The organism is Rhodococcus sp. 008 (genome assembly GCF_001682295.1).
GTDB classification, from domain to species: domain Bacteria; phylum Actinomycetota; class Actinomycetes; order Mycobacteriales; family Mycobacteriaceae; genus Rhodococcus_F; species Rhodococcus_F qingshengii.
The window spans coordinates 2,233,490-2,348,832 of record NZ_CP012749.1 but is presented as its reverse complement, the minus strand read 5'-3'; the positions used below and the strand labels follow the sequence as shown (position 1 = coordinate 2,348,832).

General features: G+C 60.9%; 101 protein-coding genes, 1 tRNA gene and 4 pseudogenes (2 of these 106 running past the window's edge). 49 read left to right on the top strand and 57 right to left on the bottom strand.

What is annotated here, in order from left to right; all coding sequences use genetic code 11:
• On the bottom strand, positions 1-1,267 hold the 5' portion of the coding sequence (locus AOT96_RS11005; protein WP_030536659.1) for an MFS transporter. 50 nt of this gene lie to the left of the window's left edge; 1,267 of the gene's 1,317 nt are visible here — the first part of the coding sequence; it begins with the start codon at positions 1,265-1,267; its stop codon lies off the left edge, out of view.
• 71 nt (positions 1,268-1,338) lie between these two features.
• Here AOT96_RS11005 and AOT96_RS11000 point away from each other — a divergent pair, with 71 nt between their 5' ends.
• Positions 1,339-2,310: a GlxA family transcriptional regulator gene (locus AOT96_RS11000; protein ID WP_065351733.1), complete on the top strand. Its 972-nt coding sequence runs from the start codon at positions 1,339-1,341 to the stop codon at positions 2,308-2,310.
• A 30-nt stretch (positions 2,311-2,340) separates the two neighbouring features.
• The gene (locus AOT96_RS10995; protein WP_003943558.1) at positions 2,341-2,718 is read left to right on the top strand and encodes a DUF5313 family protein; all 378 of its coding nucleotides are present in this window, start codon (positions 2,341-2,343) and stop codon (positions 2,716-2,718) included.
• Between the two features lie 7 nt (positions 2,719-2,725).
• On the opposite strand, the gene AOT96_RS10990 is transcribed toward AOT96_RS10995, so the two are convergent.
• Together AOT96_RS10990 and AOT96_RS10985 are read right to left on the bottom strand one after the other, a co-directional pair.
• Complete coding sequence (locus AOT96_RS10990) at positions 2,726-4,405, bottom strand: oleate hydratase (RefSeq protein WP_003943534.1); 1,680 nt, start codon at positions 4,403-4,405, stop codon at positions 2,726-2,728.
• A gap of 94 nt (positions 4,406-4,499) precedes the next feature.
• A complete protein-coding gene (locus AOT96_RS10985) occupies positions 4,500-5,378 on the bottom strand; it encodes a TetR family transcriptional regulator (protein ID WP_231917432.1) in 879 nt (292 codons plus the stop codon).
• Between the two features lie 163 nt (positions 5,379-5,541).
• On the opposite strand from AOT96_RS10985, the gene AOT96_RS10980 reads away from it, so the two are divergent.
• The 3 genes from AOT96_RS10980 (at position 5,542) to AOT96_RS10970 (ending at position 9,968) form a co-directional block, all read left to right on the top strand.
• A complete protein-coding gene (locus tag AOT96_RS10980) occupies positions 5,542-6,495 on the top strand; it encodes a cyclase family protein (RefSeq protein ID WP_003943547.1) in 954 nt (317 codons plus the stop codon).
• Positions 6,492-8,141: a class I adenylate-forming enzyme family protein gene (locus AOT96_RS10975; protein ID WP_065351732.1), complete on the top strand. Its 1,650-nt coding sequence runs from the start codon at positions 6,492-6,494 to the stop codon at positions 8,139-8,141. The genes AOT96_RS10980 and AOT96_RS10975 overlap by 4 nt, the downstream gene beginning before the upstream one ends.
• A 378-nt stretch (positions 8,142-8,519) precedes the next feature.
• Positions 8,520-9,968, top strand: coding sequence for a histidine-type phosphatase (locus tag AOT96_RS10970; protein ID WP_003943593.1), 1,449 nt, complete (start codon positions 8,520-8,522; stop codon positions 9,966-9,968).
• Here the strand turns inward: AOT96_RS10970 and AOT96_RS10965 are convergent.
• Positions 9,914-10,297: a helix-turn-helix domain-containing protein gene (locus AOT96_RS10965; protein ID WP_070796722.1), complete on the bottom strand. Its 384-nt coding sequence runs from the start codon at positions 10,295-10,297 to the stop codon at positions 9,914-9,916. The genes AOT96_RS10970 and AOT96_RS10965 overlap by 55 nt on opposite strands.
• Positions 10,298-10,449: 152 nt before the next feature.
• Positions 10,450-10,908, bottom strand: coding sequence for a hypothetical protein (locus AOT96_RS10960; RefSeq protein WP_003943607.1), 459 nt, complete (start codon positions 10,906-10,908; stop codon positions 10,450-10,452).
• Positions 10,909-11,079: 171 nt separating this feature from the next.
• Here AOT96_RS10960 and AOT96_RS10955 point away from each other — a divergent pair, with 171 nt between their 5' ends.
• Both AOT96_RS10955 and AOT96_RS10950 read left to right on the top strand, forming a co-directional pair.
• Positions 11,080-11,976: an oxygenase MpaB family protein gene (locus AOT96_RS10955; protein ID WP_007735854.1), complete on the top strand. Its 897-nt coding sequence runs from the start codon at positions 11,080-11,082 to the stop codon at positions 11,974-11,976.
• A 20-nt stretch (positions 11,977-11,996) separates the two neighbouring features.
• Positions 11,997-12,494, top strand: coding sequence for a hypothetical protein (locus tag AOT96_RS10950; RefSeq protein WP_058036999.1), 498 nt, complete (start codon positions 11,997-11,999; stop codon positions 12,492-12,494).
• Between the two features lie 7 nt (positions 12,495-12,501).
• On the opposite strand, the gene AOT96_RS10945 is transcribed toward AOT96_RS10950, so the two are convergent.
• Together AOT96_RS10945 and AOT96_RS10940 are read right to left on the bottom strand one after the other, a co-directional pair.
• Entirely contained in the window at positions 12,502-13,110 is a 609-nt protein-coding gene (locus tag AOT96_RS10945; protein ID WP_003943589.1) for a hypothetical protein, read from the bottom strand.
• Positions 13,107-13,571 carry a GNAT family N-acetyltransferase gene (locus tag AOT96_RS10940; RefSeq protein ID WP_003943603.1) on the bottom strand — a complete coding sequence of 155 codons (465 nt, stop codon included), beginning with the start codon at positions 13,569-13,571 and terminating at the stop codon, positions 13,107-13,109. The genes AOT96_RS10945 and AOT96_RS10940 overlap by 4 nt, the downstream gene beginning before the upstream one ends.
• Positions 13,572-13,719: 148 nt before the next feature.
• On the opposite strand from AOT96_RS10940, the gene AOT96_RS10935 reads away from it, so the two are divergent.
• Positions 13,720-14,295, top strand: a complete 576-nt coding sequence (locus AOT96_RS10935) for a hypothetical protein (RefSeq protein ID WP_064113858.1) — start codon at positions 13,720-13,722, stop codon at positions 14,293-14,295.
• A gap of 10 nt (positions 14,296-14,305) precedes the next feature.
• Here AOT96_RS10935 and AOT96_RS10930 read toward each other — a convergent pair whose 3' ends face one another.
• The 3 genes from AOT96_RS10930 to AOT96_RS10920 are packed head-to-tail and all read right to left on the bottom strand — an operon-like array spanning position 14,306 to position 17,670.
• Positions 14,306-15,250: a tyrosine-protein phosphatase gene (locus tag AOT96_RS10930; protein ID WP_050794040.1), complete on the bottom strand. Its 945-nt coding sequence runs from the start codon at positions 15,248-15,250 to the stop codon at positions 14,306-14,308.
• Between the two features lie 51 nt (positions 15,251-15,301).
• A complete protein-coding gene (locus AOT96_RS10925) occupies positions 15,302-16,465 on the bottom strand; it encodes a hypothetical protein (protein ID WP_003943541.1) in 1,164 nt (387 codons plus the stop codon).
• The gene (locus tag AOT96_RS10920; protein WP_065352822.1) at positions 16,462-17,670 is read right to left on the bottom strand and encodes a phosphotransferase family protein; all 1,209 of its coding nucleotides are present in this window, start codon (positions 17,668-17,670) and stop codon (positions 16,462-16,464) included. The genes AOT96_RS10925 and AOT96_RS10920 overlap by 4 nt, the downstream gene beginning before the upstream one ends.
• A 124-nt stretch (positions 17,671-17,794) precedes the next feature.
• On the opposite strand from AOT96_RS10920, the gene AOT96_RS10915 reads away from it, so the two are divergent.
• On the top strand, positions 17,795-18,418 hold the full coding sequence (locus AOT96_RS10915; protein ID WP_065351730.1) for a TetR/AcrR family transcriptional regulator: 624 nt from the start codon (positions 17,795-17,797) through the stop codon (positions 18,416-18,418).
• Between the two features lie 76 nt (positions 18,419-18,494).
• Here AOT96_RS10915 and AOT96_RS10910 read toward each other — a convergent pair whose 3' ends face one another.
• From AOT96_RS10910 to AOT96_RS10895, 4 genes are all read right to left on the bottom strand, one after another.
• Positions 18,495-18,875 (bottom strand): MerR family transcriptional regulator, encoded by a 381-nt coding sequence (locus tag AOT96_RS10910; protein WP_007735825.1) that lies wholly within the window; start codon positions 18,873-18,875, stop codon positions 18,495-18,497.
• A complete protein-coding gene (locus AOT96_RS10905; RefSeq protein WP_065351729.1) occupies positions 18,872-20,086 on the bottom strand; it encodes an LLM class flavin-dependent oxidoreductase in 1,215 nt (404 codons plus the stop codon). The genes AOT96_RS10910 and AOT96_RS10905 overlap by 4 nt, the downstream gene beginning before the upstream one ends.
• Positions 20,083-21,339 (bottom strand): MFS transporter, encoded by a 1,257-nt coding sequence (locus tag AOT96_RS10900; RefSeq protein WP_065352821.1) that lies wholly within the window; start codon positions 21,337-21,339, stop codon positions 20,083-20,085. The genes AOT96_RS10905 and AOT96_RS10900 overlap by 4 nt, the downstream gene beginning before the upstream one ends.
• 68 nt (positions 21,340-21,407) lie before the next feature.
• Positions 21,408-22,391 carry a DUF2332 domain-containing protein gene (locus AOT96_RS10895; protein WP_065351728.1) on the bottom strand — a complete coding sequence of 328 codons (984 nt, stop codon included), beginning with the start codon at positions 22,389-22,391 and terminating at the stop codon, positions 21,408-21,410.
• 150 nt (positions 22,392-22,541) lie between these two features.
• On the opposite strand from AOT96_RS10895, the gene rraA reads away from it, so the two are divergent.
• Positions 22,542-23,018: a ribonuclease E activity regulator RraA gene (gene rraA / locus AOT96_RS10890; RefSeq protein ID WP_003943552.1), complete on the top strand. Its 477-nt coding sequence runs from the start codon at positions 22,542-22,544 to the stop codon at positions 23,016-23,018.
• Positions 23,019-23,033: 15 nt separating this feature from the next.
• Here the strand turns inward: rraA and AOT96_RS10885 are convergent, their stop codons facing one another.
• On the bottom strand, positions 23,034-23,261 hold the full coding sequence (locus AOT96_RS10885; protein WP_003943569.1) for an RNA-binding S4 domain-containing protein: 228 nt from the start codon (positions 23,259-23,261) through the stop codon (positions 23,034-23,036).
• 88 nt (positions 23,262-23,349) lie between these two features.
• Here AOT96_RS10885 and lysX point away from each other — a divergent pair, with 88 nt between their 5' ends.
• The 4 genes from lysX (at position 23,350) to AOT96_RS10865 (ending at position 29,703) form a co-directional block, all read left to right on the top strand.
• Positions 23,350-26,706, top strand: coding sequence for a bifunctional lysylphosphatidylglycerol synthetase/lysine--tRNA ligase LysX (gene lysX, locus AOT96_RS10880; protein WP_065351727.1), 3,357 nt, complete (start codon positions 23,350-23,352; stop codon positions 26,704-26,706).
• A 13-nt stretch (positions 26,707-26,719) separates the two neighbouring features.
• Complete coding sequence (locus AOT96_RS10875; protein ID WP_003943576.1) at positions 26,720-27,610, top strand: alpha/beta fold hydrolase; 891 nt, start codon at positions 26,720-26,722, stop codon at positions 27,608-27,610.
• A gap of 78 nt (positions 27,611-27,688) precedes the next feature.
• The gene (locus AOT96_RS10870) at positions 27,689-29,098 is read left to right on the top strand and encodes a GGDEF domain-containing protein (RefSeq protein ID WP_054188716.1); all 1,410 of its coding nucleotides are present in this window, start codon (positions 27,689-27,691) and stop codon (positions 29,096-29,098) included.
• 5 nt (positions 29,099-29,103) lie between these two features.
• Positions 29,104-29,703, top strand: a complete 600-nt coding sequence (locus AOT96_RS10865; RefSeq protein ID WP_003943544.1) for a histidine phosphatase family protein — start codon at positions 29,104-29,106, stop codon at positions 29,701-29,703.
• On the opposite strand, the gene AOT96_RS10860 is transcribed toward AOT96_RS10865, so the two are convergent.
• From AOT96_RS10860 to AOT96_RS10835, 6 genes are all read right to left on the bottom strand, one after another.
• Complete coding sequence (locus AOT96_RS10860) at positions 29,704-30,693, bottom strand: ABC transporter ATP-binding protein (RefSeq protein WP_003943592.1); 990 nt, start codon at positions 30,691-30,693, stop codon at positions 29,704-29,706.
• Positions 30,693-31,790 carry an ABC transporter ATP-binding protein gene (locus AOT96_RS10855; RefSeq protein WP_003943600.1) on the bottom strand — a complete coding sequence of 366 codons (1,098 nt, stop codon included), beginning with the start codon at positions 31,788-31,790 and terminating at the stop codon, positions 30,693-30,695. Before AOT96_RS10855 ends, AOT96_RS10860 begins: the two co-directional genes overlap by 1 nt.
• Complete coding sequence (locus AOT96_RS10850) at positions 31,787-32,881, bottom strand: ABC transporter permease (RefSeq protein ID WP_007735813.1); 1,095 nt, start codon at positions 32,879-32,881, stop codon at positions 31,787-31,789. The genes AOT96_RS10855 and AOT96_RS10850 overlap by 4 nt, the downstream gene beginning before the upstream one ends.
• Positions 32,874-33,830, bottom strand: coding sequence for an ABC transporter permease (locus AOT96_RS10845; RefSeq protein WP_003943571.1), 957 nt, complete (start codon positions 33,828-33,830; stop codon positions 32,874-32,876). Before AOT96_RS10845 ends, AOT96_RS10850 begins: the two co-directional genes overlap by 8 nt.
• A 127-nt stretch (positions 33,831-33,957) precedes the next feature.
• Positions 33,958-35,577: an ABC transporter substrate-binding protein gene (locus AOT96_RS10840; RefSeq protein WP_003943605.1), complete on the bottom strand. Its 1,620-nt coding sequence runs from the start codon at positions 35,575-35,577 to the stop codon at positions 33,958-33,960.
• Between the two features lie 182 nt (positions 35,578-35,759).
• A complete protein-coding gene (locus AOT96_RS10835; protein ID WP_030536674.1) occupies positions 35,760-37,355 on the bottom strand; it encodes a Na+/H+ antiporter in 1,596 nt (531 codons plus the stop codon).
• Between the two features lie 26 nt (positions 37,356-37,381).
• On the opposite strand from AOT96_RS10835, the gene AOT96_RS10830 reads away from it, so the two are divergent.
• Entirely contained in the window at positions 37,382-37,702 is a 321-nt protein-coding gene (locus AOT96_RS10830) for a UBP-type zinc finger domain-containing protein (RefSeq protein ID WP_003943615.1), read from the top strand.
• Between the two features lie 292 nt (positions 37,703-37,994).
• Entirely contained in the window at positions 37,995-40,307 is a 2,313-nt protein-coding gene (locus tag AOT96_RS10825; protein ID WP_065351726.1) for a transketolase-like TK C-terminal-containing protein, read from the top strand.
• 75 nt (positions 40,308-40,382) lie between these two features.
• Here the strand turns inward: AOT96_RS10825 and AOT96_RS10820 are convergent, their stop codons facing one another.
• The gene (locus AOT96_RS10820; protein WP_065351725.1) at positions 40,383-42,002 is read right to left on the bottom strand and encodes an ABC transporter substrate-binding protein; all 1,620 of its coding nucleotides are present in this window, start codon (positions 42,000-42,002) and stop codon (positions 40,383-40,385) included.
• Between the two features lie 173 nt (positions 42,003-42,175).
• A complete protein-coding gene (locus AOT96_RS10815) occupies positions 42,176-42,466 on the bottom strand; it encodes a putative quinol monooxygenase (RefSeq protein WP_003943546.1) in 291 nt (96 codons plus the stop codon).
• A gap of 71 nt (positions 42,467-42,537) precedes the next feature.
• Between AOT96_RS10815 and AOT96_RS10810 the strand changes: the two genes are divergently transcribed.
• Positions 42,538-43,440 carry an SDR family NAD(P)-dependent oxidoreductase gene (locus AOT96_RS10810; protein WP_003943614.1) on the top strand — a complete coding sequence of 301 codons (903 nt, stop codon included), beginning with the start codon at positions 42,538-42,540 and terminating at the stop codon, positions 43,438-43,440.
• Position 43,441: 1 nt separating this feature from the next.
• Here AOT96_RS10810 and AOT96_RS10805 read toward each other — a convergent pair whose 3' ends face one another.
• Both AOT96_RS10805 and AOT96_RS10800 read right to left on the bottom strand, forming a co-directional pair.
• On the bottom strand, positions 43,442-44,167 hold the full coding sequence (locus AOT96_RS10805; RefSeq protein ID WP_065351724.1) for a hypothetical protein: 726 nt from the start codon (positions 44,165-44,167) through the stop codon (positions 43,442-43,444).
• Between the two features lie 150 nt (positions 44,168-44,317).
• A complete protein-coding gene (locus tag AOT96_RS10800) occupies positions 44,318-45,190 on the bottom strand; it encodes a hypothetical protein (protein ID WP_003943530.1) in 873 nt (290 codons plus the stop codon).
• 213 nt (positions 45,191-45,403) lie between these two features.
• Here AOT96_RS10800 and AOT96_RS10795 point away from each other — a divergent pair, with 213 nt between their 5' ends.
• Positions 45,404-45,955: a DUF732 domain-containing protein gene (locus tag AOT96_RS10795; protein WP_037130956.1), complete on the top strand. Its 552-nt coding sequence runs from the start codon at positions 45,404-45,406 to the stop codon at positions 45,953-45,955.
• Here AOT96_RS10795 and AOT96_RS10790 read toward each other — a convergent pair whose 3' ends face one another.
• The 3 genes from AOT96_RS10790 to gltB form a co-directional block, all read right to left on the bottom strand.
• Positions 45,956-46,852: a cutinase family protein gene (locus tag AOT96_RS10790; protein ID WP_197523635.1), complete on the bottom strand. Its 897-nt coding sequence runs from the start codon at positions 46,850-46,852 to the stop codon at positions 45,956-45,958.
• Between the two features lie 184 nt (positions 46,853-47,036).
• Positions 47,037-48,488 (bottom strand): glutamate synthase subunit beta, encoded by a 1,452-nt coding sequence (locus AOT96_RS10785; RefSeq protein WP_003943594.1) that lies wholly within the window; start codon positions 48,486-48,488, stop codon positions 47,037-47,039.
• Positions 48,481-53,079 (bottom strand): glutamate synthase large subunit, encoded by a 4,599-nt coding sequence (gene gltB, locus AOT96_RS10780; protein WP_042453347.1) that lies wholly within the window; start codon positions 53,077-53,079, stop codon positions 48,481-48,483. The genes AOT96_RS10785 and gltB overlap by 8 nt, the downstream gene beginning before the upstream one ends.
• A 556-nt stretch (positions 53,080-53,635) precedes the next feature.
• Between gltB and AOT96_RS10775 the strand changes: the two genes are divergently transcribed.
• Positions 53,636-55,075 carry a phytoene desaturase family protein gene (locus AOT96_RS10775; RefSeq protein ID WP_065351722.1) on the top strand — a complete coding sequence of 480 codons (1,440 nt, stop codon included), beginning with the start codon at positions 53,636-53,638 and terminating at the stop codon, positions 55,073-55,075.
• A gap of 124 nt (positions 55,076-55,199) precedes the next feature.
• Here the strand turns inward: AOT96_RS10775 and AOT96_RS35670 are convergent, their stop codons facing one another.
• A complete protein-coding gene (locus tag AOT96_RS35670) occupies positions 55,200-55,607 on the bottom strand; it encodes a DUF4192 family protein (RefSeq protein WP_065351721.1) in 408 nt (135 codons plus the stop codon).
• Between the two features lie 365 nt (positions 55,608-55,972).
• On the opposite strand from AOT96_RS35670, the gene AOT96_RS10765 reads away from it, so the two are divergent.
• Positions 55,973-56,419: a PIN domain-containing protein gene (locus AOT96_RS10765; protein WP_065351720.1), complete on the top strand. Its 447-nt coding sequence runs from the start codon at positions 55,973-55,975 to the stop codon at positions 56,417-56,419.
• Between the two features lie 5 nt (positions 56,420-56,424).
• A complete protein-coding gene (locus AOT96_RS35270) occupies positions 56,425-57,231 on the top strand; it encodes a hypothetical protein (RefSeq protein ID WP_156778943.1) in 807 nt (268 codons plus the stop codon).
• Between the two features lie 44 nt (positions 57,232-57,275).
• Here AOT96_RS35270 and AOT96_RS34640 read toward each other — a convergent pair.
• Positions 57,276-57,784, bottom strand: a pseudogene (locus AOT96_RS34640) (IS21 family transposase); the annotation flags it as partial.
• A 197-nt stretch (positions 57,785-57,981) separates the two neighbouring features.
• Between AOT96_RS34640 and AOT96_RS10745 the strand changes: the two are divergent.
• The 3 genes from AOT96_RS10745 to AOT96_RS10735 all read left to right on the top strand — a co-directional run bounded on the left by AOT96_RS10745 (position 57,982) and on the right by AOT96_RS10735 (position 62,145).
• Entirely contained in the window at positions 57,982-59,301 is a 1,320-nt protein-coding gene (locus tag AOT96_RS10745) for a pentapeptide repeat-containing protein (protein ID WP_197523634.1), read from the top strand.
• 84 nt (positions 59,302-59,385) lie between these two features.
• Positions 59,386-60,765 (top strand): Shedu immune nuclease family protein, encoded by a 1,380-nt coding sequence (locus tag AOT96_RS10740; RefSeq protein WP_065351715.1) that lies wholly within the window; start codon positions 59,386-59,388, stop codon positions 60,763-60,765.
• A gap of 636 nt (positions 60,766-61,401) precedes the next feature.
• Positions 61,402-62,145, top strand: a complete 744-nt coding sequence (locus AOT96_RS10735) for a hypothetical protein (RefSeq protein WP_065351714.1) — start codon at positions 61,402-61,404, stop codon at positions 62,143-62,145.
• Between the two features lie 337 nt (positions 62,146-62,482).
• Here the strand turns inward: AOT96_RS10735 and AOT96_RS10730 are convergent, their stop codons facing one another.
• Positions 62,483-62,731 (bottom strand): hypothetical protein, encoded by a 249-nt coding sequence (locus AOT96_RS10730; protein WP_065351713.1) that lies wholly within the window; start codon positions 62,729-62,731, stop codon positions 62,483-62,485.
• A 218-nt stretch (positions 62,732-62,949) separates the two neighbouring features.
• On the opposite strand from AOT96_RS10730, the pseudogene AOT96_RS10725 reads away from it, so the two are divergent.
• Positions 62,950-63,572, top strand: a pseudogene (locus tag AOT96_RS10725) (hypothetical protein).
• 338 nt (positions 63,573-63,910) lie between these two features.
• On the opposite strand, the gene AOT96_RS10720 reads toward AOT96_RS10725, so the two are convergent.
• The 6 genes from AOT96_RS10720 to AOT96_RS10705 form a co-directional block, all read right to left on the bottom strand.
• Positions 63,911-65,215: an IS256-like element ISRer3 family transposase gene (locus AOT96_RS10720; protein ID WP_042927240.1), complete on the bottom strand. Its 1,305-nt coding sequence runs from the start codon at positions 65,213-65,215 to the stop codon at positions 63,911-63,913.
• 158 nt (positions 65,216-65,373) lie between these two features.
• Positions 65,374-66,828 (bottom strand): DHA2 family efflux MFS transporter permease subunit, encoded by a 1,455-nt coding sequence (locus AOT96_RS10715; protein ID WP_065351712.1) that lies wholly within the window; start codon positions 66,826-66,828, stop codon positions 65,374-65,376.
• A gap of 11 nt (positions 66,829-66,839) precedes the next feature.
• Entirely contained in the window at positions 66,840-67,238 is a 399-nt protein-coding gene (locus AOT96_RS34635; protein WP_231917458.1) for a MarR family winged helix-turn-helix transcriptional regulator, read from the bottom strand.
• Positions 67,239-67,616: 378 nt separating this feature from the next.
• Positions 67,617-68,267, bottom strand: a complete 651-nt coding sequence (locus tag AOT96_RS10710; protein ID WP_083197610.1) for a cysteine hydrolase family protein — start codon at positions 68,265-68,267, stop codon at positions 67,617-67,619.
• Between the two features lie 85 nt (positions 68,268-68,352).
• Positions 68,353-68,697, bottom strand: coding sequence for a hypothetical protein (locus AOT96_RS35265; protein ID WP_156778942.1), 345 nt, complete (start codon positions 68,695-68,697; stop codon positions 68,353-68,355).
• A gap of 39 nt (positions 68,698-68,736) precedes the next feature.
• The gene (locus AOT96_RS10705) at positions 68,737-70,182 is read right to left on the bottom strand and encodes an MFS transporter (protein ID WP_065351710.1); all 1,446 of its coding nucleotides are present in this window, start codon (positions 70,180-70,182) and stop codon (positions 68,737-68,739) included.
• Positions 70,183-70,705: 523 nt separating this feature from the next.
• On the opposite strand from AOT96_RS10705, the pseudogene AOT96_RS10700 reads away from it, so the two are divergent.
• Together AOT96_RS10700 and AOT96_RS36545 are read left to right on the top strand one after the other, a co-directional pair.
• Positions 70,706-72,666 (top strand): annotated as a pseudogene (locus tag AOT96_RS10700) (protein kinase domain-containing protein); the annotation flags it as partial.
• A 150-nt stretch (positions 72,667-72,816) separates the two neighbouring features.
• Positions 72,817-73,026, top strand: a complete 210-nt coding sequence (locus AOT96_RS36545; protein ID WP_442978616.1) for a response regulator transcription factor — start codon at positions 72,817-72,819, stop codon at positions 73,024-73,026.
• Between the two features lie 47 nt (positions 73,027-73,073).
• Here the strand turns inward: AOT96_RS36545 and AOT96_RS10695 are convergent, their stop codons facing one another.
• Entirely contained in the window at positions 73,074-75,041 is a 1,968-nt protein-coding gene (locus AOT96_RS10695; RefSeq protein ID WP_231917431.1) for a helix-turn-helix domain-containing protein, read from the bottom strand.
• A 356-nt stretch (positions 75,042-75,397) separates the two neighbouring features.
• Between AOT96_RS10695 and AOT96_RS10690 the strand changes: the two genes are divergently transcribed.
• Positions 75,398-76,912: a class I adenylate-forming enzyme family protein gene (locus tag AOT96_RS10690; RefSeq protein ID WP_231917430.1), complete on the top strand. Its 1,515-nt coding sequence runs from the start codon at positions 75,398-75,400 to the stop codon at positions 76,910-76,912.
• Between the two features lie 101 nt (positions 76,913-77,013).
• Here AOT96_RS10690 and AOT96_RS10685 read toward each other — a convergent pair whose 3' ends face one another.
• The gene (locus AOT96_RS10685; protein WP_231917429.1) at positions 77,014-77,691 is read right to left on the bottom strand and encodes a FadR/GntR family transcriptional regulator; all 678 of its coding nucleotides are present in this window, start codon (positions 77,689-77,691) and stop codon (positions 77,014-77,016) included.
• Positions 77,692-78,145: 454 nt separating this feature from the next.
• Between AOT96_RS10685 and AOT96_RS10680 the strand changes: the two genes are divergently transcribed.
• The 5 genes from AOT96_RS10680 to AOT96_RS34630 all read left to right on the top strand — a co-directional run bounded on the left by AOT96_RS10680 (position 78,146) and on the right by AOT96_RS34630 (position 83,068).
• Positions 78,146-79,351, top strand: a complete 1,206-nt coding sequence (locus AOT96_RS10680; RefSeq protein ID WP_065351703.1) for an amidohydrolase family protein — start codon at positions 78,146-78,148, stop codon at positions 79,349-79,351.
• A 242-nt stretch (positions 79,352-79,593) separates the two neighbouring features.
• Positions 79,594-80,433 (top strand): HpcH/HpaI aldolase family protein, encoded by an 840-nt coding sequence (locus tag AOT96_RS10675; protein WP_083197608.1) that lies wholly within the window; start codon positions 79,594-79,596, stop codon positions 80,431-80,433.
• A 27-nt stretch (positions 80,434-80,460) separates the two neighbouring features.
• Positions 80,461-81,570, top strand: coding sequence for an acetyl-CoA acetyltransferase (locus AOT96_RS10670; RefSeq protein WP_065351708.1), 1,110 nt, complete (start codon positions 80,461-80,463; stop codon positions 81,568-81,570).
• Positions 81,571-81,691: 121 nt separating this feature from the next.
• Positions 81,692-82,699: a zinc-binding dehydrogenase gene (locus tag AOT96_RS10665; protein WP_065351707.1), complete on the top strand. Its 1,008-nt coding sequence runs from the start codon at positions 81,692-81,694 to the stop codon at positions 82,697-82,699.
• A 3-nt stretch (positions 82,700-82,702) separates the two neighbouring features.
• Entirely contained in the window at positions 82,703-83,068 is a 366-nt protein-coding gene (locus AOT96_RS34630) for a cupin domain-containing protein (protein WP_156778941.1), read from the top strand.
• An 81-nt stretch (positions 83,069-83,149) separates the two neighbouring features.
• On the opposite strand, the gene AOT96_RS10660 is transcribed toward AOT96_RS34630, so the two are convergent.
• From AOT96_RS10660 to AOT96_RS10635, 6 genes are all read right to left on the bottom strand, one after another.
• A complete protein-coding gene (locus AOT96_RS10660) occupies positions 83,150-83,791 on the bottom strand; it encodes an L-threonylcarbamoyladenylate synthase (protein ID WP_065351706.1) in 642 nt (213 codons plus the stop codon).
• 515 nt (positions 83,792-84,306) lie between these two features.
• Positions 84,307-84,888, bottom strand: a complete 582-nt coding sequence (locus AOT96_RS10650) for a peroxiredoxin (protein ID WP_065351705.1) — start codon at positions 84,886-84,888, stop codon at positions 84,307-84,309.
• Between the two features lie 52 nt (positions 84,889-84,940).
• A complete protein-coding gene (locus tag AOT96_RS34625) occupies positions 84,941-85,441 on the bottom strand; it encodes a DoxX family protein (protein WP_231917457.1) in 501 nt (166 codons plus the stop codon).
• A 251-nt stretch (positions 85,442-85,692) separates the two neighbouring features.
• The gene (folE, locus tag AOT96_RS10645) at positions 85,693-86,256 is read right to left on the bottom strand and encodes a GTP cyclohydrolase I FolE (protein ID WP_231917428.1); all 564 of its coding nucleotides are present in this window, start codon (positions 86,254-86,256) and stop codon (positions 85,693-85,695) included.
• Between the two features lie 74 nt (positions 86,257-86,330).
• Positions 86,331-86,957 (bottom strand): VOC family protein, encoded by a 627-nt coding sequence (locus tag AOT96_RS10640; protein WP_065351704.1) that lies wholly within the window; start codon positions 86,955-86,957, stop codon positions 86,331-86,333.
• 196 nt (positions 86,958-87,153) lie between these two features.
• Complete coding sequence (locus AOT96_RS10635) at positions 87,154-88,359, bottom strand: amidohydrolase family protein (RefSeq protein WP_065351703.1); 1,206 nt, start codon at positions 88,357-88,359, stop codon at positions 87,154-87,156.
• A gap of 450 nt (positions 88,360-88,809) precedes the next feature.
• Here AOT96_RS10635 and AOT96_RS10630 point away from each other — a divergent pair, with 450 nt between their 5' ends.
• The 4 genes from AOT96_RS10630 to AOT96_RS35260 all read left to right on the top strand — a co-directional run bounded on the left by AOT96_RS10630 (position 88,810) and on the right by AOT96_RS35260 (position 93,916).
• Positions 88,810-89,370 carry a recombinase family protein gene (locus AOT96_RS10630; RefSeq protein WP_065351702.1) on the top strand — a complete coding sequence of 187 codons (561 nt, stop codon included), beginning with the start codon at positions 88,810-88,812 and terminating at the stop codon, positions 89,368-89,370.
• Positions 89,371-89,798: 428 nt separating this feature from the next.
• Complete coding sequence (locus AOT96_RS10620) at positions 89,799-91,643, top strand: AAA family ATPase (RefSeq protein WP_065351700.1); 1,845 nt, start codon at positions 89,799-89,801, stop codon at positions 91,641-91,643.
• Positions 91,618-92,505, top strand: coding sequence for a GHKL domain-containing protein (locus AOT96_RS34620; RefSeq protein ID WP_197523632.1), 888 nt, complete (start codon positions 91,618-91,620; stop codon positions 92,503-92,505). The genes AOT96_RS10620 and AOT96_RS34620 overlap by 26 nt, the downstream gene beginning before the upstream one ends.
• Entirely contained in the window at positions 92,498-93,916 is a 1,419-nt protein-coding gene (locus AOT96_RS35260) for a response regulator (RefSeq protein ID WP_156778940.1), read from the top strand. Before AOT96_RS34620 ends, AOT96_RS35260 begins: the two co-directional genes overlap by 8 nt.
• A 78-nt stretch (positions 93,917-93,994) precedes the next feature.
• Here AOT96_RS35260 and AOT96_RS10615 read toward each other — a convergent pair whose 3' ends face one another.
• From AOT96_RS10615 to AOT96_RS10600, 6 genes and pseudogenes are all read right to left on the bottom strand, one after another.
• Positions 93,995-94,306 carry a hypothetical protein gene (locus tag AOT96_RS10615; RefSeq protein WP_065351699.1) on the bottom strand — a complete coding sequence of 104 codons (312 nt, stop codon included), beginning with the start codon at positions 94,304-94,306 and terminating at the stop codon, positions 93,995-93,997.
• A gap of 70 nt (positions 94,307-94,376) precedes the next feature.
• Positions 94,377-94,544 (bottom strand): hypothetical protein, encoded by a 168-nt coding sequence (locus AOT96_RS35255; protein WP_156778939.1) that lies wholly within the window; start codon positions 94,542-94,544, stop codon positions 94,377-94,379.
• Positions 94,545-94,662: 118 nt separating this feature from the next.
• A complete protein-coding gene (locus AOT96_RS35665) occupies positions 94,663-94,830 on the bottom strand; it encodes a hypothetical protein (RefSeq protein WP_197523631.1) in 168 nt (55 codons plus the stop codon).
• Positions 94,827-95,045 carry a hypothetical protein gene (locus tag AOT96_RS35250; RefSeq protein WP_065351698.1) on the bottom strand — a complete coding sequence of 73 codons (219 nt, stop codon included), beginning with the start codon at positions 95,043-95,045 and terminating at the stop codon, positions 94,827-94,829. Before AOT96_RS35250 ends, AOT96_RS35665 begins: the two co-directional genes overlap by 4 nt.
• Before the next feature lie 186 nt (positions 95,046-95,231).
• Positions 95,232-95,666, bottom strand: a complete 435-nt coding sequence (locus AOT96_RS10605) for a DnaB-like helicase N-terminal domain-containing protein (RefSeq protein ID WP_231917456.1) — start codon at positions 95,664-95,666, stop codon at positions 95,232-95,234.
• A 44-nt stretch (positions 95,667-95,710) separates the two neighbouring features.
• Positions 95,711-96,094, bottom strand: a pseudogene (locus AOT96_RS10600) (DUF2637 domain-containing protein); the annotation flags it as partial.
• A gap of 384 nt (positions 96,095-96,478) precedes the next feature.
• Here AOT96_RS10600 and AOT96_RS10595 point away from each other — a divergent pair.
• A complete protein-coding gene (locus AOT96_RS10595) occupies positions 96,479-96,820 on the top strand; it encodes a hypothetical protein (protein WP_065351697.1) in 342 nt (113 codons plus the stop codon).
• A gap of 53 nt (positions 96,821-96,873) precedes the next feature.
• Here the strand turns inward: AOT96_RS10595 and AOT96_RS10590 are convergent.
• A tRNA-Leu gene (locus tag AOT96_RS10590) sits at positions 96,874-96,959 on the bottom strand.
• A 254-nt stretch (positions 96,960-97,213) separates the two neighbouring features.
• Between AOT96_RS10590 and AOT96_RS10585 the strand changes: the two genes are divergently transcribed.
• The 7 genes from AOT96_RS10585 to pknB all read left to right on the top strand — a co-directional run bounded on the left by AOT96_RS10585 (position 97,214) and on the right by pknB (position 106,896).
• Positions 97,214-98,632: a DUF3662 and FHA domain-containing protein gene (locus tag AOT96_RS10585; protein WP_020905627.1), complete on the top strand. Its 1,419-nt coding sequence runs from the start codon at positions 97,214-97,216 to the stop codon at positions 98,630-98,632.
• Between the two features lie 186 nt (positions 98,633-98,818).
• Positions 98,819-99,283 (top strand): FHA domain-containing protein FhaB/FipA, encoded by a 465-nt coding sequence (locus AOT96_RS10580; protein WP_003943418.1) that lies wholly within the window; start codon positions 98,819-98,821, stop codon positions 99,281-99,283.
• Positions 99,280-100,698, top strand: a complete 1,419-nt coding sequence (locus AOT96_RS10575) for a PP2C family protein-serine/threonine phosphatase (RefSeq protein WP_065351696.1) — start codon at positions 99,280-99,282, stop codon at positions 100,696-100,698. Before AOT96_RS10580 ends, AOT96_RS10575 begins: the two co-directional genes overlap by 4 nt.
• Positions 100,698-102,149, top strand: coding sequence for an FtsW/RodA/SpoVE family cell cycle protein (locus AOT96_RS10570; protein ID WP_007735775.1), 1,452 nt, complete (start codon positions 100,698-100,700; stop codon positions 102,147-102,149). The genes AOT96_RS10575 and AOT96_RS10570 overlap by 1 nt, the downstream gene beginning before the upstream one ends.
• The gene (locus tag AOT96_RS10565) at positions 102,146-103,612 is read left to right on the top strand and encodes a peptidoglycan D,D-transpeptidase FtsI family protein (protein WP_007735774.1); all 1,467 of its coding nucleotides are present in this window, start codon (positions 102,146-102,148) and stop codon (positions 103,610-103,612) included. The genes AOT96_RS10570 and AOT96_RS10565 overlap by 4 nt, the downstream gene beginning before the upstream one ends.
• A 3-nt stretch (positions 103,613-103,615) precedes the next feature.
• Positions 103,616-104,974 (top strand): protein kinase domain-containing protein, encoded by a 1,359-nt coding sequence (locus AOT96_RS10560; protein WP_019746232.1) that lies wholly within the window; start codon positions 103,616-103,618, stop codon positions 104,972-104,974.
• On the top strand, positions 104,971-106,896 hold the full coding sequence (gene pknB, locus AOT96_RS10555; protein ID WP_007729221.1) for a Stk1 family PASTA domain-containing Ser/Thr kinase: 1,926 nt from the start codon (positions 104,971-104,973) through the stop codon (positions 106,894-106,896). Before AOT96_RS10560 ends, pknB begins: the two co-directional genes overlap by 4 nt.
• Before the next feature lie 57 nt (positions 106,897-106,953).
• On the opposite strand, the gene AOT96_RS10550 is transcribed toward pknB, so the two are convergent.
• Positions 106,954-107,619, bottom strand: coding sequence for an aminodeoxychorismate/anthranilate synthase component II (locus AOT96_RS10550; protein WP_003942537.1), 666 nt, complete (start codon positions 107,617-107,619; stop codon positions 106,954-106,956).
• Positions 107,620-107,641: 22 nt separating this feature from the next.
• A complete protein-coding gene (locus AOT96_RS10545) occupies positions 107,642-108,355 on the bottom strand; it encodes a DUF881 domain-containing protein (protein ID WP_065351695.1) in 714 nt (237 codons plus the stop codon).
• A 102-nt stretch (positions 108,356-108,457) separates the two neighbouring features.
• Between AOT96_RS10545 and crgA the strand changes: the two genes are divergently transcribed.
• A complete protein-coding gene (crgA, locus tag AOT96_RS10540) occupies positions 108,458-108,721 on the top strand; it encodes a cell division protein CrgA (protein ID WP_003942576.1) in 264 nt (87 codons plus the stop codon).
• A 107-nt stretch (positions 108,722-108,828) separates the two neighbouring features.
• On the top strand, positions 108,829-109,320 hold the full coding sequence (locus tag AOT96_RS10535) for a PH domain-containing protein (protein ID WP_065351694.1): 492 nt from the start codon (positions 108,829-108,831) through the stop codon (positions 109,318-109,320).
• 7 nt (positions 109,321-109,327) lie between these two features.
• On the opposite strand, the gene AOT96_RS10530 is transcribed toward AOT96_RS10535, so the two are convergent.
• Together AOT96_RS10530 and AOT96_RS10525 are read right to left on the bottom strand one after the other, a co-directional pair.
• The gene (locus AOT96_RS10530; RefSeq protein WP_030536704.1) at positions 109,328-110,176 is read right to left on the bottom strand and encodes a TauD/TfdA family dioxygenase; all 849 of its coding nucleotides are present in this window, start codon (positions 110,174-110,176) and stop codon (positions 109,328-109,330) included.
• Between the two features lie 106 nt (positions 110,177-110,282).
• On the bottom strand, positions 110,283-111,650 hold the full coding sequence (locus AOT96_RS10525; protein WP_231915910.1) for an FAD-binding oxidoreductase: 1,368 nt from the start codon (positions 111,648-111,650) through the stop codon (positions 110,283-110,285).
• A 139-nt stretch (positions 111,651-111,789) separates the two neighbouring features.
• On the opposite strand from AOT96_RS10525, the gene AOT96_RS10520 reads away from it, so the two are divergent.
• Positions 111,790-113,655, top strand: a complete 1,866-nt coding sequence (locus AOT96_RS10520) for a helix-turn-helix domain-containing protein (RefSeq protein WP_064113883.1) — start codon at positions 111,790-111,792, stop codon at positions 113,653-113,655.
• Here the strand turns inward: AOT96_RS10520 and AOT96_RS10515 are convergent.
• Positions 113,646-114,989: an MFS transporter gene (locus AOT96_RS10515; protein WP_064113884.1), complete on the bottom strand. Its 1,344-nt coding sequence runs from the start codon at positions 114,987-114,989 to the stop codon at positions 113,646-113,648. The genes AOT96_RS10520 and AOT96_RS10515 overlap by 10 nt on opposite strands.
• Positions 114,990-115,293: 304 nt before the next feature.
• On the opposite strand from AOT96_RS10515, the gene AOT96_RS10510 reads away from it, so the two are divergent.
• Positions 115,294-115,343, top strand: partial view of a lipoprotein LpqH gene (locus AOT96_RS10510; RefSeq protein ID WP_064113885.1) — the 5' portion only. Its footprint extends 478 nt past the window's final position; the window shows 50 of its 528 coding nt (coding positions 1-50); it begins with the start codon at positions 115,294-115,296; its stop codon lies beyond the right edge, outside the window.

Genomic DNA, 115,343 nt, shown 5'->3' with positions numbered 1-115,343 from the left:
ACGACATGACTGCGGCGATCGCGCAGAGCGCGCCGGCCACCAAGAAGGCAGCGTCGTACGAGCCGATCTGATCACGAACGAGACCGGCCAAGAAGGCCACCAGACCCGCACCGATCTGGTGCGATGCCAGCACCCAACCGAACACGATGGGGGCGTCGGCGCCGAAGTGTTGACGGCACAGCGCGACGGTCGGCGGAACCGTCGCCACCCAGTCGAGCCCGTAGAAGATGACAAACGCGATCATCGGTGGATTCACAGTGTTCGCGAGCAGCAGCGGCAGGAAGAGCAGCGAGATTCCGCGGAACAGGTAATAGATGCCGAGAAGTTTTCGCGAGTCCATCCGGTCGGTGAACCAACCCGAAGCAATGGTGCCGACCATGTCGAGGATTCCGATCAACGCCAACAGGGACGCGGCCGTCGTGATCGGCATTCCGTGGTCGTGCGACGCCGGGACGAAGTGCGTGCCGATCAGGCCGTTGGTGCTCGCGCCGCAGATCGCGAAGGTACCGGCGAGAAGCCAGAACACCTTGGTCTTCGACGCCATCACCAGCACCGAGATCGCCCGGCCTCCGGCGCCGCCGCGCTGGTAGACAGGCTTGGCGGGTGGGGCGTAATCGGCGGGCGCGCCGTACGGCGTCGTACCCACGTCTGACGGATAGTTACGCAGGAACAGCAGAACGAACGGCACAACGGCCAGTGCGGCAAACGAAACTGTGAAGGCGACGCTCTTCCAGTCGTACGTTTCGGCGATCTTCGCCAGGACCGGAAGGAACACCAGCTGACCGGCAGCACCACCGGCCGTCAGGATGCCGGTCACGAGACCACGCTTCTCGACGAACCAGCGATCGACGACGGTGGCGACAAACGCCAGCGCCATCGAACCGGTACCGAGACCGACGAAGACACCCCACAGCAGAATGAGCTGCCAACTCGAGGTCATGAAGATGGTGAGACCACTGCCGAGCGAGATGAGCGCCAACGCCGAGGTGACGACCGCCCGGATACCGAACCTCTCCATCAGGGCAGCAGCGAACGGCGAGGTCAACCCGTACAGAATCAGGTTGACCGAGACGGCCGCCGAGATGCTGGCGCGCGACCACCCGAAATCTTCGTGCAGCGGATCGATCAGCACCGATGGGGCAGCGCGGAAGCTCGCCGCACCGACCAACGCCAGGAATGCCACGATCGCGACGGACCAGGCGCGGTGAAAGCGCGGCGGGCTCACCTGCTGTTGGCCTGATTCGGGGAGAGCGGTCTCAGAAGTCACAGAGAGAATTCTGCAGTTCGGATTCGATCGAGAACAGTGGCCAGATTGCCAATATATGAAAGAATCAAGCCATGTCTGGTCCGCATCGCGTCGTCGTACTGGCTCTGAATGGAGTCATCCCCTTCGAACTCGGCATCCCGGCGCGCATCTTCGGACGTGCCCTCGACGTCGAGGATCGGCCGCTGTACGAGATCCTGACGTGCACCGTCGACGGCAATCCCGTGCAGACCGACGCAGACTTCAGCATCTCGGTCGACCACGGAAGCGAGTTGCTCGCCACCGCCGACACCGTCGTCATCCCCGCGTCGTACGAGTTGGGTCCGGCCTACGAAGACGGCTACCTCTCCCCCGAGTTGGCCGCAGCTTTCCAACACATCCGGCCGGGCACTCGGCTGGTCTCGATCTGCACCGGGTCGTACATCCTCGCCGCGGCGGGTCTGCTCGACGGACTCCGCGCCACGACGCACTGGCGCAACACCGACCATTTCCAGCGTGTCTATCCCAAGGTGAACGTGGATCCGGACGTGCTGTTCGTCGACGAAGGCCACATCCTGACCTCGGCCGGGGTGGCGTCGGGAGTCGACCTCTGCCTGCATATCGTCAGGCGTGACCACGGCATGGAAGTGGCGAACACCGTCGCGAGGCGTTGCGTCGTACCGCCGTGGCGCGACGGTGGCCAAGCTCAGTACATCCGACGCCCCCTGGCCGACAAGCCTTCGGAATCGACTGCCGACGCTCGGCACTGGGCCCTCGAACATCTCGACGACCCGATCACCCTGGCGGACCTGGCGACGCGCGCCAACATGAGCGTCCGCACGTTCAGCCGTCGATTCCGCGACGAAGTCGGAACCACACCGAACCGCTGGTTGACCAGCAGACGCGTCGATCGGGCGCGGGAACTACTGGAGGAATCCGATCTGTCGATCGATGCGATTGCCGCTCGAACCGGCTTCGGGACTGCGACATCCATGCGTCAACACATGAACGAGGCCCTCGGCGTTTCACCGAGCAACTACCGACGCACGTTCAAGGCACCGGTGTAAGCGGCAGTACCAGGCACTATCCTGGATGCCATGGCCGAACAGACTCGCCCGAACTTTCCTCAGTACTGCGGATACCTCCTGGGGAAGACGCTCCCCGACCGGTACCAGGACTGGGTGCGGAACGATCTGGTCGGACCGGGTGCCCAGGCCCGCTACATCATCCGCTTCACCGTGCCGGCGACGCTGATCCTTCTGCTGTTCCTCTTGATTCCGGGACCGATCTGGATTCCCTTGGCCATGATGGCCTTGTTGCTCATCCCGCTCGCGTACTTCGTCGTGGCGCTCGGGACCATCTACCGCCGTCACCGCCTGCTGAGCCACGGACTCGATCCCGAACTGCTCGACGAGAAGGCCCAGCGCCGTGCCGATCGCACTCGCGAGGACTACGAGAAGCGGCACGGTCGCTGAGCACCCCTCAGCGGAACATCGTCACTGCGGCCTTGGCGAGGACCTTCGGATCCTTCTCGTAGTGATGCATCTTGGTGAGCTTGTCTTCCGGAATCCCCAGGAACTTGTAGACGGCTACCTGAGCACAGCGCACCGAGTACTGCTCGGTGAACACCATGTCGAACGGCAGCTCCGCGAACTGACTGATGAACGCCAGGTTCTTGGAGTGCTTCGGCACCACCAGCGGCCGGTCGCCGACGGCGCGCCGATTGAACAGCGCACTGGCGTAAGGCATATGGCTGGGAATCGAATTCACGACGCTGTCCATAATCTCTTGTCGACGCGCGGCGAGCGCACCGCTCTCGTCGAGCGCCTCGAGGTGTCCGAGCGTCTCTTCCAGCATTTCCCGCCCGGTCATCTCGATGAACGGCTTCTTCACGTAGTCGCCGTCCTTGCGCGGGAACAGACAGTAACCCCAGAAGACTCCTTCGTTCTCCTTCTGCGCGTGGTAGTGCGGCTGATGGTGGACCACGATCGACAGAAGCACGTTCGAGTCCACGAATGTGTTGAGCGCATTTCCGGGGAGCTGCTTGGTGATTCGGGAAATCTCGTTGATGAGCTCGTGTGACGAAGTGGTGACGGTGAAGCTGGTCCACTCACTCTGCGCCCGGTCCCCGAAGAACTTGTCGGGATTCCCGAGATCGTAGAAATGCTCGGTGGCCTGCTTCCACAGCAGCGCACTCGGTGCGTATCTCATGTCTTCGACGATCGGCGTGTCGAGATCGCCGATCGAAGAACTGTCGGTGATGCTGCCGTTGGTGTCGAAGACGAAATCGCCCTCCGCCACGTCGATTCGGCCCTTCTCACCGGTGCGGACGTTTTCGTAATCGAGTCCCGTCACGATGATCTCGTCTCGTAGCGGGGTGTCCTTGAACACGAACTCCGTGATCTTCAGTTCGTTGACGAACTTCACGCCCTTGCCTTCGAGGAAGGCCCGCATCGGCAAGATGATGCTCTCGTACTGGTTGTACGGGGATCTGGTGACACCGGCAAGAGTTTGAATGCGACTGAACTCGAGAATCATTCGGTTCATGTACCGGCGCAGCTCCATCGCCGAACTCACCCGCTTGAAAGCAAATGTGGTCTCCCACATGTACCAGAAGTTGGTGGTGAAGAAGTGCGGAGTGTCCTCGAACCACTGCTCGATACTGATGTCGTCGAGTTTTGCCTCGTCCGACTCCGGCATCGTCATCAGCTTCGTCAACAAGTACCGATCCTTGTTGTCGAATTGCATGTGCTTGTAGTCGTTTTCACCCTTGTTGCGAATGCCGTCGCGATCGATCAATCGTGCGACGTCGTGCGTTGGATGCGCGTGGTCGAAATCGAGAATGTCATCCGTCACCGATTTTCCCGGGTTGTCCAGCGACGGAACCACACTCAGCACGTCCCAGAGGTTCTCATAGGTCTCCTCGTTGAGCATGCGACCGCCACGATTGATGAAGCCCGCGTCGTTGCCCAGCTCGCGATGACCGTACTGGTGCTGGAAGGTAGCGGCAGATTCGCCGTCGTTCGCTCCATGCATGTCCAGCCCCATGATGGTGATGTCCTCACCGCTCCACTCACCGTCTCGAATCAAATAGACGGCAGCCGAGAGGTTTCCGATGCCGGCACCGATCATGTAGGCCTTGTGAGACAGCTTGGAAGACATTGGGTTTCGTTCCTTACTCGAGTCGCGGTACGGATACCTTCCAAGCATGGACCCCTTTGCCCGCTGGCGCATCACCCGAACCGGATGACGTCCGTCACGGTCGCTGAAGGCGCACCAGATCCAGTGCAAAACGCGCGTAGTCGCGTGCAATTTCCTCGGGCGTTTGTGGTCCGCTCGGCCGATACCATTGCGCGACAGAGACACACATCACGACTATTGCACGCGCGGCCTGTCGCGGCCGATCCGTCCCGAACACACCGGCAGCGATTCCGTCGTCGACCTGCTTCGTCATCAACCATTGCTGGTAGTTGCGTGATTCCGTGATGCGCAACCTGTTCTCGGCTGTGAGACTGCGCATTTCGCTGGCACCGAGAAATCCTTGATCACGCCGATAGATATGGAACAAGGTCACACATTCGACGAGGAAAGCCAGCCTTTCGGAGGGACTTTCGCCCTCGTCGATTGCCGCCAACGATCTCGTGTTGAGTTCATCCATGGTGAGGTCGAGAATTTCGGCCAACATCTCCTGCTTGCTGGAATAGTGGTGGTACAGACCTGGAACACTCATCTGCGCACGTTTGGCGATCTCACGCATCGCAGCGCCGTGATATCCGGTCTTCACCATCTCCGCGAGCGCGGCCGCCAACACCGGATCGAACGGACTCGGGCCGAACCTTCGCCACTCGTTCGGCCGAGAATGTGCGTCCTGGTCGGCGTCGTCGCCTCCCCATCGCGGCTGTTCCGGCGGACGCACTATCGCAGCCGGGAGCAGAGCGTCGAAACGCACTCCGAGAATCCCGCCGATTGCCGCCAACCGGTCGACGCTGACTCTGGTCTTTCCGGTCTCGACAGCGCTGAGGGTAGCCGGGCTGACATCGAGACGCCTGGCCAATTCACGCAGCGAGAGCCCGCTGTGACGCCGCGCTTGCCGGATCGACGCTCCGATCAGGACGGCATTCTCGAATTCGGTCACAGTGTTCAGTATTCCCGAACATTGGATTTCCAACAATGCGATGACCACGGCAATCGGTGAACCTGTTGACTACTGATTATCGGCCTGAACATGATGTGGATCACAAAGACCCAGGTCCGCCCGAGCGATCGTTCGGTGTCGGTAGCGAGAGGATCGAATCACCATGACCGAGGCGCCATATCTTGGAGAACTCCTGCGCGACGCACCCAGCAACTGGGGCAAGTGGGGAGAGTCCGACGAGGTCGGTTCACTGAACTACCTCGACGCCGGACAGGTGCTTCGTGGCGTCGGAACCATCAAGCAGGGTTCCGTGTTCACGCTTCAACGGCTCATCGGCGACCCCAAGGGTGATCCGGTCTGGCCGGGCCGGAGCCCCGCCGAGCGCACACAGATCTTCGACGAGAGCAGCTGGGACGGCGACGACGCACCCAACTTCCCCGGCGGCCTGCATTACGCGGACGACAAGATCGACGCGTTCCTGCAGGGCTCGACGCAGTACGACGCACTCGGCCACGTCTGGTACGACGGCGCCCTGTGGAACGGATACTCCGCTGATACCACTGTCGGCGGCCTGGAGAAGGCCAGCGTCGAACCGATTGCCGACCGCGGCGTCGTCGGACGCGCAGTACTTCTCGACATGGCGAAGTTCCGCGGCAAGGAAAACCTCGACAAGGCCGAAACCTTCACGCACCATGATCTTTTGGCCTGTGCCGAAGCGCAGGGCGTCACCATCGAGAAGCGTGATATTCTCGTCATCCGCACCAACTTCCTCAAGCTGTTCTTCGACCAGGGCGAAGCCTTCTACGAGGGCTTCTGCGAGCCCGGCCTGATCTACAGCCCCGAACTCGTCCAGTGGTTCCAGGACATGGAGATTCCGAACCTCGTCACCGACACCATTGCCAACGAGGTCACCACCGACCCCGAAAACGGTGTGGCACTGGTTCTCCACAACGCATTGATGCGCAACCTCGGAGTGGTATTCACCGAGATCTGCGATCTGGAGAAGCTGGCCGCGGACTGCGCGTCCGACGGCCAGTACACGTTCTTGTACGTCGCCGCACCGCTCAAGGTTGCCAAGGCCAGCGGCTCTCCCGTGAATCCGGTTGCCATCAAATGACATACGAAGATCGCCCTTGGTTGGCGTTGTACCGCAACGACGTTCCCCCCGACATCGACGTCGAACAGCCCACAATGCTCGAAATGTTGGCAGCGGCGGTCCGCTCTGATCCGGACGCCACGGCTGTGAAGTACTTCGACGGTCAACTCAGTTTCGCCGAAGTGGATCAGCAGAGTGACGCCCTGGCCCGCGCACTACGAGCAGGTGGTCTGGCGAAGGGAGACCGTGTCGCTCTGTTCCTCCAGAACGTTCCGCAGTTCGTGCTTGCGCTCGCCGGAATCTGGAAAGCCGGCGGCGTCGCAGTCTCGATCAATCCCATGAGCCGTGAACGAGAACTGGGATACCAACTCGAAGATTCCGGAGCAGCGGTTCTGATCGCTCTCGAGGGGCTCTACGAGTCCGTCGGCCGCAATGTCGTCTCCGACTCGCCGGTCAGGCGAGTTATCACCACCTCGGAACTCGAGTACCAAAGTCGCAACGATCCGAGGATTTTCGACGGAATCGTCAAGAAGGATCTCGGTACCGACGATCTCGCGACGCTGATCGACGAACATCGTCTCGGCGATCCGATCACCACTGACGCTGCACCGGAAGACATTGCGGTACTGACGTATACGTCGGGAACCACAGGTCCGCCGAAGGGAGCGATGACCTCTCACGCGAATATGACCTTCAACGCCCAGGTGTACCGGGACTGGTTGGGGCTCACCCCGAAAGACACGGTTCTCGGAGTTGCACCGCTCTTCCACATCACGGGGTTGATCGGTCACATCGCGGTGTCCGTCCTGGCGAGAATGCCGCTGGTGCTTGCCTATCGCTTCCAGCCCGAGGTGATGCTCGACGCGATTCGTGAGCACCAACCGACATTCACAGTCGGCGCCATCACTGCTTTTACGGCACTGCTCAACACTCCGGGTTGCGCGACGGAAGACTTCTCCTCCATGCGGTTGCTGTATTCCGGCGGCGCACCCATCTCGCCGACTGCCGCCGAGGCCGTCCGCGCCATGACCGGTGCTGCGCTGCACAACATCTACGGGCTGACCGAGACCACGTCGCCGACCCATGCCGTTCCCGTTGGTGCGGATACGCCGGTCGACCCCACATCCGGAGCACTGTCTGTCGGCGTTCCCGTACCCAACACCGTGGTCCGCATCGAAGACGAGGGCGGTGCGGTCCTGCCGATCGGAGAGATCGGCGAACTGGTCGTCCGAGGTCCACAGGTGGTGCGCGGTTACTGGAACAAGCCGGAGGAGAGTGCGTCGGCCATTCGCGACGGGTGGTTCCACACCGGCGACGTGGGGTTCATGGACGAAGCCGGCTGGTTCTACGTCGTCGACCGTAAGAAGGACATGATCATCGCGTCCGGCTACAAGGTGTGGCCACGCGAGGTCGAGGACGTTCTTGCCGAGCACCCCGCAGTCCGTGAGGCGGCAGTCGTCGGGATCGCCGACGAATACCGCGGTGAGACGGTGAAGGCGTTTGTCAGCCTCGTCGCGGGGGCGTCCGTCACCCCGGAAGATCTGATCGATCACTGCAAGCAGCGGATGGCGGCGTACAAGTACCCACGCTCCGTGGTGCTGGTGGAGGAACTGCCCAAGACCGTCACCGGCAAGATACTGCGACGGGAACTGCGCACGATCTCTTGATCGCGGGGCAGCGGGCGGACTTCGCGGTCCGCCTGCTGTCTGATCGCGCACAGTTTCCGGTCGACCGCGCCATTGAGGTAATGGAACAGTAATATGTGCTGAGTACCCACGGACAAACGGGAGACATCAGTGAGCAAGTTCGGACGTAAGAAGCAGCCCACGCCCAAGAGCTACCAGTGGCTGGCCATGACCCTCATCGCGTTGTCGCTCTCCGTGTCGATCGGGATTGCCGCCAAACCCTCCTGAGCTCCGCGAATCCGAAACTTGTAACCCCGCGTCCATCTGCACATGGGCAAATAGGTGCAATTCGGACGCTTAGCTGTTCTAACTTTCCTTCCGTCGTGTCACCTCGGCACCGACGGAGAGGATCAACTCACCATGCGAAGCTCACGCTTCGGCGTGCTGGCCGCTGCCGGCGCTGTCGGACTAGTGCTTGTCACCAGCAGCGTCCAGTCCATCGCCACGGCGTCACCGTTCGGTTCGCTCGACGCCGGTTCGAGCTCCGGTTCGACAGAGATACCAACCGTCAGCGACGGCGGCTTCACGTCCAAGACGCCCTACACTCCCGGCCAGCGCATCGCCGACTATCAGGCGCCGCCGACGGGATACTCCCCCGTGTACACGGAAAGTGTTGCGCGCCATGGTTCCAGAGCACTGTCGAGCCTGAAGTACGACGACCTGAGCCTGCAGCTGTGGGAAATCGCCGAAGCCGAGAACGCATTGACTCCCGTCGGCAAGGAATTCGGCCCGGCCCTCCGTGATCTCATGGCCGCCAACAAGAAGCTGGGGTACGGCAACCTCAGCGGACGCGGGATCACCGAACACAGACAGCTCGGCGCGCGGGTCACCGAACGCCTCCCCCAACTGTTCGACGCCATCGCAGCGCAACAGGGCACCATCACCTTGACCTCGTCGGGTGTGGACCGTGCCGTGGACAGCGCCGAGAACTTCGCGCAAGGGCTGACCGGTGCGTTTCCAGCCGTCGCCGGTGATGTTGCACCGGTGACCACGGATGCCGACCTTCTCTACTTCCACGACTCGGATGCAAACGCCGACTACAAGGACTACGAAGAGTCCGATCCTCGACTGAAAGCCGTCGACGACCAGATCGCCGATCTTCCCCGCACCCGCGAGGTCTCGCGGCACATGATGCTCAGGCTCTACTCGGAGGACTTCGTGAACCGGCTGAGTGCGGGCGAGTTCTCACTCGTCGACCGTGGCAAGGGTTCCAGCACGATCGACAACGAAGTCGACGCCGCGTACATGCTGTACAACACGTACATCATCACTCCGGGCATGGCCGAAGAAGGCAAGTGGAATTTCGAGCGGTTCATCGAACCTGCTGACGCGCAGTGGCTCGCATACACGAACGATGCCGAGGACTTCTACGCCAAGGGCCCGGGCTTCACCGGTGAAGACGTCACCTACCGGATGGCAACTGTCCTGCGCGACGAGTTCCTGCGCGGCCTGCAGAAACACACCGGCGACGACGCCGTCCCGGGAGCGGATTTCCGGTTTGCACACGCAGAAACGATCATCCCCTTCGCGGCACTCTTGAAACTGCCGGGGAGCACCGTCTCGCAGGCGGAGGGCGACCTCTACACCTATGCGAACAACCCCTGGCGCGGATCGCAGGTCAGCCCGATGGCTGCCAACGTGCAGTGGGACGTCTACGCCGGACCGGAGGGTAAGCGTCTGGTCCGAATGCTCTACAACGAGCGCGAGACGGCCTTTGCTGCCCCGTGCGCTCCGGTGAGCGCCGGAAGTTTCTTCTACACGCCGGACGAACTGGCCCGCTGCCTGCCGGAGATTTCACCGGCAGCCTGAGGTCCGGCAACTCGGGATCCAGCCAGCGGTCGACGAGGGCGCGCCCATGCCTGGTGCAATGCCAGCATGCGCGCCTTCTCGTCGTCTTCCATCAACAAGGCGTCGCAGATCCTCACGATGACCGGAGCCGAAACACCAACGGACGTACCCTGTTCCAGCCGCTGATAGTGATTGAAACTGATGTCGGCAATCTGCGCGACATCGCGCCGACTGAGGCCGTGCATTCGGCGAGCACCCTCGCAGCGCATGCCGACCTTTTCGGGCGCAAGACTGTTTCGTTTTTCGACGAGCATCTGGCTCATCAACTGACGTGCGCTCGACCCGTTCACGTCGCCACCTTTTCCATCCCTGAAATATGCTTTCACCTAACATGTTTCAGAATATGGGATGGGACGGACCCGGCGGTATCTCCGAGATGACAGATAATCACGCGATACCGCCAACCCTGTGCCCGTCCAGGCCGCGACGATGAGGCTCAAGATCAGGCTATGAACCTGCCGATCGTCGGATTCGACTGGCAGATGGGACTACTGCCCCAGTTGATCGAACCGAACGCCGTCGCAACGACATTGCCGACGCCGGTGTTCACCGTCGCGGACAGGTACGGATAAGTACCGACCAGGTCGACGATTCCAGACTTGCCCGTGTCGGTGTTGACCCACGCAACAGTCACCTGACCCGCCGCCGGGATGGGTGCAGCGGCCGGGAACGAATCGAAGCGAATGTCACCCTTGGCGATGGGCGGATTGGATTCTGGCCCGGACTGGCCGGTGAGTCCGGTCAACGAGGCCAGCGACCCCTGATTCGGACACCCGATAGTGACGGCGGCGCCGCCGAAAGGGTGGGGCGGATCAGCCGAGGCGACTCCGGCGAACATGACGCTCGCGGCAATCGGTAGTCCGATGGCCGCAAAAACCCCGGCCGTGCGTGTGACGCTCATAGCTGCTCCTCGGGTCGACAACACTTTCCGGATACCCCTGGTACAACGCCCGAAACGAAGGAAAGACGACTATTCACACCCCCTAGACAACGCGTGTTGTCAGAACTACAGTCGGTGGTGCAGCTCACACCTATCTCTGCCGCGCGCAGACCAGTCCCAGGGAGTGTTCAGATGAAGCGCTACGACCTCCGCAGTCGCACGGATCAACTCGATCCCGAAACCGATTACGAAGAGATGTCGCGCATTCTCGCGGCGCAAGAGTTTCCCTGGGACATCAATCAGGCGCTCAGCTTCGCACTGTTCCGCACATACGCTGTCCCCTCGATCGGCAAGCTCCTCTTCTCCACGGGCGAGTTCACCGACAAGGTCCAGAAGCGCTACGACGACACCAGCCTGATCCTCGACGCAATCCTCGAGCACGGCCTCAGCAGCACCGAAGGCCGCAAGAGCGTGCGTCGAATGAATCAGATGCACGGCTCGTACGACATCTCCAACGACGACATGCTCTACGTTCTGGCCACCTTCGTCGTCACGCCGGTCAGATGGCTCGACGAGTACGGCTGGCGGAAGATGACCGACAACGAGATCGTCGGGTCGACGAATTACTACCGCCACCTGGGTCGGTACATGAACATCAAAGACACTCCTGACACCTACGAGGGCTTCGTCAAACTTCTCGACGACTATGAGCGCGAACACTTTTCATTCGATCCCGGCGCCCGAGCCGTCGCTGATTCCACCCTCGACCTGATGTGCACCTTCCCGCCCAACAACCTGGCACCAAAGGCTCTGGTCAAGGGATTCGCCTTCGCGCTCATGGACGATCACCTACTCGACGCCTTCCACTACAAGCACCCGAGCACTGCGATGCGCGTCGTCTCACGCGGTGCGCTGAAGGTCCGCGCGCGCCTGCTGCGGTTCTTCCCCGTGCGTACGAAGCGGAAATTCGCCCGCGAGCTGCCCAACATCCGCAGCTACCCGAACGGTTACAAGGTCGAAGACCTCGGCACCTTCCCCACGGGATGCCCGGTCAAGCACCTGCAGGCAGACCAGCAGGCCCAAGCGTAAGCACCTGGGATACTTGCACGGTGGCGCAACTCTGGATGCTCGAGGATCTCGAACCGTGGCGCGACACCCCCATGCCTGGCGATACTTGCGAACCGACGACCTATTGGGCCAGTCCCGAAATGTTGGACCTTCCCGCCGAGGTCTGCTGCGAAATCGATGCACGCATCGCGACCGTGACAATCGACGGCCGCACTGAGCACATAGCCCATCTCGGAAACGGATTTACGACACTGATCGGCGACGATGTCGGAGCCGTCGGCAAGACGCGGTTGAGAGGCTGCCTGGTGTGGGATCGCTACCTCTGGACTCGATACCGCACTCAGCCCACCGGGCGCGTGCGGGTGAAAGAGCGGCCCGGCCACCTCGTTCAACACGAAACACTCTTGACGACAATTCATCCCGGTCTCTTCAACGTCGTCTTCGACGGGCCGACGGTGTACTGCGAGACGAGTTGGGTACCTACCGATTTCGGCGTCCGCTGGAACACGCTGGTAGTCGAACTCGAGACTTGGAAGTGATCGGGCGTCAGTGCCAATACGGCGGATCGATATCCGGGTCGTCGAGCACGGCGTCGATCCGCGAATCAGCCACAATTCGAATGATGGCCTCCTCGGGGGCCGCAATGGTCGCGAAATGTGGATCGACATCATTGGTTATGCACCAGGAATGATCAGCCGGCCAGATGAAGGCCGGATCAGGGGAAGAACCCCACGGCCAACGAGCTGAGTTTTCCACGCTCCAATCGGCGTAGTCGGCAAGCGTTCCACGAAAGAGCCAGTAGTCACGATTGGGGATCTCGAACCGCGGAACGTCATCACCGACTGCCGACCCCCACCCGGTCCACATGCAGAAATAGCACTCGTCGGGTGTGGTTGTGTAACTGGACAACACATCCAGGGCGAAGCCGATCAGCACTTTCTCTTCCGGCCCGGTTTGATCGAAGTCGACATCATTGGATTTCTGACCGGGAAAGCTCGGATCGGGGATGAACCGTAAGCGCGCATACTTCGGAAATCCGATCGGGCCGCGCCCCGCCAACTGATACCAAGGAAGATCCTGATCGACCAGCCAATCGGTAGCCGCCAGATCTGTGCACAATGTCAGGCCCGTGCTGGGCTGATCCGTAATTCTCATGCCTGGGAAAGGGAAGAGCCTCGACCCGCGCGACGCAGGGTGATCAATTCATGGTTCGTCTCGGCGTCGTGTCGACGCCCCTCTTCTTCGAACTCCATCAGCGCATAGAACCTGCGGGCGCGATCGTTGAGCGTGTAGACCTCCAGTGTCACCTCGCCGTGCATGGTTGTGGCGTGTTCGACCAACGCCCGCCCGACGCCCAACCCTTGTGACGCCGGCGCGACGAACAGTCCCCCGATTTCGGAGCCGATCATTCCCAACAGTCCAACGACAGCGGAGTTGTGCTCAGCGACCCAATTGTCGGCCTGAATCAGATAGACCTCTCGCATCTTCTGCTCGCGTTCGCCCGTCCCCTCACCCGCAAGGAACGGATGGGCTTCACGGGCAGCGCGCGACCACAGGTCGACGACCACGTCCTCATCCGAGGGCTGGTAGCGGCGAATGATCAGATCCTGGTTCACAATCCGACCATACCCTCAGACATTAGAGGACTGGCTGGCGCCGAAAATGTTCAATTCGCGGATCTACGCACGACGACCCCGACTTATATCAGTGGACGATTCCGTTCGTTGCCGCTCCGCAATTACTGCCTTGTGCAAGGGTTGTCCGATGACTGACGGTGATCCGACAACTGAGCGTGGAGGTCCGGCATCCTGGTGGAAGGTGACAGCGATTGTCACCGCAGTGCTTGTCACTCTCACATGCGGCGTCATCGTGTGGTCCTTCATGCCGCCGGTTGTGTACTTTCCGTTCTTTGCGCTCGCAGCCTCAGTACTGCTCGGTTTGGGCGGAGTGTGGTTGATACTCAGCCTGATTGGCTGGATGAAGTACAAAACTCTGCGTTTGAGCACGATCGCGCCGGTGATCGTGCTCGTCACCGGTGCGCTCGTGACCTTGTCCGTCCCTTCGCATGTTGCGTTTGCATTGTCGAAAGATTCGCTCGAAGCAGTGGCCGCGGATTGCCAGAAGTCGTTGGAAAACCGAACAATTGGCGTCTACCGGGTCCTGCAGGTCTGGCCCGTCGGCAACGGGTGCCGCTTCCACATCGAGGGTGGTCTAATCGATTCGATCGGATTGGCGTACTTACCTGACGGCGCACCATATCTCGGCAAGCCCCGCCGCGACGGCGAGATCGGATACCAGGAGTTCGACGGCGACTGGTACTCGTTCGTTCAAGCGTTTTAGCAGCGAGAAACTAGCCGACCAGCTTGGCCTTCAGAAGCGCGATCGTGTCCGCAGTGAGTCCGAGACCTTCGGTGAGATAACCGTCGACGGTTCCGTAATCGCTGGCTACCTGCGCGAGTCCAGCTTCCAGGTACGAAGCGTCGACACCGAGGGCCGGCTCGAGATTGGTCGCCACCTGCGGGCTCAGGGCCTGAGAGATCTGCGCAAGGATCTTCTCGTTGGTCGCCTGAAGGTAGGTGTTGCTCAACAGATAGTCGTCCATGATCGTCTGGGCGGGGACACCGGCGATGGACTGCAGCAACATCGCGGTCCAACCCGTGCGGTCCTTGCCTGAGGTGCAATGGAACAACTGCACCCCGTCACTCGCAGCGATGTCCGAGAGGACCTGCTTGAAGCCGGCACGGCGAACGGGATCGGTGACAAAACTGCGGTTGGTGTCGACCAAGAACTGCTTGGCCTCCTCCGGCGACTTGATCGTCGTCGCGAGCTGGGTGAGATCCTTGAACTCGATGGGGATGTTCGTGTACGTCACACCGTCCGGGAGTTTGTCCGCGCCACCGATGAACGGGTTGGAGATCTCGGTTGCGCCGCGCAGGTCATAGGCGTCGGCAAGCCCGAGGCCGGTGAGTGTCGTCTTGTCTGCGTCGGTGGTAGCGGTCAGCGCATTGGACCGGTAGATGACGCCGCGCTTGAGGTGTGAGCCGTCGACGGTGGCGTATCCCCTACCGTCGTTGCCGGCAACGTCGCGAAAGTTGGCCACGGAGGCCAAATTCGGTGTCGGCGCGAGGACAGGATCGAGCGAGCCGAGATCGACCGCTCCAAGCGAGCCTGTGTTGAGAGAGCCCAGGTCGAGCGGGATTGCCGTGGCGGGAGCAGCAAACATCAGACCACCTGTAACAACTAATGCGGCGGCCTTTGCAGTGCGAGCGAACAACATTCGTGTGCGTGTGGACATGTGGCAGTGCCTCTCTCTGCAGTTTGGGATTTGTGGTGTGGTGATCTGGAGTTACGGAGCGACATCACCGATGCCGGTAAATCCGTATCGCTGGTGAGGTCCGATGACTGCTACCTCGAACAGGCCTGTCCCGGTGCGGGTTACGCCGTCCTCGACGAGGGTGAACCGAGCCAGGTTGTCGACCGGGCACAGCATCTTCTTCCACGATTCGATGTCCGAAACCTTTTCCCGCAGGCCTTGAACCACCAGTTCGCCCTGCCACATCCCGTGGCGCCAATCCTGCTCGAGTCCGTAGCCCGTGCCGACACCGATGTAGTTGGGCAGTATCGGTTCGCAGGTGATCTCCAGGATGTGGTCGGATTCGCCTGGTGCACCGGGGCGCCGGAAGTACAGAGTTCCGCTCTTCACCTCGCGAGTACCGGAAATGAACGTGAGCTGGTGGTCCGGTCGACCCAACCACTCCGGCTCGCGCGAGCGGTCCGCCCAGACGCGAGTCGCATCTTCGAGGATTCGGCGTCCCTGCTGATCTTCTTGGACGATCGTGACGATGGTGAAGTCGCCGAATTGCATGATCGAGTAAATCCAGAAGAAGTTCTGACTGCCGGCTATCGCCGGATCTGCCTTGCGTCCAGGCGGTTCCGCTTCGCCGACCGGTCGCACACCCCAGGACCGATCGCGATTACCCCGCCACGTCTCCGGGGTGACCGGGATGACGTCGCCGTCGACGGTCAGGGATCCGGACCATGTTCCGGTCTGCACGAATCGTTGCGTGTCGAAGGTGACTCGTTCGAGCTGGCGATGGAAATGTCTGGCCTCGAGATTGGCGGGGCCGTCGGACTCGAAGGTGAGGTCGAAGCTCAGGTCCGGCGCTTCGGGACTCGGGTCCAACACCACACGTAGGCGGTGCAGACCCTCGATGATTTCGATTCGCAGCGGGCCTACTGACAGGTCCATACGATCGTCACCCAAGGCTCGGGATGCCCGGAAGACAATATGGTCTTCGCCGCGCCGAAGAACCGCAAAGCCGTCGCATACACCAAGATTGGGGTACTGACCGAGACCGATGATGAGAAACAGCGGCTCGGTGTCGCCGTCGACGCCGGCATGGCAGTTGAAGTAGTAGCGGTCGTAGAAGTTTCGATCCGAGGTGCCCACGTGGCGGATGGTCTCGGCGATCTGATGTACCGGGTAGTCGTCGAGCGGGGACAGTGTCATCGTGCATCTCCTGTTGTGAGCGGGGATGTTGCGAGCGACTCCCAATAGGTGCCGTCGAGCATGGCTTCGAGTGTTTTGTGGTGCAGGATCATCTCGTCCGGGTTGTCAGGGAATTCGGCCTGACCGAAAGCCACTGCGCGGCTTTGGACTCGGAACATGATCACCGCGTGCCGCAGCGCGGCGTAAAGGATGTAGAAATCTAGATCCGCAACCTGGTGGCCGGAAAGCGAGCCGTAGGCCTCTGCCACGTCCTCGCGACGAAGGAAGTCCGGCATTCCGGGGAGTCCGGCCATGGCAGCGAGATCCTCGAAGAACCTGTGCTGGAAGATCATCCAGCCGAGGTCCAGCTCACGCGGCCCCAGTGTGGCCATCTCCCAATCGAGGACCGCCGCCGGCTCGAAGTCGCGGTAGATGACATTTCCGATCCGCGAGTCACCCCAGCAGAGCACTGCGGAACCGGCATCGACGGGAAAGTTCGCTTCGATCCAGTCGAAACCGCGCTCGATCAAAGGAGATCCTGGTCCGTCGGCTGTTGCCCACTCGTAATAGCGCCGCTGGTCCTCGAGGTGCGCGCGAAGTGCTTCTGCCCCAGTCGGTTCGGCACCATCGCGGCACAACTCGGGGAGTGCGAGGTGCGGATCGGCCATAGCGTGTAGCTCGGCGAGCACCCGGACCGATGACTGCTGGAGTCGAGAACAGTCGTCGGCCGAAGCTTCCGAGAGCCAGGATCCGAACGTGTACGGCATGACATCGGGCGGGATTTCGCCCTCACGCCGTTCCATCACGAAGAACTCGCCGCCGAGCGCGTCCGGGTTGCTCTCGGACCAGTACACCCGCGGGATCGGCACCGACGTGTGAGCGGCGACGGCGCTCATGACCCGAAACTGCTGGTCCAGGTTGTAAGACGGAAAGATCGGTACCGCACTGTCCCGCGGGGCGATACGGGCGACCAAGCGATGCTCGGCTCGAATCCCGTCCTCGATCCACGTCGCATCGAAAAGCACAGTTTCGTTGGACATGCCGTTCGCGGCCGGCACCTCGACCGAGGTCACGGAAGGTTTCGAACCTCGCCACAGCACGGTCGCGAGCCAGCCTTCGAGGCTGCGCCGCATCTCCGCCGGGTCGTTGCGGGATTCGCCGGGCCTGGCAAATTCGGCGTAGTCGGGATCTTCGCCGGAGGTTTCTGTTTCGGTTCGAAGGTTCATCACCACTCCTCGTGGTTCGGTGGCGCCGATGCGCACGTGCCGATTGTCGATACAATATGTATCGACTAAAGCCGTGACAGAATGTAACGGCCATCACAGCGATACCGCAAGGGATTTGCCCAAAATGTCCAAAGATTCCGAAACTCAGCACCGCCTGGGCCCGCAGCGAAACCCTGCAATCGACGACGCAGTACTGGACGCGACCAGGCAACTGTTGGAAGAAAAGGGGTACGCGGGCACGTCCATCGACGCCATAGCCACGCGTGCGGGAGTAGGACGTCCAGCCATCTACCGTCGGTGGCCGTCGAAGGCACACATCGTCAACGACGCGATCTATCCCGTACTCGACGTCGAACAGGGCGCGGACATCGACACCGAACTCGGCACCGAGGGCACGATCACGGATCAGATCCGCGCGCTGGTGCACGGCGCGGTTGCTCTGTTCGCAGCTCCCGCCACACGAGCCGCTGCTCCCGGATTGATGAGCGAAGTGCGAACAAACGCGGAATTACGCGACGTTCTCGTGGTGCGGCAACTGGCCGGAGTCCGCGTCGAGCTGAACCGTCGACTCGAGGCGGCGAGAGAGCGCGGCGACATCCGAAGCGGCGTCGACGCCGACGCTCTTCTCGACATCATGGCTGGCGCGGCCATCTTCGCGCTGTCGGTTCGTGACGTCTCGGACCCGGGACCGTTTGCCGATTCTCTTGCCGACATAGTGCTGAACGGCATACTCCCCGAGGCTCACTGAACCGCTGGTTTGCGCTGCCATACGCGGCACGATGGGCATAGGCATGCTCTGAACCAACCGGCAGCTCGCTCAGTGTTCATCCATCGAGTGGGACAGTCTGTCGCTGCCTCACTTCTGCGATGTATTCACGGATGGCGTCGCGGTTTTTCACAAGAAAGCTGATCTTCTCGTCAAGTCCCGACGCCTCCGCCTCGAGCATCGACAGCATCTCCGGTGTCACATCGCTCATGTGAATGACGCGTTCTTGGTCCAGGCAAGGAAGGATCTGCCGGATCACCCGCGTCGGGAAACCCATGTCCAACAACCCACGTATCTGAAATACCCTGTCAACCATTCGTTCGTCGTAGTCTCGGTAACTGTTTTCGGATCGTCTCGGAGCAATCAAGCTCTGTTCCTCGTAGTACCGCAAGAGGCGGCGGGACACCCGTGTCGCTTCTGACAGCTCGCCGATCTTCATTTGGCCGCCGATGTTTCGAGCGACGCTGCCTGGAGTCGCTCTCTCAACGTGCTCACCCGGGTGCTCGCCCCGAAGACAGCGGCAAGCTGTTCGAGGACAAGTGGGATGTCCCGGCCGTTGACCGCCGGCCGCAGTCGCACACCGTGTGCGCCAGCGGATACGAGTTCGTCGATCCGGTGGATCAGCTCATCTACCGAACCGACAAAGATGTCGGTGTCAGACGAGTACGGTGCGCCTGACAGCTCGTCGAGGGCACGCTTCTGCTGTACAGCCTCGAAGTGGGTCTTGCCGAGGAAAACCACGAGATCCACCAGGATCGCGAGCGGCTCATCGATCAAATTTCTTCGCACTGCATCACATTCAGCGTTGACGGCGTCGAGTACATCGCCGATGGTGACGCCATTAGCACTCGGAGTGGGTGTCACCAGGATGGCATCAGCCGACGCAACCGCCAACCGATAAGGAACCTGGGCGTGATGTGCGAGCGCGAGAACGACAGGCTTCAAGCCTTCGACGACAGGGATGGCGAGTGGTCCGGCGACCTCGAAAGTCTTTGTCACAATCAACTTGTCAGAGATCTTGTCGATATCGACAAATCGGCCATCGGCGCCTTCTTGGAGTGCGCCTTCCGACCAGGTCGACCACAATCCTCGGAGTATTTCGATCGACTCGGTTGCGCTCGAGAAGACCGGTTCGAGTCTGGTTCCAATCCGTTCAGGGAAGTAGATGTCGGACTCTCTCAGCTCCGGCACCGGTTGCGGGCGAACGAAATGACGTCTGTCGATGCTTCGCGAAGTGACCTGGGCACGGAGGCCGACTCGGCCCCCGCTCAAGAGATTGAGCGATGCAATTTCGGTGGCGATACTGTATGGCTCACTGTGAGTCAGATTTCTCGTGGCGATCACGCCGAGTCTCTGCGTCTCGAAAACAGCCAGTGCCGTCAGCGCTACCGGCGACAACCGACCACGAACCTGGTCTTCCTTGTCATCGATTCTCCTGAAGTCCGACGACTGCAACCCAATCGATTCTTCGAAAGTGGCAAAATCGACAACAGATGAGTCAATGTCGCGCAACAACTCCGACCAGTAACGAGCACTGAAGAGTTCGGCGGGGGCAATTCCCTGCAATCGCCAGGCCGCTGGATGCCAGCCGGCTGGTTCCAGCGCGATGCCGATGATCGGTGACCGATGGATCGACGGCGTTGTGTTCATGCGTGTGCCTGACCTTCCTGATGGATTTGGGCCGGAGATCGAAACCCGTCTCCGCGGGCGGTCCACATGATCACCACGGATAGCAGCGCGAGTGCTACCGTCCACCACGGGAGAGATCGAGCACCGTTGAGAGACAAGAGAACTCCGCCCATCACTGCACCTGCTGCCATGGCAGCGTTCCACAGCGTCGTGAGAACCGCCTGAGCCTCGTCTGCGTGTGAGCCCGCAGCAACCGCTGCTGAGGTTTGCAACAGAGTCGGAATTCCGCCCCACCCCAATCCCCATACGGCAGCTGCTATGTAGACGAGCAGCGCATCCTCATTGGCGACTGCCAGTGCGGTTGCGGCGACTGAAATCAGGACGGCGCCGAGAAGAGCAAAAGTCCGTAGTCGCGCGTAGATTTGTTTGCCCACAACAACAATGCTGATTAGACATGCCACTCCGAAGGTCAACAGAACGAGGTCGTTGTCGTCTCCCATTCCTATCGATTCGAGAAACGGAGCGATGTACGCATACAGGATGGTGTGACCCAACACGACGATGAACGTCACGATCAGAACTGCGTCGACACCGGGAATGCGTGCCGCCTCGAGCATGCTTCGCCGTTTACGGCCGCGGGGCCGACCTGGACGATCGGGAACCGACACCGCGATTGCAACGAGAAGCGCAACAGCCAGTATCGACATGAGGTAGAACGGTGCCCGCCACCCGGTAGCGTTGCCCAAGTATGTCCCGAACGGAACGCCGAGCGCGAGAGCGAGCGGAATTCCGGCCATCGCGAACGCGATGGCGCGACCCTCGAGATGTTTCGGGGCAAGACTTCTGGCGTATCCGGCGAGCAATGCCCAGGCGATACCTGCAGCAACTCCCGCAATGAACCGGGCGGTCATCGTCAGAAGGTAGTCGGAAGAAAATGCAGTGACCGTGTTGGCGAATGCAAACCCGAGAATCGAGTTCAGCAGTAACACCTTTCGCGACCACGACGCTGTCACTGCGACGAGGGGAATTGTCGTCAGGGCCGTCCCCAGCGCGTAGATCATGATCGTCTGCCCGGCGGCTGATTCACTGACATCGAGGCCTTCACTCATTGCCGGCAACACTCCTGCTGGGAGGGTCTCCGTCAGGCTGGTGATAAAGACGGACGCGAACAACGCCAGGAGGGGAACGAGTGGGAGTGCGTCCCCGCGCTCCTGTTCCGCAAGAAACTGTTTCGCTCCTGATGTGTGGTGTTTTGAATCGATGTCGTCTGCCATGAAACGATTGTCAACCTTCACATCAATGTGAAGGTCAAGCCCTCTGCGAAGATCGGACCCCGAATCAATCAATCTGATGCCGTGCAGGTTTGGTCTATCCAGTCGAGGAACTGCCCATGTCCACCGGCCAGCCCGTGAGGTGTGCCGTCAAGAGAAACAACAAACTTCCCACGGCGCACCTCTGGTGATGCCGTCAACTTGTCATCGACTTCGGGCAAAACCCCGAGACCTTCGTTCGCTATCCAGCGACATGGCAAAGCGTGAACAGCTTCTGCGAATTCATCTCTGGCAGTCGGGATCAGATAGTTGAGTACCGCACTGTGAAAGACCACGATCGTTGTTTCCCGTGGCGCACGTTCGACGAGATCGGCAACAGCCGACGTGAGATCTCCGCGAACCAGATGAGGCGGATCCACACGAGCGAGTGCCGCTGCGTCGCGCAATCGCCGCCGGCGGTGGTCCTGTTCCGGCCACACAAGACTCTCCAACCATCTCATGTCGTCGGTGTCGCCTACATCGAGTGGGTTCAGGTCGATGCCCGCCCGGTACACCACGTCTGGGACTCTCTCCGGAATCGGCGGACTGCCAGTCGTCGCACACTCCAGCAGAACGGTGGACGGACCATCGACTGGATGCAGATACTTTGTGCCGTCGTAGAGAAAGCTGTAGCGGTCAGGGTAAAGGCACAGGCCCGCCGAAGCACCGACTTCGATGAGGGAGAGCGGGCCCTTCAACAACCCGAGGACGGGAAGCAACACGGCAGAGCGGCCAGCTTCATTCGTCTGTGTAGTCCTGGTCTGCGCGAGTTGTTCCACCTCGGACCAGTTGTCGCTCAGCCACCGGCGAAACAACGCATACGGCGCGACCGGGGCACCGAGGTGACGGCACGCCCCGAATATCAGGTTGGGTTGCCTGCGGGGTTCTGGAAGCCGATCTATCAGAGCGAGGACTGCTGGATCCTCCGATACGCCGGTGCCCCATTCCTCGTAGATCGCGGAGTTCCCTCGAGCCTCCACTTCCGCGAATGATCGGTACCAACGCGAAGTGTCCACCGTCGATGTTTACCGGATGGCGCGTGGTGCTGAAAGGTTTTCGATCAGGCCGTCGCGTAACTCGCAGACGTCCCCCACGTCAGGCGTACTCGCCTGAGAACCCTCCCCGAGGCCCACTAGGCCCGAGCCCCGCCGACTATCCTGTGGGGCATGACCGAGCCTGTAGCGACCGCTGACCTTGCCGACGAGATCGGACCCGACATCCGTAGCTGCGACACGCAGTTCACCCAATTCGGTGGACGTGAAGTCTTTGCCGGCCCCATCACCACCATCAAGTGCTTCCAGGACAACCTGCTCGTGAAGCAGACCCTCAGCGAACCCGGCAACGGCGGAGTCCTCGTCGTCGACGGTGACGCGAGCATCCACACCGCGCTGGTCGGCGACATCATTGCCGGCCGCGGCGTCGACAACGGTTGGGCCGGTGTCATCGTCAACGGAGCCGTCCGCGACTCCGCGATCCTGCGCACCCTCGACATCGGCGTCAAGGCTTTGGGCACCAACCCGCGCAAGAGCACTCAAACCGGTTCGGGCGAGAAGAACGTGCCGATCGAAATCGGCGGAGTCACCTTCAACCCCGGCGAGATCGTCTACAGCGACCAGGACGGCGTCGTCGTTCGCGAGAGCTAGTCAGAAGTCGCGGGATCAGGCGGGGGCTTCCACTTTGGCGGCCATCCCGCCGATCTCGACGACATCGCCGTCACGAAGCTGGCGGCCCCGACGATCTTCGACCTCACCGTTGACCGAAACCATGCCGTCGGCGATCACTTCCTTGGCCTCCGCGCCCGATTCGATGAGGTTCGCGAGCTTGAGAAACTGACCGAGCCGAATCATTTCGTCGCGGATGGGTACTGCTGGAATGTTGTCGGTCATGTCAATCATCTTCCTCCTCCCACAAAACTGGACACGACAGACCACACTTAGCGTGAGGATCTGATCGACCGGTAGGAGAGGAAGCTCGATGGCACCATTGACCGAGGTATCGGACACCACTGCAGAGTTGGTGGAATCGCCACCCGAAAATCCGCGCCAGGCGCGTCGATTCCGCAAAGGGCGGTTCAGCCAGGTTCCCCATATCTCGGGACTGATCCTCGGAGTCTTCTCCGTACTGGTGTTCCTGTGGAGCATCTCGCCGGTACTGCGGCACATCCTCCGCGTCCCACGCGAATACATCGACAGCTACTACTTCGACGCACCGGATACGAGCCTGTCGTGGGCGCTCGTCGTCGCCCTGCTCGCCGCCGCCCTCGCGAGCCGCAAGCGCATCGCCTGGTGGCTGCTGACGATCTACCTGTCACTGATCACCCTCACCAACATCGCCTCCGCGATCGTCGACAAGAACCCGAACAACGCCGTGGCCGTTGTCGTTTTGCTTGTCGTGATCGGAATCCTCATCGCGGCGAGGCCCGAGTTCTACACACGCGTACGGCGCGGCGCCGGCTGGAAAGCACTCGGCGTGCTGATCGGCGGCATGGCTGTCGCGACCGTGATCGGTTGGGGCCTTGTCGAACTCTTCCCAGGTGACCTACCGCAGAACCAGCGATTCCTCTGGGCCCTGAACCGCGTCACCGCGGCAGCTTCGGTCGACAACGAGGTGTTCGACGGCCACCCGCGCGTCTTCGTCAACACGGTCCTCGGTCTCCTCGGTGCCATCGCGCTACTCGCAGCCGTCATGACGCTCTTCCGCGCGCAACGCTCCAACAACGCCCTCACCGGAAACGACGAGTCCGCGATCCGCGGGTTGATCCAGAACTTCGGTGCCGACGACTCTCTCGCTTACTTCGCCACCCGCCGCGACAAGGCGGTCATCTTCGCGCCGAGCGGCAAGGCCGCGATCACGTACCGCGTCGAGATCGGCGTCTGCCTCGCCAGTGGTGATCCCATCGGTGATCCCGAAGCGTGGCCGCACGCCATCGAAGCGTGGCAGGGGCTCGCGTCGCAGTACGGCTGGGCGACGGCCGTCATGGGCGCCAGCGAAACCGGGGCGACGGCATACAAGAAGGCGGGCCTGAGCGTCCTGCAGCTCGGCGACGAAGCGATCCTGCGCACCCGCGAGTTCAATCTCAACGGACGCGACATGCGCCCGGTGCGCCAGGCGGTCACCCGCGTGAGGCGTCACGGCGTCACCGTGCGGATGCGACGCCATCGCGACATCCCGCCCGAGGACATGGCGGCCGTCATCATCCGCGCCGACGACTGGCGCGACACCGACACCGAGCGCGGCTTCTCCATGGCGCTCGGCCGACTGGGCGATCACCTCGACGGCGACTGCCTCCTCGTCGAAGCCGTCATGGGTGAAGGCACCGAGGACGAAAGCGTCGTCGGCATGCTCTCGCTCGTGCCGTGGGGACCGAACGGTGTTTCGCTCGACCTGATGCGCCGTAAGCCGACGGCGCCCAACGGTGTCGTCGAATTGATGGTCTCGGAGTTGGCCACACGTTCGGACGAGATCGGCGTCGTGCGAGTTTCGCTCAACTTCGCCGTGTTCCGCTCGGTGTTCGAGGAAGGTTCGCGCATCGGAGCCGGCCCGATCCTCCGCATCTGGCGCTCGGTGCTCGTCTTCTTCTCCCGCTGGTGGCAGCTCGAAGCGCTGTACCGCTCGAACGTGAAATACCAGCCGGATTGGGCGCCGCGCTTCCTCTGCTTCGAGGACAACCGCGAACTGCCGCGCGTCGGATTCGCGTCGGCCATCGCCGAAGGCTTTGTGGTGCTGCCCAGTTTCGGGCGCAAGTCCAGCCAGGTCGTCAAGCACACCGGCACGCATGCGGCGGTGCCGGCAGCTCTGGTGACATCCGAAGGACTGCATGCCGACGGCAGCCCGCCGGACTCGGCGCCGACGTTCACGACCAACGGTCCGCGTCGACCCGAGCAGGTCCGCGTGCGCATGAACAAGCTCGCGCAACTGGCCGAGGAAGGGATCGCCGCCTACCCCGTCGCCTATCCGCCGACCCACACGATTGCCGCCGCAGCGAAGTCACCGGAGGGCACCCGCGTGCGAATCGCGGGACGCCTCCTGCGGGTCCGCGACTACGGCGGAGTGGTGTTCACGGACGTGCGCGACTGGTCCGGCGACATTCAGGTCCTGGTCGACCAGGACAACGTCGGCCGCGAGAAGCTGGCGGAGTTCGCTGCCGAGTTCGATCTCGGTGACCTGATCGAAGTCAGCGGAACCATCGGGCGCAGCCGCAAGGGCGAACTGTCACTCATCGCCGTCGAGTGGCGCATGAACGGCAAGTGCCTGCACCCGCTGCCGGACAAGTGGAAGGGCCTCTCGGATCCCGAGACCCGCGTCCGCCAGCGGTACCTCGACATAGCCCTCAACCCGAAGGCCCGCGAACTTCTCGAGGCTAGAAGCGCCGTCGTGAAGTCGCTGCGCGATTCACTCGGTGGTCGCGGATACCTCGAAGTCGAGACCCCGATTCTGCAGCAGGTGCACGGCGGCGCGAATGCCGCTCCGTTCCTGACACACATCAACGCGTACAACCTCGACCTCTATCTCCGCATCGCACCCGAGCTGTACCTGAAGCGGTTGTGCGTCGCCGGTATGGAGAAGGTGTTCGAGATCGGCCGCGTGTTCCGCAACGAGGGCGTCGACTTCAAACACAATCCCGAGTTCACGATCCTCGAGGCCTACGAAGCCCACAGCGACTACGAGGGCATGATGCGGATGTGCCGCGAGCTGATCCAGGCGGCGGCCGTCGCAGCATTCGGTCGCGAGATCATCATGCGTCCCGGCCCGGACGGCGAACTGGTCGAGGTCGACATCTCCGGTGAGTGGCCGGTGAAGACGATGCACGGCGCCGTCGCCGAAAAACTTGGTGTCGACGTCTCCCCCGAGACAAGTCTCGAAGACCTGCAGAAGTTGTGCGACGCCAACGAGATCCCGTACCAGTCCAGCTGGGATACCGGCGCCATCGCGCAGGAAATGTACGAGCATCTGGTCGAGGACTACACGGAGTTCCCGACGTTCTACACCAACTTCCCCACCTCGATGTCGCCGCTCACCCGGCCGCACCGCAGCATCCCCGGCGTCGCCGAGAAGTGGGACCTGGTGGCGTGGGGCGTCGAACTCGGAACCGCATACAGCGAGCTGACCGACCCTGTGGATCAGCGCAACCGGCTCACCGAGCAGTCGATGCTCGCGGCCGGCGGCGACCCGGAAGCGATGGAATTGGACGAAGACTTCCTCCAAGCCCTCGAACACGCGATGCCGCCGACGGGTGGTCTCGGGATGGGCGTCGACCGAATCGTCATGCTGATCACGGGTGGCAGCATCCGCGAGACGCTGGCCTTCCCCCTCGCGAAACCGCGTCAGTAGTCCGGATTCTCGCGTGCCGGAATTGTTCCACGTGAAACCACCGGGCGAGATCTTGCAGGTCGGCGAGAGCCGACTGCATGTTCTTGCCGAGGGCGACGGCCCCGTCGTCGTCCTGTGCGGTGGGCTGGCGGGCAATTGGTTCGACTGGGATGACTGCGCGCGTCATCTTCAGTCGGACCACACCGTCGTCCGCTTCGATCGCCCGGGCTTCGGGCTCAGCGAGCCTACTTCCGAAGTTCCGACCGTCCGCGGCGAAGCTGAGCGGATCCGCGACGTGCTCGACATTCTGGGACTGAGTGGTCCGGCCGTGGTGGTCGGCCACTCCATCGCCGGCTTCTACGTCGAAGGCTTCGCGCGCCTGTTCCCCGATCGGGCGGCGGGGATGCTGCTCCTCGATTCCAGTGCCGAGAAAGAACCGAAACGTCTTTTCCCCCGCGACCTGCTGCTGATCGCCTCCCGAGCCGCCGCGGCCTCGTTCAGCACCACCGGGCTCCAACGACTCCTCGGCACGACGACGCGCAAGATCCTCAACCAGTCCGTGCCGCCGAGCGGGTCGTCCGAAGCCACTCTCGAATGGGTCCGGAAGATCTACCGCGAGCCTCATTATCTGGAAGCGGCGATGATCGAATACGTCGCGTACACCGATATGGCGCTGGAGCTCACCGCTTTACGACGCTCGAGCAAGCATCCACTGCCCGACATCGACCTCAGCGTCGTCGCCGCACACACTGGCCACACCACTCCCTGGTCCATCGCCTGGATGGCAAAGCAGCAGAAACTCGCCACCTACCTCGGCGGGAGTTTTCACGTCCTGCGCCCGGCGCATCACCACGCGATGATCGATCAGCCCGAGGAGTTGGCGAACTTGATTCGGCGCCTCACGCAGCCGAACCGTCGGGGATGACACTTAAAGTTACAACTCGGACAGTAGCCGGATCATTGCTAGTCTCGGACAGCTTCTGCTTTCTACGACAGGCTGACCATGGACCGTTCGACACGTCGGGTGCGCTCGTGCCTGATTTTCGTGGCGATCCTCGTTGTCGCCCTGGCGGGCATCGCCGCCCGTCCGCCCGGTTTTCTGTCGACCTTCTGGCCCGCCAACGCGATCCTTCTGGGCATTCTCCTCCGTAACCCGCGCTCGTTTGCGCCGATCGGACTCGCTGTCGGCGGCGCAGCGCTGCTGACGGCGGATCTTGCGACCGGAAGCCCCGTGCAGAGGGCCTTCGAACTGAATGCGATCAATCTGGTCGGCGTCACGACAGGATTGATCGCCGCGAACTTGCTCGGCTGCTTTCCGCGGCGAATCTCCGAGACGAAGTACACGGCCAGAATCTTCCTCATCTCGGTTCTGGCGTCGTTCACGGCCGGGTCCGCCAGCGCACTACGCACTCAACTCCACGAAGGAAGCGGTGCGGCAACGGAATTGGTGGGGTGGTTCTTCGCCGACCTGTGTACGTATCTGATCGTGCTGCCGATCGTTCTGTCGGCACCGACGCTCGAACACATTCGAAGAACCTGCGGGCCGTCCGTGCGGCAGAGTCTGCGCTTGAGGCGGCTCGCACAGATCCTGGCGCCTCTGGCCGCTCTCCTGGCCTGTCTGCCACTCGCCCTGGAGGTTCAGGGAGCCCTTGCGCTGCTGCTGCCGATGCCGGCGCTCCTGTGGTGCGCAATGCGTGTCTCACTGTTCAGCACTTCACTCCTGGCAGCCGGATGGAGCGCGTGGGCACTGGTCATGGCGGGTAAGGGACGTCTGGCACTGGCAGATCCGGTGCACCTACTCAGTGAGGGGGTGACCACCCGGATCTCCGTCATCTTGATGGCACTCTCCCCCATCGCCGTAGCCGTCGCCACTGGCGCACAGCGGCGCGCTGAGCGAGAACTCCAACGCATCGCCGAATGCGACGCCCTCACCGGAACGCTGAGTCGCCACGCGTTCTGGACCCAATCGCAGGAACTCCTCGACGCCCAGCACGCGGCACAACGACCGATCGCCGTCATGATGCTCGATCTCGACCACTTCAAATCGATCAACGACAACCTCGGCCACCTCACCGGCGATTCGGTCCTCGAACAGTTCGGAAACACCCTCCTCGCCGCTACCGAAGGGCTGGGACTCTCCGGCCGACTGGGTGGTGAAGAATTTGCCGTCGCCGCCGCCGACTGCACCTTCGAGGAAGCCATCCACCTCGCGGAGCGCATCAGAGAGGCGCAAGAGGCCCACGCGCGATCCATTCGCGGTTTCGCGGGAACGGTCAGTATCGGCGTCGCCTGGGCCGATCGCGCGATGCCGGGCATGGAGACTCTGCTCGATATCGCCGACAACGCGATGTACCAGGCAAAACGCGACGGCCGAAACCTCGTGGTGGCGTTCGATCTCTACATGGCAAGGTGACGTAGGTGCAACTACTCCTGATCCGACACGCGCTCCCCGAACTGGCCGAGGTCACCGAAGGCCGCGCAGATCCCTCGCTGACCGACGAAGGTCGTGCCCAGGCACTACGGCTGCCCGCAGCACTGGCGCCGTACCGGATCACCGGACTCTTCAGCAGCCCGCAGAAGCGCGCACTCGAGACCGCAGCCCCGGTAGCGCAGATATTGGGCCTTCCGGTCACCCAGCGCGAGGGTCTGGCGGAATACGACTACGAGCAGCCGCACTACATCCCGATGCACGAGGTCCTGGAGCGGGCGCCGGAAACCTATGCGCGAATCAAAGCCGGCTGGCTCCCCGAGTCGGTGGACGGCGACGCCTTTCGTGCGCGAGTCCTCGGTGCGATCGACGAGATAGTCGCGGCAACGGACAACGACGCCACCGTGGCGATCTTCTGCCACGGCGGCGTCGTCAACATCGTTCTGCAGGAACTGCTCGGACTGGAGCGCCCGTTGACCTTCCCGATCGAGTACGTGTCCGTCACGCGCATTCTCGTGTCGCGAAACGGAAGCCGCAGGGTCGGGTCGATCAACGAAACCGGTCACGTACGCAACATGCTTCGCGTGTAGTCACACGTTGTGGCACGCCACCTGATGGCCGCCCTCGACGAGACGCAGCTCGGGAACTTCCTCGGCGCAGAGATCAGTAGCCAGCGGGCACCGCGTGCGGAAGCGGCAGCCACTGGGCGGATTGAGCGGCGAGGGCAGTTCGATGACCTTCTGCTCGACGTTCTGCGCCGCAGTGACGGTGGCGTCGGGATCGGGAATCGACGCCAGCAGTAGCTGCGTGTACGGGTGCAGCGCGCGGTTCTGCATGTCTTCTGCGGGAACGATTTCGCAGACGCGGCCCAAGTACATGATCATCACGCGGTCACTGATGTTCTTCACGACGGCCATGTTGTGCGCAATGAACAGCAGCGACAGCCCGTGACGCTTCTTCGCGTCCTCGAGCAGGTTCAGAATCTGCGCCTGCACGGAGACGTCGAGGCTCGAGACCGGCTCGTCACAGATCAGGACCTTGGGGTCGAGCATCAATGCGCGGGCGATGCACACGCGCTGGCACTGACCACCCGAGAGTTCGCGTGGGGTTCGATCCCACACCATGTCCGGGTCCAGCCCGACCTCGGCAAGAACCTCGCGCGCCCGAGCTTCGATGGCGGCCTTGTCTTTTCCACCCCAGATCGACGGACCCTCGGTGATGAGAGCCTTGACCTTGCGACGGGGATTCAGGGAGGAGATGGGATCCTGAAAGATCATCTGCAACTGAGTGCGGCTGCGACGCAATTCTTCCGCGCCCAGTGCCGTCATTTCCGTCTCTCCGAGGCGGATCGAGCCCGACGTCGGTGAGGGCAACTGCATGATCGCCCGGCCCGCCGTGGACTTGCCACAGCCGGATTCACCGACCACGCCCAAGGTTTCGCCCGGCGCGACGGTGAAGCTGATTCCGGACACGGCGTGAACGGTCTGGCCCTTGCCGACGTTGAATTCGACGACCAAGTCCTCGACCGTCAGGGCCGCGTCCACCGTCTCGGGCTTCCTGGTATCGGTTGCTGCAGTCATCAGACCATCTCCTTCACCGCGAGCGTCAGGCCCGCTGCGGTAGTGCCGGCCTTCTCGTTGGCGACCAATGCCGTTGTGCCTTCGGGGGTGTCGACCGGGTAGTGGCACGCGAACGTGTGGCTTTCGGTTGTGTTGTCCCCCGGTCCGCCGGGAGCCAGGGCCGGGTCGCCGGTCAGGCAGTCGTCCTGGGCGTACCGGCAGCGAGCCGCGAAGCGGCAACCGGTGATCGGCTTCGTCATGTCCGGGAGCCCACCCGGAATTGTTTGCAGCACTGTGTGCGTCGGTGATTCGAGTCGCGGAATCGCGGCCATCAGCGCTTCGGTGTACGGGTGGCGAGGACGAGTGAACAACTCTTCGGTCGCCGACGTTTCCACGACGGAACCGGCGTACATGACGGCGACACGATCGGATCGGCCCGAGACCACACCGAGGTCGTGGCTGATCAGAATGACGGCCATGTTGAGCTTGTCATTCAGTGAGGCGAGCAGATCGAGAATCTGCTTCTGCACCGTCACGTCGAGAGCGGTGGTCGGCTCGTCGGCGATCAGCAGTTTCGGCTCGCAGGCCAGCGCCATCGCGATGACCACACGCTGTCGCATACCTCCCGAAAGTTCGTGGGGGTACTGATCGAGCCGACGCTTGGGCTCGGGGATACCCACCATCGACAGGAGTTCCGCTGCGCGATCGCGGGCCGCGTCCTTCTTCAGACCCAGGTGGAACTTCAAGGATTCGGTGATGTGGGTACCGATGCGCTTGAACGGATTGAGCGAGGTCATCGGATCCTGGAAGACCATGGCGATCTCGGGTCCCCAGAAGTGCTTCATCTCCGACTTCTTCATCGTCGACATGTCGCGGCCGGCAAACGTCACCGTCCCGCTGATGTCGAGAGCCGGACCCTTCTGGAGCAGTCCCATGATGGTGCGCCCGAGAACCGACTTGCCGGAACCGGATTCACCCACGATGCCGAGAGTTTCGCCGGCGGAGACGTGGATCGAGACACCGTCGACTGCTCGCAACTGGCCACGGGGAGTGGCGAATACGGTTCTGATGTTGTCCGCCTGCAGCAGCGGAACGCCGTTCTGAGCTGAAGTGGTCACAGCTTACTCCGATACTTCTCGCCGATGAGGTTGAAGGAGAACACCGTCAGGAAGAGGAAGACGCCTGGTACCAGGACGATGAACGGATGCTTCTCCACGATCCCGCCCTGACCTTCCGCAATCATGTTGCCCCAGGTCGGATCAGGTTGTGCGATACCGAGTCCGAGGAAGCTCAGTGATGCTTCCGCGACGATCAGGCCGGAGACGGCCACCAGTCCGAGCGCGGCGACGGGAACGAGGACGTTGGGAACCAGCTCGCGCCAGATGACGCGCCATTTGGTGGCGCCCATGGCTCTCGCGGCAAGCACGAACTCCCGTTGGGCGACGACGATGGTGTTTGCCCTGGCGATTCGAACCATGCTGGGAATGCAGAGAATCGACAGTGCGAGGGTGATGTTGCGCAGGTTCGACGTGAGCACCGCGGCCAGTGCGATGAGCAGCACCAGAGAAGGAATGGCCAGCAGCGAGTTGGTCAGGATTCCGACCACGGCGTCGACCTTGCCACGGAAATAGCCGGCCATGACGCCGATGGTGCCGCCGATGATCATGCCGATCAGCACGGCGCAGATGGCGACAGTCAAGGAGGCGCGAGCACCGAACAGGGCGCGGGCAAGCAGGTCGAGACCGAAGTTGTTGGTACCCAACGGATGATCGGAGAGCAGGCTCGGCGATGCGAAGCCCGGCTCGGCCAAGGTCTTGACCGTGTCCTTGTACTCACCGAGCGGCAGCAGCGGCGCGAAGATCGCGGCCAGGATCAGCGCGACCAGCCAGATGCACGCCAACCAGTACGAGAGATCGAACTGACTGCCCCACTTGGACGTACCGAGTTTGCCGAGACCCTTGAAGAGGAAAACCAGGGCAACGAGCGCGAGCACGATGCGGACGGTCATCATGATCGCTGAACCGAAGAGTGCGGTGCCGAGCAGCGCAACGCCGACCACTGTGAGAATCGATCCGATCAGGACCAGATTCTTGGGCTGTTCCAGCGTCTCGACGGGACCGGGAGCCAGCAGGACTGTCTGCTGCCGGTATGTCATCACCTCGGACGGGGCCGGCGACGGGGCCGCTCCGTCTGGCGTCACTTCAGACATGGACACGACGACTCCTCGGGTCAAGATAGGTGTACAGAACATCGATCGCACTGTTGACGAGGACGTAGATGACCGCGATCACGACCACCGCGCCCAGCAGCATCGGCGAATCACCCTGCTGCGCTGCGCGGACGATGAGCGTGCCCATTCCGGGCAGTGAGAACAGCGTCTCGACGATCACGGTGCTGCCGATCATGCCGCCGAGAGCCAGACCCATCATCGTGATGAGCGAGAACGACGACGGGCGAAGCGCGTCGCTGAAAAGCACTCGCAGCGTGGGCATTCCCTTGGCCTTCGACGCGAGGATGTAATCCTCACGGAGCGTCGTCACCAGGTCGGATCGGAGAACGCGAGTGAACATCGCCATCTCGAGGAGGCTGATGGTGATCGCGGGAAGTATTGCGTGTGAAAGGTTTCCGGACAGGCTGTCGCCGATGCGCACCCACTGTGATCGCGGGAACCAGCCGAGCCAGTTGACGGTGACCATGATCAGCAACAGACCGGCGAGGAAGCTCGGGACGGAAAGAACACCGAACGTCGCGGCGCTGATGACGCGGTCGATGACGCCGCCTTCGTGGTGCGCCGACCAGAGTGCGAGCGGAACTGCGACGACGAGTGCGATGACCAGACCCATCACTGCCAACTGAACGCTGACGGGGAGAGCGGAACTGATCGCGGTGAGGACGTCCTGCTGCGGGGGAACGAGCGAGTTGCCGAGGTCGCCCTGGAGAGCGCTGGTCAGCCAGTCCCAATAGCGAACCAGGAGTGGATCGTTGAGTCCGAGCTGCTGCCGAACTTCCTCGTACTCGGCAGGCGTTCGGCCTTCACCGAGAACGGAGACAGCGGGATCGCCGGGGATCAGTGATGCCAGCACGAAGGTTCCGAAGCTGACGATCAGGATCACAATGACGAGCTGGCCCAATTTCTTACCTATTGCGCCGATGTTCATCGATTTCGTCTCCTTCGGACAGCGAGCTCGCAATACACAGCAGTTCCTCTGATTTCATTTCTTCGTTCGCAGCCGGCCCCGATCCGCTGCAGTACGGGCGCGGGGCCGGCTGTGAACTTCAGGCTCTCTAGGACTTCCAAGCTCCGTCGAAGAGCACGATTCCGTCGAGGCTCTGCTCGAGTCCGTGAACGTTCTGGTTCCACACGTCGAGTGCGGCGACGTTGCCCCACACCTGCCACGGGACGGTCTCGTTGGCGCGTTCCTGGATCTGGGCCAGGACTGCCTTCTTGTCCTCGTCGGTGGTTGCGACGCCCAACTTGTCCAGAAGAGCATCCATTTCGGCGTCGGAGTAGCCGGTCGCGTTGTTACGGCCACCGGACTTGATGCCCGTGTACAGACGCTCGTAGGGATCGGCCTCGGCGAGGCTCAGTGCTGCGGTGCTCATGTCGTAGTCGTGATCGGCGTACATCCGCTTGACCAGATCACCTGCGCCGGTGACGTATTCGATCTGAGCGTCGAAGCCGACTGCGTTGAGCATCGCCTGGATGGCCAGAGCCGTTGCCTGTGCGGACGGTTCCTGGATGGAGAGGAAGGTGATCTTTCCGTCGTAGCCGTCGGCCTTGGCCTGATCGAGCAGTTCCTTCGCCTTGGCGGGATCGACGCCGATCGGTGCGACGTCGTTGTGCCAGCGCGAGGTGTCCTGGAAGATTTCCTGGCCGGGCAGTCCCTTGCCGTTGTTGACGCGGGTGTTGAGCGTCTCCGGATCGACGGCCAGCGCCATCGCCTGGCGGACACGGACATCCGAGCCCGGGCGGCCCGGGGCCATGTTCACGTTGGCGATGTAACCGAGCGACGGGATGTCGACGAAGCCGGGGTAACCCGACTCGATCAGATCCAGGATCGGGGTGAGCGTACGCATGTACGCGGCGTCGATGCCGCCCGTCTTGAGTGCTTCGGCGGTGGGCTGAGCGCCGACGATGCTGATCAGCTTGAGCTTGTCGATGTTCGGTGCGCCGTCGTAGTAGTCGGGGCGAGCAGCCAACAGCAGTTCCTCGTTGGGAGCGAACTTCTCGAGGGTGAAGGCGCCGGCGCCGATCGGGGTGAACTGGTCACCCTGCTGGGCGCTCGGGGCGACGATCATGCCGGGTCCGGTGGCGAGCATCGACTGGATGCCTGTCCACGGATCAACGAGGTTGAAGACTACGGTCGTCGCGTCTGGGGTGTCGATCGAGGCAACCTTGGAAGCCCACAGGCTCGACTGAGGTCCCTTGTTGGTGACGTAGCGGTTGATGCTGTCGGCGACGGCCTTCGAGTCGAGAGCTGTGCCATCGCTGAACTTCACACCGTCGCGGAGCTTCAGCGTCCAGGTCTTGCTGTCCGAACTCGCTTCGAGCGACTGAGCGAGCTTGGGCTCGAACTTCTGCCCGATGGGGTCGTAACGCATGAGCACGTCGTAGATGGCGCTGAGCTCGCTGCCACCGGTGGCGCCGGCAACCTGAGCCTTCGCGGGATCGAGAGTCGTGACCGCCGAGTAACCGCTGAACGTCAGCGTGCCGCCCTTGGTGGGAGTGCCGGGATCGGCCTGCTCGTTGACCATGCCGATCTTCAGCGAGGAACCGGAATCAGCGGATTCGCCGCCGCCATTGCTCGAGCCGTTGTCGGCGCACGACGCCAGGAACATACTTGCGGTGATCGCCAGCGCAGCCGCAGCCAATCTGCGACTTCCGCGGCGGGAACTACGACTCATTCGAATGCCTCCAAGGCGGGGTGAGACCGTGACGTGATGTTGAACACGAAACAGTCTGTGATGGGAGGCACAGAAAATTGGATCGAGTCTCGCTCAGTGGAATCGGTTAAGTTGCAGGCCTCAACAGTCAGGTAAACCGACCCTGGCCAGCGGTTACCTTCGTGGACAGCAGACCAGCCGGTCTAGTCCCGGTCGAGCGTCGCTTCCTCGAGATCGAGCTCGCGAAGTACCTTCCGGAGGACCTCGTCGTCGATCCGGCCGGCATCGCGTTCGGCGATGAAGACGCCTCGCTCGGCATCGATCATCTCGAGGCGCAGCGAGCGGAAGGCGTTCGACGGGCTCTCCCCCAGATCCTCGTCGCTGCGTCCCAGTCGCTCCCACGCCGAGTTCGCGCGGTGGGTGTTCCAGCTTCGCAAGATGTCCGCGGCACGATTGCGGACCTGAGGGACGTCGTCGGCGTCGGCTCCGACCAATTCGTCCAGCCGCGCCGCAGCGGCCCGTGCAGCCTTGTCCTGGGCTGCCGCCTCGGCGCGGGCGTCGGACTGCTCTTCGTCCCCCTGCACGCCGAGGACACGGATCACCCACGGCAACGTCAGGCCGTGCAGCAACAGCGTGCCGACCACGACGACAAACGTCAGGAAGAGGATCAGCGACCGCCCCGGGAAGTCCTCCCCACTGTTGACCGTCAGCGGAATGGCGAAGGCAGCTGCCAGCGACACGACCCCTCGCATACCGGCCCACGACACGACGAACACCGCCCGCGCCGAAATCTCCGGCTCCCTCGCTCGAATACGCGGCGACAGCCAGCGCGGTACGTACGTGAACGGGAACACCCAGGCGATTCGGACCACCACGACGGTCACGAGAACGGCAACCGACGCCCAGACGACGATCGAAGTGCTGTACCCCTGCAATCCGTTGACGACACTGGGCAATTGGAGACCGATCAACAGGAAGACGAACGACTCCAGGATCAGGTCGACGGCCCTCCACACTGCCGTGTCCTGCAAACGCGTCGCATAACTCGCACGGGTGGAGCGCTGGCCGAGGAACAATCCGGCTACGACGACCGCGATGACGCCCGACGCGTGGACCTCTTCCGCAGCCAGGTAGGTGAAGAACGGCACCACCAATCCGATTCCGCTCTCCATCACCGGATCCTGGAGCTTGCCGCGAACCTTCGAGATGACGAACCCCACCGCGAGGCCGATCACCGTTCCACCGACCGCCGCGACGAGGAAGGTCTCGAAGCCGCCGATCAGCGTCGCACCCGTACCGACGGCAGCCGCGAGAGCGACCTTGTACGCCGTCAGAGCGGTGGCGTCGTTGAGCAGGCTCTCCCCGCCCAGCAGGGTCATGATCCGGCGCGGCAGGCCGAGCTTGCGTCCGATTGCGCTCGCGGACACCGCGTCCGGCGGCGCCACGATCGCGCCGAGAACCAGAGCAGCCGCTATCGAGAACTCCGGCACGATCAGGTAGGCGACAAAGCCCACCGCAGCCGTCGTCGCCAGGGGAAGCCCCACCGCGAGAAATCCGATCGGACGCAGATTCGAGCGCAAAGCCAGGTATGAACTGTCCAGTGCTGCCGAGTACAGAAGTGGAGGCAACACGACGAACAGGACGAGGTCGGGATCGAGTTCCAATTCCGGAACACCCGGTATCTGACAGGCGATCAAACCGACCAGGACGAGGATCAGCGGCGAAGACAGCCCGAACCTTCGCGCGACCGCCGCCACCAGCAACGCCGCTACTACAACCCCCAGTAATATGCCGTTCACCCTGGCAGCATGCAGTATGGAAGGCGATGAAGAAAATCCTGAAGCGAGCAGCAGCTCGCACACAGCAGCCCGCACCCGCTCCCACCGGTTGCGAGGAACTAACCAACGCGCCCGAAACGGACCCGGCGGCGCTGACGCCCGGCGTCTGCCAGGAGTGCGCCGAGTTGGGCGAGGATAACTGGTCTCACCTGCGCATGTGCCTGTCCTGCGGCCACGTCGGATGCTGCGATTCCAGCCCTCATCAGCACGCCACCAACCACTACCGCGAAACCGGGCACCCGGTCATGCGCTCACACGAGCCCGGCGAATCCTGGCGCTGGTGCTACGTCCACGATCTGATGGACTGACCGCGCGCGACTGGCGGTGCACTGCGCATAGTGCCCACCTGTCACGGCGCACAGCCCTCGGTGTTGCGCACATTGCTCAATCCACCGGGTAGCTATTGCCCAATCTGTATGCCGATGATGGACTTTGACGCAGAATCTGCACAACAGATCGACAGGTGCGGCTGGACTTTGCCGCACCGAACGGTTCGGCCTCAGGAAGTCCTGCCAAACATCACAACCACATCGTCGGCCCCACGATCTGGGGTACAGGCGGTGCGGTGATCGATGTCCACTACTGAAGGCAGGACCGGCCGTGAACAGCCCCAACATCGACCAGAACGCTCCCGAGTCACTGGCGGAGATCGAGAAGCGCGTTCTGTGGTTGTCGACCGCGATGATCCATCACGCCAACCGTGTCCGTCCGAATCCCAGTGGGCTCAAGGTCGGCGGCCATCAGGCCTCGTGCGCGTCGATGGTCTCGATCATGACGTCCCTGTGGTTCGGCCAACTTCGTTCCGGCGACCGGGTTTCCGTCAAGCCGCATGCGGCGCCGGTGCTCCACGGCATCAATTATCTGCTCGGTGAACTCGACGAGTCCTACCTGACGACTCTGCGCGAATTCGGGGGCCTGCAGAGCTACCCGAGTCGATCGAAAGATCCTGATCCGGTGGATTATTCGACCGGTTCGGTGGGCATCGGCGCGACGGCTCCCATCTGGGGCGCCATCGCTCGCCGATACGTCGACGCCTCCCTCGGCGGCGCCGGAACCGGGCGTCAGTACTCCCTGGTCGGTGACGCCGAACTCGACGAGGGCGCTGTGTGGGAAGCAGTTCTCGATCATTCGGTTGCCGAACTGGGTGAGATCGTGTGGATAGTCGACCTCAACCGCCAATCACTCGACCGGGTGGTGCCGAACATCGCGGCAACCCGCCTGGAGCGCATGTTCTCGGGTGCCGGTTGGCAGGTCATCACCGTGAAGTTCGGTGCGCTGCTGGAATCACTGTTCACCCGGCCGGGCGGCACCGCGTTGCGCGAACGAATCCTGGACATGCCGAATCCGGAGTATCAGCGTCTGCTGCGATGCACGGCCGACGAGGTACGTCTGAGACTGCCCGGCGACGCGGCGGACGCCGACGCGATCACGGCGCTGATCGACGACCTCGACGACGCCACGGTGCTCGAAGCCATCCGCAATCTCGGTGGCCACGACCTCGACGCTCTGCGAGAGGCGTACGCACAGATCGACGACACCCGTCCCACCGTGATCATCGCGTACACGATCAAGGGTCGGGGTCTGCCGACGCAGGGTCATCCGCAGAACCACTCGTCGCTACTCACCACCGAGCAGTACGAGATTCTGGCGGCGGAACTCGGCATGGATCCGTCGAATCCCTGGGAACGGTTCGAGACCGACAGCCCGTCCGGCCGCATCTGCGCCGAAACCGCTGGGCGCCTGGCTCGCCCGAAGGTGGAGCATCTGGTGCCCCCGGCAGTTCCGAAAGACATCGGCCGTACGCCCTCCGGCACGTCCACCACTCAGGCAGCTCTCGGCCGGGTACTACTCGACCTCAGCCGCGAAGCGCCGGACGCCGCGAAACGTGTTGTCACACTGAGCCCGGACGTCAGTTCCACTACCAACCTCGCAGGCTGGCTGAACAAGGTCGGCGTGTGGTCCCCCGACGAGCGGCACAACTGGTTTGCCGACGACGCCGAAACGATCATGCACTGGCGTGAGAAGCCCACCGGTCAGCACATGGAACTCGGTATCGCCGAGACCAACCTGGTCGGACTGATGGGCGAACTCGGTGCGACCTGGAGTCGTTGGGGCCAGCCACTCTTCCCCATCGGGGTGATGTACGACCCCTTCATCGAGCGGGCTCTCGAACCGTGGTCGTACGGCATCTACGCCGGAGGGCAGTCGATCATGGTCGGCACTCCGTCGGGCGTCACCTTGGCCGCCGAAGGTGGTGCGCACCAGTCGATCAAGACCCCGTCCATCGGACTGGAACAGCCGGGTTGCACCAGTTTCGAACCGGCATTCGCCGTCGACGTGGAGTGGACGCTCCTCGACAGCATCGGACGCCTCGGTCGCCCGGACGGCAGCTCGTCGTATCTGCGCCTGTCGACCCGTCCGGTCGATCAGGCCCTGGCCGCGGTACCGACCGATCCGGCTGCGCGAGAACGCCGTCGACGTCAGGTGGTGGCCGGGGCATACACACTGCGGCACAACCCTGATCCGGCCGTCACCCTGGTCGGCATGGGTGCCACCGTCACCGAAACACTGGTCGCAGCCGAAAGACTGGGCGAGCAAGGTATTTCCGCCGACGTCGTGTGCGTGACCAGCCCCGGCTTGCTCTTCGAAGCACTCCAGTCTCGGCGCGGTCTCGCGGACGGTCCGTCGTGGATCCTGGATCAGGTCTTTCCGAGCAGCCGGTCCGCGCCGATGGTCACCGTTCTCGACGGGCACCCGCACACCCTCGCGTTCCTGACTGGAATCAACAACGTTCCGGGTGCTGCGCTCGGAGTGAGCCGGTTCGGTCAGGTCGGTTCGCTCGAGGACGTCTACCGGTACCACGGCCTCGACTCCGACAGCATCGTCCGCGCCGCCCTCGATCTCACTTCTTGATCGATCGCACTCTCTGATGCCGAGAAGCGTCCCCGCAGGGACGCTTCTCGGGTCCAGTCAGTTCTTCAGAAGCCTTCAGTTCTTCCAGGCCTTGTCGAAGAACATGATTCCGTCCAGGCTCTGCTGAATGCCGTGGACGTTCTGTCCCCACACACCGAGCCACGGGGTGTTGCCGTAAACCTGCCACGGCACAACCTCGTTGGCGCGCTCCTGGATCTTGGCGAGCACCTCGATCTTCGAGTCGGTCGACGTCGCGACACCCAATTGATCGAGCAGCGAATCCATCTCGGGGTCGGAGAAGCTCGTGGCGTTGTTCCGTCCACCCGACTTGAGATTGGAGTACAGACGCTCGAAAGGATCGGCTTCCGCGAGGCTGGCGGAACCTGTTGCCATGTCGAAGTCGCGGTCGGCGTACAAACGCTTGACGACGTCGGCAACCGAGTTGACGTACTCGATCTGGAAATCGAAACCGACGGCGTTGGCCATCGACTGCAGTGCGAGAGCCATCGCCTGCGCCGAATTCTCCTGCAGCGTAAGGTATGTGATCTTGCCGTCGTAACCGTCAGCCTTGGCCTCGTCGAGAAGCTGCTTCGCCTTGGCGGTGTCGACGCCGATCGGAGCGACGTCGTTATGCCAGCGGGAGGTGTCCTGGAAGATGACCTGTCCGGGCAGACCCTTGCCCTCGTTGAGTCGGTTGTCGAGTGCGACGGGATCGGTTGCGAGCGCCAATGCCTGACGGATGCGCACGTCGGCACCGGGACGACCGGGTGCCGTGTTCACCAGCGACAGGTACGACAGCGACGGAATGTCGACGAAGCCCGGGTAGCCGGAGTCGATCAGATCCAGCACGTTCGGTAGCGAACGCATGTATGCGACGTCCGTGCCGCCGCTCTTGAGCGATTCGGTGGTGGACTGCGAACCGACGATGCTGATCAACCGCAGCTTGTCCACGTTCGGGGCACCGTCGAAGTAGTCCTCCCGAGCGTCGAGGATCAATTCCTCGTTGGGAGCGAACTTCTCGAGGGTGAAGGCACCCGCGCCGATCGGGGTGAACTGATCACCTTGCTGGGCGCTCGGCGCGACGATCATGCCGGGGCCCGTCGAGAGCAGTGACTCGATACCGGTCCACGGGTCGACGAGATTGAAGACGACCGTCGACGGATCCGGAGTGTCTACCGACGCGACCTTCGACGCGTACAGACTCGACTGCGGTCCCTTGTTGGTGACGTAGCGATTGAGGCTCGCCGAGACGGCCGCCGAATCCACCGGCGTCCCGTCGCTGAACTTCACACCGTCACGCAGTTCGAGGGTCCACGTCTTGAAGTCGGAACTCGGCTCCATCGACTCTGCGAGCTTCGGAACGAATTCCTTGGACGCCGGGTCGTACCGCAGGAGCGTGTCGTAGATCGCGCCCAACTCCGAACCGGCGACCGAACCGGCGATCTGAGTCTTCGCCGGATCGAGATTGGTGACGGCGGAGTACCCGCTGAACGTGAGGGTGCCGCCCTTGACCGGATCGCCCTCGCCGGACTGCTCGTTGACCGGGCCGATGGACAATCCCGAACCGGAGTCCGGTGCGTCGCCGCTCCCACCCCCGTTCCCGCTGTCAGCGCACGACGAGACGAACAGGCCGGCGGAGACTGCCAGCGCGACGGCGGCAACCTTGCGGTGACCGCGCCGAGAACTGCGACTCATTCAAAACCTCCAGGTCAGAAACTGTGATGTGAAGCATTGTCGAGACAGTTTGTGACTTAAGGCACAGGTATTAGTCGCAGGTCCCGCTCAGTGGAATGAAGCGCGACGATTCGTCAGTTTCGAGCGACATTCGCAGGTCAGACCCTTAGCGAAGGTCAGGAATTCATTCTGATTCAGGCGCCTTTCAACGGATGAATCGCCGGAGCGCCGTCGAGAAGTGGTCCGGCAGCGGCCAGCGCGGCCTGCAGATGCGGGGACTGCATGTGAGCGTCCAACTCCTCCTGCCCGCGCCAAGTTTCGATCGTGACGAACGTGCCGGGCGCAGCCGCTGACTCGAACAACTCGTACGACACACAGCCGTCCTCGGACCGACTCGCCTCCGCGAGAGTTGTCAGAGCCGATCGGACGTCGTCCTCGGAACCGGACTTGGCCGGGATGGTTGCAACTACACGAAGCTCGCTCATCGGATACCTTTCGCAGAGGGGAAGTCAGCTAGAGACACACGCCACAAACGTACACACAAAAAGGGCAACCAATGGGGCTACTCAAGGACGTCACCGGCTGGCGACGCGGAACGAAGTTGCAGCGTCGACTGCGCGATCTCACCGGCACGCTGGTGGTGATCACCGGTGCGGGCAGCGGCATCGGGCGTGAAACGGCCCTCGCCTTCGCCGCCCAGGGAGCTATCGTCGTAGTCTCCGACATCAATCTCGAAAGCGCGCAGGACACTGCGGCACTTGTAAACATCCCTTCGCAAGCCGGCGGCGCCGAAGCAGTGTTCGGTGGCGGTGCCCACGCCTATCAGGTGGACGTGTCCGACGAACAGGCCGTGATTCGGTTCGCGGAGACCGTCGCGGCACATCACGGCGTACCGGACATCGTCGTCAACAACGCCGGAATCGGGTTCTCGGGAACGTTCGCCGACACCGAGCAGCGCCAGTTCGAGCGCGTCATGGACATCAACTTCTGGGGAGTTGTCTACGGCTGCCGGGCATTCACCCCGATGATGATCGACCGGGGAACAGGAGGGCACGTCGTCAACCTGTCCTCGGCCGCCGCGTACACACCCCAGAAGGCCCTCACCGCGTATTCGACAAGCAAAGCAGCGGTATTCATGCTCTCGGATTGCCTACGGGCAGAGCTGCTTCCACACGGCATCGGCGTCAGCACCATCTGTCCCGGCCTCGTTCACACGAACATCCTCAAGACCACCGAGTTCGCCGGGACGACCGCCGAGGAGCAGCTCGAGAACCAGACCAAGGTCGACAACTTCTACCGCAAGCGGAACTTCACTCCTGATCGAGTCGCCAGTGCCATCGTGAAAGCGGTTCGCACGAACAAGGCCGTCGTACCCGTGACCGTCGAAGCCAAGCTCGGACGCACGATCAGCCGGTTGTCTCCCGGGTCGATGCGCGTCGGAGCTCGGTTCGAGATCTAGGTCAGCTGCCGAAGCTCAGGCTGCCCGTGAAACCCTGCTGCACATCGGCTTCCGAGCGGGGAAGAACCTCGTAGGTGCTGGCGTACTGGCCACTGAAACCGGTGACGGTGATCGGGCGTCCGACGGCGACGGCATCGACGTCGATTCCCGTCTGGGTGTTGACGAAGATGACGGTGTTTCCCTCGGCGCCCGAGACCAGGATCTTGTGACCGTACGGCAGATCGTCGACGACGGGTCCGCTCACGATTCCGGACACCGTCACGAGACGACCTTCGCTACCCTCACCGATCGCATTGAGGGGCAGTCGCGCCGGGCTGATCTGGGAGGTCGTGCCGATTACCTCGACGGCAGTCGGGCGGACGACGAGCAGGCCTTCCTGATCCGCGAGGACTCCGGTGACCTGAACCTGATCGCCGAGAGCAATCCCGGAGTTGTTCGGATCGCTGATGTAGATGCCCGAATTGCCGCTCTGGAGACCAAAGCCCTTGTCGTAGAAGCTGGATTCGAACACTCCGGACGGCGTAGTCGCGGTTCCCACGACGGTGACCGTCGTTCCGATGGCCTGCGCACGGGCTGCCGCGATGGGGTCCGCGGACACCTCACCGACAACTGCTGCCGGCTCCGCCGTCGCTGCAGTACCGACAAACATGGTGGCTGCGGCCGCAACTGCCAGTGCCGTCACACCTCGACGCAGGACCGGACCGGCAAGAACGCTGTCTCGAAACATGTTTGAGGACTCCCCTGTGATTTCGTGGCCGCGCAGGTGCTCCTGATGGAGTGCCGCCTTCGCCCACCCTGAGGCACAGGTTATTACAGGTCGGACGCCGCAGCGGTGGTGACATTCCGTCACCACCGCTGCGTCTAGGCTTCCGATTTTTCAGGAACCGGAGCTTCCGGACGAACCGCTCGAGCCACTGGAACCGCTGGATCCTGTTCCGCCGCCGAGATCGTCGAGAGGATCGCTACCGGTGAGGCCGCCCGGGTACAGGTAGGCGTCGGAGATCGTGCTGAGCGAGGTTCCCGACGTGGCCGGTACCTTTGCTCGCCAGTTGACGATCGGGTTCAGCACTCCGAACGGTCCGCAACCACTGGCGGCGGGCAGTGCGAAGCCGGTGGCCTGGTTCCCGACCGGGCTCACCTTCAGTGCATTGTCCGGGAGCACCGTGTAGGTCGGTACCACCGACGGGTCAGGCGCGAGACGAAGATTCACCGGCGCAGCCGCGGAGCCCAGGTAGCAGTTGTCGCCGAGGAACGCGTTGTTGATCTTCATCCGCACCGGGATGCTCAGATCCATGTCGGTGATGATGCCGTTGAGGGTCGGGGCAGCGGTCGCCTCCACCTCGGCGGTGACTGCGGCGAGGCCGAACAGATTGCCGAACGGCAGGTCGATTCCGAGGACTCCACCCGGAACGGTCAACGGCTTGGAGTAGACACCGTGGTGTCCGTCGTCGCGCGGGAGAAGAACGGTGGACTCACCTTCACCGGAGCCGGCCTCGGCGGCGATGATCATGTCGCCTTTTCCGATCGGGAGGTTGAAGCCGTTGTTGTCGAAGGTTCCGCTCTGAACCACAACCGACACACAGGATTCGGCAGTAGCCGGACACACTGCGGCACCGGGTATCGAATTGTCGACCGGATCCTGAGCCGAGGCCATCGGCGCCGCGAACGCGAGGACCGCACCTGCGGTACCTGCAATGACGGCCACGCGCGTGCCGAGACGTCTGTTGCCGTTCTTGTGAGATTTCTGCACTGATTTCTCCCTGCCGTTTATGTGATGGGGGACGAAACTCGCAGTCATTGCTTGTGTTTCGACCGCCGCCGACAAGGTCTTTGCGGTGTGCTCCTACTCACAAGTAACAACTGAACAGATGTATATCACAGGACTTCGACTTAAAAACAGGGCAAAAGGGAGTTTCCTTAAAACGGACAAAATAAGCGGTACGGTGTGTAACACTCACGGGTGATGAACACGAACAGACTGGTCCTCTGCGTCGCGGCAGCGGGCCTACTCCTCAGCGGCTGCAGCAGCCAATCCGACAGCGACGCATCGGAATCCACTTCTGCTGCCACCAGCACGTCGGTCGCGGCGACGTCGAGTTCGACTGCCCCCAGTACGCTTTCCGAGCTGCCGACCAGCCCGCTCGCCGCAACAACTCCGGAAGCGGCGCCGAGCGTCGTCGAATCGACGCCCCCGCCGGTATCGCTACCGGTAGCGCCAGCGGCCAATGCACCGATCGACGCCCGCTCACCGGAAGAGATCGTCGCGAACGCCGGCGAGAAGGGGCAACGGTACATCGCCGCTCTGCGTCTGGCCGGGATCCCGCCCGCCGGAATGGATTCCGCCGAGATCCTCTACGCCGACGGCACCTGCAAGGCGCTCGCTGACGGTATGCCTCGGTCCGAAGTGCTGGCGGAGTTCAACTCCGTCGGCGAGGTGTACTCACAGATCACGCCGATGTCCTCGCAGCGCATTGCCGAGATCTACGTCGACACGGCGGAGCAGACGTACTGCTGATCAGGCCTTGCCGGCCAACCAGCCGTGCAGCCAGGATGTAGCCGAATTGCCTGCGCCGTCAACGACGTAACGCGTGTAGTCGGTGTGGACCTGCGAGCCGTAGAAGTCGACCAACTGATCGATGCGCCGCGAGTTCGCGCCCGGATCGAGCTGGGCCATCAAAGCGGGGAGACCGCCTGCGGTGATCAGATCATTGACGATCACGGCGGCCTCGTCGCGAAGCGCGAGCGCACTGGCCGGAGTGGGATCGGACGCCTGAGCCATGAATCCGGCCAGACGCATCACGAAATCGTCCTTCGGCGTCGAGCAGTACAGGTCACCGACCGCGCAGAGCGTCACCGTTTTGCCTGACAGCCAACCGAATCCACCGATGCGAGGGCCGCTGGCACCGTTACCGCCGACAGCGGGGCCGATCAGGACGTCGGACTCGGAACGTCGGGGATCGGACAGCAAGCCGACGCCCTCGACGCGAGTCGGGGGGACAACGCCGATGCCGGTTCCGATCTCGGCGGCGAGATCGCCTGCCGCGTCGGCACCCTGGCTGTATCCGACGATGGCGAAGCGAGTGTCACCGCACGAGGCGGCCATGGCGCCGATCATGCCGCGGGCATTGTCGACAGCCTGCTGCTTCGACTTGGCGTAGACGTTGGATTCCCAGGGGAAGGCCGTCGCCGAGTAGGTGACGTAATCGGTGCGTACGGAGCCCGGAAGCCCGTTTGTCACCGGAGCGAGCATGCCGGCGCCGGGCCTGGTGCCCGAGGGCTCCCACGTTCCCGGGATGGCCACGACGTACAGGCTCGGGCAGGGATCAGCCGACGCCACGGGAGCACTGACAACCGGTACCACTGCTGCCGCAGCAAGTGCCGACAACACCGCAACGAGACGCCTCGCACGCATGAAACTCCCCTGATTCAACTGAAGCAACCCATACACCACTATCGATGCTCAGGAATCATACTGTCTGGGCGTTGTGTCTGTCCGATGCACGATCGATGAAGGTTTGTTACAGATCGTGCGAATTGCTTGCAGAAACAAAGCCGCACCCCACCGAATGCGGTGGGGTGCGGCTTTGTGAGAGCCTCTAGCGCTGCGGAGCCGCTGTCGGGTGGATCGGTGACGGAAGGGCCGTGACACCCTCGAGGTAGGTGTCCACAGCGGCTGCTGCGGAACGTCCCTCGGCGATGGCCCAGACGATCAGGGACTGACCGCGGCCCATGTCGCCGGCCACGAACACGCCGTCGACGTTGGTGTTCCACTTCGACGTGCGGGCGACGTTGCCACGCTCGTTCAAGTCGACACCGAGATCGGTGAGCAGACCCGGCTTCTCGGGACCGACGAAGCCCATGGCCAGGAGCACGAGATCGGCTTCGAGCTCGAAGTCCGAGCCCTCGACCTTCTCGAAGCGACCCGACTTCATCTCGACCTCGTGAGCCTTGAGTCCGGTGACCTTGCCGTTTTCACCGACGAAGTTCTCGGTGTTGACGGAGAACAGACGCTCGCCGCCCTCCTCGTGAGCCGAAGCCACGCGGAACATGAGCGGGTACGTCGGCCACGGAGTCTGCTCGGCGCGAGTCTCCGGCGGACGCGGCATGATCTCGAACTGGTGGACGCTGGCCGCACCCTGACGGTGCGAGGTGCCGAGGCAGTCCGCTCCGGTGTCGCCGCCGCCGATGATGACAACCTTCTTGCCCTCAGCGGTGATGGTGGGAGCGTCGAGGTCACCCAACTGCACGCGGTTGGCGATCGGCAGGAACTCCATCGCCTGGTGGATGCCGTCCAGTTCGCGGCCCGGGATCGGAAGATCGCGAGCTGCCGTGGCGCCGCCGGCCAGAACCACTGCGTCGAACTGCTCACGCAGCTCGTCCGCGGTGATGTCCACGCCGACATTGACGTTGGTCTTGAAGACGGTGCCTTCGGCTTCCATCTGCTCGAGACGGCGGTCGATGTGCCGCTTCTCCATCTTGAACTCGGGGATGCCGTAGCGCAGCAGGCCGCCGATGCGGTCTGCCCGCTCGAAGACCGTCACTGCGTGACCGGCGCGGGTCAGCTGCTGCGCTGCAGCCAGACCGGCCGGACCACTGCCGACAACCGCAACCTTCTTGTTGGTGGCGTGCGCGGCGCGAACCGGCTTGACCCACCCTTCGTCGAAGGCCTTGTCGATGATCTCGACCTCGACCTGCTTGATGGTGACCGGATCCTGGTTGATGCCCAGGACACAGGACGCCTCACAGGGTGCGGGGCACAGACGACCGGTGAACTCCGGGAAGTTGTTGGTCGCGTGCAGACGCTCGATGGCGTCGTGCCAGTGGTCCTTGTAGACCAGGTCGTTCCACTCGGGAATCAAGTTTCCGAGAGGGCAACCGTTGTGGCAGAAAGGAATTCCGCAGTCCATGCAACGGCTGGCCTGGGTCTTGAGGGTTTCCTTCGGGAACTCCTCGTAGACCTCTTTCCAGTCGAGCAGGCGCAACGGCACCGGCCGGCGAACCGGAAGTTCGCGCGACGTGTGCTTCAGGAAGCCGCTTGGATCACCCACGAGCTGCCTCCATAACTGCCTCGTCCACGTTCTTGCCATCCTTCTCTGCGGCCGCGATGGCCAAAAGAACCTTCTTGTAGTCGCGGGGCATCACCTTTGCGAAGTGACCCACCTGCTGCGACCAGTCAGCGAGGATGCGCGTTGCAACCTCGGAGCCGGTTTCGTCGCGATGACGTTCGATGGCGCCCTTCAACCAGGTGAAGTCGTCGCCCGAAAGATCCTCGAGGTCCACCAGTTCGGTGTTGAGGTTCTTCTCGAATGCCTTGTCGGGGTTGTAGATGTACGCGACGCCACCGGACATGCCGGCGCCGAAGTTACGTCCGGTGGCTCCGAGGATGACCACCTTTCCACCCGTCATGTACTCGCAACCATGATCGCCCACACCCTCGACGACGGCAGTGGCGCCGGAGTTACGGACTGCGAAGCGTTCGCCGACGACACCGCGAAGCAGAGCCTCGCCGCTGGTGGCGCCGAACAGGATGACGTTGCCACCGATGATGTTGTCCTCGGCGACAAAGCCTTCCGCTGCATCCAGCGGCGGGCGTACGACGATGCGTCCACCCGAAAGGCCCTTGCCGACGAAGTCGTTGGCGTCGCCGTGCAGGCGCAGGGTCATACCGCTGGGCACGAAAGCACCGAAGCTGTTACCGGCGGAACCGGTGAACGTGATGTCGATGGTGCCCTCGGGCAAGCCCTCTCCACCGAACGCCTTGGTGACCTCGTGGCCGAGCATGGTGCCGACCGTGCGGTTGACGTTGGTGATCGCGGACTCGAAGGAGACCGCCTCACCCTTGTCGAGTGCGTTGCGGGCCGAGACGATCAGCTGCTGATCGAGCGCCTTGTCGAGACCGTGATCCTGCGTGCCGGTGCAGTGGACGTCCTGGTCCATGAACGCGGACTCGACCTGGGTGAGGATCGGCGACAGATCGAGATTGCCTGCCTTGCTTCCCTTCCAGTGATCGAGAGCGCGCGTGGTGTCCAGCATGTCGACCTGGCCGACGGCTTCGAGCAGCGTGCGGAAACCGAGTTCCGCGAGAAGCTCGCGAACCTCTTCGGCGATGAACATGAAGAAGTTCTCGACGAATTCCGGCTTGCCACTGAAACGCTGACGCAGCAACGGGTTCTGCGTCGCGACACCGACGGGGCAGGTGTCGAGATGGCAGACGCGCATCATGATGCAGCCCGAGACAACCAGCGGTGCGGTGGCGAAACCGAACTCCTCGCCGCCGAGCAGGGCAGCGACGACGACGTCGCGACCCGTCTTGAGCTGGCCGTCGACCTGCACGACGATGCGGTCACGGAGACCGTTGAGCAGCAACGTCTGCTGGGTCTCGGCGAGGCCGAGTTCCCAGGGTGCGCCCGCGTGCTTGACGGAGGTCAGCGGGGTGGCACCGGTGCCACCGTCGTGACCGGAGATCAGAACGACGTCGGCATGTGCCTTGGAGACACCGGCCGCGACGGTTCCGACGCCGACCTCGGAGACCAGCTTCACGTGGATGCGGGCCTGCGGGTTGGCGTTCTTCAGGTCGTGGATCAGCTGAGCGAGATCCTCGATCGAGTAGATGTCGTGGTGCGGCGGCGGCGAAATCAGGCCGACGCCAGGCGTGGAGTGCCGAACCTCGGCCACCCACGGGTACACCTTGTGAGCCGGAAGCTGGCCGCCCTCACCGGGCTTGGCTCCCTGCGCCATCTTGATCTGGATGTCGGTGCAGTTGCTCAGGTAGTGCGAGGTGACACCGAAGCGTCCCGACGCGACCTGCTTGATGGCACTGCGACGCAGATCGCCGTTCTCGTCCGGCGTGAAGCGCGACGGATGTTCGCCGCCCTCACCGGAATTGGAGCGGGCGCCCAGACGGTTCATCGCGATGGCGAGAGTCTCGTGAGCCTCGGCGGAGATGGAGCCGTAGCTCATCGCACCCGTCGAGAAACGCTTGACGATCTCGCTGGCCGGCTCGACCTCGTCGATCGAGATCGACGGCCGCTTGCCGATGTTGAAGTCGAACAGACCACGCAGAGCGGCAAGGCGCTCCGACTGGTCGTTGACCATGGTCGTGTACTCCTTGAACACCTCGTACTGACCTGTGCGAGTTGCGTGCTGGAGCTTGAAGACGGTGTCCGGGTTGAACAGGTGGTACTCGCCTTCACGACGCCACTGGTACTCGCCGCCGACCTCGAGCTCGCGGTGAGCGCGCTCTTCGGGGCGATCGAGGTATGCGACGGCGTGACGTGCCTGGACGTCGGCTGCGATCTGGTCGAGGCCGATGCCACCGAGCTGCGACTGCAGACCGGTGAAGTACTCGTCCGTCAGCTCCTGCGAGAGGCCGATGACCTGGAACAACTGAGCACCGGTGTACGACGCGAGCGTCGAGATGCCCATCTTGGACATCACCTTCAGGACACCCTTGCCGGCTGCCTTGATGTAGTTCGCGATGCCCTTCTCGAGGGTCAGACCCTCGAGCTCGCCGTTCTGCAGGAACTCGTCGATGGTCTCGAAAGCCATGTACGGGTTGACCGCTGCGGCACCGAAGCCGATGAGGAGCGCCATGTGGTGCACCTCGCGGGCGTCGCCGGCCTCGACGATGAGACCGACCTTGGTGCGCGACTTCTCACGAACCAGGTGGTGGTGCACGGCCGAGGTGAGGAGCAGCGACGGGATCGGCGCGTAGTCCTCGGTGGACTCACGGTCCGAGAGCACGACGATGCGTGCGCCACCCTCGATTGCCTGCGAGACCTGGTACTTGATGCCCTCGAGCGCACGACGGATACCGTCGCCGCCTTCCTTGACGGGGTACAGGCCGCGGATCACGACGCTGCGGAAGCCCGGGAATTCGCCGTCGTCGTTGACGTGAACGAGCTTCGACAGGTCGTCGTTGTGCAGGATCGGCTGCGGGAGCGCAATCTGCTTGCAGGAGTCCGCATTCGGGTGCAGCAGGTCACCCTCGGGGCCGATGGTCGCGCCGAGGCTGGTGACAACCTCTTCACGGATCGCGTCGAGAGGCGGGTTGGTGACCTGAGCGAAGAGCTGCGAGAAGTAGTCGAACAGCATCCGTGGACGTGACGAGAGCACGGCGATCGGAGTGTCGGTACCCATCGAGCCCAGTGCCTCGGCACCGGAGAGTGCCATCGGCTTGACCAGCAGGTTGACCTCTTCGTTGGTGAAACCGAAGAGCTGCTGACGCAGCACGACGCGCTCGTGCGACATGTACGTGTACGGACGGTCCGGCAGGTCGTCCATGTGGATCAGACCTTCGTCGATCCACTGCTGGTACGGGTGCTCGGCAGCGAGTTCGTTCTTCAGTTCCTCGTCGCTGATGACCCGGCCCTGCGCGGTGTCCACGAGGAACATGCGGCCGGGCTGGAGGCGGACCTTGCGGACCACGGTGGACGGATCGATCGGCAGAACGCCGACCTCCGACGCCATGACGACGAGGCCGTCTTCGGTGATCCACAGACGCGACGGACGCAGACCGTTGCGGTCCAGCACGGCGCCGATGACGGTGCCGTCGGTGAAGCACACCGACGCCGGTCCGTCCCAGGGCTCCATGAGAGCCGAGTGGTACTCGTAGAACGCCCGACGAGCGGGGTCCATGCTCTCGTGCTTCTCCCAGGCTTCGGGGATCATCATGAGAACTGCGTGCGGCAGGCTGCGGCCGGCGAGATGCAGCATCTCGAGCACCTCGTCGAAACGAGCGGTGTCACTGGCACCCTGGGTGCAGATCGGGAAGATCTTGTCCAGGTTCTCGCGGCCACCGAAGACGTCGCTGTCGATGAGGGACTCGCGAGCGCGCATCCAGTTCTCGTTGCCCGTGACGGTGTTGATCTCACCGTTGTGAGCGACCCGGCGGAACGGGTGCGCCAGCGGCCACGACGGGAACGTGTTGGTGGAGAAGCGCGAGTGGACCAGGCCCAGTGCGCTCTCGACACGATCGTCCTGCAGGTCGAGGTAGAAACCCTTGAGCTGCGGGGTGGTGAGCATGCCCTTGTAGACGAACGTCTGGCCGGACAGGCTGGGGAAGTACACGGTCTCGCTACCCGGGCCACCCTTGCCGGCGCCTTCGGAGCCGAGTTCGTGCTCGGTGCGCTTACGCACCACGTATGCACGACGCTCGAGATCCATGCCGGTGTACTTGTCACCCTCGGAGCCGATGAAGATCTGACGGAACGTCGGCATCGCGTCGCGCGCCAGTGCGCCCAGCGATGAGTCGTCGGTTCCGACCTCGCGCCAGCCGAGAACCTTCAGGCCCTCTTCGACGACGATCTTCTCGACTGCAGCAGCAGCCTCGTGTGCATCGGCATCGCCCTGCGGGAGGAATGCGATACCGGTTGCGTACGCGCCTTCGGCGGGCAGCGCGAAGTCCACGACAGCTCGGAAGAACTTGTCGGGAACCTGCAGCAGAATGCCCGCACCGTCACCCGTGTTGGGTTCTGATCCGGCAGCGCCGCGATGCTCGAGGTTGACCAGAGCGGTGATCGCCTTTTCGACGATGTCCCTGCTGCGGCGACCATGCATGTCGACAACAAATGCGACTCCACAGGAGTCGTGCTCATTGGACGGGTGATAGAGGCCCTGGGGGCCTGGAAGTTGCTTCATACCCAGCCTTCGTATGCCATAAAGATGCACCGACGACCAGCAGCGCTGATGGCCATCAACTTGCAATGCAAGTCCTTCAAAGCACCGACACGACGATGTGTTCGGTACCACCGAAGTAGCCGCCCTGCGCAGACGCGATGGTGTGCGTTCTGGCACCCGGCGACGTGAGTCTTCGGTCGGTTGAAACTTTTGTGAGTCAACCGTGTAACGAAAACGATAATTCAGAACCCCGGCACGGGCGCAACTAAGGTAGCCCTATAATTGCTCTGAACTGCGGCGATGCAGGGAGCCAGAAGGCCCCTCGACAGATTTCGGAGCTGCGTCTGTGCAGAGAAGTTCCGATTCACAGGATACCGAATCCGCAGGAAACAGGCGCGATGGGCGATGAATGCAACAACTGGCCGCAGCGATAAGAATCAGCTGCGGCCAGTGCGCCTCGAACTGTAACAAAAGTTGATCGATCAACCAAGGTCTAGGCCTGAATTGTTTGCTCGCAGAATGCCATCGCTGTAATTTCCGTAGGCTCACACCTGAGAAGACGGGTGGCGAAGCGCAAATGACAACAGCAGTAGTGGTGGGCAGTGGCCCCAACGGTCTCGCGGCGGCGATCGAACTCGCCCGCGCAGGAATCGACGTCCATGTCATCGAGGGTGCGGACAAGATCGGCGGTGGCACCCGCAGTAGCGAATACATAGTCGACGGACTCGTCCACGACGATTGCTCCGCCTTCCATCCCACAGCTTTGGCGTCTCCCTACTTCAAGGAACTCGACCGCGAATTCGGGCTCGCCAAGCACGGCCTGACGTGGCTGTGGCCCGAGATCCAACTGGTCCATCCACTCGACGACGGCACCGCCGGGGTTCTGTGGCGCGACATCAACCGGACCGCTGAGGGACTGGGTGTCGACGGTAAGAGGTGGCTCGACGTCTTCGGATACCTCTCCGAGAACTTCGACGAGTTGGTGCAGGACGTCTTCAAGCCGATCGTGCACGTTCCGAAGCACCCGCTGATGCTCGCGCGTTTCGGGACGGGCGCTCTGCTTCCCGCGACGGGTTTCGCGCGGATGTTCAAGACGCCACAAGCGCGGGCGCTCTTCGGTGGCGTCGCGGCGCACATGTTCGGGACGCTCACCCTTCCCCTGTCCAGCGCTGTCGGCTCGATGCTCACTGCTGGAGCCCATGCTCACGGTTGGCCTGTGGCACAAGGTGGTTCGGGGTCAATTGCAGCCGCGCTCGCCTCGATTCTGCGCAGCCTCGGTGGCACCATCGAAACCGGGAACTGGGTCACCAACTACTCCCAGATCGCCGACTACGACATCGTCATGCTCGACATCGCACCCGATGCGGCCGGGCGCCTGCTCGACGGCCGGCAGCCTGATCTCATTGCCCGGGCCTACCGCAAATTCCGCTACGGCACCGCCGCCTACAAGGTCGACTACGCCGTGCGCGGTGACTCCGACGGAAGCGTCGTGCCGTGGACGAATCCGCATGCCCGCAAGGCCGGCACCCTGCACCTGTCCGGGACGATATCGCAAACTGCTGCTGTCGAACGTCAGACCGTTCGGGGTCAGATGCCGGACAAGCCCTTCATTCTGTTGGGCCAGCAGTTCTTGGCCGACCCTTCCCGTTCCGTCGGAGACATCCATCCCGTGTGGGCGTATGCGCATGTGCCGCATGGCTATCCGGGCGACGCGACCGATGTAGTCACGCGTCAGATCGAGCGGTTTGCGCCGGGGTTCCGGGACCGGATCGTGGGCGTCCACGTGCGCAATGTGCCGCAGATGCAGGCGTACAACCCCAACTATGTGGGCGGCGACATCTCCGCGGGGGCGAACACTGCGCGGCAGATCATCGCGCGCCCCCGGTTCGGGCTCGACCCCTATGCCACCGGGGTTCCGGGCGTGTACCTCTGCTCGTCCGCGACTCCGCCGGGCGGCGGGGTCCACGGGATGGGTGGGTTCAATGCGGCGCGGGCGGCGCTGAAGGCTCGGGGTTGAGGCGTCCCCGATGGGGACGACATTTCACACAAACGCCTTCGGAGGAGCCCCTGACCCAGCCGGCAAACACGGACAAAACGAAGATGCCAGGCTCAGTGGCCAAAGCGAACCCGCGACAGAGCAACTAATGGCATGAGGCGCAGAACATGCATTGCTGGTCGGGCACCTCGCCGTTGGTGTCGAACCACCCCGCTCCGACCTCGAGAGACTCCGCGACAAGAGTGCGGATGCTGCGGATTCCCATGCTGTCGAGCTCGCGCTGAGCTGCCTCGATCTGGTCAAGTCCGGCGGCGGCTACCGGACCGGTGCCAATGACAACCCAGATAACGGATGTGGCTGCGGCTTGCTCGAGTGCGGTGCTGTAGTCGGCTGCCGCGTCGGCACCGATGACATCGGTGCGGGCGACAAACGCGAGGGTGGCCGGTGATCCGGTGAGAGCGATCATCACGACGGAATTGGCGGGGACGAATCCGAGCAATGCCGGGATTGCGGCCAAGACGTCGGTGGCGGTCCTCAAACGGATGTTCTGCATGTCGTTCCCCTTGCTGTGAAAGTGACCGGGCCCCGTGCCCCGCCAATTTTTTTCGCCTTCTGGCAAAGGAGAATCGCGTCGGCACGAGGGGGCCGGAGTGCCACCCCTGGGCCGAGAAAATTTTGACGGGAGCTTGCGAGTGGCGAAAATTTCTCGGAGCCATCGGCCGGCGCTTGCGCCGCCAGGGGTTGCGCGCAGGTCACCGCCGACGAGAATCTGGAAAGCCAGAAGTGAAAACAAATCAATGCTTTTCACAGAACGGAGCGCAGCGGAGTTCATTTCGGGGGACACCGAAGGTGGCCGAGCGCCTAGCGTCGCTGGGGTAGTTCCCAACCTAGTCGGCACGCACCGTCACAATATCTTCTATGACGGAGACGCAGAACATCATCGTGGTCGACACCAATATCTTGTATTCCACTCCGTCGCTACGCCATCGCTACTTTAAATCTCTGTCGGACAATGCAGAGACGTGGGGCGTCAAGCTGGTAGTTCCTGAAGTCGTCTACATGGAGTCCGTCAAGGTAGTTCGCCGAGCGTGGGGTGTGACCGCAGTTGCCGTGTCAAACCTCAAAGTAGGCGAGTTCGGGATGAACAGAGAAAAGGAGGCCATCGAGGCGAAAATCCAAGCCGAGATGGAGTCCTACCCGGACGCGCTTCGCGAACGTCTGGCCTCGCTAGGGTTCGCTATTGTTCCCATGCCAAATATCCCACATATCGAAATCGCAGAACGCTCAGCCGACCGGCGCGCCCCTTACCTCGCTGGTTCCTCGGACCCCAGACAGATTCCTAAGACGGGTACCGAGACACTCTGATTTGGTTGACCGTCATGGAGGTTGCGAAGACCAATCCGGACGCCGAGGTTTGGTTCGTCAGTACGAACAACAAGGATTTTGGCCCCTCGGGCAAAAATTGGACAGGGAAGAACCTCGGATCGAAGACGGATTGTCCGATCAATTTCAACGACGAGCTTACCGATGAACTGACGAACAGCGGGATACCAGATCGTGTGCACTACGTAACCACTTTACCTATCCTTGAACAGCATTTCGCCAACCAATGGGCTCCCGTATCCAACGAAATCCTCTCCCGGTGGTTCAACCAAACCGATCAACAGAATCTGGCCGACATGTTGCATGCCTGGCTAGAGGGCTATCCCCTAGATCCCGAACAATCAGCACTCCCCACTAATGTTTTTCGAGCCTATGTCGTCAGCGCGGATAGGCCGTCTGACGGATGGCAGTTCAGCGAAGGAGCCGGCCGTGGCAGCAACGGCGGGTGGACTGCACGTTTCACAGTCCCCGTAAAAGTTGATATCAGCGCCGTCGATTCAACTGCCACGACGAGTGAACACACAAAAAATCTGTGTTTTTCGGGAGTTCTGTCTGTTGATTCGTCGGAAGTGCTGGACAGTGTGGAAGTCATGGCTGCAACTGCGTTACCGGGTGATCCAAACGCGGAACTGTGGGTACGGCGTAGCGCTCGAACTGGCGCAAATGGTTCCCGCGCCGCCACACTAGCAGGACTCGCAACAGCCATGTCCGCCTTCGACACAGCCAAACTCGCAGGAATCGCGGACGATGAAACCGATGTAGTCGACGACAACGCTGAGGGCTCAGCCGAGTGAGTGCCTAGTGCTCGTTTTTCACAGAACGGAGCGCAGCGGAGTTTCGAGTACACGCGGTGCACGGATTTCCCGAGTGTGGGAGTCGGAAGGCGAACATGTGGCATTTCGTTTTCACCCCAGCCAAGAACACCCACACTTCACCGAAATCGACTTCTGCTTCGGCACCGGGTGCGTGCTCTTGCGGGACGAATACTTCGATTCGGCGTCCGGCCTCGACGTCGATCTATGCCCGACGAAACCGCACGTAGTCACGCATCGTTGAATACGAAAGGTGCTGCGCTCCATGTTCATCGGCAAGTCTGGCAAGGATTCGGCGGGCCGTGTGGCGCTGCTTTCATGGTGCCTCGATATCAGTGGTGAGCATGGCGTCGATCGCGGCTTTGAACGGGTCGAGCTTCGGCGAACAACGCACCGCAACTTTTCTTGGTGGCGGCTCCGCCTGCGCCAACGCCATCCGCACCGTTGCCCGACCGACCTGGTGGCGGCGGGCCAACTGCCGGATCGAACACCCCTCGATCCGGGCGTCACGTCGAATGCAGGCGAACAACTCCATTCGAGTCTCCGCCACTGCCCTCCAGCAGGTGCTGGCATCCGAACAAGCCAGGTGCCACAACACTGAGGTGGCTTAGCTCAAACCGTCATCATCGGTCCGGCGAGTCGCAGATGGGTCTGGGTCTGGCCGTCTCGGTGGTCTCGACTCAAGCTGTCATAAACACCTAACTCCATGCCACGCAGTAGATGATGTCCGGTATGAAACAGGCGAAGAAGCGCGGTGTCGTTCGCATACAGCCATCGACTCTGCGTGGATGGGTGCTATTCGGCACTGTGGCCACGACTGCGGCTGGCTCGGCATTGCTCATCACTTTCGCGCGACTTCAAGCCAGTCTGTGGGTGTGGCAGGACGGGTTTTTCCTGACCGGAGATCAGTGGTTCAATGCCGCCCGAACAACGGTCACGCTCGTGGGCATCATCGGTTTGGGTGGTGCCGCGTTCCTCGCTTACCGCAAGCAAGTATCCACCGAATCAACGCATCTGCTCGAGCAGAGCAGTGGTCTCCGCGATCGGTACACGACCGGCGCCGAACAACTCGGGCAGGATTCCGCCGCTATCCGACTTGCTGGTGTGTATGCCCTCGCATCACTTGCCGACGATTGGCACGACTTCGGAAACGGCGACGAACGGCAAGTTTGTATCGATCTCCTCTGCGCGTATCTCCGCACCGATCGCCCACCCCTCAAACCTGAGCCGCGACGCGTAGTGAAACCAGTCGGTCGTACCCTTGCCGGCCACCCTCGACTACACCCCACTTCGCCCCCATCTCTCCCGATGTCGGTCGACCGCGAAGAACGTCACGTACGAACAGCGATCATCAACTCGATCAGGGTGAGAACCCGAGGTAACGATCGATGGGTCGCATGTGACTTCGATTTGTCTGGCGCGAAACTGCAAGGCATGAACCTGACCGACGCAGACCTGGGCAGCGCGTCCCTGCGCGCTGCGAACCTGACCGACGCAGACCTGCGCGCCGCGAACCTGACCCGCGCGGACCTGCGCGCCGCGAACCTGACCGACGCGGACCTGTGTGGCGCGAACCTGACCGAAGCGTTCATGCCCGGCGCGGACCTGACCGAAGCGGACCTGACCAACGCTGACCTGGGTGGCGCGAACCTGTTCAACGCGAACCTGACCAGCGCGCACTTGAACGGTGCGAATCTGGGCAACACGAGTCTGTTCGGCGCGACGCTCACCGGCGCGAACCTGACCAACACAAACTTGAGCAGTGCACACTTGAGCAGTGCGAATCTGACCGGCGCGAAACTGCGCAACGCGAAACTCACCGGCGCGAAACTCACCGGCGCAAATCTGACAAGCACATTTATGGTCGGCGCGAACCTGACAAGCGCAAACCTAGCCGACGCGAACCTGACCCGCGCGTTCTTGAGCGGCGCGAATCTGACCGGCGCGAATCTGAAGGGCGCGAACCTGACCGATGCTGGTCTACGAAAGATTACTTACGATCTGTCGACTCAGTGGCCCGACGATTTCGTCCCGCCACCGTCCATCGCATGAAACCTGAGGATTCGGATTCCCTACTGTGCCTAGTGCGTACCGGCACCTCAGATTTCTGGCCGCGGTTAATGGGACACTCACCTTGTGAGATTCGGAGCTAACCAAGACGGCAAGAGCAAGCTTGATGAACGATATGTCGGCGATGACCTCGACGGATTTTTGGTCACGATCCCAAATCCTGGTGATGATACGAGTCTTAGCCGTGAGGTGCGGATACTTAACCTCACGCGGGAATCTCCGGAAAATTCGGTGCTGCGCATTTTCCCGATCAACACGATTGATGGCACAGAAAAATTCCTAGGTCCGAAGTACACGAAGATTCGCACATTGACGCTAGATGTGCCCGGGGACTTCGAGAATGCTGATTTGCAAGAGATACTCCTCGAGGCGTTGCCACCCGGATTCGTCCAAGACTACAAATATGGCCTGGGGCTGCTCAAGGACTGTCATCGACTAGTGCGGCTGATCGAGAAGCACACCAAGTGCGAGGAAATCTCGTTCACCGGCGGGGACATGGTCGTAGTGGACGGGAAACGACTGCTGCTGGGTCTGGATACATTTGAGGCGATCTATTCTGAGATCCAGCGGATCAACAGGCGCGGCAGCGACGGGGCTGCGCGAGTTAAAGATGCCTTCGTTCACAACAAACTGGCTTCTGTGCTGGGGCTAGAGCCAGCGGTGTACAGCCTTGGTCGCCACCCGGTGTCGAAGGTACTGACGAAGGCGGCCGATGGCGTCAAGGAGCTGACCGAGAGCGAGCAGGACGAGCTGATCGAGGCTTTCGCATCGGAGTCCGCTGCACTGGCACGGACACGGCCGGAGAAGTTTCTGAAGCTCCATCGTGACGTGGAGCTAGTGAACCTCGATCGGCTCATTCAGTCCTACGAGGAGGCATTAACCCGGAGCACGGATGAGGGGCATTGGCAGACCTTCTTCGGTGACAATGCCTTTGCTCTTCAGCAGGTGTTTGGCACACCGATGGTTAATTTTCAGTCAAGTGCGTCTGTCGGCGGTGTCGGATTCGCAGGTAGCGGCGGCAAGATCGCGGACTTCCTCTACAAGAACCCGCTGACCAACAATGTTGCTCTGGTGGAGATCAAGAAACCGTCGACGCCGCTGCTAGCCACTAGAGAGTATCGAGGGGGAGTGTTCGGTCCGTCCATCGACCTAGCCGGCGCAGTCACACAAGTGATGGATCAGGCGTATCAACTGATGACGAGCTTCGCGCACCTGAAATTTGCTACGCGGTCGGATCTGGAGGCATATGCGCTGTCGTGCTTCGTCGTCGTCGGGCACACAGCATCCCTAGACCACCCTGACAAGCAAAAATCGTTCGAGATGTATCGAGCGAATTCGCGGAGCGTGAAGATTGTGACGTACGACGAAATCTTGCAACAGCTCAAGCTTTTGCGGAAATTCCTTCTTCCAACCCCTGCAACGAGCACTAGCGACGAAGGAAACTAGGCATCGAGCCCTGGCAGACCCGATGCGTGGCGCATAAATATGCGTGGCCTCCCGGCGCATTGCTTCGCGCCGCGGCTCGGCGACACCGGTGCCTCAAAACCCGATCGATCAAAGCCTTGCCGAACATCCTTACGGACCGGTCGCGATTACGGACCGGAAGGTTTCTTTCGCGTACTGGACCCTAGGTGTCCGTCAGCGTTCGATGTCGGGGCCGCGTTGCTTCTGCTGATCGGACTGTTCGCGTTGGCGGGCGAGCATCATGGCGCGGTTGTCGCGTTCCTCGCCTCGGGCTGCGCTGTGTCCTTGCCTGCGTTCGGCTTTTCGCGCTGTGAGGTTTCGGCGATTGTTTGTTCGGGAGTGAGGTCCAGGCGGCGTGCCTGCTCGCCCACAATCGTGGTGTCTTGGCCCGTGAGTTTCTGCTGCCCGGTGTCGATCCGTTCGAGGGCCTTGTCGGCGGAGGTGATGGCCTGGCGGTCACGTTCTTCAGCGTGGACACTGCTCCGCGCTTTCGGCCAGGGACGGGGCGCTTGATCTCAATCTGGAGGGAGCGTGTCAACATTGTCACTTCGAATCGTCGACTTCCCATCCGTTGGGTTCGACTTAACCCTCGACAGCGCTTCTCGGGAGACGAAACCTATGGACGACACCGATCGGTGGTTGGAGGCAGCGCGTAGGACACTGGATTTGGATAAGCGGGCCCCGAAGACATTGGCGGTGCCCTCCCTCAACAGTTCGCGCTTCCAAGCGGTCTACTCGTTCGCGCGGTATTCGCTGACTCAGGTCGGCGCAAGTTTGTTGCTACACGATCGTGGACACAGCTTTGCCGCTCTGGCGAATGTCCGTGTGGCGTTCGAACATGCATTGATTTCACAGTGGATAGTTCTGACCGAAGGCTCTGAAGCCATCATCAGTAATACCATCGACAAATCGCATAGCCGCATGCTGAAGGGACTGGAACCGCACGCTGCTGAGATTCCCGCCGAGCTCCGCCCCTTGCTTGAACTTCCTAAAGCAGAGTTGTTGCCCTCGTTCGAGTCAATCTGCAAGAGGTTCGACAAGAGCGGGTTGTTATACACGGTGTACCGCGGCCTAACTGTCGCAGTGCACATCTCGGGCGCAACTATCGCGGAGCACGCATCAGTTGACGCAAAGACCGGAGCAATCACATTGCATCCTCACCCTCGCTCGGAAACTCCTCCAAACGACTTCGAGATGGCTCTCGGGTGGTCGGCAGTACTCGCCAAGACTGCATTGGAAATCCTACTCGAGGACGACGCGGACCTTCTTCGAATCGCTGATATCGCGCACGCCGCTGGCCTACCCCATGACCTGACTCTTGACGACCTCCAGCCCGAGCGGCAGCCGACTCGTTCTGACTAGTCCCTTCACCAACCCTCGCAAGGACACATCTTGGATTCGCGCCCGCCGAGGCAATCGATCACGATCACTGACGCTGCAGTGCAATTACGGATTCCACCGAGAATCGCACAAGGCATGGATTGCTGTCGAGAGTTCTGCCGGCAGCTAGTTAGGCATGATCTGTTTGAACAACGGGGAATGCTCTTCCCAGGTGGCGGGCGTATCGGCGGCGTTCTTCTGTGAACGGATCGGCGTGAAGCCGCCGAACGCGGTCGTTCCGCAGCAGCGCGTGAGGCTGTTACCGCTCAGGTTCCGGTCGAGTTCAAAATAGCTGCCGCTGACTCGCTGCCCACCCGACCTAGTCTGTAGCTGCCAGGTCTTCGTCGTTCGCGAAGATCAGTCGTCCGTCGTCGAGTGCGATCGCCCACCGCTGCACCGGAGCCCAGTCCCGCCCCACCGAACCGCGGTCGATGACCATGTCCTCGTAGTCCTCGATCACCACACCGGTGCATGTCACGCTGCCACCGGCATCGGAGTCTGACACCGTGATTCGCACGCAGGAACCTACTGCAATCACATCTTTGCTTTTGCCGCTTTTGTCGGTCATCCTACTAATTCTGGCAGAGCAACTTCGCGGCAACCGCATTCGGGGCCCAGCGTTGCACGCTTTGGCAGAGCAGGTGGGCTGAGTGTGCTCGATGCCGCCATCACTCGCTGGAGCTGTTACCCAAGTCCGTCCGAGGCCGGCGCAGGGAATGGTCCTGTCGGTGCACGCTCCTACAGTCAGCTCGGGTAACAGTCCGGATCGAGTGCCAGGAGCAGGCGATGACGTTCGTGAGCGATGCCTCATTGCCGCTGCCCGGCATGCCCGACAGCACTCCCGCGCCACCGGCGTTCCAGATGACGTTGATCGGGCAGCCCCAGCCTGTACGCATTGCCGAACGTCTGTGGCGTTCTTGGCTCGACGATCCTGCCGTCATTTCTCGGTTCGAATCCAAACGCTTTCGCCGCCGGATCAGTGCTGGCCGTGGATCGGCGGGGTGTCGTCGACCGGGCATGGTTCTTTCCGGGCGGCGAGCCTGCCCGGGCCGTCGCGGCGCGGGAGCGTGCCGGCGCATTTGTTCGCGTACCAGTTCGAATACGGCGTCATCTCGCGGTTGGGCTGGTCCAACACCGATGACGCGGTGCTTTGTCATCAGTGCGACTTCGCCGGCTGCACCAATCCGGCACATATGCGGTTGGGAACCAATCGCAGCAACCGCAGCGAATACGAACTCCGGCGACGCAACATCGCCAGCCCACTCGCTGACGTTCGGGGACCCGCGGGTCGCACTCGCGCGATCGCTGCCGCGATCCGGGTCGGTATCGAACAGAACGTAGGAGTCGACGTCATCGACGAGCGCATCGCTGCGGCCGAGGCTGCAGGACGTCCGCTCTCACTCTGGTAGCGAACATTGCCGTTCGATACTGACAATACACGTTCACTGTGCATGTATTTCGTTGCGGTGCAGTCACTTTCACCGCTGGAATGACATAATATAAGTTATCGGCAAGGAGTGCCGTGACTGTGCGCCGTTTGGCGGCACTGCCAGCACAAATAGGGACAATGCAGTAAATGCAAAGACTCAATGTCCATACTCCCGCTCGCAGCCAGCCCCCGCAATCACCGTCCATCTGGGGCGGTCGTCCCCCTAATCTGCATACGCGGAGTCGAAATCAATCATGACGGTAGGTGCCCGAGGAATCCATCCGCGAGATATTGTCAAGACCTGTGGATGAGGGTGTTTCAGGCGACCTCCGTTTCGCTTGATTCGTCGGGCTCAGCGGGTGAGATGTCGATGGGTCGTTCGAGCAGCTTGCCTTTGTGGAACACCGCGCCGGCACGGACCAGCGCGACCAGATGGGGGGCGTTGACCGCCCGCCAGCGGGCTTGTGCGGCGTCGATCAGCTTGTAGGCCATGGCAATCCCCGCTGCGCGTGACCCAGGGCCCTTGGTGACCTTGGTTCGCAACCGCACGGTCGCAAACGTCGATTCGATCGGATTCGTAGTGCGCAAGTGGATCCAGTGCTCGGCCGGGTACCGGTAGAACTCCAGGAGCACGTCGGCGTCGTCGACGATCTTGGCGACCGCCTTGGGGTACTTCGCGCCGTAATCTACCTCGAAGGCCTTGATCGCGACCTGGGCCTTGTCGATGTCCTCGGCGTTGTAGATTTCCCGCATCGCCGCGGTCGCACCTGGATGAGCCGACTTGGGCAGCGCAGCAAGCACATTGGCCTGCTTGTGAAACCAGCAGCGCTGTTCACGGGTATCCGGAAACACCTCCCGCAGTGCCTTCCAGAACCCCAGCGCCCCATCACCGACGGCCAGCACCGGGGCGGTCATCCCGCGGCGTCGGCATGAGCGCAGCAGATCAGCCCACGACTCTGTGGACTCCCGGAACCCATCGGTGAGCGCGACGAGCTCCTTGCGGCCGTCGGCGCGGACGCCGATCATCACGAGCAAGCACAGCTTCTCCTGCTCCAGGCGGACCTTGAGATGGATGCCGTCGACCCATAGGTACACGAAATCGGTGCCCGAGAGATCCCGGTCGGCGAAGGCCTTCGCCTCGTCCTGCCATTGCGCGGTCAGCCGGGTGATCGTCGAGGCCGACAGCCCGGCACCAGTGCCGAGGAACTGCTCCAACGCCGCACCGAAGTCGCCGCTGGACAGCCCGTGCAGGTACAGCAGCGGCAACACCTCGGTCATCTGCGGGGACTTGCGTGACCACGCCGGCAGGATCGCCGAGGAAAACCGTTGCCGTTCACCGGTCTCGGCGTCGACACGGCGGTCGTTGACCCGCGGTGCGGTCACCGTCACCGCCCCCGCCGCGGTGAGCACGTCACGCTCGTGGTGATAGCCGTTGCGGACCACCAGCCGCCGGCCGTGCTCATCGAGATGCTCGGCGAACTGCTCGATGTATGCGGCGACTTCGGCGGCCAACGCCGCCGCGAGCATCTGCCGGGCACCGTCGCGAACGATCTCGTCAAGCAACGACCGACCAACACCGCTGTCGTCGTTGGAGGATTGCTGATCCTGAACTACCGTGAGCATGGGCGTACCTTCCCGAACCAGCGCGCCAACGCCGGTCCTGATCAGAGCTGATGGAATTTCAGATCATTCCCGGGAAGGTGCGCCCACTCACGCCGCCTCGCCGAGAACCATCCACAGGTTCTGATCATTGCTCTCCATCCGCGCGCACCGCCGACAAGTCAATCCGTCTCGGCGCATCGAATAGTGTCTTGACCGCGACTCAGAGATGCAATCAAAGCCAAGACGCAGGTCGTCCCGAGGGCAAGCAACGCCCACTTGAAGCCGCTACTGAAAGCCGTGACAGTGTCCGAATCCAGACCGGAGACCGTGCCTGTGTAAACCGCCTGTTTGGTCGGGCTAGGTAGGCCACTGGTCACAATAGCCAGTGCCATCGCAGTACTTATCGCAAAGCCTGCGTTTTGAGCGGTCTGACGTACCCCGTTGGCGATCCCGCGACGGTGGGCCAAAACCGATCCCATGATGGCGCGGGTGTTTGGAGTCGTAAACAGGCCCACCCCTGCCCCAATGAGGAGAAGGCAGGAAGCGAGGACGACACTGTTCATGGCGGGGTTGATGGCCCCTGCCAGTGCGAACAACCCTATTGCCGTTAACGCCAATCCGGTGGAGGAAATCGCGCGCGCACTGAATCGGGCGAGGAGCCTACCGGCCATCGGCGCCGTTATAGCCATAGCCAACGCGACATACAAGACGTGCAGCCCTGCTTGGTAGGGCGTCATCCCGGATGCAGCTTGAAGGTAGAGCGACATGAGCAGGGCCACAGCGAAGTAGGCCATCGACATGAGAAAAAGCGCAAGATAGGCCATCGAGCGACCCCAATTCGAAAACAGATCTAGGTTCAGCAAGGGATGTCTACGCCGGGCCTGGACGACGAGGAACAGTGGCGCGGAAATGGCAAACAGTGCGAGACCGGAAATCACGGGAGCGCTGGACCAGCCTAGAGAGCCGCCTTCTGACAATGCTAGGACGAAGCCGCCGAGAGCCGCAGTTGAGAGTGATGCACCAAGATAGTCGAAGGGTTCCCTTCTCAGGCGGGCAGCGTTGGGGCGGAGAATGATCCACGCCCAAACAAGGCCGATTAGCCCGAAAGGGATGTTGAACCAAAACACCGCTCGCCAGCCGAGTCCGCTGGTCAGAGCACCACCGAGAGCGGGGCCAACGACCTGGGCGAGGGCACCAATAGTTGCATTAATGCCTAGCGCAGTGGCAAGACGCCGGGCAGGGAATGAGTCCGTGATCAGCGCGGTGATGTTGCATAGAAGAGCCGCCGCACCCACGGCCTGCAGGCAACGAAAGAAGATGAGCCAATTGATGTTCGGCGCCAGGCCACACAGCAGACTTCCGGCCGTCAGTACAGCTATACCCCCCAAATACAAACGTCGGCGGTCGATCATGTCCGCAACCCGGCCGAAGACAAAGACCAGCACGGTGGTGACAAGCATGTACGAAAGTAGTGTCCAGGATGCTCCTGAAGCCGACGCCTCAAAGTGCCGGCTGACAGCGGGCAGGGCGACATTGATTGTTGAAGCATTGACGCTGGCGAGGAATCCTCCGACTCCAGCGACGAGTTGCACCTGCCATAGACGAGGGATGGGGGTTTGGGATACTTCCCGCATGAGTGGGGTTGTCATAGTCTCCGTTCTTCGTCCCCGGATGGGCGTGACGTCTGCGAGTCCATGCGTCCCAGGAGCGTTTCGCCTATTGATGTGAGCTGCCCCTGCGCTGCACTGTCCAGGGGGCCGAGGACGTGTTTGCGGACGCTGCGTGCATAAACGGGCGCCGCCCGCTCCACTCGCTTCACGCCTGCATCTGTGAGCACCGCCAGCCATCCACGCCGGTCACCTTCTGGAACTTCACGGCGTACCAGTCCAGCTGCCTCCAGCCGCCCCACTGCATGGGTGACACGACTGAGCTTGGAGTTAGTCATCGCGGCTAGTTGACTCATCCGAAGGGCACGACCAGGGGCGCGTCGTAGTCGCCACAAGATATCGAAGTAGGTACGTGGGAGATCTGCGTCGCGCTCCATATCTGCATCCAGCTGAGCTGAGACCGATTGCCACCCACGACTGAAGGCCCGAAAGACCCGAAGTTCATCGGGTTCGAGCCAATCAAGCTGCTCATCGTCCATAAATAGTACAATACTGTACTGTTCAGCACTGAAGTAAATCGCGCGTCAATTGCCTATACATGCTCGGAACGTCGCACCCTCACCAAACCTCTCACCCCAATGATCTCGTCGAATTACATTGGCACACTACGAAAGCCAAGTTCGGCACGAAACCGCCGGAGATGCTTTCCGAAAGAGGCCTGCACCAAATACCCTGGTGCAGGCCTTCTTTCGCGGATGCAGCACAGTCAGATTCCCCGACGGGTTGCGAATCGTTGTGTACCATCCGAACACTTATCAGGAATCCTGCCCTGATGGTGCGAGCTCGCCGGCGAAGAACCTGTCGGACCCAAGGGTGTCCCGATACTCCTGGACGTAACGGCTCACTTCGTCTGCGGCTATGACGTCCAAGTGCAGTGGCAAGATGTCCTCGACCAGCGTTCGATGAACTCTGCTGTTGAAATCTCCGCATGCATCGGAAACCACCGCAACCTTGAAATCGAGATCCGCAGCCTCCCGACTCGTCGACAAAACGACGCCACTGGTCGAAGTTCCCGAGATCAACAGGAGTCGAAGATTGCGCGATCGGAGGTAGTCCAGGAGATGAGTTCCAGAAAATGCACTGCATCTGGTTTTCGTGATGACAAGCTGATCGATTGATTCGGGTGACACCTTGTCCGCGATAGCGGAGTCTACCGACATCGACTCCAATGCTCGGTTCTGTGCGATCGGCCAGAACGCTTTATTCTCGGGCGGGACAACGCCGTAATCCGATTCGTCGAAAGCCACGCGAACATAGATTATTTCAAGATTATTTTCGCGCGCAGTCACTTTCAAGGATTCTGCAACATCTAGCAGATATTCGGAATCAGATATTCCAGATAGAATGGCGTTTTGCAAATCCATCAACAGCAGCGCCCCAATGGGTGCACTTATATCTTCACGCATTGATCACTCCGTTTCATCTACGTCAGTTAGTGTTATCCAGGAATATTCAATAAATAGGGAACGATCACAATCCCTCCAAAGCGAGTCAAATAAATTGTGGATGAAACATTCGGTATGGCTCCGCAAGTTCCGCCGCAATCTCCCGGTCTAACTTGACTCCAGTCATGCAGTGCCAGAGTTTCTGAAAGAAACGATCCCTTGTCATCCCGAAATTAACAAATATTTCTTCGTCGGACGCTCCACCGTACGGATTCCAGGTATTCGCGAATTGGATAACTTGATCAGCTTCCACGTGCACACCGGACGCTTTTTTATTTTGCGGCTCAGCAAATCCTGATTTCGTAAGTTTCCAAGGTCCTGCACCTCGTTGATTTGCCCGCTTCTGTGCAATATTCGACATTCTATTTCCTTGGAATTCTTGTGTAGTCACTTTAGGAGAATATAGGATAAATACTCTGAGGCAGAGAGATCACTCGCGGACGGAAGCACTGACATCTACAAGTGACTCCGACTCCGAAATTTTCTTCGTTGCCCTACGTGGCAAAAGGAAACAACTCAGCGCAACAGCAGTTGCAACGATAATACCCATCATGAAAACAACAGTGAATGAAGTCCAAGTCGGCGATGCCGCACCGGTACCTGTTGTGAGAATACTTCCCGACAGCTGCACGCCCAGCGTTCCACCAACTGCTTTGACGACGAAAGCGAGTCCACTGAAAGCCCCGATTCGACTCACCGGAGACGTAAGCGCAACGGTATTCATGGCTTGGGTCAGTGTGATCCCGCCTGAGGCGCCGATGAGGATAGTCGCCCCCATAACCATGAGGAAGTGGCCATTTGCGACCAGGAGAAACAAGAACGACAATCCCGAAAACGCGACACCGATCAGCATGGTGGCCCGGCCACCGATACGGAGATCAAACCAACCGACCAAGGGTGCAACCACTGCACCAGTCAAACCAAGAGGTAGTAGCAGAAGGCTCGTCGTAAATTCTGTAGCGCCAAGCCCAAATCCCGTCGAAATAGGCTGTTGGACAAGCATAGGAACCGAGAGAAACAGAGAGTTGGTGGCAAATCCGCACAGCAGGTACACGAGGCAACTCACGGCGAGAGGCCGTGTGGCGAGTATTCGAATATCGATGAGCGGCTCGGACGAGCGCAGCTCGAAAGCAACAAATGCAGCCAACAGAACAATGCAAATGGCCAATGCTGAAACGAACTTAAGCGACGCCCAACCCCATTCAGGCGCATTAGTGATACCGATCAAAATCACGGCCATGCCGCTACCAAGCAGTGCCGCCCCTACATAATCGACACGCCCATGATTGGCAGGTGGGCACGAAGGTACCAAACGCCAGGCTGCAAAGAATATAATAACAATTATTGCGAAGGGGACCGAGAAAAGCCATCGCCAAGGTAGAATACTGACCAGCAACCCTGAACCCACAAGCGCAAACGCCGTACCCGCATAGATGAATGCGATGACTGAGCCATTACCTGATTTTATCCTCGCCTCGGTTTGTGTATCACGAATGATGCCAAAGGCAAGTGGTACTACACCGAGGCCAACTCCCTGTAACAGTTGCCCAACAGTGAGCGTCAAAATTGAATTTGATAGACCTGACACCGCAGTTCCCATTGCCACAATGGCTAGCACGGCAAGAAGAATTGTTTTTTTGTCACGAACATCAGACAAACGCCCGATGAGTGGAGTTGCTACCGCGCCGGTGAGTAGAACACCGGTAATAACCCACGCAATTTGTGCTTCTGTCGCTCCAAGAGATTCTTGAATCAACGGTAACGCAGGTGAAAGGATCGATTCGAGACCTTTGTAGGCAAATACTGATGCAACGACGACCGCAAGCGTAAGTGTGGGATTCACACTCCGCTGACGCGACCTTTCGGATGATGTCACTTCTGCTCCTCCGGAGACTTGGTGGTAATTTCCGTCGATTTGCACCCGACTATTTCGATCTCGCAAGCTCACCTTCGGTCCCAGATTTCAGAAGCCGACCACCGTGGGTACGACGACAACCGGACCGAGCGGTCCGGCGTTTCCTACCAACGAGAAGTGATGCGCGACACACCGACAGTATGCCTGGTTCCAGCGTCAACAAACATCCCCGGGGGACACACTCTAAGTTCGTTTGTAGCTCCTCCCGCTATACCCTGCTTCCGCCCCCAAGGAGGAACGCAACGACGATTCACGCAATGTCGTCCTGGCCTGCATATAACAGAGCGTGGTGATCAAGACGAACGTCTGGTCCAATTCACACCTTCGTGCTGCTGGCCGCTGTACGGAGCTTTGTGGACGAGAACGTCGTCAGGCAGTTCACTCGCGGGATTCGCAGGTAGCCGGCCGGCGATATGATCAGGTAGAAGGGCATCGCCCCTCATCACACTCCCCCGTGAACCCTCAAACCCTCGAAGACTCGTCAATGGCTGACAACGATCCCTTCGCAACGCAGCACCCCCCCGACGCTGCGTTGGAGTTGAGCCTGGAGTCGGCGGGTTCACCGATCTGAGAGAAATCGGACGCGGTGGCTTCGGCGTCGTTTACCGCTGTGCGCAACCGGCGCTCGATCGTACGGTTGCGGTCAAGGTCCTCATGGCAGACTTCGACGACGTCGACAGCAAGGCCCGGTTCCTGCGTGAACAACGGGCGATGGGCAGACTTACAGGCCACCCGAACATCGCGAGCGTCCTGCAGATGGGAACCACCGTTGGGGGCCGCCCCTTCCTTGTCATGCCCTACTGCGCCCGTGGTTGCCTTGGGCGACGCATCCGTCAGCACGGCCCCCTGGCGTTGGAGGAGGTCCTGCGGGTAGGCGTCAAAATCGCAGGCGCCCTTCACTCCGCACACAGCCTCGGGGTCGTTCATCGCGACGTCAAACCCGCAAATGTTTTGCTTTCCGATTACGACGAACCGATGTTGTCCGACTTTGGGATTGCCCACGTGCGCGGCGGGTTCGAAACTGCTACTGGCATCGTGACGGGCTCTCCGGCATTCACCGCGCCGGAGGTTCTGACTGGTCAAACACCTGGTCCGGCATCGGATGTTTACAGTCTCGGAGCCACACTTTTCTGTGCGTTGACCGGGCATGCTGCATTTGAACGACGTAGCGGCGAGCAACTGATAGCCCAGTTCGTACGTATCACTGCTGATCCCACTCCGGACCTCCGTGAACGAAACATCGCCGATGATGTGAGCACTGCAGTTCAACATGCCATGAGCACCTCCGCCTCCGATCGGTGTTCGATGATCGCCCTGGGTCAGGCTCTGCAACAGGTACAGGTCAATCACGGATTCTCGATAGACGAAATGGCGTTGCACGCACAGCCTGACGAGACCCGCCCTACGAAGCCCAAACCGCTGGCCCCTCGTATCGACGACGACATTGGTGAGCTGCCGAGTGGCCGATCCGAAGGAAATTTGCCGGTTGAGTTGACCAGTTTCGTCGGTCGCCGACGTGAATTGTTGAATATCAAGCGATGCTTGGAAAGCTCTCACCTGGTGACTCTTGCCGGCTTCGGAGGCGTCGGCAAAACGCGGCTTGCCCTTCGTACAGCGGAAAGCATGCGCCGTGCATTCAGCGACGGCACTTGGCTCGTGGAATGTGCCGATCTGAACGATGGATCGTTGTTCCCAGACCTTGTCGCTGTGGCTCTGGGCTTGCGGTACCAATCGACGAGGAACCTGCGCGAGAGATTGCTCAATTATCTAGCTTCACGAGAGTTGTTGCTGATATTGGACAACTGCGAACAGGTCTTATCCGCTGCAGCGGAGCTATCGACCACCCTTCTGCGTGCTTGTCCACGGATACGCATCCTCGTGACCAGTCGCGAACCGCTCAATGTCGCCGGAGAAACCGTCTTCCGTGTACCTCCACTCACAATTCCCGACCGTCTTCAGTCCCCGCGACTTCGGGGAACTCTCAACTCCGATGCCGTCGCTCTGTTCGCCGAACGCGCCACCTCCGTGGTCTCGACGTTTACGCTCACCGACGACAATGCAGGGGCCGTAGCCCAGATCTGTCACCAACTCGACGGTTTACCGCTCTCGATCGAACTAGCAGCTGCCCGCTTGTCGGCAATGTCACCCGAGCAGATCCTCCAGCGATTGAGTGACCGTTATGCGCTACTGACCCGCGGCAGCCGAAACGCTCCGAGCCGGCAGCAAACGATGCGGTTGTGCGTCGACTGGAGCTACGAACTGTGCAGTCCTGCAGAGCAGTTGCTATGGGCGCGACTGTCGGTGTTCGCCGGCAGCGCTGAGTGGGATTCAGCTGAACAAATTTGCGGTCAAGGCCTGGAACCACAACTAATACTGGATACTTTGACCTCGTTGGTCGATAAGTCAATCCTGATTCGGGAAGAAGGCGATTCGGTCGTACGCTTTCACGAGGATTGCGAGCACGAGACAGCGAGAATGCTTGGCAGCAACTACGAGAGTTAGTATCGAGACGGCCAGCGTCTAGGCGTCGACTTGGCGATCTCATATGCCTTGGGCGAGAAAGCCCCACCCGCACAGCCAGACTTCGAGGTCAGTGTGAAGTTGACCAAACGGGAACATCAGATAGCCGAAGCCGTCTCAGAGGGTCTGACCAACAAAGCTATCGCAACCCGCCTGGTGATTTCGCCTCGCACTGTTCAAGGCCACGTCGAGCATATTCTCACCAAACTGGGTTTCACCAACCGTGCACAAATCGCAGCGTGGATAGTCGCGAACTCTGCTGAAGTGCCACCGAACGCCCCTTAGTAGACGGAAGTGTGGGAGCACGATTGAGACGCTCACTACGTCATCACCTAGAACGAGACCTCCTTGAGGCGCAGTAGTTTCAACGCTAAACGGAGCTCACTGGCACGTTCGACGGTTCTCCAATCCTCCCCCAGTACGCCCCTGAGGCGCTGCATTCGTTGTTTCACCGTACTGACATGCACATGAAGAGTCTCCGAAGCGGCGGTCGGGCTTCCATCCGTCGCAAGAATCGTTTCGAGGGTGCTCAATAATTGAGTGTGATGCGCCGCGTCGTATCGGATGACGGGGCCGAGCATCTTGCCTACAAAGCGATCGACATTCGGTTTGCCGCTCAAAACCAATCCAATGAACCCAAGGTCCGCCAAAGTTCCGGACGTAGCATCATCGTAAATCTGTGCCATGGCCTCGCTGCAGGTCACAGCCTCATCGAACAGTTCGCGAATCCCTATAACCTCATGTGTGGGTCCAGCTCCGGCTACCGAGGGAGTTATCCGACCAGCCCTCGCAATTGCTCCCGCCAACTCGTGGGAGTTTCCACGCGGGTCTAGTCCCGGCATCAGGGCTATCACTAGAGGTTTTTTCCCACGCTGCAACAGGTGGCTCTGTCCGGCCAAACCCCCGCGCGACTTCGCTGCCTCATCTGCGAGGTAAGCAAGTCTTCGTTCGTGCAGTGGCGCGCGCACAACGTGGATGGTGTACGACTGACGAAGCTCCACCCTCATCTGCGCTGCTCGATGAATCAGCCGGCTGGCAGGTTCGTCTCCAGATAAAAGATCATCGATAAAGTCATCTCGACGAAAGCCCGCTGCTCCGGCTTCGGCCTCGGCCAGAAGTAGAAGCAAGGCCGCAACCACGGCAGCGCGTTCGAGAATCTGGATGACGGGCTTCGCAGGAGTCACCTCAGGTTGGTAATACAAAGTCCCGAGCAGTCTCGTTGCGGCGAGAATCGGGACTGCTACGTGATTATCCGCCGTGAATGTGGTTCGCGTGAGCGATGCCTCCCGCACCGAATCGGGAGGCTGCACGGCGCCACTGAAGTTTCCGGCGTCAGCGAGTAGTCGGCCGTCGGGATCGAACACAGCCAACTGACCTTCGACGATTTTCGCCACCTCATGGACTAAGTTGTCAATATTTCCACCGGCCAGGGCAACCTGGGAAAGTGTGAAATGCGCCGCAGTGGTTCGCTCGGATTCTGTATTACGCCTTGCGAGTTCGCGATTTGCCGCTTCGAGTGAATGCAACGCCGACTTCGTTTGTTCGGAGAGTCGCGAGCGCTCGATCGAAATGGCAGCGTGTCCGGCCAGCGAATGCAACAGGTCAAGGTCAGCCGGACTGTAGGTACGTTCGTCACGATTCGCAGCAATCAACGCCCCTAGTCGTGTGGACCCATTCACCAAAGGGACCCCGACTGTTGCAACGATCTTTTCTCGTTCCATCACTCGGTCGATCTCTGGGTAATGGACGAAATTCTGATCACCGAAATATTCGGAAACGATCAGTGGCATACCTGTATCGATGATTCGGCCCGTCATGGCCATTCTGGCTGGTACGCGCAGATTGAGGAGTTCGGAAGTCATGCCGCCCGACGTCGCCCCTAAGCGGGCATAGTCTCCGTCTTCCTCGGCGAGCCACAGGTATACGACATCCGCGCGTAGCAGTCGTCGGGCTCGTTCGGCGATTCCTCCGAGAAGACGATTGGGGTCGTCTTCCGAGGTGATGTCGGCGACGGTGTCCAGCAACGCGCGGTATTGATCGTCTCGCGCCTCATGTTGGCTAGCGACTTCCCTGATCAGATCAGCCATGGATTCACGAAAGTCTTTGTAATCTACGCTAATTGGCCCGAATATGCTCGTTAAGGATTCGAGCACTGCAGGAGATGCTTCACCCCTGCCAACTCCCGTCCGGGAGATTGCACGCACAAGTTGGGTGGCTACTCGCATGGCGCTCGTGGCGGCACTCGTCGCGCCACTACCCAGCGCCACCTCAGAAGAGAAACAATCTTCATCGAACTTCATGGCCAACCTCCTCAAGCAGGAACGTGTCGTCACACGAGACGGTGCGAACTGCGCCACGACCAGCACACGCATGATCCAGTGCCCGATGACCACTACTGTCCCCTGCGGACCCGGCATTTCACAAGTAGTGTCCGCAGCGGATATATCGACAGGCACGCGACGTACGTAGGCTCGGCTTACGCCAGACCACTCGAGACATCGTGGTCGCCCGTACGTTTTTTCAGCGTAGACCGCTGAGAGCTACCAGGATTCATACCGCTCAACCCGTGAGGTGCACGTTGGCTGCCGTTGCTTGCGCAACATTCGCTCAAACCTGGAACGAAGCCGTTGCAGAACATGCAAACGAGCCGTTTCTTGTGTTCGAAGACTCCAAGACCGAGGTCTCACAATGGAGCTACGACGAATTCGATCGCATCGTCGATTCCACCATCGCAGCACTTGAGCGAGCCGGAGTGATACCCGGCGACTCGATTCACGTTGTTCTGAGGAACTGCCCCGCTTTCGTGGCGGTGTGGCTCGCAGCAGCTCGAATCGGTGCAAGTGCAGTCTTTGCAGATCCTGCATCTTCTGCGAGGGATCTCGCGATGCACATCCGGAGGACCACACCGAACGTGGCACTCTGCAGTTCCCGCAATGCCGAAACGTACTCCCAGGGTGTAGAGCTCGCGATCGCCGAAGATGTATGTGCTGCAAAGGATATCAATGTTCTAGTACTCGAGGAAGATGCCAGCGACGTCAGTGCCGGCAGTATCCTGCTCTCGTCGGGCACCCGTCCGACACTCGTTGCCGAACCGCGCCCACATCATCGACTTGCTGTGATGTTCACTTCGGGCACCACGTCCGAACCGAAGGCGGTTGTGCTCTCGCAGTGCAACTATGACCACGTTGCACAGACAATGGCGCGGGCAGCGATGCTGAGTTCCGAAGACCGATGGTTAGTGACACTTCCGCTTTTCCACGCGAACGCCCAGTACTATTGCTTTGCAGCTGCAATCGCTGCCGGCGCAAGTGTCGCGCTCACGAGCGCGTTTTCAGCTTCGAGATGGGGCGATCAGGCCCATCGGCTGGGCGCAACTCACGCCAGCCTGTTCGCCGCACCGATTCGTATGATTCTCGCCCGGCGACCCGAAACCATCCCGCAGTTGAATCTTAAACACGTCTGGTTCGCACAGAGCTTGGCGCCCGGCCATTTCGACGAGTTTGCATCGATGGCGGGTTGCAAGCCCCGTCAACTGTACGGAATGACCGAGACGATAGCGATCGTTACCGCCGAGAGCCCGGAAAACGCAAGCCCGAACTTCATCGGAAATCCAAGCGATGCAGAACGAACGACGCGCGTTGTCGATCCGGACAACCTCGAACCCGTGCCGTATGAAACGCCTGGCCTTCTGCTGGTAGCCGGCATACCGGGCTGTGATCTGTTTGCGGAATACCTCTCGGATCCGGAGGCGACTTCCGCAGCTTTCGTCGAAACAGAGGGGCAGACCTGGCTACGGACCGGCGACCTGGTCGTTTCCACTCCCGACGGTCGCCTTCGATTTGTCGGCAGAATCGACGATGTCATCAAGGTCGCCGGCGAGAATGTCAGCCTCACCGAGGTCGAGGCTGCTTTGGCACAGGCTCCAGGCGTACTGGAAGTCGCCGTCATACCGCGCCCCGACCCCATTCGCGATGTCGTTCCGGTTGCCTATGTAGTGCAGAGGGACGCGGCGAATCCGATTGACATTGATGAGCTGAACGCATGGGCATCGAAAAACCTTCCACCGCAAGCATGCCCACGAGACTGGCACAAAGTAGACGAATTACCACGTACCAGCGTCGGTAAGATCAGGCGATCGCAACTGACCTCTCAGGAGACCACTCTGCTGTAAGTTCGACCGTCGGCGTTCGGAGCAACATGCTCCGCGTCGCCATACGACCGACGCACTCCAGCGTGGGAGAGGCTTGCGAGAGACAAGCGAGCGGGTCGTCGCTAGTTCCAATCGACGACCTGCTCTAAGACCTCGGGATAGTCTTTTTCCAACGCATCGAGATAACTCTGAATATGCTCACGCATCAGGCGTTCGGATTTTTCGGAATCACCATTCCGAATTGCATCGGCGATTTGTTCGTGCGATACGGGGAGATGAGCGCGAGGAATTTTTTCGTCAGCAGATTCATCCACATATATGCTGCGGAGGCCGTCCGCGAACAAAAGCAAGATGGGGTCACCGGTGAATCGAGCGACCGCGAAGTGGAACCCACCCGTTTCGGCTCCATCTCCGGCCCCGTCAACCTCCTCGGTGTTCCAAGGCACTCCCGACTTCACGCGGTCACTCGCCAGCCGAGCCATGAGGGGCTCGACTTGAAGACGTGTATTCAGCACATTTCGAAGCGTCAGGCCAAGAAGGTGAAAGTACAAAGAAGATGCACTGGCGAATTGTGAGCTCGCGACCGTGTTCACGCGAGTACCGCCGCCTGGGCCTGGTCGTATCGAAATGACTCCATACATTTCCAAAATACGAAGTGCTTCTCGCAGCGATGGCCGACTTACCTCGTAACGCTCCAGCAACTCGGCTTCCGAAGGAAGTCGAGTTAACCCGTCAGTGCCGATGTCCTGCACTATCTGTCCTGCCACCAGTCGCGCAGTCTTTCGGCCAACAACTTTCATAGCGCCCATGATAGCCCCTCGCAAATAAGAAATTGATGTCCAGCTACGCGGCGGACGGATCCGAATTCTGGTCCGGCACCCCTACGCTATCCCACTGTTCGCACAAAACTGTCGACCACAAAACCGGGCCCCTACGAGGCCGGGTCGAGATGGAACCACGCCTCCCCGCCGACCGTCGTGGGACTCCGACGCCACGAAGAAGAAATCCCGTTACTGCCTGAGTCGAGCCGTTTAGGTGCGTGTGGCGCCTTCGTCGTCGACTGCGGGGCGGGGTGGCAAGGCGCTAGGGGTAGGCGATCGTGTAGTCCCCAGTCGGATTTGGGTGTGCGGTGCCACCGCCAGGCTGTTCCCCGGAACACACACCTCCCTTTGAAGTGACGGTTGACACAGAACACAGTTCATGTAGATCATATAGAGGAACTATTGTACTGAGCCAGAAAAGGATTGTGGTGCTATGAGCAAGTACCGAGTAATCGACACTGATACCCATCTCATCGAGCCGGCGGATCTGTGGACCGAGCGCCTGCCCAAGTCGTGGGGTTCCGATGTGCTGCACGTCAAGTGGGATGACAAGACCCAGTCGGACCTGTGGTTCTTCGGTGACGAGCCCCTCAAGGGCGCGTGGACGTGGGCGAACTGGAATTGGAAGCACTTCAACTCCGAGCTCCATGACGGCAGCGGTCCTACCCGCCTCGAGGAGGCGCATCCGGCGACGTACAACGTCGACGAGCGCGTGAAGTTCATGGACTCGCAGGGCTTCGAGATGCAGGTGCTCTACCCGAACCTCGCCGGGTTCGACTGGAAGCCGTTCGTCAACCATCCCAATCCCGAGGTCGCTATGGCTCACCTGCGGGCGTACAACGACTTCCAGCTCGAATGGGTGGCCAAGTACCCGGGCCGGTTCATTCCCATGATGGTGATTCCGTACTGGGATGTGCAGGCGTCGGTCGCCGAGATCGAACGCCTCGCCGACTCCGGCTTCGGTGGCATCGTCACCACAGGCGCCCCCCACGAACACGGCCATGCACCTCTGGGCAGCCGCAAATGGGATCCGCTGTGGAAGGCATGTCAGGACGCGGAACTGTCGGTAAGTTTCCACACCGCCAGCGGCGACTTCCGTTCCATGCTCGAACACAATGAAGACGACGGCCTGACCGGCGGTGTTCGAGTCGCAGCCGACGGACCCCACATCTATCTCGCAAATGCCGTCATCGTCAGCGACCTGCTCGTATCCGGAGTCCTCGCACGCTTCCCGAAGCTGCAGTTCGTGTCGGTCGAGAGCGGAATCGGCTGGGCGCCTTTCGTTCTGGACGCCCTCGACAAGCGATTCCAGAAGAACGGCGTGTTCCGCTCGCATCCCGAATTCGGCGACATGCTGCCGAGTGACTTCTTCAAACGCCAGGTGTCGCTGAACTTCTGGTTCGAGGAACTCGACGACTACCACATCGAGATGCTCGGCCTCAAGGCACTGATGTTCGAGACCGACTTCCCGCACCCCACCAGCTTCCACCGTCCCACTCTCGACGAGAACATCGAGCTCATCCTCGCCAAGCAGCCCGAGGACGTCCGCCGCGCTGTGCTGTGGGACAACGCGGCAAAGCTATACGGCAAGGCGATGGCCAAGCAGGGCGTCAACCCGGCACAGACCCTCACCGTTTAGCTTCCAGGCACCACCGAAAAGACCGGGCGCTCTGGAGCATTTCACCTGCACCCGACGGTGCTCCAGAGCGCCCACCCAAACCCGGAGGTGGCACCCGCAACACACGCCTGTAGCGCCGGTGCCACCTCCGAAACGGCACCCGCCACACCCGCCTGTGTCGCGGGTGCCGACCCAAAACAAAGCCTGCACGCCGATCGGCGTGACCCAGTGCGTGCCGTTCGAGAGCGAGGAGAGCTGTCGCCATGATCTTGAGACGCAACTATTTGAAGGAAACGCTGGAGAGCGGGCGAATAGCCCTGGGCTGCAGTCTAAATGAAGCCCGCGATCCAGGGGTCGTCTACGCGGTGGCCGCTGCGGGTTTAGATACGGTGTTCATTGACCAGGAGCACAACCTCCACAACACGGAGACGGTGTTCGATTTGGTTGCCCATGCACATGGTGCAGGTATCTCACCGTTGGTAAGGCCTCCACAAATCGACTATGCATGGATCACCCGCCTGCTGGACGGAGGATGCCAGTCGTTGCTGATCCCGCACGTGCGACACCCATCCGAAGTGGAGCGACTCGTAGACTTCGCGTTTTATCACCCATATGGACGCCGAGGTGTCGCTTTCGTAGGAGGCGCAGGCGTGAATTACCAGGATGTCACCAGCCCGGTGGATGCCATGCAGTGGTCCAACGACAATTTGCTGATCGCTTTGGTCATCGAGACTCCGGAAGCCGTCGAAAATCTGGACGAACTCCTCGTTCCGGGCGTCGGGCTGGCTCTGGTCGGACACGGCGATCTCGCCCAGTTGTACGGTGTACCAGGCGATTCGAGACACAGACTTGTAGTAGAAGCGCAGGAGCGCGTGCGGACGCTTTGTGCCGAACGTGGGATTGCCTACGGGGTTTTTCAGCCGAACCCGCATCTCGTCGCTGCTGAGATCGAATCCGGCGCACAGCTAATTGTCCATGGCGGGGTCTTCTCCTTCATTCGCAATTCGGTCAGAGATTTTCGAGAGACTGTAGATCGAGCGATGGTTGCAGGCTCCGCGCGCGAGTTGTCTCGGCACCTCAGCGAACCTTCCCTGCGCCGTTGAATACCAGAGTGTGAGTTCGAGGAAACGATGAACAACGAAGTCGTAATCGTGGACGCAATGCGCTCCCCGCTGACACAGCGACCCATGTACGGGCGAGCTCACCGTGAGCTCCGCACAGAGGAACTGCTGGATGTCACGGTCAGCGGCCTACTTCACCGTGCGAAAATCAATGAAGACGAGGTCACCACGATCGTCACCGTAGGAGACAGGGCGGCTGCATTCCTACAAGCCGAGTCGTGGAGCAAAGCATTCCAGCGTATCGAGTTACACGATGCGGTATCTGCAACTGCCGCAATCCAATTCGCGAACAATGTGATCAAAAGTGATCCAAGAAAAGTTGTGCTAGTGGCCGGCGCAGCGAGTGGCAACTCCTGGTTCGATGTTCCAAACGCGAGAATGAAAATGCCGGCGCAACCCGCGGATCAATGGCGCATCACACGACAGAGCGAGAGCGAGTTCGCATCGGCTTCGCACCAACGCGCCCGTGAATGTGCGTTATCGGGTGATTTCCGCCGTGAGCTCATTCCACTCGAGTTGCACGTCGATCTCGAGGTGACCGAGTTCGTCGCGAGTGATGAGCTTCGACAAGGAGCCGAGACGCCCGGTGCACTTCGTCTGGCGCCCCACCCAGCAACAAACCTGACTTCGCAGGCTGAAAGTCTCACCTGCCAGCTCCCTCATCACTATGCCAACGCTGCGAAAGGTGCTGGTGCGCTCGTTCTTACCAGCGCCAGCCGCGCTGACGAACTTGGAATCCATCCCCGGGGGCGTCTAGTTGGCGTCGAAATTTTGTTCGATTCGGACCTTGAAAATGCATCTACATCCGAGCTCGATTTGGTTCGGTCATATCTTCGGCAGCATGGGGTTTCTCCCGACTGCATCGACCAGTACGAAGTGCCCGAGGATACTGCCAGAGGCCCCTTGATCTGGCTTACGGAGTTCGGGATAAATACCTACATGCTGAATCCCCGCGGTGGGGCGCTGGCTTTTGGGCATCTGGCCGAGCTCGAAGGTATTCGCGCATTGGCCACCATGCTCAGCGCCTTAGAGGACACAGGGGGAATCTATGGACTTGTGGCCACGTCGAGCGTTGACGGATCCGGCGTAATTTTGGTGGAGTGCTCGCATAACCCTTGACTGAGCAACGGATCTCCGTCAACTTCGGATTGGCCAGTAGGGTCGTCTCGCGTCTTTTCCGATACCGAATCGGCGTGATGCTGATAGCTAATTCAATTTGTGTTCATATCTTGGAGGTTTCATGAAGGCAATGGTAATCGAGCGTCATTCGAGCGGGCCCCAATTGGGCATGGCGGAGTTAGCGCGGCCGGTTCTTGAGGAGGGAGAAGTACGGGTCGATGTGCGAGCGGCGTCGGTGAACCGCGCGGATCTTGCGCAGTTGGCAGGCACACATGCACCAGGTGACTTAGCTTCTCCGCTGCGACCGGTGGGTCTCGATGCTGCAGGAGAGGTTGTCGAAATCGGCTCAGGCGTTACGGAGTTCTCGTGTGGAGATCGTGTGATGGCAATGGTCGCCGGCGGGTTGGCCGAGGAAGTGGTGGTCAATGCGTCCATGCTCATCCCCATTCCGGCGAACTGGAGTTACTTCGAAGGTGCCGCCGCGGTACTCGGCTTCATGACAGCACATAATTCGCTGGTGACCACCGCCGGACTTACCACGCATGAGACGGTAGCGGTTCACGCTGCGACGTCTGGTGTGGGCATGCAGGCCGTCCAACTTGCACGCTATTTCGGAGCGGGCCGTGTCATCGGCACCACGCGTTCCGGGAGAGGCGCCGACCTCCTTCACGATCTTGGTATCGATGAAGTGATAAACACAAGTTCCACTGACTTCGCACTGCGTTCTATGGAGTTGACCGGAGGCAAAGGTGTCGATGTGATTCTTGACTATGTGGGCGGAAGCTATCTTCCGGTCAATGTTCGTGCCGCGGCACTCAGGGGAAGGATCGTAGGGATCGGTCGACTAGGTGGGCCTGAGGGAACCCTTGATATGGAAGCTCTCGCATATAAGCGTTTGACGATTTCTGGTGTGACGTTTCGAACCAGGACCTCAGACGAGAAGATCGAGATTGTGCAAGCGTTGCGTCGAGATATCACATCATTCCAAACTGGCACTGAAGATCGCAACGCGCATGAGTCGCTTCGGCCGATTATCTCGGAAATTATATCTTGGAATGAAGCAAGTGATGCTTACGCTTTGATCTCGGAAAATGCAGTATTAGGTAAGATCGTCCTGAAGGTTGGTTGAACATTGAGTGTCGAGGTTTTTGATCTAAACGAAGTTTCCGGTTTCAAACCTGTGCAGGGTATGGATGGACGAGCCGTGCTCGGTGTACACATGCAACTCACATATGTCACATTCGATCCCGGCGCTATTGTCCCAACTCACTCGCATCCTCAGGAACAGATTGGTCTACTTATTAAGGGCAATGCGACATTGCTGCTCGATGCAGGTGACGTGTATTTGACCGAGCTCTCAAGTTACTCAGTGCCGGGTGATGTGCGACATGGGTTGATAGTCGGGTCGGAAGGTGCTGTGTTCGTCGAAGCATTCCATCCTCCCCGGCAGGATTACATTGATGCGGCTTGCGGTAGGAGCGTTATTCCTTTTCAGTGAAAACTTGCGACTGACTACCCATTGTTCAATCTCTGCATGAAGAATCGCACCGCTCATTGTTATTCAAATCGGTGCGATTCTTCATGTACGTAGCGGGGCATCAAGAACAGCGCTGACTGCAGCGGTCGGTAGAGCGCCCTCACGAAGAAGGAAGGGTTGACTTGTCGTGGTGAGATCGACAATCGTGGAAGGAAGGTCGTTGTTCGTCGAGCCACCGTCGAGATAGACCGGGACGGTGGGACCGAGGTAGGTCCACGCTTGCTCGACAGTTGTCGCTGGCGGGAGCCCTGTGAGGTTGGCACTTGATTGGGCAATGGGGCCCGACTGTAGTAATTCCAAGGCGACAGGGTTCTCGGGCATCCGCACCATGATCGTTCCGTTTGTTTGTCCGAGGTCACAGGATAGCTGCGATGCCGCCGGCAGAATCAAGGACAGAGCGCCGGGCCAGAATTCCCGAATAAGTTGGTGTGCTGACACTGGCACGACCGCTACCAGGGTTTCAAGCGTGTCGATGCTCCCGATGAGAACCGAGGCGGGTTTGTTGCTATCGCGCTTTTTCGCGGCAAGCAGAGAGTGCACTGCTGTTTTGTTAAAGAGGTCGGCCCCGAGTGCGTACACGGTATCCGTGGGGAAAACGACAAGTTCTCCTGTGCGGAGTGCAGTTCGAGCGCGGGAAAGGCCAAGCTCCTTGGCCTCGAGAACATCGCAGTTGAAGACTGCCATAGATGTTAACTCCGAGAAATATTCGTTGCCGATTTAACTGAGCAGAAAATTGACCAGACTAAACAATCTAGTCGAGTGATTGTTCAGTGGACTTTCAGAGATTAATTCTCTGACCCGTCACGGCAATGTGCGAACATTGTCATCTCTACGTCCATGAGGTTTTGGCTTATTTCGACCAAGCGGTCTTCGCGACAAGCTGCCGCAATGATGCGCTTCCTTATAGCATTTCTGGCGTGAATGAGTTCGATGAACACTGAATCGTCAGAAGTCATCATGCCAGTTAGCTTCACGTACCTCGACATCAATTCATCGACGGTCAGGATGGAGCTGGCATGAAGTTTTTTAGCGAATGCGTATGGGTACCGGACGGACTTTGTGGACATCGAATTCGGAACCAAAGTGGGAGGTTTCGGTTCCTGCGATAATTGGGGAATGACTTGGGCGATGCTTCGTTCAATTATGCCTGGATGCTTTTCCATGGTATCCGTCCTTCAAGTCTTTTCTGTCAGTCATGATCAAACACTTGCATTCATCAAATCCCCGGCGTTGATGGTCGGGTCGCCCTTCTTCCAGTTGCATGCGCACAGCTCGTCGCTCTGGAGAGCGTCGAGGACGCGGAGAACCTCGTCGACGTTACGGCCGACGGAACCGGCTGTGACGGAGACGAACTGGATCTCGTTGTTGGGGTCGACGATGAACGTCGCGCGGTCTGCAACGCCGTCGGCGTTGAGGACGCCGGTGGCCTCGGCAAGCTCGCGCTTGAGGTCCGAGAGCATCGGGAAGGGGAGGGTCTTGAGCTCTTCGTGCTGTGCGCGCCACTGGAAGTGCACGAACTCGTTGTCGACGGAAGCGCCGAGGACCTGAGCGTCACGGTCTGCGAACTCTTCGTTGAGCTTGCCGAATGCAGCAATCTCGGTGGGGCACACGAAGGTGAAGTCCTTGGGCCAGAAGAAGACGATGCGCCACTTGCCTGCGTAGTCGTCACTGGTGACGGTGGTGAAGTAGTCATCGGGCTGCTGGGCATCGACCTTGGACAGGTCGCCGCCGATGACAGCCGTGAGGTTGTAAGCGGGGAACTTATTGCCGATGGTTAACAAGCGAGTGGGTTCTTTCGCTGGTGGGAGGGAACGGTCTCTTCTTATTGAGCTGTTAGCTAGCTTTGCCAACCGGCTCACGGGGGCCCGGGACATACGTAACGGGGGGAGCCGTCGGTGATGTGCGACGAGGGTTGGTCCAGAACGCAGACGTGTGGATTACAGAGGAAATTGCCCCAACGAGCAGAGCTGCGCATGCAGCTCTGGTTCCTCGCCATCGTCTGGTAGAGAAATGTCGATCTAGGCTGAATGGACCCGCGGGAAGGCCAACTAGGGCTACACATGCAGCGGCGAGACTCGCTGTGTACTCGTACCCCTCTGCAGTGATGAAGAATCCATTGGGAGCGTGCACGGTGCGGGTGGCTACACCCATCGTGCCGATCACGGCGGCAGCAGCCACTGGTGTCATACTTCCCGCCACAAGAGCGCTTCCAGCCAAAATTTCAACGCTCGCGCTGGTAGTCGCCTGGATCCTGGGGGCTCGGAATCCAATTGATTGGAACCACCCTGTCGTGCCGTCGAGGGAGCGCGCATGTTTAATTCCATGTGCAAGCATCGTTGCGCCAACTGATGTTCTGAGGATCAGCTCGGCAATGCCTACTCCGCTGATGCGGCGTCTCTGTTCGACTTCGGAACTTTTCATGAGAATCCTGTTTTTAACGATTCCCTCGCTGGCACGGTGAACATATCTGTAGCAGCAATACGGGGAACCTGGTGGACAACGAAGGGTGGTCGCGACATTGAGTAGAGTGATCAAAACTCCAGTGCTGTATCTGTCGCCCCGCGGCCGGTCTTCCTCCGGACCGTTCAAACGCCAGTCAGGGTGAAGAACTCCTGCCGTGATCGTGGGTCATTGCGCAATGACCCCGACAGCGCCGACGTGACGGTAGTGGAACCGATAGCTCGGATTCCTCGCATCGACATGCAACTATGCTCTGCCTCGATGACAACCCCCACACCCTTCGGCCCGAGTTTCAACGTCAGACAGTCTGCAATCTGTTTCGTGAGTCGTTCCTGAACCTGAGGCCGGCGAGCATAGAATTCGACAATCCGGGCGAGTTTCGACAGCCCGAGAACACGCTCGCCTGGAAGATATCCGACATGTGCGACACCACTGAAGGGCAATAAATGGTGCTCGCAGACAGAGCGGACCGGTATGGACTTCGCCACAACCAACTCGTCGTAACCCTCATCGTTCGGAAAAGTGGTTAGCTCGAACGAATTTGGCGTGAAAAGATCATGGTAAGCCCGCACCATGCGGCCCGGTGTATTCCGCACGCCGCTGGCAGTTGTATCGAGCCCCAGTGCGTCCAAGAAAGCCCGCGCAGCGGTCTCGGCCGCGGACAGGTCCGTGCGCAGTGGTGCGCCCACAGCAATCTCCGCACCAAACCGCGCAGTATCACCGGATTCAGACGACCTGTCCGGAGCGACACTTCTCGACGGTGTCACAACGGGTTCACTCGAAGCGCTGGAACCGGATTGGGATCCCGAAACCAGTCAGTCGGCTGGTGGGTTTCCCACTTAGGGTGCCCCATGTCGAATGTTGCGATCTCCAGGGGGATGCCGTCCGGGTCGTAGAAATAGAGCGACTCTACCCATGCCTCGTAGTCACGGGCGATGATCTTGCTTGTCTTGACCCCGTTGGATTGCAGGTGTTCTTTGAACCAAACTACATCTTCATGACTGTCGACATTGAACGCAACGTGGTCGAATTTCCTTGGTGTCCACTGATTTTCGGGAACTCCGGGCCACAGCCATTCTGCACTGACCGAGGGCTCTGCCAGCGTGGGAACGTCCGAAATGCCCTGGCCCCCCACCACGATCAGTGAAAGAAGGTTTCCGTTTCCCATATCGAGGAAAGTGTTCTTCAATATCTGGTATCCGCGGCCGGGCGCAGGGTAGTCAGCGGTCGTGCGCACAACAGTCAGGCCCAGGATGTCCCGGTAAAAGCGCACGCTTGCATCCATGTCGCTGACGATGAGCTGCAGATGATTGACGCCGGCGAGACGGCCCGTCGCAGCACCAGCATGTGTCAGGATTTCCGGCTTAGTTCCCGTTGCTTCGGTGGTCATTTGACGCTTCCTTACTTTGTTTTGGGTCGGCACCCGCGACACAGGCGGGTGTGGCGGGTGCCGTTTCGGAGGTGGCACCGGCGCTACAGGCGTGTGTTGCGGGTGCCACCTCCGGGTTTGGGTGGGCGCTCTGGAGCACCGTCGGGTGCAGGTGAAATGCTCCAGAGCGCCCGGTCTTTTCGGTGGTGCCTGGAAGCTAAACGGTGAGGGTCTGTGCCGGGTTGACGCCCTGCTTGGCCATCGCCTTGCCGTATAGCTTTGCCGCGTTGTCCCACAGCACAGCGCGGCGGACGTCCTCGGGCTGCTTGGCGAGGATGAGCTCGATGTTCTCGTCGAGAGTGGGACGGTGGAAGCTGGTGGGGTGCGGGAAGTCGGTCTCGAACATCAGTGCCTTGAGGCCGAGCATCTCGATGTGGTAGTCGTCGAGTTCCTCGAACCAGAAGTTCAGCGACACCTGGCGTTTGAAGAAGTCACTCGGCAGCATGTCGCCGAATTCGGGATGCGAGCGGAACACGCCGTTCTTCTGGAATCGCTTGTCGAGGGCGTCCAGAACGAAAGGCGCCCAGCCGATTCCGCTCTCGACCGACACGAACTGCAGCTTCGGGAAGCGTGCGAGGACTCCGGATACGAGCAGGTCGCTGACGATGACGGCATTTGCGAGATAGATGTGGGGTCCGTCGGCTGCGACTCGAACACCGCCGGTCAGGCCGTCGTCTTCATTGTGTTCGAGCATGGAACGGAAGTCGCCGCTGGCGGTGTGGAAACTTACCGACAGTTCCGCGTCCTGACATGCCTTCCACAGCGGATCCCATTTGCGGCTGCCCAGAGGTGCATGGCCGTGTTCGTGGGGGGCGCCTGTGGTGACGATGCCACCGAAGCCGGAGTCGGCGAGGCGTTCGATCTCGGCGACCGACGCCTGCACATCCCAGTACGGAATCACCATCATGGGAATGAACCGGCCCGGGTACTTGGCCACCCATTCGAGCTGGAAGTCGTTGTACGCCCGCAGGTGAGCCATAGCGACCTCGGGATTGGGATGGTTGACGAACGGCTTCCAGTCGAACCCGGCGAGGTTCGGGTAGAGCACCTGCATCTCGAAGCCCTGCGAGTCCATGAACTTCACGCGCTCGTCGACGTTGTACGTCGCCGGATGCGCCTCCTCGAGGCGGGTAGGACCGCTGCCGTCATGGAGCTCGGAGTTGAAGTGCTTCCAATTCCAGTTCGCCCACGTCCACGCGCCCTTGAGGGGCTCGTCACCGAAGAACCACAGGTCCGACTGGGTCTTGTCATCCCACTTGACGTGCAGCACATCGGAACCCCACGACTTGGGCAGGCGCTCGGTCCACAGATCCGCCGGCTCGATGAGATGGGTATCAGTGTCGATTACTCGGTACTTGCTCATAGCACCACAATCCTTTTCTGGCTCAGTACAATAGTTCCTCTATATGATCTACATGAACTGTGTTCTGTGTCAACCGTCACTTCAAAGGGAGGTGTGTGTTCCGGGGAACAGCCTGGCGGTGGCACCGCACACCCAAATCCGACTGGGGACTACACGATCGCCTACCCCTAGCGCCTGACAAATTCGACTCAGAGCCAGGTCGTACAAGTACTCGGAATCTCTCAGTGTCTCTAAACCGACCGTTTCTGAGACACCGGGCGCTGAGACACTGCCACTCCCCCACCTCGACCCCTTTGCCGGAAGATCGCGCGAGTCCTCTCGCCGTTCCGCATAGGTTTCGGACCTGAATCTTCACTTCCGTTACCTAACTGTGATGTGTCTCAGAAACCCGTCTCACCTTCTGTGGCGCCCACTGGAGCGTGTCTGACGTTTCTGAGACAGTCATCCTCTGTGAGCGCCGTTTATGGATACCTAAGGGTTAGTGGCACCGACCAGGTGTTGAATTTGCAAAGAGACGCTCTGGCGAAGGCCGGCTGCGATCGAGTCTGGGAGGAAGTGGCGAGCGGCGCGAAGAACGATCGCCCCGAACTACTCGACCTGCTCGATCATCTTCGCGCCGGCGACACCCTGGTCGTGTGGCGGCTCGATCGACTCGGTCGGTCGTTGACACATCTGATCGAGACGGTCGAAGATCCCCAGTCTCGTGGGGTGTCGTTCAAATCGTTGACGGAAACGATCGACACGTCATCTCCCGGTGGGATGCTCATCTTTCAAATCTTCGGCGCCCTAGCACAATTCGAACGGGCCCTCATCCAGGAACGCACAGTCGCCGGCCTCGCCGCTGCCCGCGCGCGTGGCCGTATCGGCGGTCAACCGAAGCGAATCGATGCAGCGAAGGCCCGCCAAATTCAGCGCATGATCGAAGACGGAACCCCCAAAAGCGAGATTGCAGCCGTCCTCGGGATAGGACGTGCCACCTTGTACCGCCATCTCGCCACGCCCAGCTGCTAACCAAATGGGAGATCCAAACCTCGCATGAGCAAATCAATCGAACGACCGAAAACGGTTTGCTCGACCGTTTCGGTCGATCAGGTTTCCGTCATGAGTTTCGGTCGACGTTTCGCGTGGTCGCTCGATCGCGCCGATTCGGTTCGATTCGTGGGCCGAATACGGTCGTTTCCGGTCCAGCCTCCAATGTGGGGAGATCAGCCTCAGCACGCATTCCTTGGAAGCTTTCGGCGACTTGGGCGTGCGATACAGGACTAGACCGTCGACCAGGTCCACCGGTGGGCTCCAAAGTGGAATGGTCGAGCTAGACGAACCATTCCATCTGACAACTGGACGACGAGATCGATTGCGCCCCAATGCATCGTGTCCCAAAAACCCGTACCTTATTCCCAGGAATCCACCCGCTGTTGTAGGAAGATGACGAACAAGACATGATTACTCTCGTGTGGATCTCCAGGTTGAGGGTGAACGGTGGGTTTCTTGCGGGCTTAGACGTTGAGTTGTCTCCTGGCCTCAATGTTGTCATCGGCCCACGAGGCGTTGGTAAAACAACCCTGCTAGAGCTCATAAGGCATGCACTGGGAACGTCTCACCCAGATGAGGCTGGCGCCAAAACTCGTCAGGCCGCGATTGACAAATTACTGGGCTCAGGCGAAGTGATTTTGGACTTGCAAGGAGAGTTCGACGCGCACCACATCGTTGTAGATTCCGCGGGGCGTGGCCGCACGCCAGAGACTAGTTCCGCTGCGTTAATGCTTGGACAAAATGAGCTTGAGCGCATTGCATCAAGTCCGGAAAGTCGCCTCAATTTGATTGATCTCCGTGCGGTAGTGACTACTAGTGCACCCAGAATCGATAATGCGTCGGGCCCCACGGCAGAAATGGCACAAATAAGAGAGAATCTGGAAGGACTCACTGAGGTAACGAATCGCCGGGGAGTGCTTCTAAGTGATCGCGAGGAGTATGCAAAAAGGGAACGTGATCTGCTGAGCGAAGCTTCAACCGCGTTGGCCCAGCAACGAGAGCGATTAAGAAATATCGAAGAGCAGATTGTCGATATATCCAGCCAAATTGAAATGGCCGACACTGCTCGAAATTCTTTCGACAATGCACTAAACCTGCAAGTCCAAGTCGTCCCTGAAATTGAAGCGATCAGAAATCTTGGCGTAGGCGTCGCCTTAGCTGCAACCCTCGACCCTGCACTTCCTCAGATCCAATCAAGTATCGACTCAGTTCTGATGGGATTGTCCGCTCTACGAGAGTCCGTCTTTGCATCCCGTCGAACACTGAGTGCGCGACAGACCGAACTTAGACTTGAGGCAGAACCTATACGCCAGTACTTGGAAACTGCCGAGGCTGGCCTCGGTCAAGTAACTGCACAAATTCGGAATATTGATTCAGAAATTTCTAAGATTGATCGCCAGAACATACAAATAAAATCCTTACAAGAGCGTTACTTTCTAATTAAATCGCAACGCGACGCAAAACTTGATGAATTCGAAACTTGGCAAGAGAGCGTTTTCGAAGCGCGGAAACAAATTGCCGAATCTGTTTCCGGAGACTTGCAACAACGAGTAACTGTATCGGTCCAACATCTGGCCGATTTAACTGTCTTCAAAAACTCTCTTGAGACACTACTCCAGGGAAGTGGATTGCAGTTTCGGTCAATTGCATTATCTATTGCGAAAAACTTATTGCCAAGACAGTTTTTAACGATTGTAGAAAACTCCGACAGCGAAAGTCTTGCCACTAACGCCGATATCGCAATAGAACGCGCATCAAGAGTTATTGCCCATCTACAGAATATAGACTCACTAACCAAACTTAGCGAGATACACTTAGAGGATCGGATTGATTTCAAACTACTCGATGGCTCACTAGAAAAGAGCGTCGAAGACCTTTCAACTGGACAGAAATGTGCGGTAACCCTCCCAATCGTTCTGACGGAACGCGCTCGATTATTAATATTGGACCAGCCAGAGGATCATTTGGACAATGCCTATTTGGTTGACAATGTTGTCGGAGCGCTCGACTCACGAAGTGACTCCGGAGGCCAAACAATCGTAGCGACACACAATGCAAACATTCCAGTTTTGGGCTCAGCGGATCTAGTAATTTCAATGAAAAGTAATGGTGTGAATGGATTTATCGCACAGTCTGGCCGCTTCGACGAACCGCAAATAGTGGATGTCATCACCAGTCTCATGGAGGGTGGGCGCACTGCCTTCAAACGCCGTTCAGAATTCTACGATGAGTATGGAGAGAATGATGATTGACTCTGAGCTGAAGAGTAGACTTCATTCCTCTTTGCCTTCGCAGCGAGCCGAGGCCGCGGAATGGCTGAAAACCAACTATTCACCATCGCTGATTCCAATAATTTTAGATGCGCTTGAAAAAGAGTCTGTTCCTACCATCCGACGAGCCCTTGCCGTCGGATTAAAGCTAGCCCAATCGGGTGAGCGCGATGGAATATGCGCAGAAAGTTCAAAAACCGTAGACACTGGAAAGCTTATTTCAATATTGGACGACTTAGCTGGATTAATTCGCCATGAAACTGATCCCGCTATTGGTTGGCTTCGTCGGGCAGCCGCTAGAGAAATTCCGAATTTTGAGTCCAGCGAAACCAATTTATACATCGAGACCCTTCGCAGACGAATAATAAGCCTGGAAACTTTGGCAGCCGCCCATCGTATCCCCAATTGGACTCGCACAACTCTCTACGACGTGATTCGGGATTGTAAGCCTCCCGACCTAGAGTCAGACCGACTTATTGGAAAAGGCATAGAACGCCAGGACTATATCGACACGGATTGGAGGCTAATGAATCTTATAGTCGCGAATGCGCTAAAAAACGCATCCGAGGCCGCGCTGACCTTACATCCCAGTCAAACAGAAGTCTGGCTGGAGACCGGAGTTAGCGACACAAGTTTCTGGCTATCGATCACAAATAGATTCGACGGCGATTCATTCGATTTTGATCACGTTGCGCATACTGGATCATCTAACAAAGTTGATCATAAGGGTCTCGGGATCAGTGCAATGCGCATGGCTGCGGACCGCCTCAATTACGATCTTACATTAACCGCCACTGGTGGTACTGCCTTTTTTTCACTGACAGGTACCCGATTCCATGAGTAATTTTTCTGCGGTACTTGTAGAGGATGAACCCACCGCGGCAACTGAAGCCCGCCTAGCGCTTGAAGCTGTCGGTTTCTCGGTCTCGGTTTTTGCGGACGCATCATCTGCCCTAAGCGGAACGAACACAGATGGAATCCCTATTGATCTTTTAGTCTTGGACCGACGTCTACCGCTTCGGCACGGTGACCTGGCCAGCGATAAAGTTGGAGACGACCTCTTAGGGGAGCTTCTGTATCGTTACCCAGATCTGGTTGTCATTGTTTTCAGTGGGCATACGGGGTTTTCCCACGCACAATTTGCCACAGCCAAGCGAGGCGTCCTCGCTCTGCGCCAGAATGATATTCAATTTGACCGCGTCACCGTGTTCGAGAAAGGTCAATCATTAGAATTCGACGATTATCTGCAGGAGATTTTTACATGTCTCAGCGAGATCGAAGACATACAACTTCAAATCAAATCTAAATCGCCCGAGAATAAACTTGACACAACGTCAAAGAGAATCTTGAGACGTGTCGGATATGAGTACAGCGGAGCCTCAGTAGTCGCAAAACCACTTGCGGGTGGACTTACGGGTTCGCCGGTATGGTTGTGTGACATCCAGGGCAACAATGGGCCCGTAGCGAGGGTTGTTGTAAAACGACAGAAGAATAAACCTCGGCAAGGCGGATTTCAAAGTTTACTTCCCGCAAACCTGACGGCAGGTACCGTCAGTATTATCCATGGATTCTGCGGCGGATTTTATGCAAGTGTTCAGCAGGTTGCGGGCGTGGAACCCGTCCCCCTGCTCGATCTAATTCAATCAACGCCCGGCTCTGCAGCCAGAATATTCCGATCCCTTCGTGAAGGTCTTTCTGAAATCAAAGCTGGACAACTCGTTACGCGACCGATTGCCGAAATAGGATCCCCCTTTGAGAACTGGGAAGTTGCACAAGAAAGAGCTGCAAAATACGGGATCGACGTGCCTCCCGGCTCGCGGATAGCCAGTACCGTCATCGCGCCGCAACATGGCGACCTGCACCCAGGAAACGTGTTAGCTGTTGGGGACATGCCGGTGGTAATTGATTTTGATAGCCAAGAAGATTGCAGTGAGCTAGTAGATGCGATAACCCTATTTTTTGGCGCAATCTTCCATCGAGATTCTTCTCTACGAACCTGCGATTGGCCTACGGCGACTCAATGCAACAATATTCTCGACGAAAATTTTTGGGTCGATTGCCCAGCGTTGGAATATTTTAGAGAAGTTTTCGATTGGATGATTCTGCGAAAAAAATCCGAACGAGAGTTTTACGCGCTACTGCTAACTTACGCAGTTAGGCAATTGAAATATGACGATATAATCGAAGATTCGGCAGCTCTCAGTAGAGCAGTTGCCATTGCGGCTTGGGCGTCCAGGGAACTCGCAGAAACATAACTGCCGTGCATGCCGGCGAGCCTCGCCATAGTTCAGTGCTGCTTTCTCATTGCGTTGTCCGACCGCGATTTGTCGGTCTCACCGCGTTTCCGGTCCAGCTTGGTGGTGGTAGGAGGGGATCGGTGCGAGGTGGTGGATTCCTGAGAGGCTATAGGCGGTCAGCGCGAGCCGGGTGCGCCAGGCTTTGTGTTTGAACGCCCAGATCCAGTGTCCGGTCATCCAGATTGCGAGGCCGGCGGCGAGAATGGCGTAGGCGGTCGGTGTGCTTCCGGTGAAGCCGATGCGGAGCAGTCCCTCGAAGACTGCGATCGCTCCTGCGAGGCGGGCGATGATTGATCCGAATCCCCAGATCAAGAGTGCTGCTACGGCGATGATCGCGGCGATAGCCATGCGGTTGTCCTCCTTCTCGTGGTTGCTTCGGGGTGTGGTTCGTAGTGGTCGAGCGCCGAAGAGTGCGCTGCTAGCTTTGCCCGCTGTACCGGCGCCAGACGTAGGGGGCGGCGCCGAGGAGAACCAGCAACAGGGAGACCAAGGCGAAGATCATGCCGAATTGCCACGGTCTCATTGCGTCGGGAACCAACAGCCAGCCGATCAGTGTTCCGAGAACGAATCCGGCACCTGCTGCCACGGCTCCTACTCATGCGACTGGGGCAAGAATGTTGGTGATCTCCTTGTTCATGAGCGTTCCCTCCTGTGGTCCGGTGAGTGTGCCCTGTAGGTCCGACAGGGATTGCAGTCTCGACCGGTCAGAACAGGGCGTTTTGGGTTTGGGCTGCGGCGCTGTCGGTGCGTTTCTCGTAGGCGGCTGCGAGGGTTTGCGCGGTGGTGGGGCTGCATCCCATTTCGGTGCCGATGTCTTCCCAGCTGGCTCCGTGGTGATGTAGCTGCCAGGCGTCGTGTTCGTCGTCGCTCATGGCCGCTCTTTCTCTTCGGTGGGTGTGTTGAGTTCTCGGCGGAGGCGTAGGACTACGACGTAGTGGTAGACGGCAAGCCCGAGGAGGCTTGTTCCGGCGATAAGGGAAATGGTTGTTCCGCCGGTGAGGAAGATGATGCCTACGGCGAGGCTGATCAGCGCGACAACGGTGTGCGCTTTCCAACCCGGTCTGCTGGTGTCTTTTTCGGTCGTCATAGTCGATTCTCCCTGTCGCTTGGCGTTTTCGGAGTCTGGCGGCTTTGGTGAAGCTGTAAACGGAGGCGGTGAGGGCGATGATTCCGGCGGTGATCATGTGTTTGGTGCCGATGGTGAAGTCCAGGGCTGCGACGGCGAGCGCGAGGACTCCGAAGGTGCTGTGTTTCACCACTCTTGGTTTGTTGGTCATGGGCGGACTTCGCGGATGGCTGCGAGGCGTTGGGAGGCTGCGCGGCGTTCGCGGCCGATGCTGAGCAGGTGCTCGAACAGTTGGTCTTCGGGGAGCTCTTCGGCGGCTTGAGCGAGGGATCGTGCTGCTTCGCGGAATCCGCGCCGGTAGGCCTGGATGAGGACTGCGGCAATCTTGTGCTCGAGTTCAGCGGACGGGACGCCGATGGTGGTGATGTCGGTGAGTGCTTTGGTGAGTTGTTTCCCGAGGTGCCCGCTGGTGCGTCCTTCCTGCTGCAAGGTGGCGAAGACATGGGCACTGTTGTGCGGTTTGCCGGAAGTGACTAGCTCCTCGATGGCGGTGAACAGTGCCGCGTTCACGGGCCGGTAGAAGTCTGCGCTGGTCAGAGCTGCGACGGCACGTTTCGCGCTCTCAGCCGGCGCCCAGAGCAGCGAGCACAGGAGTTGAGCCTCGACGTCGAGGGCGGTGCTGTACTCGCGAGGGGACTGAACCCGAGGTCTCCCCCACCGACGATGAACTGCCGTGCGGCGATTGCTGCGTGATAGGCGTGGTACGCGTTTCCGAGGATGCTGATCACGACAACGCTGACTGCAAGCGCTATGTAGAAGCCTCTGTCGCGTTTGTTCATGTTGAGCTTGCTGATGATGACGATGGCGATGGTCGCGCCGAGGATTGCACTGTCGACGATCGCCGGGAAAATCCAGGTCAGGTGTTCGGGAATCAGCGCTTGCCTTGCAAGGTCGCGTTGTACGGCGAAGGAAAGTACGAATGCGCCGGTGGTGATGACGATCGCGAGTGCGAGGGCGGCGAGCAATGCGCCTAGCTGGATACGGGCAGCCCGGAGGCTAAAGTCGTTCATGATCGGGTTTTTCCTTCCAAAGGTTCCCGGTCTGGAGCTTCGCCGGGTTGCCTCCTTGTGGGACCGCCATTTAGCTTTCCGTGTATGTCCGCATCTACGGATATACGTACATACGAAAAGGGTCAGCGTCGAGCGAAAACGTCATGTTTCACCCGGTTACTGAGGGTTCGTCGGCCAACAGACGTTCAACCAAGACGACAAGAATCTCCTGGGCAGTCACCCGGGCAACTCCCAAGTCTCTGGCTGCTGGGAACGACGAAGCACTTCGTGCCGAACCACCCCGCCATGGCGGGAACGTCCGTTATCTTCCTCGATAGTGGTTGCAATCTCCTGGCTGCTTGGCATCCCGCGCGCGGATGCTGTCACCATGAAAGGAGCACATCTGTGAATGGACCCGCAACGCCTACTCGTTTGTCCCGGACCACCGCCGCCCTCGGTGTCGGCGCGCTCGCTGCCGCGATCACCTTCGGCAGTGCAGTCGGCACTGCGTCAGCCGACACTCCGATCGTCGACTTCGGCAGTATCTCGTTCTCGGTGACCAACGGTCCCGACAACACCATCTACGACATCAACGCCATCATCAATCTCCCGCCCGGCACACTGCCGCCAGGGATGATGACCCCTCAGATCACTGCGCCCGCCGCGCCCCCTCAACCAGTCGGCGACCCGTTTGCGGGCACCGCATTGGACTTCGTTCTGAGCTTCATTCAGGCCTTGGCCAGATAGCCGACAACAAAAAACGAGGCCACGAACTCTTATGAGTTCGTGGCCTCGTCTTGTGGTGGGCGAAGGGGGACTTGAACCCCCACGTCCCGAAGGACACTGGCACCTGAAGCCAGCGCGTCTGCCATTCCGCCACTCGCCCGAGCAACGCCGAAACATTATCACGACAAACTTTGAAAGTTCTATTCGTGCAGATCAGGGCACGAATCGGTGAACACCGAGCACCCAAAAGCCCAGAACCGATATCATGCTGAAACAGCGGCCAGGTACTGCCGAAGCGACATTTGACAGTACCGTGGAACCTGTACAGCAGTTTGGACGACACGCGACAAGGCGGTGCCGGCGCTACTTGCCGAGCATTTTGCCGTCGTAGATGCGAGGCGAGAGGAGGGCTCGATGGGCATCGTGCAGCGTTTCGAACGAAAGCTCCAAGGAGCTGTCGGCGACGCATTCGCGCGGGTCTTCGGTGGTGGTGTTGTGCCGCAGGAAGTAGAGGCGGCGCTCCAGCAGGAGGCACGTGACCGCGTCGAGCACCTCGGCGGCGGAATCCTTCTCGCCCCCAACAACTACGTGATCACCATCAACAACTCCGATCACGAAGAGTTGGCAGCCGATCGCGAACTGACGACCAAGGCTTTCAGCCGACACCTGCAGGATTTCATCCGCGATCAGGGTTGGCAGACGTACGGCGACATCTCGGTCACTTTCGAGCCTTCGCCTACGCTCCACACCGGTCAGTTCCGCACCCGCGGAACCGTCGACCCGGATGGTGACGCCGAGCAGGCATCACCGCCGTCGCATGTTCCGCAGGTTTCGTCGCGGCCTCCACAACGGCCGCCTCAGCGACCCGCACCGATTGTTCCCCCTGTTTCCAATCCAGTCCCGTCACAACCAGGAGCCGGCCCCATGACGCAGAACTCAGGCTACGAACCAAGCCGCGAACCGGCGGGTCGCCAGCCCGAACCGCAGCAGCCGGCACGGAACGGGTACTCCCACGACGACGGCGGTTACGCCGCTCCGCAGGGCCAGGAAGCGCCGTACCAGAACGGTTACGACCGCGGCGACGGTTACCGCACGGGCGACGACCAGCAGGGCTACAACCAGCAGCAGGGTGGCTACGACCAGCAGGCGTACCCGAACCAGCAGCAGCCGTACGAGCAGGCCGGTTACGACCAGCAGGGTTATGACCAGCAGGGCGGCGGCTACGACCAGCAGGGCTACCAGCAGCAGCCGTACGATCAGCAGGGCTACGGCCAGCAGGCGTACCAGGGTGGGTACGACCAGCAGGGCTACCAGCAGGGTGGCTACGACCAGCAGGGTTACCAGCAGCCGTACAACGGCCAGTCGTACGATCAGCCGGGCTACGACCAGCAGAGCTACCAGCAGGGCGGCTACGACCAGCAGGCGTACACACAGCAGCCGTACGAGCAGGCCGGCTACGAGCAGGGCGGCAACTTCGAGCAGACGCAGGCCTACCCGCAGCAGGGCTACGCCCAGCCGCAGGGCGGTTACGCACCGACGGCGCAGAGCCTGACGGCAACCCTGCAGCTCGAGGACGGCAGCGGACGTCACTTCCAGCTTCGCGACGGCAGCAATGTCATCGGCCGCGGCCAGGAAGCTCAGTTCCGCCTCCCGGACACCGGCGTCTCACGTCGCCACATCGACATCCGTTGGGACGGCCGCACCGCAATGCTGTCCGATTTGGGATCCACGAACGGCACCACCGTCAACGGAGCACCGGTCCAGGACTGGCAGCTGGCAGACGGCGACATCATTCGCGCAGGTCACTCGGAGATTCTGGTTCGCATTCTCTGAGCTGAGAAACGGACGCCAGGATTTTTCCGATAACAATCGAACATTCGGCGGTCCGTCGGCGCGCCGCCGTCACGCGGCTGTCAGTATCGTGATCTTCGGGGCCCAGAGCCCCCTATGATGCTGCCAGTCGACAATGCTCGAACCCCGCTGCGGCGGGGCTCGAGCCATAGAAGGAGGTGGACAGCCGTGCAGGGCCTGATTCTGCAACTCACACGGGCGGGCTTCCTGCTCCTACTGTGGCTGTTCGTCTGGGCAGTCCTCCGCACTCTCCGCTCCGACATCTATGCCGGCTCCGGGGTCAGGGTTCCGCCGCGGTACACCCGCGCCGGAAAGGTCCTGCCCTCGCTGGGCAAGGCGAAGGTGCCTCGGTACCTGGTGGTCACGCAGGGCGCCCTCGCCGGTACCCGCATCACGCTGGGCTCACAGCCGGTGATGATCGGCCGCGCCGACGATTCGACGCTCGTTCTCACCGACGATTACGCGTCGACGCGCCATGCGCGGCTCTCGCAGCGCGGCGCAGATTGGTACGTCGAGGATCTCGGTTCGACCAATGGCACCTATCTGGACCGCGCCAAGGTCACCACTGCGGTGCGCGTGCCTCTGGGCACCCCGGTTCGCGTCGGCAAGACGGTAATCGAGCTACGCCCGTGACCCTTGTTCTCCGCTACGCGGCGCGCAGCGACCGCGGTCTTGTGCGCTCCAACAACGAAGATTCCGTGTACGCCGGTGCACGCCTGTTGGCTTTGGCCGACGGTATGGGCGGGCACGCGGCCGGTGAGGTCGCGTCGCAGTTGATGATTGCCGCTCTGGCGCATCTCGACGACGACGAGCCCGGCGAGGATCTGCTCGGCAAGCTCGAGGCAGCCACCCGCGAGGGTAACGATTCCATCGCCGATCACGTCGAGGAAGAACCCGAACTCGACGGCATGGGCACCACGCTCACCGCGATCCTCTTCTCCGGCAGCAAGCTCGGCCTCGTGCACATCGGCGACTCGCGCGCCTACCTGCTGCGTGACGATCACCTGACGCAGATCACCCGCGACGACACTTTCGTGCAGTCGTTGGTCGACGAGGGCAGGATCACCGCCGAGCAGGCACACACGCACCCGCAGCGATCCCTGATCATGCGGGCGTTGACCGGCAACGAGATCGAGCCGACGCTCACCGTGCGCGAAGCCCGCGCCGGGGATCGTTACCTGCTCTGCTCCGACGGCCTCTCCGACGTGGTCAGCGACGAGACCATCGAGAACACGATGCGCGAGGGCTCGCAGGAGCAGTGCGCCGACCGTCTCATCGAATTGGCGCTGCGCAGCGGCGGTCCCGACAACGTCACCGTTGTCGTCGCCGATGTCATCGACCTCGATTACGGCCAGTCGCATCCCATCGTTGCGGGTGCCGCGTCGACGGAAGAGGAAGAGGACTCCCCTCCCCCCAACACCGCTGCCGGCCGCGCCGCTGCCATGCGTCCGCCGCGCGCGACGCCCAAGCGAGTTGTCTCCCAACCCGAACCGGAACCGAAGAAGAAGCGGAACCGGTTGTGGTGGGTGGTCCTCGCCGTGGTGCTGATCGCACTGGTCGGCGTCGGCGCCGTGATCGGCCGCGCCGTCATCCGCAACAACTACTACGTCGGCGAAGACAACGGCCGCGTGACGGTGCTGCGCGGAATCCCCGGTTCGGTGCTCGGTTACTCGCTGCAAGACGCGGATCTGGTGGGCTGCGTCGGCGACGACGACGTCCTGACCCTCGTCTCCCCCGACGCGATTCCCAGCAACTGCAACATCCTCGAAGTGACGGATCTGCAGCCGTCGGCGCAGGAGCAGGTGCGCGCCGGGCTGCCGTCCGGCAAGCGTGAGGATGCGCAGAGCCAGATGATCCGTCTCATCGGCGGCGATCTGCTTCCTCGTTGTGAGCCGGTTCCGACGACGACGGCCACGCCCACTCCCCCGCCGGCACCGGAGACCACGCCGCCCCCCGCACCGGAGCCTGCTACGCCGACGACGGCAGCACCCACGACTGCGCCGACGCCGACCGAAGTTCCCGGCCAGACTTGCAGGACGGTCAACTGATGTCGTCCAACGCAGCTGCGGGGACGGCTTTTCCGAGTCCGCCCGGAGGTTTTGCCCCGGCGCCGGTCCAGTCGACCCGTCGAAACATGGAGCTGCTGCTCCTGGGCTTTGCCGTCATCATCACGACGGTCTCGCTTCTGCTCGTCGAGGCGAGCCAGGAACAGAAGATCACTCTCGATCTGGCCAAGTACGCGCTCGCGTACACGGGCTTGTTCCTGATCGCGCACTTGGCAATTCGGCGGTATGCGCCGTACGCCGATCCGCTGCTGCTGCCGATCGTCGCCCTGCTCAACGGCCTGGGATTGGTGCTCATCCACCGACTCGACCTCGCCGACGAACAAACAGCGCTCTACAACGGCGTCGAGGCACCGTCACCGGATGCGAACCAGCAGGTCATGTGGACTGCGCTGGCGATCACCGGTTTTGTGCTGCTGCTCGTGTTCTTGAAGGACTACCGCCTGATGGCGCGGTTCAGCTACACCCTCGGCCTCGCAGGCCTGGTGTTCCTGGCGATTCCCGCGATCCTGCCGGCGAAGTTCTCGAGCGTGAACGGCGCGAAGATCTGGATTCGCCTGCCCGGATTCAGCATTCAGCCAGGTGAGTTCGCGAAGATCCTGCTCATCATCTTCTTCGCGTCGGTGCTCGTCGCCAAGCGCGACCTGTTCACCTCAGCCGGTAAACACTTCCTGGGCATGGACTTTCCGCGTGCCCGCGACCTCGGCCCGATCCTGCTCGCCTGGATCGTCTCGGTGGGTGTGCTCGTCTTCGAAACCGACCTCGGTACGTCGTTGCTGCTCTTCAGCACCGTGCTGGTGATGCTCTACATCGCGACCGAGCGTGTGGGCTGGCTGGTGATCGGCGGCGGACTGCTCGCCATCGGATTCTTCTTCGCCTACAAGATGTTCGGACACGTGCGCGTGCGCGTCGACACCTGGCTGGACCCGCTCGGCGACTACGCCAACACCGGTTATCAGATCTCGCAATCGCTGTTCGGCCTGGCCACCGGCGGTATCGCCGGAACAGGTCTGGGCAGCGGCCGCCCCAACCAGGTGCCGTTCGCGAAGACGGACTTCATCATCGCGACCATCGGCGAAGAGCTCGGCCTGATCGGCCTGGCCGCTGTGCTGATGCTGTTCCTGCTCCTCATCGTGCGCGGCCTGCGTACGGCGTTGGCCGTGCGCGACAGCTTCGGCAAACTGCTCGCCGCCGGTCTGTCGTTCACGATCGCGATCCAGATTTTTGTCGTCGTCGGCGGCGTCACCAAGCTGATCCCGCTGACGGGTCTGACAACACCGTTCATGTCGTACGGCGGCTCGTCGCTGCTCGCGAACTACCTACTGCTGGCCATCCTCGTCCGGATCTCGGACGCGGCTCGTGCGCCGGTAGTGACGAAGAAGAAAGGTCCGCCCCCAATCGCTGACGCCAATACCGAGATGATGCCGCGCGTATGAACACTCCACTGCGCCGCGTCGCGATGGCCGTCATGGTGATGGTCGTCGCGCTCCTCGCCAACGCCACGTACGTACAGGTCATCAAAGCTGACGACCTGCGAGCCGACCCGCGCAACTCGCGGGTGCTGCTCGACGAGTACTCACGCCAGCGAGGTCAGATCTCGGCTTCCGGTCAGGTGCTTGCCGCCTCCCGCGCCACCGACGACCGGTACAAGTACCTGCGCGAGTATCCGAATCCGTACCCGTACGCACCGGTCACGGGCTTCTACTCGATGCAGTACGGCAGCGCCGGCCTCGAGCGCACCGAGGATCCGATTCTCAACGGCTCGGACAACCGGTTGTTCAGCCAGCGCTTCTTCGACCTTGTGTCCGGACGCGATCCGCGCGGCGGCAACGTCGTCACGACGCTCAATCCGGCGATGCAACAGGTGGCGTACGACCAGCTGACCAGTAAGGGTTACACCGGTTCCGTCGTCGCCATCGAGCCGAGCACCGGACGCATCCTGACGATGGTCAGCACTCCGAGCTACGACCCGAACCTGCTTGCCAGCCACGACGGCGCCGAAACCACGAAGGCGTGGGACGAGCTCAATGCCGATCCCAACGATCCGCTGGTCAACCGCGCGATCTCGCAGACCTACCCGCCCGGCTCGACGTTCAAGGTGCTCACCACGGCCGCAGCTCTTGGCAACGGTGCGACGCCGGACGACCAGCTGACCGCGGCTCCGCAGATCACGCTGCCCGGCACCAGCACGACCCTCGAGAACTACAACGGCAGCACGTGCGGCCCCAACCCGACGGCGTCGTTGCGCGACGCGTTCGCGCGCTCGTGCAACACGGCGTTCGTCGAACTGGGCATCAAAGACGGCGCCGACGCCATCAAGGACGAGGCCAGCGCCTTCGGTATCGGACCAAACACTCCCGCGATCCCGCTGCCGGTTGCAGACAGCACGGTCGGCGACATCTCCGACGACGCGGCTCTCGGCCAGACCAGCATCGGCCAGCGTGACGTCGCGGTGACCCCGCTCGAGAACGCAGTGATCGCCGCGACCGTCGCCAACGGTGGAGTGCGGATGCAGCCCAACCTGATCTCCCAGTTGCAGGCACCGGATCTGACCGATCTCAGTACACCGTCGCCGGTGTCGATGGGTCAGGCGATCTCGCCGGCAGTTGCGGCAACGCTGACCGATCTGATGATCGGCTCGGAGAACTTCACCGGCGGCGACGGCAAGATTCCCGGCGTTCAGATCGCGTCCAAGACCGGTACCGCCGAGCACGGCGTGAACCCGCGGGAAACTCCGCCGCACGCCTGGTACATCGCTTTTGCACCGGCGCAGAATCCGACGGTCGCCGTGGCCGTCATAGTCGAGAACGGTGGTGACCGCGGACTTGCCGCTACCGGTGGCTCGGTTGCTGCGCCGATCGGTCGTGCAGTCATCGCAGCCGGAATCCAAGGGGGCTGAACCGTGGCGTTGAACAACGGCGCTTTGATCGCCGATCGTTACCGATTGATCCGTCTCATCGCCACCGGTGGGATGGGTCAGGTGTGGGAAGCCACCGACTCCCGGCTCAACCGTCGCGTCGCCGTCAAGGTACTCAAGTCCGAGTTCTCTTCCGATCCGGAGTTCTTGGAGCGCTTCCGCTTCGAGGCCCGCACCACCGCGCAGCTCAACCATCCCGGTATCGCCGGAATCTACGACTACGGCGAGACCCGCGACAGCTCGGGCGATTCCACGGCGTACCTGGTGATGGAACTCGTCAACGGTGAACCGCTCAACGCCGTCCTGGCGCGCGTCGGCCGCCTGGCGGTTCCGCATGCCCTCGACATGCTCGAGCAGACCGGCCGCGCCCTGCAGGTCGCACATGACGCCGGTGTCGTGCACCGCGACGTGAAGCCCGGCAACATCCTAATCACGCCGACGGGCCAGGTGAAGATCACGGACTTCGGCATCGCCAAGGCCGTCGAGAACTCGCCCGTCACGCGTACGGGAATGGTGATGGGCACCGCCCAGTACATCGCGCCCGAGCAGGCTCTCGGTCAGGACGCGACCGCGGCGAGTGACGTGTACTCGCTGGGAATCGTCGGATACGAAGCACTTTCGGGTCGACGCCCGTTCACCGGTGACGGCGCGCTCACCGTCGCGATGAAGCACGTGCAGGAAACCCCGGCTCCGATGCCGGCCGACCTGCCGCCGAACATCCGCGAGCTCATCGACATCACGTTGACCAAGGATCCGGCCGGCCGCTACGCCAGTGGCGGTGAGTTCGCCGACGCCGTTGCAGCCGTTCGGGCAGGGAGGCGTCCACCGCCGCCCGGTCTGCTCGCTACCGGTGCCGCGAGCGCGTTGCCGGCAACGGGTGCCACGCAGGTCATGCCGCCGACGTACGCGGGCCCGGTGACGGGCGCAGCTGTTGCGGACGACGCGGCAGCCGGCGGAATGACCAGTGGGCAGAAGGCCGTGGCATGGGCCGGCGGCGGATTGATCTTGTTGGCGTTGATCATCGGCGGAGTCTGGATCGCGACCGATGGTCCCAGCGACCCGACGCCGCCCGTCGTCACGTCCACGACGTTGCCGACCACCACGACGACCAAGCCCACCACCACAACGACTCGGCCCACGACGACGACCACCGAGCCGACAACAACGACGACTCGGCCGACGACAACCACGACCGAGCCGACAACCACAACGACAACGCCGACCACGACCACAACAACTCCGACGACCACAACCACCACCACGACGACAACGACGACCACAACGACCACTGAGCCGTTGGCGGATCCCGGAGACGCTGAAGAACCGCTAGGACAAGACCAATGACGACACCCCGCAATCTCTCCTCCCGCTACGAGCTGGGTGAGATTCTCGGCTTCGGCGGAATGTCCGAGGTTCACCTGGCGCGCGACCTTCGACTCAGCCGCGACGTCGCGATCAAGGTGCTGCGTGCAGACCTCGCGCGCGATCCCACGTTCTACTTGCGGTTCCGTCGTGAGGCGCAGAACGCTGCTGCGCTGAACCATCCGGCGATCGTGGCCGTCTACGACACCGGTGAAGCCGAGACCGACGCCGGGCCGCTGCCGTACATCGTCATGGAGTACGTCGACGGCGACACGTTGCGTGACATCGTGCGCAGCACCGGGCCGATGGCTCCGCGCAAGGCGATGGAAGTGATCGCGGACGTCTGTGCGGCTTTGGACTTCAGCCACCGCAACGGCATCGTGCACCGCGACGTCAAGCCCGCCAACATCATGATCAACCGTGCCGGCGCCGTGAAGGTGATGGACTTCGGTATCGCCCGTGCCATTTCCGACGCGTCGAGCCCGATGACGCAGACGGCCGCCGTGATCGGCACCGCTCAGTACCTCTCGCCGGAGCAGGCGCGCGGTGAGCAGGTGGACGCGCGTTCGGACGTGTACTCGCTCGGTTGTGTGCTGTTCGAGATTCTGACGGGCGAGCCGCCCTTCAAGGGTGATTCACCGGTCGCCGTGGCGTACCAGCATGTTCGTGAAGATCCGCAGACGCCGTCGGAGATCAATCCCGACATTCCGCGCGAGCTGGATTCGATCATTCTCAAGGCGATGAGCAAGAACCCGGCCAACCGTTACCAGAGCGCCGGCGACATGCGCAGCGACTTGGTGCGTGTCCTGGGCGGTCAGCGTCCGAGTGCGCCGATGGTGATGAACGACGAGGACCGCACCACCATCCTCGGCGCCGTCGGCTCCGACACCGGGAACTACCGCACTGCTCCCGATCCGGTCGAGCCGGTTGCTGCGAGGACAACTCGCGCCGCCGAGCCGCCTGCCAAGAAGAAGGGCGGACGCTACGCCCTGATGGGCATCGCGGCGCTTCTGGTGATCGGTCTGGTGACGTTCTTCCTCATTCGGGTGAACTCGCCGAAGGTCGAGATGGTGACCGTTCCGGGTGACCTGACCAACCAGCCCGCCGACGTCGCCGAGGCGACGCTGACCAACGCCGGATTCCAGGTGGAGCGTCAGCAGAAGACGGACAAGGTGATCGCCGCCGGAAACGTCATCACGACGCGTCCGGTTGCCGGGGTGCGCATCGAGAAGGGCAGCACCGTCACCATCGACGTGTCCACCGGCCCCGAGCAGGTCGCGATCCCACGCCTGACCGGGCTGAGCCAGGACGACGCGGAGAAGAAGCTCAACTCCGTCGGACTCCGACTTGATCCGACCATCGGCAAGGCGGCATCGACCGTCGCCGAGGTCGACAAGATCGTCAATCAGGACCCGGCCGTCGGAGTGTCGGTTGTTCTCGATTCCGCGGTCTCGATCACCGTCGGCACCGGACCGGAGCAGGTTCGTGTCCCGGACGTCACCGGTCAGCGTGAAGAGGTGGCGAGGCCCAACATCGAAGGTGCCGGGTTCGTCGTCCAGATCACGGAGATCGATTCGGGTCTGCCGAAGGGACAGGTCGTTTCGACCGACCCGACCGGCGGCACGTCGGCCACCAAGGGTTCGACCGTGACGCTACGAGTATCCAACGGCAACCAGGTCGCGATGCCTGATCTGACCAACAAGACGGTGTCGGAGGCGTTGAGCACGCTTCGCGCAGCCGGTTGGGCGGGAACCGCTTCGCAGCTGGTTCAGAACCAGAGCACGACGCTCACCCCGGAAATGGTGGGCAAGATCGTCTCGCAGACCCAGCCTCCGGGCTCGGAGATCTCCAAGGACGCGGTCATCACCGTCAGCGTCGGAGCGCTCGGAATCCCCGGCCGCTAGCAAAGCGAAAAAGTGCCTCCCGGAGATTTCCGGGAGGCACTTTTTTGTTGACAGGTGTCAGAGAATTGCGGGCAATGCGCCACCGAGCGCCGACGCGACCTCGGCCTCGAGAGCTGCGACGAGCCCTTCCGGAGGCGCCTCACCGCAGACTGCGAGCCAGTTCGCGAGCATCCGGTGTCCACCCTGAGTGAGGACGGACTCCGGGTGGAACTGGACGCCGTGAATCGGCAGTTCGCGGTGACGCATCGCCATCACGACGCCGCTCTCGGTGTGGGCGGTCACCTCGAGTTCCTCGGGAATGGTGTCCTCGAGAACCGTCAGCGAGTGGTAGCGGGTAGCGGTGAACGGATCGGGCAGTCCGGCCAGGACGCCGACGTCCTTATGGTGAACCAGACTCGTCTTGCCGTGAAGCAGTTCGGGCGCGCGGTCGACGGTTCCGCCGAAAGCCGCACCGATCGCCTGGTGTCCGAGGCAGACGCCGAGCAGCGGAGTCTTGGTGTCGGCGCAGACCTTCACCAGATCCATCGTCGCTCCCGCGCGCTGCGGAGTTCCGGGGCCCGGGCTCAGGAGAATGCCGTCGAACTGCGCTACTGCACCTTCGAGGTCTGCCGTCAGTTGTGGATCGTCGTTGCGCCAGACCACGGCTTCGGTTCCGAGCTGGCCGAGGTACTGCACCAGGTTGAACACAAAGCTGTCGTAGTTGTCGACGACGAGAATCCTCATGAGAGCAGGGTAAACGCCTGTGCTATCTGCCGGTATAGGCGGGGACCGTGATCTGCGACGGCGTCGCCTGCGTGTACCCGAGGCCGAAGCGGGTCGCGTACTGCTTGTAGATCCGAATGCCCGGTTCGGCAGCGAGTGCCGCCTCGAGGCGCGCGACGTCGCCGATGGCACTCATCACGTACGGCGGGCTGTAGGTACGTCCGTGAAGAAGGAGGGTGTTTCCGATGCACCGCGGCGCCGACGTACTGATGATCCGTTGGTCCTGCATGCCCACCGCTTCGGCACCGCCCGCCCACAGTGCGTTCAGGACGCTCTGGACGTCCTGCTGATGCACGACGAGGTCGTCCGGGGTGGCGTCGACCGGGTACTTGCCGTCGGCGTTGCGTGGGGCGTCCGTCATCGTGACCACGACGCCGGGGCCGGTCATCTCCGTCAGTCCCGCGTCGGCGGAGATGTTCTTGATGTCACCGAGCGCGGCGGCCACTCCGGCGTCGGACCGAGCCGCGTCTTGCTGCAGCGAATCGAGCTGAGCGGCAAGTTCGTCCCGGTCGGCCGAAACTTTTTCGGCATTGGCCTGGGCGCTGCGGACCAGATCGGAGAGCCTGGTGCTTTCGGTGACCTGCAGCTGGTTTTCCTCGGCGGATCGTTGCGCCGTAGCGACCATCAGACCGGCTACCAGGCAGACGGCAAGTACACCGATGTGCCAGACGGTTCGTGAAGATTCACCCGAAGACACGTGGCTCCTCCCGGATTGTGCAGGTCGGCCGGTGACCAACTGGACACAGCTACGTTAGCGTGTAGGTAACACATGCAGGTCACACCGTAGAGCGAGGACGTCATGCCCAAGTCGAAGGTCCGTAAGAAGAACGACTACACAGTCAACCCGGCAAACCGCACTCCGGTGAAGGTGAAGATGGGTCCGTCGAGCACGTTGTACGTCTCGGTGATGCTCGGATTCATGCTCGTCGGCCTGGCGTGGCTGATTGTGTACTACTTGGCCGCGGATTCGATCACGTGGATGAACGACTTGGGAAACTATAACTTCCTCGTCGGCTTCGGCTTCATGGTTGTGGGTCTTGTGATGACCATGAGATGGCGCTGACCAGCGAGTATCTGATTCGACTCGAATCGTGACCGTCTCTCAATTACATGGGTGTCATTCATCCCCATTGTGGATAACCCCTGTGGACAACCTAGGAAGTTATCCACATGCTCGAGGATGAATTTCATCCACAGCCTCGTGACAACGTCACGGAGGTGATCTCGTGGGCCACTCCGATGGGTGTTGTCTACGCGATGTTCGGCGGCGGAATTGCCCTCGCGATCGCCTCGATCGTCGCGCCCACGGAGCCGGCCGGACGCTTCCTGCTCGCCCTCGCGGTGATCGGGCTGTTCGTAATGGGCGGACTCGCCCTGCGTCAGCGTCCCCGCCTGGCTGTGATCGAGGACGCGGGAACCAAGTCGATCGCAGTGCAGCGACTGCGCGCCCGCCACGAGTTCACCCGCGAACAGATCGACCGGGTCCGTCTCGTCCGCTACCCGCGTCTGGGTCGACGCGTCCCGATGCTCGAGATCGACATCGTCGACCGTCCCACCGACACGGAGAAGCTGTTGATCTTCGGACGCTGGGATCTCGGCACATCACCGGAGGACGTCCTGGACGTGCTCGCCGTTCACGGTTTGGTGCCGCCCGAGAAATAAGCGCGGGTTACATGGCCAGTGCCGCGAGGTCCGGCTGCACGATGTCGAGAGCCTGCTGCGGCACCGCGACTGCGTCGCTCGACCATCCCCAGATCGAGTACAGCTCACGGCCGGGGTCGGTGTATCCGTCGCGGCCGTGCAGTACCCGGTAGTTGTCGATGCAGATCATCTCGCCGGCTTCGGCGCGGAACATCGGACCGCTGTCTCGCACGTGAATCACGGCCTCACTCCACTGCTTCACCAGCGGCCACTGCGCTACTTCCGATTCGCCGGCGATCGGCGCGAGGTACGGGTGATAGCGAACCTGGTTGCGTCCACTCGGCACCGTCCTGGCGATCGGCGCAAATGTGTTCTGCGGGAAGTTCGGTTCCGAATGGTCGATGTCTGTGCTCCAACAGAATTCGGCCAGCTCCGCTGTTGCGGGATCGAAGGCGAGCAATTGGGTCAGTTTGACCGCGTCGATGAGAAACGAGTCGCCGCCACTCGGGTACGCCGGGCGCTTGCACCACAGAAACAGATAGTCGGGCGCGTAGTCACCGAACGCAAAACCGTCGTTGTGGGCAGTCATCCGCTCGCCGGAGATGCCGAACGAGCGCTTGCGGCCGCGTTCGTCCACCGGTTGCGTGTCGACGACAGCGGCTTCGGCATCCTGACTTTTGGCGCTCGCCTCGAACTGGCGGCCGACGCGAATGCACTTCTCACCGAGCAACTTCGACGCGAAGGCAATGGCATCTTCCTCGGTGTGCAGGCCACCGAACACCGCGGCGCCGTCGAGAGCGATTGCCGCCCGGACGGCCTCGACCGTCTCCACGCGCCGCGGAACAACACTTGCCAGCGTCAAATCGGAAGAGAACATTCATGACTCCATACGTCGAGTTGGCCAAACGGTTCAACTCGAGCGTAGGAACTCGTCATTTCGACGGCGTAACTCCGGAAACCGATTCGGTTACGGAGCCAGCCTTTCAGATCACCTTGCCCGGGTTCATGATTCCGTGAGGGTCGAGTGCGCCCTTGATTGCATGATGCATCGCGACGACGGCCGGTGACAGTTCCTGTTCCAGGCCACCCATCTTCAGTAGGCCGACGCCGTGCTCACCGGTGACGGTTCCGCCCAACTCGAGGGCGTTGTCGATGATCTCGGCAAAAGCGGCCTGAGCGCGCTTCCGCGCCGCTTCGTCGTCGTGTGGCGTGATCAGCAGCGGGTGCAGGTTGCCGTCACCCGCGTGCGCGATGTTCGCGATGTGCGTGTCGTGCCGGGCCGAAATGGCCTCAATCCGTGCCAACATCTCCGGGACCGCTGCCTTGGGGACACAGATGTCCTCTGTGAGCACCGGGCCGAGCCGCTCGAGGGCGGGGTATGCCAGACGCCGGGCGGAGAACAGGGCGTCGGCTTCCTCCTGGTCGGTGGATCTGGCGCTCCAGGTAGCTCCAGAGCGGTTGAAGCAGGCCAACATTCGCTCGGCTTCGGCGTCGCCGATCTCGCCAGGTGTGTCGATGCGGCCGAGCAGGACCACCTCGGCGTCAGCCGAGAGGCCCATGTTCTTCCAGGCATCGACGGCAAGGAGACACTGCCGATCGATCAACTCGAGGGCCGACGGCGTGAGACCGTCTGCGGCGACGGCTTCGACGGCCTTGCCCGCAGCAACGATGGAGTCGAAGTATCCGACGATGGTGCGTTCGGGATCGCGCTGAGGACGAAGCTTGACGGTCACCTCGGTGATCACCCCGAGAGTGCCTTCGGAGCCGACCATGAGCGCCGAGAGATCAAACCCAGCCACTCCCTTGGCAGTTCGACGCCCGAGTCGAACCAGCTCACCGGTTCCGGTGACCACCTGCATGCCCAGTACGTAGTCCTTGGTGACGCCGTACTTGACGCAACACAGGCCGCCGGCATTGGTCGCGACGTTGCCGCCGATCGTCGACCAGGGTGCGCTCGCCGGATCGGGTGGATACCAGAGGCCGTGCTCAGCGCAGGCGTCGCGGAGGTGATCGTTGACCACTCCGGGTTCGACCACGGCCAAACGCTCGAGGGTGTTGATCTCCTTGATGGCGTTCATCGCGTCGAAGGCGATCACGACGCCGCCGGCGACTGCGTTGGCTCCGCCCGACAGACCGGTTCCGGCGCCGCGCGTGACGACGGGCGCACCGTGGGCGATGCACGCCTGCACAACTGTCTGTACCTGCTCGGCTGTGCGCGGGCGGACCACTGCGACAGGCATCTCGTAGGGAGCCCACTCGGCGTCGTCGTGGATGTAGCTCGCCATGATGTCGGGGTCGGTGATCAGTCGATCCGCATCGATCTGCGAGCCGAGCGCCTCGAGGAGTGTCATGCCTCCACGATAGTGACGGCCGCTACACCACCCCATGTAGATTTACTCCGAGAAACCGGAAACCGTATGGACATTTTCTCCATACTCACCATTGGTCTGACGAGTTGGTCTGACAAGTTGGTCTGACAAGGGAGCGCGGATGCACGAGAACTGGCTACAGCTTCTCCTGGCCGAGGCATCCACCGAGGAACTGATCGAACACCGCGATCAGTTGGCCGCTGGGTCAGGCCCCGAGGTCGCCGCCGAGATCGAGCGAGAAGCCCGATCGGCGCTTCAACTACGAAGTCTCCTGGCTCAGCGCCGACAGCGCGCCACCGAACTCGGGGCACTCAACGACATCGCGTCGCTGCTGACCACGATGCACGATCACCACGCCCTCCTGCAGGAGATCGTGGATCAGGCCAAACGACTACTCGGCGTCGACCTTTCATACCTTGCTCTCATTCACGACGACATCTTGATCATCGAAGTCACGAGCGGTGCGTACACGTCCCAGCTACTCGGCCTCACGGTTCCCTTCCGCGAAGGTCTGATCGGTCGCGTGGTCGAGAACTCTTCTCCTGCTTGGTCTCCCGACTACCGAAACGATCCCTCGTTTGCACACATCGGACCGGCCGACGACGCAGCGCGAGCCGAGAACATGCGCGGCCTGCTGGCTGTGCCGCTGACCTTGAACGGCAAGATCCTGGGTGCCCTGTGCGCGTGCAAACGTCAAGAGCGCCGATTCGGCAACGAGGAAGTTGCGTTGCTGTCCGCCCTCGCAGCCCATGCCTCGGTGGCCATCGAGAATGCCCGCTCTCTCGAACGCTATCGCGCGACGGTTGCGGAAGTGAACGCCGCGAACACCGAACTTGCCAAGCGCACAGCACTTCTCGAACAGACACTGACTTGGGATCGTTCGCTCACTCAGGTTGTCCTGCGCGGCGGCGGTGTTCGCGAACTCGTGGAGGAAACCTCGGCGTCGACGGGCTCGCCCGTGTTCTTCGTGACCGGAACATCCGAGATCCCACCGGGACTGCAACGGGTGAGCGAGAGCGCGCATCGGGTCTTCGACATCCTTGCCGCCGACCGACGCGAGCAGGAAGTGACGCTTATCGTCGGTGAGCAGTTCCTGTTCGCCACCGAAGTACGCAGTGCCGGTGACCAACTCGGAGTTCTGTTCCTACTCTCGCGCCAGGAACCCACCGCCGCCATGAGATTGGCACTCGAAAGGTCTGCTCCCGCCATTGCGCTGGCACTGGTCGGCGAACGGGCAGCCCGGGAAGCCACCCGCCGAGCACGCGATGCATTTCTGGTCGATCTGATCACCAGGCCTGCGCCGACGCCGGCCGAGGTCACCGGTCAGTTCCGCCTGGCCGGGCTCAATCCTGACCGCTCGTACACCGTCGTGGTGGCCCGCCCGGCCGACGCCGTCGACCGTGCGCGTCGCAGTATCGAGGAAATTGCATTCCCCTCGGGAACCGTTGTTGCCGAACATGGTTCACGAGTCATCGCACTGATTCCCGGAATGTCACCGGCAGCAGTTGCGGCGGCGTGGGTTCAGCCGGCGGAGAACCCGACCGTCGGAATCGCCGATCCCGCGGTGGGAGCGGAAGCTCTGGCGCGAGCCTATGTCGAGGCACAGCACACCGTCGACGTCCTCGAGACTCTCGGGCGGGCCTCCCACGTGGAGCCGGCAAGTTCACTCGGTATCTACCGAATTCTCCTCAGCCGCACCGGCCGCGAAGAACTCGAATCGCTGACGCAGCGGTCCCTCGGTCCTCTCCTCGAGGAGGAGCAACGACGCGGCGTTCCGCTATTGGACACCCTCGCGTCGTACCTGTCACACAATTGCAAGCATTCTGCGACCGCCGCCGCGCTCGCGATTCACGCCAACACTCTGTACCAACGGCTCGAGTCGATCGACAGGTTGATCGGTACACAGTGGCGTCAGCCGGACCAGGCGCTCGATCTTGCGCTCCTGATCCGGCTGCGTGCCAGTGCCGGGAAACTCGGTCAGATCTGAACGGGCTTGCTCGATCGCTTTGCCAGCGCCACCACAAGGATTGCGGCACAGAGCATCACGGCGCCCACCACCCACAGTCCTGCCTTGGCATTTCCGGTCACATCGGTGAGCCAGCCGGTGATGTACGGAGCACCGAAGCCCGACGCATTGCCGATCGAGTTGATCATGGCGATGCCCGCGGCCGCGCTGGCACCCGTCAGGAACGTGGTGGGAAGGTACCAGAATACGGGGAGTGCACACAGCACGCCGACGGCGGTGAGCGAGACCGCGATCATGACGGTGAACGGTGAATCCAGGTACAGCGCAATCGGAATGGATACCGCGCCCAGGAGCGTCGGGGCTGCAACGTGCCACATTCGTTCACCGGTCTTGTCGGAATGGCGGCTCCACAGCACCATCGCGACAGCGCCGATCGCGTAGGGGACGGCCACGATCAGGCCTGTCTCGACGAGCGAGAAATCGGTGTCGAACGTCTGCTTGAATCCCGCGACGATGCTGGGCAGGAAGAAGCTCAAAGCGTAGAGCCCGTACGTGATTCCGAAGTAGACCAGACCGAAACCGATGACGCGGGGATCACGCAGGGTCTTACCGGCCGACTGGTGACCAGCGTCGCCGAGTTCTTTTTCCTCGTCCGCCATGGACTTCATCAGCCAGGTGCGCTCCTCGAGGGTCAACCACTTTGCGTCGGCGGGACGATCGGTGAGGTAGAACCAGACGACAAACGCCAAGATCACGGCGGGCAGACCCTCGATCAGGTACATCACGCGCCATCCGGCGAGGCCGAACAGTCCGTCGCCGTACTGGATGATTGCGGCCGAAAGCGGGGCACCGAGCGCCGACGAGAGCGGAAGTGTCAGCAGGAACAAGCCCATCAGGCGTACGCGGTACTTCTTCGGGAACCAGAAGGTCAGGTAGAGAAGAACTCCGGGGAAGAAGCCGGCCTCGGCGATGCCCAGCAGAATGCGGAGGAAATATAGGCTGCCCACGTTAGGCACGAATGCCAGCGCAGCGGCAAGGATGCCCCAGGTGAGCATGATCCGCGCGATCCACAGCCGGGCGCCGAAGCGGTGCAGGGCCAGGTTGCTCGGCACCTCGAACAGCAGATAGCCGACGAAGAAGAGACCGGATGCGAGCCCGAACATCGTCTCGGTCATACCGAGGTCGGCGCTCATGGTGAGCTTGGCGAAAGCGATGTTCGTACGATCCAGATAGTTCACGAAATAGAGCAGGATCAGGAAGGGAATCAGCCGGCGCGCTACCTTCTTCACCACGCGAGTTTCGATCTCGCTCGGCGCAACCCCACCGTCAGTGGTGGTGCTATCGGTGGAGGTCATTGCAGGGGTACTCCTCGGAAAAGGTCAGCGTTGCTATCTACGAAGTGACTCAAGCCACAGTAGAAGCACGACCGAGCCCAACCTATGTGGACAATCTCTACAGAAGCCGTCTCTGCATGTACGATTGCTCCCAAAGATCCGGCAGATGATCCCGGGCCGCCCGACGAACGTCCCTGAACAGTCGAAGGCGACAAACCCGTCTGAGCTGGGGTTTTAGAGCTACGAGCACCAAGTCACTGGCTAGTGTTGTCGGCGAAACAGCCAGAGCAAGTGCGGACGCACCGCATGACTTGAAGGACAGAACATGACGAAGTTGGTTCGGACCACGATGACCCGCCGGTCCTCCACCGCAGT

Coding starts and splice junctions, on each gene's coding strand:
- AOT96_RS11000 (WP_065351733.1), top strand. CDS start 1,339: ATGTCTGGTCCGCATCGCGTCGTCGTACTGGCTCTGAATGGAGTCATC.
- AOT96_RS10995 (WP_003943558.1), top strand. CDS start 2,341: ATGGCCGAACAGACTCGCCCGAACTTTCCTCAGTACTGCGGATACCTC.
- AOT96_RS10990 (WP_003943534.1), bottom strand. CDS start 4,405: ATGTCTTCCAAGCTGTCTCACAAGGCCTACATGATCGGTGCCGGCATC.
- AOT96_RS10980 (WP_003943547.1), top strand. CDS start 5,542: ATGACCGAGGCGCCATATCTTGGAGAACTCCTGCGCGACGCACCCAGC.
- AOT96_RS10975 (WP_065351732.1), top strand. CDS start 6,492: ATGACATACGAAGATCGCCCTTGGTTGGCGTTGTACCGCAACGACGTT.
- AOT96_RS10970 (WP_003943593.1), top strand. CDS start 8,520: ATGCGAAGCTCACGCTTCGGCGTGCTGGCCGCTGCCGGCGCTGTCGGA.
- AOT96_RS10960 (WP_003943607.1), bottom strand. CDS start 10,908: ATGAGCGTCACACGCACGGCCGGGGTTTTTGCGGCCATCGGACTACCG.
- AOT96_RS10955 (WP_007735854.1), top strand. CDS start 11,080: ATGAAGCGCTACGACCTCCGCAGTCGCACGGATCAACTCGATCCCGAA.
- AOT96_RS10945 (WP_003943589.1), bottom strand. CDS start 13,110: ATGAGAATTACGGATCAGCCCAGCACGGGCCTGACATTGTGCACAGAT.
- AOT96_RS10935 (WP_064113858.1), top strand. CDS start 13,720: ATGACTGACGGTGATCCGACAACTGAGCGTGGAGGTCCGGCATCCTGG.
- AOT96_RS10930 (WP_050794040.1), bottom strand. CDS start 15,250: ATGTCCACACGCACACGAATGTTGTTCGCTCGCACTGCAAAGGCCGCC.
- AOT96_RS10925 (WP_003943541.1), bottom strand. CDS start 16,465: ATGACACTGTCCCCGCTCGACGACTACCCGGTACATCAGATCGCCGAG.
- AOT96_RS10920 (WP_065352822.1), bottom strand. CDS start 17,670: ATGAACCTTCGAACCGAAACAGAAACCTCCGGCGAAGATCCCGACTAC.
- AOT96_RS10915 (WP_065351730.1), top strand. CDS start 17,795: ATGTCCAAAGATTCCGAAACTCAGCACCGCCTGGGCCCGCAGCGAAAC.
- AOT96_RS10910 (WP_007735825.1), bottom strand. CDS start 18,875: ATGAAGATCGGCGAGCTGTCAGAAGCGACACGGGTGTCCCGCCGCCTC.
- AOT96_RS10905 (WP_065351729.1), bottom strand. CDS start 20,086: ATGAACACAACGCCGTCGATCCATCGGTCACCGATCATCGGCATCGCG.
- AOT96_RS10900 (WP_065352821.1), bottom strand. CDS start 21,339: ATGGCAGACGACATCGATTCAAAACACCACACATCAGGAGCGAAACAG.
- rraA (WP_003943552.1), top strand. CDS start 22,542: ATGACCGAGCCTGTAGCGACCGCTGACCTTGCCGACGAGATCGGACCC.
- AOT96_RS10885 (WP_003943569.1), bottom strand. CDS start 23,261: ATGACCGACAACATTCCAGCAGTACCCATCCGCGACGAAATGATTCGG.
- lysX (WP_065351727.1), top strand. CDS start 23,350: ATGGCACCATTGACCGAGGTATCGGACACCACTGCAGAGTTGGTGGAA.
- AOT96_RS10870 (WP_054188716.1), top strand. CDS start 27,689: ATGGACCGTTCGACACGTCGGGTGCGCTCGTGCCTGATTTTCGTGGCG.
- AOT96_RS10860 (WP_003943592.1), bottom strand. CDS start 30,693: ATGACTGCAGCAACCGATACCAGGAAGCCCGAGACGGTGGACGCGGCC.
- AOT96_RS10850 (WP_007735813.1), bottom strand. CDS start 32,881: ATGTCTGAAGTGACGCCAGACGGAGCGGCCCCGTCGCCGGCCCCGTCC.
- AOT96_RS10845 (WP_003943571.1), bottom strand. CDS start 33,830: ATGAACATCGGCGCAATAGGTAAGAAATTGGGCCAGCTCGTCATTGTG.
- AOT96_RS10840 (WP_003943605.1), bottom strand. CDS start 35,577: ATGAGTCGTAGTTCCCGCCGCGGAAGTCGCAGATTGGCTGCGGCTGCG.
- AOT96_RS10830 (WP_003943615.1), top strand. CDS start 37,382: ATGAAGAAAATCCTGAAGCGAGCAGCAGCTCGCACACAGCAGCCCGCA.
- AOT96_RS10820 (WP_065351725.1), bottom strand. CDS start 42,002: ATGAGTCGCAGTTCTCGGCGCGGTCACCGCAAGGTTGCCGCCGTCGCG.
- AOT96_RS10815 (WP_003943546.1), bottom strand. CDS start 42,466: ATGAGCGAGCTTCGTGTAGTTGCAACCATCCCGGCCAAGTCCGGTTCC.
- AOT96_RS10810 (WP_003943614.1), top strand. CDS start 42,538: ATGGGGCTACTCAAGGACGTCACCGGCTGGCGACGCGGAACGAAGTTG.
- AOT96_RS10805 (WP_065351724.1), bottom strand. CDS start 44,167: ATGTTTCGAGACAGCGTTCTTGCCGGTCCGGTCCTGCGTCGAGGTGTG.
- AOT96_RS10795 (WP_037130956.1), top strand. CDS start 45,404: ATGAACACGAACAGACTGGTCCTCTGCGTCGCGGCAGCGGGCCTACTC.
- AOT96_RS10790 (WP_197523635.1), bottom strand. CDS start 46,852: ATGCGTGCGAGGCGTCTCGTTGCGGTGTTGTCGGCACTTGCTGCGGCA.
- gltB (WP_042453347.1), bottom strand. CDS start 53,079: ATGAAGCAACTTCCAGGCCCCCAGGGCCTCTATCACCCGTCCAATGAG.
- AOT96_RS10775 (WP_065351722.1), top strand. CDS start 53,636: ATGACAACAGCAGTAGTGGTGGGCAGTGGCCCCAACGGTCTCGCGGCG.
- AOT96_RS35670 (WP_065351721.1), bottom strand. CDS start 55,607: ATGCAGAACATCCGTTTGAGGACCGCCACCGACGTCTTGGCCGCAATC.
- AOT96_RS10765 (WP_065351720.1), top strand. CDS start 55,973: ATGACGGAGACGCAGAACATCATCGTGGTCGACACCAATATCTTGTAT.
- AOT96_RS10745 (WP_197523634.1), top strand. CDS start 57,982: ATGAAACAGGCGAAGAAGCGCGGTGTCGTTCGCATACAGCCATCGACT.
- AOT96_RS10735 (WP_065351714.1), top strand. CDS start 61,402: ATGGACGACACCGATCGGTGGTTGGAGGCAGCGCGTAGGACACTGGAT.
- AOT96_RS10730 (WP_065351713.1), bottom strand. CDS start 62,731: ATGACCGACAAAAGCGGCAAAAGCAAAGATGTGATTGCAGTAGGTTCC.
- AOT96_RS10720 (WP_042927240.1), bottom strand. CDS start 65,215: ATGCTCACGGTAGTTCAGGATCAGCAATCCTCCAACGACGACAGCGGT.
- AOT96_RS10715 (WP_065351712.1), bottom strand. CDS start 66,828: ATGCGGGAAGTATCCCAAACCCCCATCCCTCGTCTATGGCAGGTGCAA.
- AOT96_RS34635 (WP_231917458.1), bottom strand. CDS start 67,238: ATGGAGCGCGACGCAGATCTCCCACGTACCTACTTCGATATCTTGTGG.
- AOT96_RS10710 (WP_083197610.1), bottom strand. CDS start 68,267: ATGCGTGAAGATATAAGTGCACCCATTGGGGCGCTGCTGTTGATGGAT.
- AOT96_RS10695 (WP_231917431.1), bottom strand. CDS start 75,041: ATGAAGTTCGATGAAGATTGTTTCTCTTCTGAGGTGGCGCTGGGTAGT.
- AOT96_RS10685 (WP_231917429.1), bottom strand. CDS start 77,691: ATGAAAGTTGTTGGCCGAAAGACTGCGCGACTGGTGGCAGGACAGATA.
- AOT96_RS10680 (WP_065351703.1), top strand. CDS start 78,146: ATGAGCAAGTACCGAGTAATCGACACTGATACCCATCTCATCGAGCCG.
- AOT96_RS10675 (WP_083197608.1), top strand. CDS start 79,594: ATGATCTTGAGACGCAACTATTTGAAGGAAACGCTGGAGAGCGGGCGA.
- AOT96_RS10670 (WP_065351708.1), top strand. CDS start 80,461: ATGAACAACGAAGTCGTAATCGTGGACGCAATGCGCTCCCCGCTGACA.
- AOT96_RS10665 (WP_065351707.1), top strand. CDS start 81,692: ATGAAGGCAATGGTAATCGAGCGTCATTCGAGCGGGCCCCAATTGGGC.
- AOT96_RS10660 (WP_065351706.1), bottom strand. CDS start 83,791: ATGGCAGTCTTCAACTGCGATGTTCTCGAGGCCAAGGAGCTTGGCCTT.
- AOT96_RS34625 (WP_231917457.1), bottom strand. CDS start 85,441: ATGCTTGCACATGGAATTAAACATGCGCGCTCCCTCGACGGCACGACA.
- AOT96_RS10640 (WP_065351704.1), bottom strand. CDS start 86,957: ATGACCACCGAAGCAACGGGAACTAAGCCGGAAATCCTGACACATGCT.
- AOT96_RS10635 (WP_065351703.1), bottom strand. CDS start 88,359: ATGAGCAAGTACCGAGTAATCGACACTGATACCCATCTCATCGAGCCG.
- AOT96_RS10620 (WP_065351700.1), top strand. CDS start 89,799: ATGATTACTCTCGTGTGGATCTCCAGGTTGAGGGTGAACGGTGGGTTT.
- AOT96_RS34620 (WP_197523632.1), top strand. CDS start 91,618: ATGAGTATGGAGAGAATGATGATTGACTCTGAGCTGAAGAGTAGACTT.
- AOT96_RS35260 (WP_156778940.1), top strand. CDS start 92,498: ATGAGTAATTTTTCTGCGGTACTTGTAGAGGATGAACCCACCGCGGCA.
- AOT96_RS10615 (WP_065351699.1), bottom strand. CDS start 94,306: ATGGCTATCGCCGCGATCATCGCCGTAGCAGCACTCTTGATCTGGGGA.
- AOT96_RS35665 (WP_197523631.1), bottom strand. CDS start 94,830: ATGAGCGACGACGAACACGACGCCTGGCAGCTACATCACCACGGAGCC.
- AOT96_RS35250 (WP_065351698.1), bottom strand. CDS start 95,045: ATGACGACCGAAAAAGACACCAGCAGACCGGGTTGGAAAGCGCACACC.
- AOT96_RS10585 (WP_020905627.1), top strand. CDS start 97,214: ATGGGCATCGTGCAGCGTTTCGAACGAAAGCTCCAAGGAGCTGTCGGC.
- AOT96_RS10570 (WP_007735775.1), top strand. CDS start 100,698: ATGTCGTCCAACGCAGCTGCGGGGACGGCTTTTCCGAGTCCGCCCGGA.
- AOT96_RS10565 (WP_007735774.1), top strand. CDS start 102,146: ATGAACACTCCACTGCGCCGCGTCGCGATGGCCGTCATGGTGATGGTC.
- pknB (WP_007729221.1), top strand. CDS start 104,971: ATGACGACACCCCGCAATCTCTCCTCCCGCTACGAGCTGGGTGAGATT.
- AOT96_RS10550 (WP_003942537.1), bottom strand. CDS start 107,619: ATGAGGATTCTCGTCGTCGACAACTACGACAGCTTTGTGTTCAACCTG.
- crgA (WP_003942576.1), top strand. CDS start 108,458: ATGCCCAAGTCGAAGGTCCGTAAGAAGAACGACTACACAGTCAACCCG.
- AOT96_RS10535 (WP_065351694.1), top strand. CDS start 108,829: ATGCTCGAGGATGAATTTCATCCACAGCCTCGTGACAACGTCACGGAG.
- AOT96_RS10530 (WP_030536704.1), bottom strand. CDS start 110,176: ATGTTCTCTTCCGATTTGACGCTGGCAAGTGTTGTTCCGCGGCGCGTG.
- AOT96_RS10525 (WP_231915910.1), bottom strand. CDS start 111,650: ATGACACTCCTCGAGGCGCTCGGCTCGCAGATCGATGCGGATCGACTG.
- AOT96_RS10520 (WP_064113883.1), top strand. CDS start 111,790: ATGCACGAGAACTGGCTACAGCTTCTCCTGGCCGAGGCATCCACCGAG.
- AOT96_RS10515 (WP_064113884.1), bottom strand. CDS start 114,989: ATGACCTCCACCGATAGCACCACCACTGACGGTGGGGTTGCGCCGAGC.